The organism is Haloferax mediterranei ATCC 33500, from assembly GCF_000306765.2.
Classification (GTDB): Archaea; Halobacteriota; Halobacteria; order Halobacteriales; family Haloferacaceae; genus Haloferax; species Haloferax mediterranei.
In genome coordinates, this window is the sequence record NC_017941.2 from 223,427 (window position 1) to 334,561 (window position 111,135).

Below are 111,135 nucleotides of genomic sequence, written 5' to 3' on the forward strand. Positions count from 1 at the left end.
GACGTGTTCGACTTCCTGTCCCGCGGCGGGACCGTTGTTGAGGCCGATGTTCGTCGCGTCGGCGTCGACTGCTTCCTCGACTCGTGGGACGAGTTCGTCGACCGTGCGGAAGAGGTCTTCCGAAATTTCGTCCGGGAGGTCGTCGAGCCGGGCGTAGTGGTCCTTCGGCACGACGAGCGTGTGGCCCGGTGCGAGCGGGTTCACGTCGAGGAACGCCAGCGAGTGTTCGGTCTCGTGGACGATTCGACCGTGGATGTCGCGCGCGGCGATGGCGCAGAAGATGCAGTCGGACATTGGTTGGATGTTGCGTGGCGAGAAAATGAAAGTTCGGTCCGATTCTTATACGGTGTTTCCTCTGTCGGTGGTTGATTCGGCCGTGTCTATGGAGTCGGCGATTCAGTGAACACCTCGAAAGCCCCCGCGGCGAGGACTCGGGGGCCTCGCTGCGGTCCTCGGCCTTCGGCCTGCGGTCCTTGCTTCGGCCACCTTCGTCCTCGCCGCGGCCCCTTTCAGTCCCACCCCGTGGATTGGTGGGCAGTCGTCGCTGGTGATTGAGTGGGCAGTCGTCGCTGGTGATTGAGTGGGCAGTCGTCGTTCGGTGGTTGGAAGAGCAGTCGTCGCAACTCACTTCGTCTCATCTGATTTCGCGCTGGCGACTCCGCGTCGGAACTGTGCGCTGGCTTTCGAGACGCCGCGTTTAACCGCGCTCCCGGTTAGTTCCAGCAGTTTCAACAGCGGGCGGACGACCACGTCGAGAATCAGGTCCGCAATGATGTCGTCGAGCATCGATTCTGTTGTTTCATAGTCAGTTCTTACTGATGAGCGTTTGGCATCTCTCGTACGCTAGGGGAGCAACCCAGACAACTCCTCGAAATACTCGTCCAACTCGTACCCGAGACGCGACAGCCACACGTCGCGGTACGAGGGGTGGAGCAGCGGAACAATCGTGTAGTCGAATCGCTCGCTTTCGACGGGGTCGAGCACGGTATCGAGGAATCCACCGAGTGTCCGGTCGTCGAGTGAGAAGACGCTCTCCGTGGCGTGGCGTCCGGTCGGAACTACCACGTCGGGGTCGATTGTTTCGAGTTCGGTCACGAGGTGGTCCAGACAGTTCGCCTTCTCGTCGGCGCTGGGTGCCCGGTTCGACCCCTCACCATCTGAGGGGAAGCACTTGACCGCGTTCGTGTAGAACACGCTGTCTTCGTAGCCGACGGTGGCCATCGTCTCCCGAATCCTGCGCCCGGAGTGCTGAGCCGTGTAGGACATGCCGGTCCAGTTACCGCCTTGCCAGCGGTTCGCGTCGGGATTGCCCGCGCCGGGTGCTTCGCCGACGACGACGACGGTCGAATCTCGGGGACCGACGCCCCACGAAATCCGGTTTCGGCACTCGACTAGCGCCGGACACCGGGTGCAGTCGCTTTCTGTGACGAGTCGGTTCTCGGCGTCGGGAAACCGTGGGTCGGTCATCGGCGCTTATTCCGTCAGCGGAAGCACGATGCCGAAGATAATGGGCGAAAAGAGCACGAGGAGGATGCCGAGCCATTCGGCGTCGAAAAAGAGCGTGCGCTCCCAGCCGGGGATGTGGCCGCCAGTCATCGCCAGTGCTGCTTTCGCGCCGATAGCGCCGAACAGGAAGAGAACGAGTCCGAGGCTGACGCCAGTCTTGGTCAAACGTGGGTAATCGAGATTTCCGTAACGTCCCATATCACTCTGAGATAGGCGAAACGAGAAAATCGTTTCGCGAGAGTGTGTGAAATGGTATCAACCGGGTGCCCGGAGAACTCACCGAGAGAGTGCGTCGGCGACGATGGGCGCGACAGAGACGTCGCTCACGTCGCGTTCGATGGTGTCGGTGCCGATGACGCGTTCGATGCCGGCGCGGCAGAGTTTCGTGCGAGCGTTGCGAGCGAGAAGCGGATGAACGGTGGCACAGAAGACGCGCTTGGCACCCCCATCGGCGAGGACGGAGACGGCCTTACTCATGGTCGTGCCGGTGGCGATGATGTCGTCTGTGATGACCACGTCTCGCCCCTCGAAGTCGGCGTCGCTCGGCGTAATCTCCACCTCGGTTCCGGAGTGGCGAACCTTCTCGAAGTAGTCGGTTTCGCCCGCGCCGTAGGCGTCGCGGACGGTCTCTGCGATACTGATGGCTCCCGAGTCGGGCGAGAGGAAAAGCGGGTCGTCGAGGCTCGGAAGCGGTTCGGCCAGTTGTCCGGCGGCGTCGACGATGTCCACGGGCACGTCGAAGAAGTCGGCAACGGCGTCTTCGTGGGGATTGACGAGGACGACGCGGTCGGTCGTCGTGCTCACGGCGCGAGCGACGGCGCGGGCCGAGACGGGGTGACCGGGCTCGAACGCCTTGTCCTGCCGGGCGTAACCCATGTACGGGATGACCGTCGTGACCTCCGTCGCGCCGGCCTCGCGGACGGCGTCTTGGAGTTGTAGCAGTTCGATATAGGCGTCGTTGCTGACGGTGCTGGCGACGATAGTCGCTTCGTCGGCGTCGAAATCGGGGACCGCCGCGAGCGTCTCGCCGTCCGGGAACCGGTCGTACTCGACGGCCGAAATCGACTCGCCGAGTTCAGACGCGAGCGCGGCCGTGAGTGCCTGCGAAGATGCGCCGGGTACGAGCATACTGGTGCGTCTCTTCTGGGGGGTAAAACCGCTTTTCGTTGCGTTCAGCCACGATGCGTGTCAGCGAACCGCGACGCCGACGGCGTCGAGACCGAGTACCTGCGTTCGCCAATCGGACGCCGTCGTCCGAACACAGAACGTGCCCACGTCGGTTACGGCGTAAACAGCCCGCGCGTCGTGTGCGAGCGCGACGACCGTCTCGTCCATCGGAATCGGGTCGGAAACCCACACCTCGCCTTCGCGCGAGACGATACCATCCGGGCCGACGGCGTGGGCGCGACCGTCGGGCATCGACGCGACCGCTGTCATCCGCCCGTCGATTGCGTCCATCCAGCCGTTTCCGAGCGTGTACAGTCCGAACTCAGTTGCGGCGAGCGGCGTTCCCTCCGCAGCGCCGAGTCGACCGGCGGGGTCCGACACGTCGTGTGCGTCGTCGAGACCGACGTGTGTCAGCCCCTCATCGCTGATGCGGTAGACGCCGTCTTCGGCCGCGACGAGACTTCCGTCGAGCGCCCGAACCTCGCCAACTTCGCCGATGTCGGTCCAGCCAGATTCGTCGAAGCGGGCGATACGGCCCGTCTCGTCGGCGGCGACGACTCTGTTACGGTGGAAGCCGACGGTCGTCGTGGGACCGAAGCCGAGTTCGTGGTAGTCGTCGCCCTGCACCAAGAGCACGTCGTCGGCAGTAGCGACGGCGACTTCGCCCGGCGAGCCAGCCACGTCTCGCGGGTCACAGCGATGGTCGATACGGAATCCCCCGACGAGGTTGTCGGACACGTCGACACCCACAACACCCACGCTGGCGGCGACGTACACCGTCTTCTTCCCCGTCTTGTCAGCGTACACCCGTTTCTCGTCGATGGAGAGGTCGAAATCAGCCATCCGTTGGTCTGCAGTTCGGTGCGGGGTTCGGAAAGGATTGTGGTCGTTCTCGGGGGTCAGTGACGGCTGAGAAACGGCGTCGAAATTCGAAGTCGCTACAGAAATTCCCGCACGTCGGAGTACCACATATCGTGGTGGTCGAGTTCGCCGAGGGCTTCGGCGACATCGACCGCGAGCACGTGCCAGCAGCGTTCGCCCTCGTCGGGGTCGAGATTGTAGATGGTGTCTTTGCACGTACACCCGCGGCCTTCGACTACGTATTCGTCGTCGTAGCCGACGACCACGTCGAAGTCGCGGTAGCGCTTCACCCGTCGCTCGGAGACGGCCTCGATGGCCGTGACGCCGCGGTCGCCGTGGGCGTCAACGATGGCCTGCACGATTGGCGGCGAGAGTTCTCCGGTTTCGGAGAGGGCTGCTCGCCAGTCGTCGACCGTATCCACGTCCGTGCCTTCGTCGCTGCCGCTGAAAACGCATTCGATGCCACCAGCGGGCACAGTAGCTAGCATTTGCGAGCACCCCACGACGCATCGCAACCGGTTTCCGCCCGCGCGGGCGACTCCGGGTATGCACGTGAGCGAGGGAGGCGTCGAAATCGAGGTGCCTGATGCCCGTGACGGGGCATCCGAGGGGACCGGTGACGATGTCTTCTACAACCCCACACAGGAGTTGAACCGAGACGTGACGGTGGCCGTCCTCCGGGCCTTCAGTGAGCGCGAACCCCGCGCCGAGTCCTACCTCGACGCGATGGCTGCTTCCGGCATCCGCGGCGTCCGCGCCGCCGCCGAGGGCTACGACGTGACCTGCGCCGACCTCGACGCCGACGCCGTCGAACTCGCCCAGCACAACCTCGACCGCGCCGGCAACGGCGGCGAGGCAGTCCTCCGAAACGCCAACGCGCTCATGTACGACTCCGTCTTCGACGTGGTCGACCTCGACCCGTTCGGCACGCCGATTCCCTTTGCCGACCCCGCGTTCGCCAACACGCGCGACCTCGTCTGCGTCACCGCGACCGACACCGCGCCGCTCTGTGGCGCACACCAGAAAAGCGGCATCCGAAAGTACGGCTGTCTCCCACAGAACACCGACTACCACCCCGAGATGGGTCTCCGCGTGCTCCTCGGCGCGATGGTCCGCACCGCCGCTCGCTACGACAAGGCCGCGGTCCCGATTCTCTCGCATGCGACCCGTCACTACGCGCGGGCCTACCTCGAACTCGACGAGCGAGCGACGAAAGCCGACGAACTCCTCGAATCGACCGGTTTCGTCTACCACTGCGAGGACTGTCTCCATCGCGAGGCCGAATACTCGCTCGTCGCACACCCGCCCGAAGAGTGCGCGAACTGCGGGTCGACTCGCATCCTCGAAGCCGGACCCATCTGGCTCGGTCCCGTCTCGGAACCCGAATTCGTCGACTCCGTCCGCGACGAGGTAACTGACGACTTCGGCACCGCGAAACGCGCCCGCAAACTCCTCGACACCCTCGCTGTCGAACTCGACACCCCGACGCACTTCGACCAACACCGCCTCTGCAAACTCTGGGGCCGCTCGGCCTCGAAGATGGACGAATTCATCGACACGCTCCGCGACGCCGGGTTCGACGCCACGCCCGCTCACTACCACGGTACCGCGTTCAAGACCGACGCAACAGTCGCGGAGATTCGTGAGGCAACTGCCGCACTCGACCCGGAAGCCTGAGTTATCGGGTCAACTTCGCCCGTTTTCGGGCTAGCTTCTTTGCTCTCGGTGTCGTTTTCATGATACGTGAGTGCTCAGATTCGGACTGTCGTTCCTGTGGCCCGGGCCATCATCGACACGGCTCGGGAAAAGGAAATCTCCTTTCTCGCGGCGAGTATCTCGTACTATACGCTCGTCTCGCTCATTCCGCTTCTCGTCCTCGGCGTCGTCGTCACGACTGCGGTCGGCGGCGAGGCACTCCAAACCCAACTGCAATCGATTGTCGACCAGTATCTGCTTCCGGCAGGACAGGGCCTTGTCGAGGAAGCGCTGTCGGACCGAGCCGGACAGGGAAGCGTCGGAGCGGTCAGTCTCGGTCTGACTCTTTGGGGTGCACTGAAACTCTTTCGCGGCCTCGACATCGCCTTCTCACGAATCTATGGCTCGGAAGCGGGCGGCCTTGTCGACCAACTCCGTGATGGGAGTATTGCCCTCGGTAGCATCGGTCTCGGGACCCTCGGTGTCGCAGCCTTGACCGCGCTTCTCAGTTTTCTTCAGGTGCCGTTCGTCCAGTTTCTCTCGCCGCTTCTCTTGCTTCTCACGCTGTGTGCGGCGTTCTTCCCACTGTACTACGTCTTTCCCGATGTGGGTCTCTCGGCGCGACAGGTCGTTCCAGGAACGGTCTTTGCGGCGGTCGGCTGGACCGCACTCGGCATCGGCTTCGGTATCTACGCGCAGGTCGCCGGGTCGTCCGTCGCGGGCGCGCTGGGCTCAATCTTGCTCCTCGTGACGTGGTTCTACTTCTCTGGCCTCATCCTCCTTTTCGGTGCGGTCATCAACGCCGTCACCGCCGGGGTGGTCAACAGCACGTGACGCTCAGAACCAGGCGACCGCCCGGGGGGCCCGGCGGAATGGACCGGCAGGTACAACATACGGGAGTTCGACATGACGGTCGTACGGATATGAGCGACGACCGAGGTGACACAGATGGTCCACGGACGGGCGACGACGCCGACGACGAGCACCAGACCGGCGCGTCCGTCTCCCCGCGTGGCGCTCCCGACATCGAGGAGTTGGAATCGCAGGTCGAGGAACTCCGTGCGGACCTCGATGCATTCGAGTCCGACGTAACCGACCGGACGGTCGAAAAGCCCAAACTCGAAGCCGAGTTGAAGCGGTACGTCCGCCGTCGGATGCGCCGCGGGAAAGCCAGAGGCTGGGGTCCCTACATCGTCCTCGGCTACGGCGTCGTCCTCACGCTCGGCGCGTTCTACTACCTCAACTCGGACCTCATCGCGGTCGTAGCCATGCTCATCATCTTCCTTTCGACGCTCGGACTCTACGTCCTGTTCGTCATCTTTGGCATCGGCCTAAACGCGCTTGGCGTGCCCGGACGCGCTATCGACGCCGTTCGAGAACGTCGTAGCTGAGATGTTCCCGCTTCAGACTCGTGGTATCGGCGAAACCGTTCTTTCGACCGCGCCAGACGTAGTTGTCTTTCTGTTCGGTCTCGTCACGCAACTCGGCGACCAGTGGTTCTTCTTCCTCGCGTTCACCTCGCTGTACTGGCTTGCACGCCCTCGTATTTCGGAGCGCCCGCGACGAGTCGCTGCCTCGTTCGTCGCCCTCGCGTTTATCTCGCTCTCGCTGGTGACGTCGCTCAAAGTCGGCTTCGCGCTCCCCCGCCCGCCGACAGCCGAAATCGCCTCGGCCCCGAACTGGCCCGCCCCGCTCGCGGACTTGTTCGTCTCGTTTACGACCGACGATGGGTTTGGATTCCCCAGCGGACACGCGCTCGGAACCACGGTCGTCTACGGGGCTGCCGCGCTCCTTCTCGACGTATGGGACCGACGGCGACGCGCCCTCGCTGCCGCGGCTATCGTCGCAACAGTCGCACTCTCCCGCGTCGTCCTCGGCGTCCACTACGGCGTCGATGTCGTCGTCGGCACGCTCCTCGGGCTCGTGGTACTCATACTCGTCTTTACGGTCGCCGACGCGGACGACGTTCCCGGCCACCTCGACCCGACGCGACTGTTCGCACTCGCGGTCGGGCTCAGCGCCGTCGCCCTCGCAGTGGTTATCGCAAGCGGGACGCCGCACCACGCGGCAAACGCGTCTGCCGCCCTCGGCGGGTCACTTGGCGGTCTCGTCGGCTGGTCCCGGCTTTCTGACCACGAGTCGCTGCCGACACTGTCGCTCCCGGCTGCACTCGTGTCCCTGCTCGGTGCGGGCGCGCTCTGGGTCGTTGCCGACGCGCTCCACGTGCTTCCAATCGCGATTCTCGCGACCGGAACTGTCGTCGCGTTCATCCTCGCCGCGCCGTGGATACAGAGCCGACTGAGCGGCGATGCGGCGGCTGGGAAATCTGTCGAACAGTAGTCGCCCGGCTTACGACCTCAGTCGGGCGGAGAAAAACGTCCACGGGTGGTCCTCGTTGTCTTCGGCGTCTGCGTCCTCGGCCTCGGTTTCTGCGTCTGCGCCTTCGGTGTCTGCGTCTTCTCCGTCTTCCTCATCCGGGTTCATCGTCTCTGGCGCGCCCCACGTGTCGGTGACGCGGAATCCCGCGTTCTGTAGTTGCGCGCGCGTCTCTTCGGCACCGGCGATGTTCCACTCCATCCGAACACCGCTTTCGAGCCAGTCGGGGTTCTCGCCAACCCACTCGTTCGTCCCCTCACACAGGAGGACGCGGCCACCGGGCCGAAGAACCCGAGCGAACTCGTCGATGACCGTCTGGTGGTCGTCCATCGGCACGTGAATCAGCGACCAGTAAGCGACGACGGCATCGAAGGTGTCCGATTCGAACGGGAGTGTCGTCATATCCCCCTGCAGAAGCGGAGCGTCGGGGACGCTCTCGGCGGCCAACGACAACTGCCCGCGAGAGAAGTCGAGCCCCACTGGGGCCGCTTCGGACGCCAATCGAGCCAGAATCGGTGTTCCCTGTCCACACCCCGCGTCGAGCACGCGAGGCGACTCGGAGAGCGAATCGAGAAACTCCGCGAGAATGTCTGTTCCGTCTCCATCTCCAGTGCGCTGTTCGGCGTGCACTGGAGCCAAGTCGTCGTATGCCCGACGAACGTCGTCTTTGTTCACTCTCACTGAACGCTGGTGACTCGTGTTATTGTAAGTATTTTGTGCTATTCTGGGAACAAACCAACCGACTATATGCCCGGCCTTGCCGCTCTCGGTGACGGGGTCCGAAAGATAAGAGACTGCTGAGAGTTCGTCGCGCTTAGAACGTCTCGAGGTACCGGTCGATTTCCCACTCGGAGACGGCGACGAGGTAGTCCTTAAACTCGGAGCGCTTCGCTTCGACGAACTTCTCGGTGACGTGCTCGCCGAGCGCGTTCTGGATGACTTCGTCTTCTTCGAGGGCGTCGACAGCAGCGCCGAGGTCCTTCGGGAGCGTCTCGATGCCGTACTCTTCGCGTTTCTCCTCGTCGAACTCGTAGATGTTCTCGCGGACCGGGTCCGCGCAGTCGAGTTCGCGCTCGATGCCGTCGAGACCGGCGTGGATGAGCGCCGCGAGGGCGAGGTACGGGTTACAGGACGGGTCGGGGAAGCGAGCCTCGATACGGGAGGCTGCTGGCGTGCGGGCGGCCGGTTTGCGGATGAGCGCCGAGCGGTTGCGGTCGGACCACGCGATGTAGACCGGCGCTTCGTAGCCGGGGACGAGGCGCTTGTAGGAGTTCACCGTCGGGTTGGCGACGGCAGTCACGGCGGGTGCGTGTTCGAGGATACCGGCGGTGAACTGCTTTGCCGTCTCGCTCAGGTCGAACTCGTCGGCACCGTCGTGGAACGCGTTCTCGCCGTCCTTGAACAGCGAGATGTGTGTGTGCATCCCGGAGCCGTTGACCTTGGCAATCGGCTTGGGCATGAAGGTCGCGTGGAGGTCGTGTTCGGCCGCGATGGCGCGGACGACAGACCGGAAGGTCGCGACGTTGTCGGCCGTCGAGAGGGCGTCGTCGTACGTGAAGTTAATCTCGTGCTGGCCTTCTGCGACCTCGTGGTGCGAGGCTTCGATGTCGAAGCCCATGCTTTCGAGACCGTAGATGATGTCGCGGCGCACGTCCGACGCAAGGTCCTTCGGTGCAAGGTCGAAGTAGCCACCGGCGTCGTTCGTGATGGTCGTCGCGCTGCCGTCTTCATCTTCCTCGAAGAGGAAGAACTCCGGTTCGGGGGCTGCGTTGATGTCGTATCCCATGTCCTCTGCGCGTTCGATAGCGCGCTTGAGGACGCCACGCGGGTCGCCGCTGAACGGTTCGCCGGTGGACGTGTTGAACACGTCACAGATGAGTCGGGCCGCCGCGCTGTTTTCCTTCTTCCGCCACGGGAGGATGGCGAACGTGGACGGGTCGGGTTCGAGGCGCATGTCGGATTCCTGAATGCGCACGAAACCGTCGATAGACGATCCGTCGAAGTAGATTCCCTCTGTGAACGCCTTTTCGGCTTGCGATGCTGGAATGGAGACGTTCTTAACTGTGCCGAGAATATCGGTGAACTGGAGGCGGAGGAAGTCGACATTCTTCTCTTCGATCTCGTCGATGACTGCCTGTGCCTCGGCGCTCAGGCCACCGTCGGTGAGTACGTTGTCTTCCGTCATTTTCCTGAACATGCAATTCGTACACCCGCACTATAAAGACCTTTCCGCTTAATGCAATTCCCCGTTGGCGGCCACAGAATTGGATATTCGTAAAATTCTAATGCCCCCGGACGGTTTCTGAATGTAATGACGTACGAAAACCTCGATGCGAAGCTCATCAATGCACTCCTCGGCGATGGTCGTGCGAGTCTGCGTAGCCTTGCGGAAGAACTCGACGTGTCGGTCACGACCGTCTCGAATCACCTGCGCGACCTCGAAGACGAGGGTGTCATTGAGGGCTACACACCGCGCGTGAACTACGACGCGCTCGGCTACGATGTCACCGCCGTCATCCAACTCAAAGTCGAGGGGTCTGCGCTCCCCGAGATTACCGAGCGACTCCGCGCAGAAAAACAGATGATCTCGGTCTACGAGGTCACCGGCGACTACGACATCATCGCCATCGGCAAGTTCCGCGACACCGACGGCATGAACACGCAAATCAAGAAGCTCCTTACCGACACGGACATCCGCGAGTCGAACACCTCGGTCGTGCTCAACGCAGTCACCGAAAACGAGCAGTTCGCGCTCGACGTCGACGAATAACGCCGCGTCACAGTCAGACGATTCGCATTTTTACGTCGCGCATCTCCTCTTTGCAGTAGGGACACCGATACCTCGTGTCGAACCCGTCGGGTGTGGTCTGCGTCGTGGTCTCGATTTCGTGTACTCCCACGTCGCGACCACAGGCCCGACACTGAACCGCTGGCATCGATACACTCTCCTCGTGTATTCGGATTAAAGTTATTGGCCTATGTGATTTTTTATCACACGATGTTCCATAGCTGGAAGGGCAGTGTTTCAACTGGAGCGTAGACAGTATCTCGGTCGATTTGGGGTGTATCTGGCGGCACCTGTGGTGACGATAGTTCCGCGTTTCTGAAGGGTAGTATTTCGACTGGAGAACCCGGTGACGGAAACTGATTTGTCAATACACAAATTGGAGATGAAACGGTACAGCTTACTCAGAAACAAGCCAAAAACAAGTCCGCTATTCCTTCGAAGCCGTCCTCAAAGACGAACGTCCCAGTTCCACCTTTTTACGCCCGTCACTCCGTTCCGGTCGCAAAAACCTGGAGGGAAAAAGCAGGCTTAGAAGTCGTCTTCAAAGACGAACGTCCCAGTTCCACCTTTTTACGCCCGTCACTCCGTTCCGGTCGCAAAAACCTGGAGGGAAAAAGCAGGCTTAGAAGTCGTCTTCAAAGACGAACGTCCCGTTGCGCTGGACGACTTCCCCATCGACTTCGATGACGGAGTCCTCGGACATGTCGACGATCATGTCGACGTGCTCGGCGCTCTCGTTGCGTTCGTTCTCCTCGCCGACCGTCTCCGGGTAGGCCGAACCGACGGCCAAGTGGACGGTGTCGCCCATCTTCTCGTCGAAGAGCATGTTGTAGGTAAAGCGGTCGATACTCCGGTTCATGCCGATACCCAGTTCGCCGAGATATCGTGCACCCTCGTCGGTATCAAAGACGCCGTCTAAGACCTCCTCGTTGCGCTCGGCGCTGTAGTTGACGACCTCGCCGTCTTCGAAGCGAACCCGGACACCCGAGACTTCGCGACCCTGCCGGTAGAGCGGGAGGTCGAAGTAGACCTCGCCGTCGACGGAGTCCTTGACGGGTGCGGTGAACACTTCGCCGCCGGGGAGGTTGTGCTCGCCCTTGTCGTTGATGGTTGTGTTGCCCGCGACGCTCATCGTCACGTCCGTCTCGTCGCCCGAGACGATGCGCACTTCGTCAGCGTCGTTCAGAATCTCGACCATCTGTTTCTGGTGTTCGGCCTGCTTCTCCCAGTCGAGCGTGACAGCGTCGTAGACGAAGTTTTCGTACGCTTCGGTGCTCATGCCGGCGAGTTGCGCACTCCCCGTTGCGGGATGCTGGGTGAGACACCAGCGCTTCGAGAGCGCCTCGGCCTGAATCGGCTTGTAGGCGCGCTTCCACGCGGCGTTCGTCGCGGGGTCGACGTCACTTTGTTCTGTGGCGTTTTCCTCGGCGCGGACGTTGATGAGCACGTCCGTCTCCTCGATGAGCGCGAGTTGGTGCGACGGCGTTTCGAACTCCTCGCCGTCGGACGCACGGAGGAATGCGCGCATGAACCGGGAGTTGCTGTCGGTGTTGACGACGTACGCCCCGCGCTCGCCGACGAGTTCGCAGATAGCGGTCACGAGGTCTTCGGCGACGGCGGGTGCGGAGACGACGACGTTGTCGCCCTCCTCGATGCGGGTCGAGTGGTCGACGATAGTCTGAGCGTGTTCACGGATGCGCGGGTCCATACCGCGTCGTGAGTGTTCGTACAACAAACACGTTTCGAAGCGCAAGGCGTGCCGATAGCACGACCGTGCGCTGACCCGACCATCGCCTATTTCTCGGCTCGGTCAGTCTCTCAGTACAATGATAGACCTCCGAAGCGACACTGTCACGCTCCCCTCCGACGAGATGCGCGAGGCCGCGCGAGATGCCGATGTCGGCGACGACGTGTACGACGACGACCCGACCGTGAACGAACTCGAAGCACGCGCCGCCGAGTTGGTCGGCATGGAAGCCGCGGTGTTCGTCCCCTCCGGAACGATGGGGAACCAGATTGCCGCTCGCGTCCACGCCGACCCGGGTCAGGAGGCGTTGGTCGATGTCGAAGCCCACGTCTACAAGTGGGAAGTCGGCGGGTTCGCCCAACTCTCGGGCTTGCAGGTTCGCGCCTTCGACGCCGGCGAACGCGGCGCACCGACACCCGAGCAGGTCCGCGAGCACGCGCGAGAAGAATCCCTTCACGTCGCCGGAACGGGGCTGGTTTGTCTCGAAAACACGCACAATGCCCGCGGCGGCGTCGCCATCCCGAAAGCCGACATCGACGCCGCGGCCGAAACAGCACACGAACTCGGGATGCCGGTCCACCTCGACGGCGCGCGGTTGTTCAACGCCTGCATCGCGCTCGACGAGGACCCGGCGGCGATGGTTGAGCACGTCGATACCGTGATGTTCTGTCTCTCGAAGGGACTCGGTGCACCCGTCGGCTCGATTCTCGCCGGTTCGGAGGCATTCGTCGAACAGGCCGTCCGCGTCCGCAAGCAGTTCGGCGGCGGAATGCGACAGGCTGGTCTCATCGCCGCACCCGGTCTCGTCGCCCTCGATAACGTCGAACGCCTCGACGACGACCACGAGAACGCTCGCATCCTCGCCGACGGTCTCGACGACATTGAGGGGTTGTCGGTACCGACCCCGGACACGAACATCGTCGTCGTCGACTCCGAGGCCGCGGGGGTGACGGCACAGGAGTTCGTCGAATTGTGTGATGACGTGGGCGTCCTCGGCGGCCCGTTCGGCGAGTACCACACCCGGTTCACGACGAATCTGAACGTCTCGCGGGCCGAAGTCAAAGAAGCAGTCGAACTCGTTGCCAAGGCAGTCCAGTCGCAGTAGGCTCGGCCCCTGTTTAGGAACTCAGTCCGACGACGAACCACAGCACGCCAGCGACGACGAGCGCGAGACCCACCGCCTTCGCCAATCCGCGCTGGAGATGCTCTGCTTTCTTCGGCGACTCCTTCCACTCCCGTGGTGAGACCAGAGTCCGGACCGACATCGGGCGACTGTACATGTAGCCGCCCGCGGCGACAAAGATGAGCGGGGGGACGAGTTCAGGGAGGTCCATCTATAGCTCGGGTTCGATGTAGACGAAGTGGACGCGGTCGTCAGCAGCCTTGAGTTCGTTTTCGATTTCGGTGATGTAGTCGTCTATCTCCTCGGTACCGAGTTCGGAGTCGAAACTCACGTTGAGGGCCAAAAGGAGTTTCTCCGGGCCGACGTACGACGCACGGAAGCGGTCGACGTGGCTGACGTGGGGGTCATCGCGGACGATTCCTTTGAGTGCTTGTTCTTCGTCCAGCGGAATGCTCTCGCCGATGAGGAGACGTTTGTTCTCCCATGCGAGTGCGATTGCGAAGCCCATGAGGAGAATACCGATGAGGAGTGCCGCGGCGGCGTCGAACGCCTCATTGCCGGTCAGTTCGGTGAGTCCGATTCCGGCGAGGGCGAGCACCGCGCCCCCGAGGGCAACGGTGTCCTCGGTGAACGCCGTGAGCGTCGTCACGTCGCTCGTCTCGCGGAACGCTTGCACGAGACCGCTCCACTCGTACTCCTCGATTTGGCGGCGGAGTTCGGCGTTCGCCTTCAGGAATGCGTAGCTTTCGAAGGCGATAGCTCCGAGGAGGATAGCGACGTTGACGTAGACGGGTTCTATCTCCCTTCCGAAGAGTATGAGCGCATTTGCGCTCTCGCTGTGACTCGGGTGCATCAACGCGTTGTAGCCGTGTTTCGCCGACTCCCACCCGGCGATTCCGAACAGCATCACGGAGACGAGAAACGAGTAGAAGAACTGTGCCTTCCCGAAGCCGAACGGGTGTTCGCGGGTCTCTTCGCGCCGACTGTACCGAATTCCGATGAGGAGGAACACCTGATTCCCGGTGTCGGAAATCGAGTGGTACGTTTCGGAGAGCATCGATGGACTCCCAGTCGCGAGAAACCCGAGGAACTTGAGGACTGCGATAGCGCCATTCGCAAAGAGGGCCGCGATGACGACCGACGTACTGCCTGCCATGTGGTGGGTCACTCCCCCCTCCCGGATAGACTTACCGACGGACGGACAGGTCACTTTGGCTGAATCGTACTTCGTGCCGCAGTCAGCAGGTTTCAATCCCCTCGATGCATAGGCGGAGATATGCTCGTCGTCGTCTCCGATACTCACAGTACCGACGGTCACCGACTCGCGAACCGAACCCTCGAAGCGGTCCGCGAAGCCGATCTCGTCGTCCACGCGGGCGATTTTATGCGTGAATCCGTCCTCGACGCATTCATCGCCGAATCCGAGTCGTTCCTCGCCGTCTATGGCAACAACGACGGCCCGGAGATTCGTGACCGGATTCCCGAGGCGCGGAACTTCACGTACGGCGGTGTGGAATTCGCGATGACGCACACCCGTCGCGGTGGCGGAACCGCCCTCTCGCTTTTCGGACGAGAACGCGGCGCTGACGCGGTCATCTTCGGCCACAGTCACCGACCCACCTTCGACGGAACCGGCGCGATTCCGCTTCTCAATCCGGGGAGTCACGCCCAACCACGTGGGAACCGGCAGGCGCACGCAGAACTGGAGGAACTGCCGGACGGTGGTCTCCGCGGGCGACTGGTTACTGTCGACGGAGACGTATTCGAGACGTTCCGTGTTATCCCAGAGGAGCACTAACAGAACACGGGTCCGGTGGAGGACCGGAAGAATCAGCGGGGGTGGTTGGGATGGGATTGGGGGAAATCCCATGGCAGGCAGGCCGAGGCCACGCGGGGAGACGACGCCGGGAAAGGGGCAGGGGCGCACGGGGATGGCAGTGTCCCGACCGTCGTCCGTGGGACCGAACGCAGCCTCGCACTTCACCGTAGGACCCAGGTGGCCAAATACACACCGTAGGCTCAAACAACCCTTTTAGTCTCGGAGAACGCCGACCACGACCCACGCGAGAAGAACCGTCAGTCCGCCGAGGAAGAATAGTGCACCCGGCGAGAGCGACGCCACCGTCTCCCCGAGACCCGACGAACCGGTCGTCAGTTCCGTCGTGGTCTCCGTCAACTGCTGAGCTACTGTCGTCGTGTCCGCCGCCGGTGTCGGCGTTGCAGTCGGCTTTAGTGTCGGAGTCGGCGTCTGGGTCGCTGTTTCGGCCGCCGTCTCGGGTGCGGTCCACGCTGTTTCGGCTGCCGTTTCGGTCACGGTCTGTTCCCCGCCCGAAGTCGCTGCAGTCGTCTGCCCTCCTGCAGTTGTATTATTCGTCTGGTACGTAGCGTTGAGGTCCGTCACGGTGCTGGCGGAGTCGTTCACCGCGGCTCCGCTATCGGCAGTTTCTGCTTCACCGCCTGCGCTCCCGGTTGCAAACGGGAAGATAGTTCTCGACCGGGCGAGTCGGTTCACCACGGCTGACCCGATGCCGAGGACACCGATGCCGCCGATGAGACGCGAGAGTGCTCCTTTGAGTCCCTTCGTCTCGTCGTCGCGTCCGGCAACGACGACGAGAGCACGGTCGGCGGGTGCGTAGACGTTCATCTCGCGGCCTTTCTCGGAGTACCGCGTGTCTATTACCTCGATGAGTTCCGCTTCCGAGAGGTTACCGAGGTGGTACTGGACGTTTTGGAGCGACGTGTCGACATCGTTTGCGAGTTCTGACGGGGTTGCAGGCGACTCGTGGAGCGATGCGAGGACCGACCGGGCAGTAGCCGAAGCGATGGCAGCGAGTAAGTCGTCAGCCTCGTCGCTGTCGAGGCCGACAACCCGCGGGTCCCGGTCGTCCCGGTCGTCATCGCCGGGGGTCCCGGAGTTGGAGGGAATGAGGTCGGCCATTTCTTCGCGCTACTCGTGTTTTCGGTATCAGTGTTCGTATTCCGTCACGTCCTGACGCCGAAATGGCTATACCTCGTGCCCGCGGAAACCTCGCACATGACCGACCCTTTGGTCGTAGACGGCATCGTCGATTTTCTCGTGGGTGACCCTGTGTTCACGGGATTGCTCGTCGCAATATTGCTCTTCGTCTTTTTCGCGTATCTCCTCGTTCGGCGGACGCTACTCGGTCTGAGTGAGGGATACGACGAGGCGCGCCGCCGCTAGGATGACGGACACGCCATTCGAGGGCCGTCGAGGTGTGCTGTCGTGGTAGCAGTCGGGACACTTGCGACGTTCGTCGTCGCCGCACTTGCGAGTCTGTTCATGGCGTGGGCTATCGGCGCCGGTTCGTCGGGGTCGACGCCGTTCGCGCCAGCAGTCGGTGCCAACGCCATCTCGGTGATGCGCGCCGGGTTTATCGTCGGTCTCCTCGGGTTCGCCGGGGCATTCCTCCAAGGCGCAAACGTCACTAATGCCGTCGGGACCGAACTTATCGGCGGTGTCACGCTAACCGCGGCCGCTGCAGTTGTCGCTTTGCTCACCGCAGCGGTGCTCGTCGCGCTCGGCGTCTTTGCCGGCTATCCGATTGCCACTGCGTTCACTGTCACCGGTGCTGTCGTCGGCGTCGGTCTCGCTATGGGTGGTGTTCCCGCGTGGTCGAAATACCAGCAAATCCTCTCGCTTTGGGTACTCACGCCCTTTGTCGGCGGCGGTGCGTCGTACGCGACCGCCCGGACGCTCCGGGCCGAAGAGGTCTCCGAGCGCTGGACGGTCCCCGCTCTCGCGGGTATCGTTGGCCTTCTCGTCGCGAACATGGAGTTTGCGAGTCTCGGCGTGAATGGGTCGTCCGCGTCAGTCGCGCGCGTGGCCGCTCTCGAACTGACCGGCGTCGTCGGCATCGGCGAAACAGTGTGGTTCGTCGTTGCGTCGCTGTCCGTCGGTCTCGTCGCGGCCGCAATCGTCGGTCGCTGGATATCGACCAACCAGGCTCGGGGACAACGTCGGTTTCTCCTCGCTCTCGGCGGTCTCGTCGCGTTCTCCGCCGGCGGGAGTCAGGTCGGTCTCGCAATCGGTCCGCTGGTCCCGCTCCTCGATGCGGTGACTGTTCCGCTCCCCGCGCTTCTCGTCGGTGGCGGACTCGGGCTCCTTGCAGGGTCCTGGACCGGCGCGCCGCGCATGATAAAGGCGCTCGCGCAGGACTACTCCTCACTCGGACCGCGCCGCTCTATCGCGGCGATGATTCCCTCGTTCGCAATCGCGCAGACGGCCGTCGCACTCGGCGTTCCCGTCTCGTTCAACGAGATAATTGTCAGCGCCATCATCGGTTCCGGCTACGCCGCTGGCGGTTCTGGCGTCTCAGGGCGGAAAATGCTCTACACCGTCCTCGCGTGGATTGGGTCCTTGCTCCTCGCGTTCGGCCTCGGCTACGGCATCTTTACGCTCGTCTCGATTGTATTCCCCGTGTGAGGGGGACTTCCGTGTGGTGTTCGTCGCTCTTTCGGACTGGCCGTTTTCGTATTGGTGTCGCTGGCGCTGGTGCTTCTCTCGTTTCCGCTCCTCGGATAGCATAGCCGAAAAGAACCCGTTCGACCCGACTACGTGTCGGGTTCGACTTCCGCTTCTTCGTCGTCCACATCGCCGTCGTTTTCCGCGTCCTCGACGCCGACGTTAGTTTGGATGCGCGCTTTCATGATGCGCGTGTTGTCGACCTGTTCGATGCGGATGACGATGTTGTCGTAGGTGATCTCTTCGCCCTCTTCGACGAGGCGGCCGGCGCGGTTGAAGATGAAACCTGCGAGCGTCTCGAACTCTTCGCCTTCCGGAAGGTCGATATCGAGTATCTCGTTGACTTCGTCGATGTTGACCTCACCACGGACGAGGACCGTGTTCTCGTCGACCTCCTCGAACGGCTCTTCCTCGTCGCCTTCGAGGATGTCGCCGACGATTTCCTCGACCATGTCTTCGAGCGTGATAAGTCCCTCAGTGGTCCCGAACTCGTCGATGACGATGACCATCTGCATCCGGGTGTCCTGCATCTCCGCCATGAGTTCGTCGACGTTCTTCGATTCGGGGACGTGGAGGGTCGGCGAGACGATATCGGCGATGGTCACGCCACGTTCACCATAATACTGCTCGCGGACGAGGTTTCGGATGTTGGCGATACCGATGATGTTGTCGAGATTACCGTCGTAGACGGGCACTCGCTCGTGGTCGGCCTGTACACAGGTCTCGATGGCCTCGTCGATGGTCGCGTCCTTCGGGACGGCGGTCATATCGAGACGCGGCGTCATGACCTCCTTGGCAATCGTCGAGTTAAAGCGGAAGATGCGGTCGAGCATCTCGCGTTCTTCCTCTTCGATGACACCCTCGCGCTCGCCCGTCTCGATGAGATTCTGAATCTCGTCGCGGGTGACGTACGTCGTCTCGATGGCGGTCTGTCCGCCGGTAATCTTGTTGATGACTCGCGTCAGGTAGTCGAAGAAGACGACGAGCGGAAGTAACAGTAGCTCTGCGTACTTCAGCGGGCGCGCAATGCGGAGGGACCAGGACTCGGTGTTCTCGACCGCGTAGGATTTCGGAGCACTCTCGCCGAACAACAGGACGATGGCCGTAATACCGAATGTTGCGATGGCAACGGCCTCTCCCTGTTGGAACCCGACAAAGACGAGCAGCCCGGTCGAGATGGAGGACATCGCGATGTTGGCGATGTTGTTTCCGACCAGGATGGTCACGAGGAGGCGGTGAGGGTCGTCCTTGAGCGCTTTCACCCGATCTGCGCCGGGGACTCCGTCCTCGACCATCGAGTCGACGCGGTGTTTCGCCAGCGAGAACATCGCAATCTCGGAGGAGGAAAAGAATGCCGAGAGTCCGATGAGTACGATAATCGCGGCCACCCCGAGTGCGGTGATTGTATTGTCGCCAACGGGGAGGTCCGAGACCTGTGCGGCCGCGAGTAACGTAGCTGGAAGTGGTAGTAGCGGCGGCAAGCCCATGTAACTATACAGTCTTGCGCGGCACCGGAATTAAGAGTTGCCCTCGGATTATCGTCTATCGGTATCGACGGTTGTTCACTCGCTTGGTTCGCAGTAGTTCACTCACGGATATCGGCAGTTGTTCACCCGTTCATATCGAGTTAGCTCGCTCCTTCTCCGGGCTAATCGAGAGGCTACACCATCCGCCATTGCGCCGGCGATACCCACGAGCGAAGGGCTTAGGCGACGCTCTTTCTAACGGGCGTCCATGTCCGACGACCAACCGGCGATTACGCTGTATCGGTTGCAGGCGTGCCCGTTCTGCGAGCGCGTCGTTCGCGTTCTCGACGACAAAGGTCTCGACTACCAGTCGCGGTTCGTCGAAGCCATGCACTCCGACCGCGACGTGGTCAAGCGCATCTCGGGGAAGCGAACCGTCCCGGCCATCGTCGACGAGAACACCGGCGTTACGATGTCCGAGTCGGCGAATATCGTCGAATACCTCGAAAACACCTACGAGGAGGCCGCGTGATGTTCGACTTCGATATCGTCGACCTCCCCGACCACGACGCGCCCGCGGTCGGTGACACAGCACCTGATTTCACGCGTCCGCTCGTCAACGACGAGTACTGGGAGAACGCGTCCCTGTCGGACGTGACCGACGACGGCCCGGTTCTTCTCGTCTTCCACACGATGGACGGCGCGTTCCCCTCGACGTACATCTGGAATAACCTTCGCGACCGCGACGTTCCTGAAGCGGTCCAAGCGGTCGGCGTCTCCATTTCGTCGCCCTACGAGCACAAGACGTTCCTCAAAGAGCGCGAGGTTGACGCCCGATTCTTCTCCGACCCGGCCGCCGGAATTGCCACCGAGTACGGCATCGAAAACGACCTCGACGGGATGGCCGGTATCACCGAACACCGGCCTGCTCTCTTCCTCCTCGATGAGGAGCGAACAGTCCAGTACGCGTGGGTCGCAGACCAGTGGCCCGACTTCCCGGACTACGACGAGGTTGCCGACGCCGTTTCGGACCTGTAGCCGCAACTCGCCGCCGTTTCGGCCAGTAGTCGCAACTCGCCGCCGTTTCGGCCAGTAGTCGCAACCGCTCTGTTCCGAACCCACAATCGGCTGGCCGCCGCTTCGACTTTGTAGCCCGGTTTCGTCACGCTTTTTCGCCGCTCTCGCCTTTACTCATACATGAGTGACGACGACGTGAAACAGGCTGCCGACGCCATTCGCCGTGGCGAGGCGGTCGTCTACCCGACCGAGACGGTTTACGGGATGGGGGCGGATGCGACGAACCCGGACGCCATCGAACGCGTCTTCGACATCAAGGGACGCGACCGGGACAAACCGCTCTCAGCTGGCTTTCCGGACGTTGACGCCGCGCTCGAATACGTCGTCGTCGACGACCGCGAGGTGGCCTTCATGCGTCGGTTCCTCCCCGGTCCGGTGACTGTCGTCGTCGAGCGCCGCGACAGTCTCCCAGACGTGCTCGTCTCCGGCCGCGACCGCGTCGGCGTTCGCGTGCCCGACCACGACCTCGCACTCGACTTCTTCGAGCAGGCCGGAACACCCGTAACCGCCACCAGCGCGAACCGCTCCGGAACGGGCAGCATCACCAACCCGTCGCAACTTTCCGACGAAATCCGCGAGGCCGTCGCGTTCGTCCTCGACGGCGGAACCACACCCGGCACCGAGAGCACCGTCGTCGACCCCGGCCGTGGAATCATTCACCGTCGCGGGGCGATGGCGGATGAGATCGAGGCGTGGCTCGAAACGCACGCTGATTCGGAACCCGAAGCGTAACTACCAGCCCAGACGCGACCGTAACGACCGCGTTTTCACTCCACACTGCTCTCGATAGGCGCATTCGTCGCACTTCGATGAATCCCGCAATCGCGGCGGGACGAAATCGAGTTCGCGAGCGATTTGGAGCGCCCGTCGATACGCGGCCTTGTTCCCCGTCGTGAGTCGGACGGTTCTAACGACGCCGACGGTCGGATACTCGACCAACGCCCGCGACACCGACGTTTCGCGCTCCCACGAGAGCGCCTTCGCAAGCGCGACGGCTCTGACCCGCTGCGGTTCCCACACCCCGCGTTCCGGTGGCTCACCGGACGAAATGAGAGATGGTACGACCGGGTCGCCGCCGAGTTTGTGCGCGACGCCTCGGCAGTCTTTCCCCGTGAGGAGTACGTCTCGGTCGATGGGTGACGAAAGCGCATCCCAGTCGTCCCGTTCGCGGAGCCGACGTAGATTCTCGCGGTACTCGTCTGGCGGCACAGCGAGCGGATAGTGCGCGAGTTCGTCGTCGTTGGCGGCGAGGTGCTTCGGGTACTCGAATGCGAGAGCGCGGATTTCGTTGACTCGCGGCGGCGGTCCTCGGTCTTCGTCGCGGCGGGCGTAATAGAGTTGCCGCGGACAGTAGGCGGCACGGGCGAGGTCCGAGGCGGCGACGAGCGACGACATGGAGGTGCTGGCTCCGTCTTCGGATAAATAGTTCAGTCGCCTCGGTGTATCGGCGTGCAACCTCGTCGCACTCGCTCGCAACCGTTCAGCCGTGGGTGATGCGTTTGGCCGCGGGAGGCAATTAATACGTCCGTGAGTCCAAGGTTACTGTCATGAATTCGACGCCCGAATTCCCCTCGCTTCGGGTGACGCGGCCCGAACTCGCGGTGTTCGTCTCCGGCATCACCAGCATGGGACTGGAGATTCTCGCCGGACGGATGGTCGCTCCCGAGTTCGGGAGCAGCATCTACACGTGGGGGAGCATCATCGGCGTCTTCCTCGCCGCGTTGAGTCTGGGCTACTACCGCGGCGGGAAGCAGGCCACACAGGCGTCGAACGAAACACTCGTGCGCGTGTTCGTCGCGACGGCGGCCTACATCGCTGGCGTCATTTTCCTCGGCGACCTGTTCTTACAGTCGACGGCCAGTCTTCCGCTTCCCAGTCGATTCGCGTCGTTGCCGGCGGTCACGCTCCTCTTCGGCCCACCGACCTACCTTCTCGGGTACGTCAGTCCCTACGCCGCGGAACTCTCCGGTCAGTCGGAGGTCGGTGCCGCGTCGGGGCACGTCTACGCCGTCGGTACCGTCGGGAGCATTCTCGGTGCGTTCGCCACGACCTATCTGCTCATCCCGTCGCTGAGCGTCACCGACATCGGACTGGTGTTTGGCCTCCTGTCGGTTGGCACGGCGCTCGCGCTTGCTCGGCCTAACATCGGACAGGAAGCGGCCGTCTGGAGCGTCGGCATCGTCGTCATTCTGCTCGTCGCCGCGACGACCGGCGGTATCGGACTCGACTCCCGCGGCACCACCGTCTACCACACACAGACCGCCTATCAGGAGCTTCGCGTCTCGGACGCCGACGGCGTTCGAACGCTCTACCTCGACGGCCAACCTCACAGCGCGATGGACCTCTCGGACCCGACCAGACACGTCTTCGACTACACGTCGTATTTCCACGCCCCGTTTCTCTTCTCCGACGACATCGACCGAGTGTTGTTCGTCGGCGGCGGCGGCTTTACCGGTCCCCGCGTATTTCTGGAGACCTACCCGAACGTGACCGTCGACGTGGTGGAACTCGACCCCGAGGTGGTGGCTGTCTCGAAGGAGTACTTCGGCGTCGAGGAGTCCGACCGCCTGAACATCTACACGATGGACGGCCGGCAGTACCTCCGCGAGACGAACGAGACGTACGACCTCATCATCCTCGACGCCTACCGGAAGGACAAGGTCCCGTTCGAGTTGACGACGGTCGAGTTCATGCAACTCACGTCCGACCGCCTCGACGACAATGGCATCCTCTTTGCAAACGTCATTTCTGCGCCCAGCGGTCCCGCCTCGAAGTTCTACCGCGCGGAGTACAAGACGATGCGCGAGGTGTACCCGCAGGTCTACAGTTTCCCCACCGCGGGGAGCGTCGTCGTCCAGAACATCGAGGTCGTAGCGACGAAAAACGACACGCTCGTCACCCGAGCGGAGTTGCAGGCGCGGAATCAACGACGCGACATCGGTATCGACCTCGCGGCCGAACTCACGTCGTACCGAAATTCGACACCGACCGACGACGTACCGGTTCTCCGCGACGACCGCGCACCGGTCGACAGCCTCTTGGACCCGATGGTCGGCCAGCGCTACGTCATCCAGCGGACGAACGAGACGAATCGAACGGAAACCGACCGAAGCGCAACTGCGCGCAACGCGGCCGCACAGAACGCCGCCGCACCCCGATAGGTCCGGATTCCGTCAGAATTCCCGGTGCAGACTCACGTCTCCCCTGACGTGAGTATCGTCGGGATGATGACGCCAACCCCGATGAGAAGCGCCCAGCGAATCCACAACTCTGCGGTGTAGTACCCCGAAACCAACCAGAGCGCGGCACCGAGGAGGACGAACAACACGGTAATCACAAAATCGCGGTGGACCATGGTCTGAGACCTATCACCGACACACCATATGCCTGTTCCCGGAACTCGTCTTTCCGTTCCAGTACCGCCACGACGAATGTGTCAGAGCAAGAAGGCATTTACCGCGAGCGTGTGTCGGTCCGACCGAAATGCAACTCCAACCTCTCGATGTCCTCGGTGGGGTCATGTTTTTCGCCGGACTGCTGGTTATTACGGGTTTGTTTGTTCCCGCGGTCGTCGCAAGCGAACGTCTCGGAACCGGTGCCTCGCTCATGGTGCTCGGGACCGCCGCTGTGGCGGGACCACGCACGTTCAAGACCGCCCTCGACAACTAATTCGCTGACGTACCACAACGTCCGTGTTTTCTATTGAACGGTAGTCAGTAGTCACATTCGACAGCAAGCGACCCGTAGCTATAATTCGATATCTACGTTATCTAACAATATGAGTTCTCAATCGGACACTGCAACAGCGGATGCGGATACCGAGAACCAAAAGAACGAACTGCTTGACCGGGTGCTAAACTTCCTCACGACGTATCTCCCGTGAGTGCTTTCGGGAGTGCAGTCAACGAGGAGTGAGGTCTCAACCTTCGAAGTTCGCGGATTTGAGTGAGTACGCTTCACCGGCTGTTCTACCAGTACAGTTCATCCCGTTGACTTTTTATATACTGGGTGACACGAATTAGCCGATGTATAACTTGGTCCACCGCTACGCGCCGGAGAGTCCCGCTGGGCGGACTGCCGTCGCAGTCGTTTCCTCCCTGATTGGTGTTCCAGTACTCATACTTGCAAGAATAGGTTATGGTAGCAACCTTAGTACTCTCACCTTTCTCTTAGCCGGCCTCGCTCTCCTCGCTGTCGCTTGGTGCTTGACGCTCGGCGTCGTCCGGCAAGCGAATGCGGCACCCGATGCGACGCCATTCACCGAACCCCAAACTGATGAGGTGTCCGAATCATCGACCGAGACCCCGGTCGAAACGCTTCGACGACGATACGCGGAAGGTGAACTCAGCGACGACGCGTTCCAACGACGACTCGATAACCTCCTCGAAACCGAATCGTTGGGCCGGGACGAGACTGAGCCTGAACGCGTATTCGAGTGAGCGTACACCTCGACAGTCCGCTTCAACCCAACTAGGGTTCGTCTGTAACTGGGTGAAACGGGTTCCCAAAGAAGAAACTGGAGTCGTGGTTGCGAACCTGAAACACCCAACGCTCGGGATTCATGCGTTGACGAGACTCTTGGTCTCGTTCGCCCACCAGAACGCTCCGCGTTCTAGGGACGTCTTCAGGGCAGGAGGATATCAATTTGATTCCTTGGACTGTGCCTGCTATCGCTTGCATTGTTTGGGCTGGTGAGGCTGGCTTCGTCAGCGAAACCAGCAGTGTAATTTCGAGACGGCCTGTAGACTGTTCAGTAACCGAAGCGTCCGACTAGCACCGGTAGACGACTACTCTCGGTAATTAACCGTCACTAGTCCATCGACGTGGTCGAAATGGCTGTCTGCGGTGACGAGCGTTCCCCCCGCCTCACGAACGACACCCGCGATGAGCGTATCCAGTGCGCCGATGGGTGTCCCGTTAGCATGGAGTTCCGCGTCAATCTTCGCCGCTTCTGCAGCGCCATCGATGGTAAGTGGGAGTGACTCTAACCAGTCCAACCCGTCGCGTGTACTTTCGACACCGTCCGATCCGCGTAGTCTCGCACCCCCAACAAACACCTTGTGCAGCGCGACCGTCGGAGCGAAGTATGGTTGCTGGCTTTCTTCGAGGAACTCCGCGATAGCTTGCTCTCCCTCCAAGTAGTCAATGAGAGCGTTCGTGTCGAGGCAGTTCACAGTGATGCCTGTCGATTCTCGAAGTCTTCGTCAAACTCCTCTTGAGCGTCTTCCACTGCCTCACGAAGGCCCGACTCTTTCCACGAACCGAAGCCCTTCATTACGTCTTCCTCTCCTCCAGTGACTCGAAGAAGAACGTCAGTGAAGCTCTCGTCACCGCGCTTCATCGCACGAAGTCGCTCGTACGCTTCCTCGGTCACAGTGATTGTCTTCGTTGCCATCACGTAAACATACACGTACACATGGAAATGAGTTATGGAGGTCCAACACTATGTTTGGTACCTAACAAATGACAAAACTCAAAGTGATAGTTGGTAGGCGGAGTACTCTCGACGAGTGCGCACGCTAACGAATCAAGGCCGCACAGGAAGACGAAGAAATCGAGGATGCACATCTAATCCTCAACTTCGAATCGTACGCTGAACTCGGCAGACTGCTCAGCCCGAAGAATCTGAGATTGCTGGAAGCAATCGCCACGGACTCACCTCAGAGTATCCGCGAGGCTGCGGAGTTGATGAACCGTGATTACAAGCAGGTCCACCGGAACCTGACTGAACTCGAAGATATCGGCGTTATCGAATTCGAAGGTGGCGAATCGGGGCTACGAAAGAAGCCAGTGGTAGCCTACGATGGTCTTGAAATCGACTTTCCATTCGACAAGTCGAGCGGCTCCGACGTGACCCAATAACCCTCACTCTTCAAGAAAGACGGCGAAGTCACGAGCCGGTGAGCGAAACCTGGCTTCATCGATCCAGCGTTTGAGGTACTCATCAGCGGTCTCTGCCGAACGCTCACTGACCTTCGACCTCCTTCGGCGCGAAGACCTGCGTCCAGGTGACTTGTGCGTAGTCCGACCACGTTTCCGGGAGGCCCACGAGAAACCGAACTCGTCGACGAGAGTCGCCGGGGTGATTTTCGCAGCGATGATGTCACGCGCAGGGGTCGGCGCATAGACGGTGAAGAGGTAGACACCGCCCTCCTTGAGGAGGTGCTCGTGCTGGCTCCGCCGGGGAAGGAACCGTCCGCGGCGCTGCGCTTCGCCGTCGGCGCCCATCGCGCTCTTGATTTCGACGACAGCCCCGGGTTCGAGCAGACAGATGCCGACGAACGGGTGGTCACGACTCGGCGTGAGTAACTCGGTGGTGAGCGCGTCGTAATGTTCGTGCTCGTGGTCCGAGACGTGACGCAGTTCTGTGTGAACCTGAAGAAGGGTCGTTTCGACGGTGTCTCCCGCCTTCCGAGAGGGCGCGAGACTCATGCGCAGACCCCCGTCTCTTCGGGTGGAAAACAACCGGCAAAGTACGCTGGTTTACTTATATACCCAATGGGACCGCCCGGATTTGAACCTCACTCGCTCACTGCGTTCGCTCCTTGGTTCAAATCGGACGGTTGTCACTCTTTGGCTCATCACGTTGTTCTTCGCACAAAGAGTGGGACCGCCCGGATTTGAACCGGGGTCACGGGCACCCAAGGCCCGAAGTATACCAGGCTAACCCACGGTCCCGCATATACGTCTCTCCCCGTCTGGGAGTAAAGAGTTTCGTTCCTCGTTTCACGTCAGGGGGAAGAAATACGCCACCCCAATCGTCGTCACAACCCCGAGAACCAACTGGAGCGGGCCGCCAACGCGGATATAGTCCGAGAACTTGTATCCGCCCGGCCCGTAGACGAAGAGATTCGTCTGGTAGCCCACCGGCGTCATGAACGCCGTCGACGCGGCGAACATGACCGCGAGGACGAACGAGAAGGGTCGCGCGCCGAGCGTCGTCGCGGCCTCGATGGCGACCGGAATCATGAGCACGACGCTCGCGTTGTTCGAGATGATGTTCGTCAACAGCGCCGTCACGAAGTAGAACACCCCGAGCACTGCAAGCAGCGGGAGGAACTCACCACTCATCACGACCATCTCCGCGAGGAGTTCTGCGGCCCCGGAGTTCTCCATCGCGATGCCGAGCGGGATGACGCCAGCCAAGAGGAAGATAACGTCCCACTGGACTGCGTCGTACAGCTCGGTCGGTCGGAGACACCCGGTGGCAACCATCACCAGGGCTCCGAGCAACGCCGAAACGACGATGGGAAGGAAGTCAATCGCGGCGAGTGCGACGACGCCCGCGACGATGCCGACGGCGACCGGAATCTTCGACTCGCGGTAGTCGTGGCGTTCGATTTCTTGGGCGACGATGAAGTTGCGATTGTTGTCGAGGCGTTCGATACTGTCGACGGTTGCCTGTACGAGAAGCGTGTCACCGACGCGAAGCGGGAGGTTGTCCATCCGTCGCCGAATCAACTCGCCGCCACGACGGAGCGCGAGCACCGTCGCGTCGTACCGCTGTCTGAAACTCGTCGTCGCGAGCGACTCGCCGACCAGCGACGACCCCGGCGCGATGACGACCTCGACGAGGTTCTGACCCTCGTCGGCGAGTTCGAGTTCGTCCTCGGTGATGGTGTCCGGAACAAGGTCGAGGCCCTCCATGTCGAGCAGTTCGACCAGCGTGTTGCGGTCGGTTCTGAGGGTGAACACGTCGCCCGGCCGAATCTCCTTTGGCCCGAGCGGTTCGAGAAAGACGCTGTCGCCGCGAATCAGTTGGAGGAGGTCGACGTCGAACTCCGTGTCGACGAGTACCTGCTGCACCTGCTGCCCGACGAGTGGGGAGTCCTCGCGGACGGCGACTTCAGTCAGGTACTCGGCCATCTCGAACTCCTCGGTCAGGTCGCCTCGCGGTTCGATTCGTGCGGGCGTGAGTCGTCGCCCGACGGTGAGGAGATAGACCATGCCGACGGCCATGACGACCGCACCGAGCGCGGTAAACTCGAACATCGAGATGGGCGCTTCGCCCGTGATGCGCGAGTACACGTCGCTGGCGAGAATGTTGGTCGAAGTGCCGATAAGTGTCAACATCCCACCGAACATCGAGGCGTACGACAGCGGTAAGAGAAGCTTCGACGGCGACGTTTTCCCGCGTTCTGCGAGGTCGGTTACCATCGGCAGCAAAATCGCAACGGCGGCGGTGTTGTTGATGAATCCCGAGATAGGACCGACGACGCCGACGGTTGCGCCGAGTTGTCGAAACTCGCTGTCGCCGGTGAACGACGAAATTTTCGCACCCAGCATCTGTACGAGGCCAGTTCGCTGAATACCTTCGCTCAGGATGAACATCGCGAGTACGGTCAGTGTCGCCGTGTTGGCGAACCCGGAGAGCGCGTCGCCCGGATACGACTCGAAGAGCGTGATGGGTGCGCCGAGGAGTCCGACCGAGACAAGCGCCTCGGAGACGGGTTGAATCACCATCAGCGTCACCATCACGCCGATTGCCGTCACGTCGACGGGGACCGGTTCGGTTGCAAAGAACACCAACGCGACGAGGATGACGGCGAAAACGACGAGGATGCCCGGCGTTATCGCTACCACGCGCTCACTGACGTACTGGTATCCGAAAAGCGTGCGGGGTTCAGAACCTGATGGCGGTCCAGCACCCGCAAATGGTGTTGTGGCCGACCGTTATCGTCCTTCTTCGTCGAGTTCGAGGTCGGCGATGATTTCGTACGGCGAGTAGCCCTTTCTAATACCGTCGAGGATGCGGAACGCCTCGTTCGGCGAGAGGAACTGTTTCGTGACGGCGAGACCGAGCGGCGTCGGGTCGAGTCCGTCGATAAAGTCCCATTCGAGAAGTTTCCCGACCGTGTGCGTAGTCGGAATCTCGCCGAGCATCCGGGTGTTGAGCGCCTTCGCCTTCTTGCCGGCGACGACGATGTTCGCCAAGGTCTCTTCGACGGCCGCGGACTCGTCGTAGACCGTTCTGACCTCCTCCATCTCGCCTTTGAGGAGTTTGAACGCGACTTCGTCCTCGGTCATCTCCATCGTGTTGTGATAGCTGGTGTCGGGTTCGACCAGTAGGTAGACGACGCCCTTGTCGTGGTAGTCGGGTCGACCGGCACGACCGAGCATCTGGCTGAACTCCTGTACTGAGAGCCACTCGATACCCATCGCCAGCGTGTCGAAGATGACTTGCGACGCCGGGAAGTCGACACCGGCGGCCAGCGCCGCCGTGGTCACGACGGCAGCGAGGTCTTGATTGGCGAACTGGCGTTCGACGCGCTTTCGCTGTTTGTAGTCTAATCCGGCGTGATACGGCGCGGCGTTGTAGTCGATTTTTCGCGCAATCTCGTGACAGCGCCGCCGCGAGTTGGTGAAGATAATCGTCTGCCCGCGGTATCCCTTCGACGATTTCGTGTCGAACGCCTGCCTGACAAGGCGGTTTTCGATTCGGGGTTTTTCTTGCCCGTCGGCGAAGGTGACGTGTCGCTCGATGGGAACCGGCCGGTCTTCGTACTCGACGAGGTTAGCTCGGAGATTCTCCGCCAACCACTTCGGGTTCCCGACCGTCGCAGAGAGGTAAATCCACTGCGCGCCGTCGTACTCGTCTCGTCGCTCGGCCCGCTCCTCACAGAAATGCTTGAGCCGGGAAATCATCCCGTCGAGGCGGTGGCCTCGCTCTTCTTCCTTCAGCGTGTGTACCTCGTCGATAACGACGGTCCCGATGTCGCCGAGGTCTTTTCCCGTCCGGAGGGCATGGTCGATTCCCTCGTAGGTGCCGACGATGATGTCGGCGTTTGGGTCGAAGCGGTTGCCGTCGTCGTTGATTCGGCTGGCTCCGACGCGAATCGTCACCTTGCCGAGGTGGCCGTAGCGGTCCTGAAAGTCCTCGTGTTTCTGGTTCGCGAGCGCGACGAGGGGGACGAGAAAGAGCATCTTTCCGTTCCCTTTGAGCATCCGGTCGATACCGGCGAGTTCGCCGACGAGCGTCTTCCCGGTCGCGGTGGCGCTCACCACGAGTTGGTCGTCGCCGTCGAGCAGTCCGTTGTCGATAGCGAGACTCTGGACCGGAAGCAGCGTGTCGAACCGCTCTGTCAGCATCGACTTCAGATTCGGGTGGAGGTCGAGTGTGTCCGTCTCGACCAAGTCGATGTCTTCCGTCGTCGCACTGATGGTGTCGAACTTCGTCAGGTCGGGGTCCAACTCGCCCTGCAGCAGGTTCGTGATACGGGTCAGGTCGCCCGTCTCGTAGAGGAGTTCTTCGAGGCGTTCTTGGGCCGCCTGCGTGAGGCCACCTGCGAACGACAGTTCCTGTTCGAGTTCGCGGACTGCGCAGTCACGGCAGACGTGCTCGTGTTCGGCTTTGATGGCCGTATCGTCAGTAATTGGCGAATACCGGCCGTTAACTGCACACCGACGGCAGGTCCGCACCGCGACAGCCTCAAGCTGGTAGCCGTCGAGCATCTCTTTGAGTTCCTCGCGGGCGTTTTTCGGCGTCTGCTGTGAGATGCGGATTCGAGCAGCTGACCGGGCGAGTTCGACGAACTGACTCGGGTCGCGCGGTGATTCTTCTCCCTTCCGAATCACGAGAAATCGGAGCGGTCGGGGCCCCGCGTTCGTCTCTTTGAGTTCGAGTTTTCCGCGGAGCACCCGCTTTCCATCCCGGCGGGCGACGACGAGATAGTCGTCCCCCGTCTGATGGAGAAAGACCGTGTCGACGCGGGTGACCTGTTTAGACACGGTGCGTGCTACGGCGACGTGGTATTTCAGGGATTCGCCTGCGCGCTCTCACACCCTACCGTCGCATGCTCGCGTTCTCGCGTCGCCCGTTCAGGACTCGTCGGTGAGTTCGATGGTGTCGTCACCGTTCGGCACAGCACAGAGGAACGAGCCGTCCTCGTCGGACTCGTTTCGGTACCAGTGGACGACGCCAGCGGGAATGAGAAGCGAGTCACCCGCTTCGACCTCGTACTCCTCGTCGTCGATGCCGACGACATACTGTCCCGAGAGGACGTACTGTTCGTGTTCGACCTCGTTGGTGTGTTTCGGAACCGACGCGCCAGCGTCGAGGACGAACCGTCTGATGGCGAAGTTCGGCGCGCCGTCGTCGTCGGAGAGGAGGACGCCTTTCGCCATCCCGTCAGCCGCACCCACTGACTCGTACTCGATATCCGTGCTTCGTTTTACAACTGGGTTGGGTTGGGAATCGCTCATATCTCACCGTGGATTGCCGCCCCGCGTAAGCCTTCCCCCATTTTCTGGCCTGACTGCTTAAGGTTCTCCCATGGTTATTACGGGTATGCGAGGAATCCGCATCGGTAGCGCCTTCGGCATCCCGATCAGGTTGGACCTCACCTTCCTCATCGTTCTCCCGCTTTTCGCGTGGCTTATCGGGTCTGACGTCGCCAATCTCACGCTCGTCATCAACGAACTCTTCGGCACGAGTATCGATGGCGCTGCCATCTCTGATGGGTCGCTCCAGTGGATACTCGGCGGTGCGGCCGCAATTGGGCTGTTTGCCGGTGTCCTCCTCCACGAGTTCGGTCACTCGCTCGTCGCCATGCGGTACGGCTACGAAATCGAGTCTATCACCCTCTGGCTGTTCGGCGGCGTCGCCCGTTTCAAGGAGATTCCGGAGGATTGGAAACAGGAGTTCACCATCGCCGTTGCAGGACCAATTGTCTCGGTCGCTATCGGTCTCGTCTCCTACGCCGGATTCCTCCTCCTTCCTGAATCGCAAGCACCCGCACAGTTCGTCCTCGGCTACCTCGCGTTGGTGAATATCACACTCGCCGCGTTCAACATGCTTCCCGGCTTTCCGATGGACGGCGGGCGCGTCCTCCGTGCAATTCTCGCCCGCAGCCGCCCCCACGCGAAAGCGACGCAGATGGCCGCCGAAGTCGGGAAGGTGTTCGCCTTCCTCCTCGGGATTTTCGGCCTGTTCTTCAACCTCTTCCTCGTCGCGCTCGCCTTCTTTATTTACATAGGCGCGTCCGGCGAGGCCCAACAGACCGTCCTCAAGGCGACGTTCGAGGACGTAGTCGTGCGTGATATCATGACTCCCAGAGAGAGCCTCGATGTGGTCGATGAGACGACCTCTGTCGCGGAACTCCTCGAACGGATGTTCGTCGAGCGACACACGGGCTACCCCGTCCTCAGAAACGGCGACCTCGTCGGCATGGTCACCCTCGACGACGCCCGCAGCGTCAAAGAAGTCGAACGCGACGCCTTCCGCGTCGACGATATCATGAGCAACGAACTGACGACCATCGACCCCGACGCCGACGCGATGGATGCTATCGCCCTCATGCAGGAGCGCAGTGTCGGTCGTCTCCCGGTCGTCGACGAGACGGGGGACCTCGTCGGTCTCATCTCCCGGTCGGACCTCGTGACCGCGTTCAACATCATCCGCAGTCGCGGGTCACTCGACGCGATGCCCCGTTCGGATGCCAGTTTCGCCCAACTCCGCTAACGGGCCGAGGTGTCTGCCCCCCTATTCTCCGCCCGCTTTCGGTTCGTCTTCCCCCGTTCTGTCGCTCTCTTTCGGTTCGTCTTCCCCCGTTCTGTCGCTCTCTTTCGGTTCGTCTTCCCCCGTTCTGTCGCTCTCTTTCTTCCGCTCCCGTGCCGCTTCGGTCGCCGCCTCGCTCTCGTAGAGGTCGACCGTCGCGTGCTCCCAGACCCACGCCACGGCATCGTCGAGGACGACCGGGTCGGCACCGGAGAGTTTGATTCGCGTCGGTCCGCCCCGATTCGGATAGCTTCCGACTTGGACGCCGAATCGCTCGGCGACGATGCCGAGTTCGCGGGCGACTGCTCCCTCGGGTGCGTCGGCGTAGAACTCCCGTGACTCTCGGTCGCTGGCGAACCGTTCCGCGATGGACTCGAATATCGGCTTCATCTCCTCCGGGATGCCCGGCAGGACGTAGACGTTCCCCGCCCGGCACCCCGGTGCGAGTCCCTCTCCGTTCGAGAGTACCTCCGCGTCTTCGGGCATCGATGCATACCACGCCACGTCGAGGTCGAAGTCGATATCGGGCCGTCGTTCGAGAATGGCCTCGATGGTCGTTTCGACCTGCTCGGCGGCCGCGTCGTTGACGACGAACTCCCGGTCGAGACCGGCGGCAACGGCCTCCATGGTGATATCGTCCGGCGTCCCACCGAGACCACCGGTGACGACGACTGCGTCGAAGGCGTCGCGCCACTCCGAGACGACGTCGGCGATGACTTCGTGGTCGTCCGGAACCGTCTGAATGCGCGCTACCGTCGCTCCGACTTCGGTGAGTCGCCGGGCCAACCACGTCGCGTTCGTGTTCTCGATGTCGCCCGCGAGGAGTTCGTTGCCGACGGTGAGGATGGCGACCTGCATGGTGTATTGGTGTGGTCGGTGAGAGAAAGACGTACCTCCTTTGCATGTGCTCTCAGACTCGGTTGTACCCATCGCGCACAGGTACGCAACGATTATTCTCGTCTGTGGTCTAGGTTGGCACGCGGCAGTGGTGAATCAGAATGACAAAGCGAGTTGTTTGCCGAGACGCAGGCCACGACTGTGATTTCTCGGTCCAATCTGAGAACGAAGCCGAACTCATCGAGTTCGTCCAGCAACACGCGGAAATTATGCATGACCTCCAACTGTCCGAATCAGACGTACGAGGGCTTGCAGTCTCGGTCTGACTGCTCATTTTTGCCGATACCCTGGTGCGCACGCGCGACGCTGACGACTACGTGAGCACACGCTCAAACGGTGAGAATGTAAAGAAGGTCCAGGTGCGAGAATTGAATGCCGTGAGGCTGCGCCGTACGTACTCACGCACGTACTCACGCTCGTTTCACTCGCGTGAACCTCAGTCGCTCTGCTCACTTCGTTCGCATCGCTCCCTGGTTCAATTCTCTCGGTTAAACTTCACACATTCTCGAACGGGTCTCGCGGTGCTCACTGGCGTGAGCACACGCTCAAACGGTGAGAATGTGAAGAAGGTCCAGGTGCGAGAATTGAACTTTTGGTCACTCCGTTCGCTGACACTCACTTCGCTCCTGAGTTCAATCTTGCAGTCACACCTCACACCAAATTTCAGGAGGGCTCGCACACGCTACGCGGTGCTCGCCGGTTGAAATTTGAAGAAGAGGTCCAGGTGCGAGAATTGAACCCGCGTCTCAGCCTCCACAAGGCTGAAGGATAGTCCACTACCCCAACCCGGACACGCTGCATCCATCTGTAATTCGCTACGATTAAAATACGTTACGACTCGGGGGCAGTGCGACTCAGACCCGCACACCCGCCACCGAGAATCTTTTGCACGTCACCACCCAAGGGGTGTCCAAGCGTGGCTATCACGGACAAAATCTATCTCAAAAACCACCGCCAAATCGTCTCGCAACTGGATACGAACATCCCGAAACGCGTGTTTAGCGGTGCGACCCTCGAAATTCTCTACTCCGGCGAGGGACTCTCGAAAGTCGACGACGCCACCCGGGACCGACTGCTCGACTTCGCACAGGACTTCCTCGACTGTGAGAACTCCGACGACATCTACACCGGCTACCCCGAGCGGAAATTCATCGAATACCTGCTCGAACTCCGCGCGCAGGGACTCGGCCCCGACGCTATCGTCGACGTGATGAGCGACGACTACATGGTGTACGCCTACCCTGGCGACGTGCTCTCGTTCCTCGACAATTCGGTACGGACGCTCGAGTCAGTCGAAGCGCTCGCGGATGTGGAAGGCGACAAAGAGATGCAAGACGAAGCGCGACGGGCGAAGAAAGACCTCGTCGGCCCTCGTTGAGGACCAACACTAACCGAATCGCCGTCTGAGACGACCGACTCCTATCCGAGTCGGAACGACTGTTCGTCGCCCGCATCGAGGTCTTCCAGTTGGATGACCTCCTCGACGTCGTCGTGGTCGCTTTCTACCTGTTCGCGGAGGTAGTTCACGTAGCCCTTGTGTTCTTCGAGCTGTTCGCGGAGATGCTCGGCCTCCAGTTCGAGGCGCTCGTGCTCGCGGATGAAGCTCTTCGGAACCTCGACGGTCGGCGGGAAGGACTCCTCTTCGCCGTCTCGCAACTGCTCTAATTCGTGCTTGGGGACGACCTGCACCTGACCGTCGTGGGCAACTAACGTGTCCACGTAGTCGCGGAAGACGGCGGACAGGGAGATGTCCCGCTCTTCGGCAATCTCCCGAAGGGTCTCGAACGCGTCTTCGTTGACGCGAAACGAGATGGTTTTGTTCTTGTTGCCCATGATACTCGTCGGTCTGTATTCCGGACACTTAACGTTTCGTCAGACGAGCGGGGGCACTGACCGTACTCACGACAAACGACGATAAAATGGGGCGTGTGACGGTGGAAAACCGTCCGTCGGTTCGGGAGAACGCGGCCAATGCGGCCGGTGGGGTCCTACGCGTTCAGTTCGTCAGTCTGTTCGAGGCTTTCGAGCGCGGCGATGGCGGCGCGCTTGTACTCGTCGGGGTCGAGTTCGTAGTGCTCGCGGGCCATCCGCGCGTACTCGTTGCCTTCGTCGTCGAACGCCTCGATTCGGTCGAGCGTCTTCTCGGCCGTTTCGGTCACCCAGCGGTCGCGCGTCGCCGCATCGACTTCGGTGATGGACTCGGGGCGGACAGAGACGTTGATAGTCCCGTCGTCGGTCTCGTAGGTCCGTGGCTTGCCGACGACCGCGACGTAGGCGGGTGCTTCGAGGTCACGCAGTGTACTTGCGGCCTCGGGCTGGTACTGACCGGCGTAGACGAAGAACGTCCCTGTCGGGTCGACGATGCGGCCGCGCCAGTACTCGTTGTCTTCGCCGACGTCTTCCTTCTCGGTGAGGGTGCCGACGAGGAAGATACGGTTGGCGCTTTCGCCCGTCGGGAGCAGCACGTAGACGGGTGCGCGCTCGTCGTCGGATTCCTTGAACGTGTAACCGGCGTCGTTGAACTCCTGTGCGAAGACGCGCCGGGCGACCTCTCGGGTGGGGATATCGTTAGAACTCATTTACATCGACCTCGCTTTGATGAGCAGTTCTTCGGCGTCAGCAGGCTCACTCAGACGCTCGATTTCGTTGGCGAGCACGTACCGGCCCAGCGTCGGGCCAGTGACCCGGTAGTAGTACCCCACGAGGTCACCGCGCATCTCCTCTTCGACGATGGTGGTGTCGAGGGCGTCCATGGCCATTTGCTTCGCTTCGTCCAGCTCGATGCCGGTCTGTGCTTCGGTCATCTCGCGGTTGAAGATGACTTCGTGAACCTCGTCGCCGTCGTCGACGACGGCCTTGATGCGGAGGTCGAATTCACCTTCGACGTTGCCGTGCTCCGAACAGCGCCCGTTCTGCAGGACGCGCGTACAGCCCTCTTCGGGGCAGCGCTTGATGAGACCGCTCCCGGATTGCATGTCCACGAGTGCCCCCTCGACGGTGGTCGAGTCGTCGCCGACTTCGATTTCCTCGTCGAGTTCCGCGATGCTCGTCGTCCGGTTGAGCTTCACGGAGAAGTTGCCCTGGTACTCGTCGGTGACGACGTTCCCGAGCGCGTACGACTTCCCTTCTTCGAGTTCGGGAAGTTCGGACGTAGTGAAGGAGACGAACTTCATCCGGCCGGATTCGTCGCCGAGCAGGCCGACCTGTGCGATGGCCTCGTTCTGGGGTTCCCAGAGTTCGACGACCTTCGCGCGCACGTCGACCCACTGTTCGTCCTCGTCGATGTCGTTGAGCAGGGTCTGTTCGTTTCCGCCGGCACCGCCGCCGAGTTCGTCGCGTTCGATACCCGCTTCGTCGAGGTAACTGTTGACGACACTCCGGCGTGCTTCGTCGACGGGGACGCGGTATTCGCTGACGAGGCTTTCGAGTCGTTCTTCGACCTCGTCGGTGGACACGTCTAAATGGTCCGAGAACTGTTCGGCTATCTCCGCTGCGTGGCTTCGCAAATCAGTCATGGTCTACCTCGCCTCCACCTTGGTTTCCATTGGGAGGCATACGGACGTTGGCCGCGTACTCATATAAAAATGTCTGAGCCGGAGTGAAAGTAAAGCGCGAGTCCCTGAGAGCGAGGAATTGATAGCCACGGGGCACACATCCGTTACCATGGACGACCGCCTCGAAAGCATCATTCGAAGCGCCGCCCGCACCGCTGGCAAGCGCTACGAGGAGGTCAAGCGCGCCTATCAGGACGGTCAGCAGACATCCGAGGTTCTCGATTCGCTCCCGCAAGACGCGGAGGGCGGCGCGAAAATAGTCTGTCGCCGACACGTCGAACGCCGCGCCGTCGCCATCGACGCGAAAGGTCGCCCCGCCTGCTTCGACCCCGACCACCCCGACTGTCGGGGCTGCGTCGAGGATATCAGGGAAGGTATCGTCGAGACGTGGTAGGGTGACGGCGTGGGAGGAACAAAACCAGCACCGGCGACGTGGTAGGATTTTGTGGCTGTAGCGTGACCGCTCGGTATGGACCGCCCACTCGTCGCACTCGTCCTCGCCGGCGGCACCGGCACGCGTCTCTACCCCGCAAGCAGAAGCGACCGTCCCAAACAGTTCCTCCCGCTCGGCGGCGACCAGTCGCTCCTCGCAGAAACCGTCTCGCGCGCCGATTTCGCCGACCACGTCGTCGTCTCGACGCGCCCAACATTCGCCGATGAGATAGCAGACCATGCCCCCGACGCCGAAGTCGTCGTCGAACCCGCCGCGAAGGACACCGGTCCGGCGCTCGTCTACGCAACCCACCGAATCGCTGAGTTGTACGACGACCCGGTCGTGGTCGTCCTCCCGAGCGACCACCACGTCGGCGACGGCTTCTCCGAAGCGATGGCCCGTGGCGCGCGTGTCGCTGCCGAAACTAACTCTCTCGTCGCCTTCGGCGTCGACCCGACGCGCCCAGATACCGGCTACGGGTACATCGAACCCGGTACGGAACGCGGCGACTACTACGACCTCGCCGCGTTCCACGAGAAACCGGATGCCGACACGGCTACCCGATACGTCGAAGCGGGCTATCTGTGGAACGCCGGTATGTTCGCGTGGACGCCCGAAGCCCTCCTCGCGGCCGCCCGCGACTCGCCGCTCGAACCGCTCGTCGACGCACTCGACGCAGGCGACACAGAAGCCGGATTCGAGGCGGTCGACTCGGTCAGTATCGACTACGCCGTCATGGAACGCGCCAGAGAAGCGGCGGTCGTGCCCGTCGACTTCGAGTGGGACGACGTGGGCGCGTGGGACGCGCTCGCTCGCGTGCTCAACGCCGACGAGAATGGAAACGTCGCGCTCGGAGACGACCCGGTGTTCGTCGACGCCGCTGACAACGTCGTTGCCACCGACGGCGCGAACGTCTCGCTGGTCGGCGTCTCCGACCTTGCAGTCGTTTCGTGGGACGACCGAGTCCTCGTCGTGCCGAAAGCCGAGGCGCAGAAGGTTCGAGACGTGGTCGCAGAATTGAAAGCCGAAGACCGGTTCTGAAACCGACGACTCAGTCGCTCCGCAGTCGCCCGCCGTCTACGGGCACGCACGCGCCCGTCACGAAACTTGCCCGGTCGCTGGCGAGGAAGGCGACCACGTCGCCGAGTTCACGCGGATTACCGACGCGGCCCAGCGGAATTCCGTCGGACCACGCGGCGAGGCCTTCTTCGTAGGTGTCGTGCTCGCCGCGCTCGACAGCGGCTTCGACCAACTCCTCGATGCGACTCGTTTCGTGGGCACCGGGCAGGACCGCGTTCACCCGCACGCTCGGTGCGAGTTCGCGCGAGAGCGACTTCACGAGACCGATAACACCTCGGCGAACCGAATTCGAGAGGATAAGGTCGTCGATGACCTCCTTGACCGATGTGGAGGTGATGCAGGTGATAGTCCCGGCATCACTCGCTTCGAGGTGCGGGCGAGCCGCCTTGACCGTCCAGACGGCGCTCATGACGAGCATGTCGAACGCGCCGTACCACTCTTCCTCCGTCAAATCGGCGAATCCACCCGGCGGGACGCCACCGGCGGACGTGACGACATGGTCGATACTGCCGAACTCTTCGACTGCAGCCTTGACGAGCGCGTCTATCTCCTGCTTGCTCGTGATGTCCGTTTCGACGCCGAGCACGTCGCCGTCGAGTCCGCTCAGCTCGTCTTCCGTCGCCGCGAGCCGTTCGGGGTCGCGGCCGCAAATCACGACGTTCGCACCTTCGTCGGCCAGCGATTCGGCGCTTGCGCGTCCGAGTCCGGCCGAACTCGCCGTCACGACTACTGTGTCACCGTCGATTCCGAGGTCCATGTGTGAGCCGATAGAAGCGGCGAGCAAAAACGTCGGGCATCGCGGCAGTTGTCAGGCATCGCGGCAGTTGTCAGGCATCGCGGCAGTCGTCGACCCGTTCGCTCTACAACCGAGGATGGCCGACGCTACACCCTGTTGGCGTGGCGGCGGACGCGGACTCGCCCGTTGCTCGTGACGCCGACGAAGAGTTGTTCTTTGACTTCTCGCCCTTCGACGGCATCGCCGGCGGCATCGGAGACGATTTTCATCAGGTCCGGAGCGGTATGGTCGACTTTCACGCCGGCGTCGTCGCAGGCGTCGTACACCTGCTTCGGCACGTCGTATAGGTCGCTTCCAACCGGCACCTCGACGCGAACGGGTGCGGTGAGGGTATCGACGAACGTGACCGTCTCGCGCGCTTTCTCGACGTTGTCTCGGGCGCTCGATTCGATACTGGAGACGTTCGCGCGTGAGGTTCCGAGGTAGTCGGCGATGGTCGCTTGGCGAACGCCCTGCTCGCGCAGCGCGAGTACTTCGGCCTGTCGGCGGGTGAGGACGCTCGTTTCGGGGTCGAACCCCGCTCTGTCGAGCAGTTCGTCCGCGTCGGGGACCGTCTCGTCGTCGTCGCGTCCGGCGTCGCTCATACAACGGGGTAGTTCGCGGGAGTGAAAAAAGATACAGCAGGCTGACTGTCCACCGAAATTCGGTGTCGGGGTGTCGTTATTCGCCCCAGAAGTTATCTCGGCTTCCGAGTGCTTCCGGTCGCTTCGGCCCGCTGCGGTCGCGCTTTTGGTTCGCCTCGGGTTCCGAATCGGAGTCTGTGTCGGTCTCGGACCCTTCCGCTTCGGGTTCGAGCGGAAGGCGTTCGACAATCTTCTTCGCGCGAGCGTGACTTCCCTTCACCCGGTCGATGCGCACGACGGCCCGTGCGTCCGGGAGAAGCCCGTCGACGAAGACGATGAAGCCATCTTCGGTTCGACCGACGCCAGCGCCGCTCTCGTGGATGTCTTCGACGGTGACGACGACTTCCTCGCCCGGCTTGACCGGTTGTTGTTTCAGTTCGTGAATGGGCCGTTCGTAGTGGTCACACCACTCAGCGCCCCCGCGGTCACCGTAGTACTGACACCCCATCCCCTTGATTCGCTCTGAGAAGCTCGGGCACTCGTCCGCGAGTGGACAGTCCGACATGCGCGGAGGTACACTATGGGCACTCTAAACGCTTGCGGGTAGGTCGTCACCCTCCCAAACCTTCTTTATCGACTGTATTCCGCCCCCGAAACCCTTTCTGCTGCTCGCACCAACCCCGCGACATGACCGAGCGCGTCCCCGAATTTGCCCTTCTCGTCGGTGTGTTTCTCGGCCTTTCGGCGGCCGTCTCCGGTGCCGTCCTCACCGGCGAGTTGTTCCGCCCGATTCTCACTGGTGTGGTCGTCTGCTATCCCTTCGCCGCCTTCGGCGTCGTCCGCTCTGATGACCCGAGTGAGGCGCTTCCGCCTCGTTTCGTCACCGCGCTCGGCACTGTCCTCGGCGTCGTGACTCTCCTCACCGCGCTCCTCGAACGCCCCGGCGACGTCCTCTCGGGGCTCGTCGCCAGTCTCGTCGTCGCCCTCCCGCCGGCCGCCTACGCCACGCGCTTCGGTGCCGACGTCAACCCGCTGTCGCCTGTCCAGACGTTCGTGGTGACGACCGCCGTGGGCGCGCGTTTCTCGCCTTTGCGCCACTCATCGGCACTCTCAGTGCCGTCGTCGGTCTGTTGGTTGGGCTCTCGGGCGCGCTCTACGCCGACGCTCGTGGCTTGCGTCCCACCCACCGCCAGCGCCGTCTCGGTATCGTTGCCGGGGTACTCGCCGGCGTCGCAGTCGCGTGGTTCGCCCTCGTGATGCACTTCCCGCTTGCTCCCACGACGGCAGCGGTCGCGGCGCTCGTACTTGCGCCGAGTCTGTTCGTCGCGATTACGCGCGAGTTGTAGAAATCTGGACCAAAAATTCAGGCGAGCGGCGTTCGCTCTACGACCGTCCCATCGTAGGTCGGGTACTGCTCGACGATTTCGCCGTCTTCGACGTCACCGTCTTCTATCATCTCTTCGAGGAGCCACCACGCGACCTCGACGTGATTCGACTTGATGCTGTAGAACTCGTCGGGCACGCCGAGTTCGATAAAGCGCTCGGCCGGGGTGTAGGTCTTGCCGTAGACCAGCGTTCCGTCGTCCGTCACCTCGTCGAAGGGGCGGCTCAGGTTCCGAGCCATCCGCTTGAGTCGGTTACGGTGCTGGGCGGCGTCCTTGAAGACAGAGGTACAGAAGTAGACGCGCTCGTGGTCGCCCATCTTATCCAGGATGGCTTCTTTCGAGCCGTCGACCGCCGACATGTGACCGTCCTGAAGTTCGTAGCCCTTCTCCTGCATCCGGCGGTAGTTCCCGTCGGACATCTCGAACTCGTTGATGTTGCAGAACTCCGCAGCACCCTCGTCGAGGAAGTCGAGGAACTCCTGTTCGGCTCGGATACCCGGAATTTCGAACGCCGGAGTGAGTCCTTCTTCGCGGGCGATGTAGAGGATGTCCTCCCACTCGGTGCCGTGCATGTCGCCCCACAGTTCGAGCGGCGGGTGGAAACGAATCTCGTCGAGACCAGCCTCGGCGAGTCGGCGCATGTTCTCGCGGCCGCCGGGAATACCGGTGTAGAGGTGGATGTGGTGGTCCTCGCCGAATTCGTCCTTCAGAAGTGAGATGTAGTGACAGGTCTTGTCGAGCGCCTCTTGCGGTTCTCCGCCAGTAATCGAAGAGCCGAGCGCGTCCATGCGCTTTGCCTCCTCGATGACATCGTCGTCGGATTCGACGAGTCGCTCGTTTGCGTACACGTCGGTCACGTTCTTGCGATTCTCGCCGAGCGGGCAGTAGAAACAATCACGCTGGTCGCAGTACCCGTAGACGAACATCACCATCTTTCCGCCCATGGCGCACTGTTCGCAGCCCTTCGAGATCATTCGTTGAACACATGCTATACGTCCCACGTGCAAAAACCGTGCGAAACGCGGTTCGAGCAGGCCGTCCACTTTCACTCTGTAGGGGTTAGATTGAGGTTCACACCCGCACGTGTTAGTAGCATGTCAGAACATGGCATAGAGGTGGTGTTGGAACGGTTGGCGCGTCTCCCGACAGTCGCCCACCCCACTGTTTCCCCCGACGGCGACGAAATCGCCGTCTACTACGACGGAACTGGTCGTAACGAACTCCACGTCCTCGACGCTGAGACCGGCAATATCGAACAGTGGAGCGACGGCGAGGTGCCGCGAAACGCCCGCTGGCCCGTCGCTTGGGGCGCCGATGGCGAACGCGTGTTCTTCCACCTCGATGACGACGGTGACGAACAGAACGATATCTACGCTATCGACCGCACTGGTGCCGTCGAAGCTGTCGTCGAGATGGAGGGGCAAGTCAGTCTCAACGATGTGGAGTCTGACGGCGAGGCGTTGCTCGTCGGTTCGACGCGAGACGGCCAGATGAACCTCTATCGCCGCGACTTGTCGACGGGTGAGACGACGAAACTAACCGACTACGACCGCGCGGTGGGGGCAGCCAGTTTCTCCCCCGACTACGAACGAATCGCGTACGGGGCGAACGAGTCCGACGATGACGCTAATCTGGACGTGTACGTCGCCGACACCGACGGGTCGAACCCGCGGAAGCTCGAACTCGGCGAGGTTGGTGCAGAGACGACACCCGTCGATTGGGGTCCCGAGAGCGAACGGCTGTTGGTGTCTGACGACTCCACGGACCTGAACCGCTGCGGTGTCTACGACCTCACTGTTGACGAGGTGACGTGGTTCGGTGACGGCGACTACGAGGAAACCCCCGTCTCGTTCGTCGACGACGGTCGAAAGTTCGTGGCGACGCAAATGCGCCGCGCCACGACGATTCCCGTGGTCTACGACATCGACTCGGGGGCTGTCCACGAGTTTGACCTTCCCGAGGGTGTCGCCGGGTTCGGGTGGCAAAGCGAGCGGAACCTCACCGGGAACCGCGTCCTATTGACCCATACGACACCGACGCGCCGGACGGAGCTGTTGGCGTACGACTTCGAGACCCACCAACGTGAGACGCTTCTGGAAGCCGACCACGGCGATTTCTCCACCGACGACTTCGCGGACGCCGAGTACTTCCGATTCGAGTCGAGCGGCGTGCCGGAGACGCCCGCGAAGGCCGTCGAACACGACCCCTACGACGAACTGGAGATTGGCGCGCTCTTCTACGACTCCGGTCTGCGTCCCTCGCCGCTCGTCGTAAACCCGCACGGCGGTCCACGAGCGAGAGACAGCAAGTCGTTTGACCTCTACACGCAGGTTCTGGTCCAATGTGGCTTTTCCGTCTTGCAGGTCAACTACCGTGGCTCGACCGGTCGCGGCCGCGAGTTCGTCGAGGAACTGTACGATGACTGGGGCGGCGCAGAGCAGGGCGACGTCGCAACGGCGGTCGAACACGTCCTCGACACCTACGACTGGCTAGACGAGGACCGCGTTGTCGTCTTTGGCGGGTCGTACGGCGGCTACTCGACGTACTGGCAGGCGGTGCAGTATCCCGACCTGTACGCCGCGAGCATCGCGTGGATTGGCGTGACCGACCTCCACGACATGTACGAAAACACGATGCCGCACTTCCAGACCGAACTCATGGAACGCTACCTCGGCGACCCCGACGAAAACGCCGACCTGTACGAAGAGCGTTCACCGACCACCTACGCCGAGAACGTCGATGCGCCGTTGTTCATCCTCCACGGCGTCAACGACAGGCGCGTCCCCGTTTCGCAGGCCCGACGCTTCCGCAACGCGCTCGACGAACACGGCTACGAGGAAGGGACAGACTACGAGTACCGGGAACTCGGCGCCGAGGGACACGCTTCCTCGGACATCGACCAGAAGATTCGGACGTTCGAACTGCTCGCGGACTTCCTCGGCCGACGAGTCGGAACGACGATGGCGTCCGCCGACGACTGACAGAACCGGCCGACCGCGGTCGTTCCCCGAAAGCAGATATATCCCCGTGGCATAGAAGTCAACGATGCTCTTGGTCCTCTGTGTCGACCTCGACGACGACCTCGGCCGCAAGACGGGACTCGATACTCCTGTTGTCGGCCGACAGAACGTCGAGGACGCCGCAGTGGCACTCGCCACTGCCGACCCTGAGGACTCCGACGTGAACGTGTTGTTTCAGGGGATTCAGGTTCACGACGAACTGCTGGAAGACGAAGACGAGGAGGTCGAAGTCGCCGCAGTCACCGGATTGGAAGGAAGCGACGTGAAGGCTAACCGGGCTATCGGTGAAGAGATAGACACCGTCCTCGCCAGCATCTCGACCGGCGAGTCCATTCACGCCATCGTCATCTCGGACGGCGCACAGGACGAATCCGTGCTTCCGGTCATCCGCTCTCGTGTCCCCATCGACGGTGTCCGTCGGGTCGTCGTCAGGCAGGCACAGAACCTCGAATCGATGTACTACACGATGAAGCAGGTCCTTGCCGACCCCGAGACCCGCGGGACCATCCTCGTCCCGCTCGGTATCCTGCTTCTCATCTATCCGTTCGTCACCATTGCGAGTTTCTTCGACGTTCCCGGAGCCGTCGTTCTCGGCCTTATTTCAGCACTCCTTGGCCTGTACACGCTCTTCCGTGGACTCGGTCTCGAATCCGCAGTCGATGAGGCCGCGGACCGCACCCGGAACGTGCTCTACACCGGTCGCGTCACGATTATTACCTACGTCGCCGCTGCGGCCTTGCTCGTCGTCGGTGGCGTCCGCGGGTACGACCTCCTGCAGACTGTTTCGGATGGAGTCGGTGGCGAGCCAGCGCCGGGAATCGTCCTCGCCGCACTCGCCCACGGTGCAGTCGAATGGTTCGCCGCCGCCGGTATCACGAGCAGTCTCGGCCAAGTCACGGACGAATACCTTCACGACCGTTTCAAATGGCGTTATCTCAACGCACCATTCTACGTCTCCGCAATCGCAATCGTGCTCTACGCGCTCTCCGGCTTTTTCCTCCCCACAGGTGTTGCTGGCGTCCAGACGTTCGAACTCACCGGGCTTGCCGTCGCGCTTACGGTCGGCACGCTCCTCGGAGTCCTGAGTACACTCACCTTCGCAGTGATAGAGGCGCACTACCCGACAAGTGCCGAGGGTGACGGGGAACAACCAGCATAGCGAACTGTCCCGGTTTCAGCTATCTCAACTCAACTCAGCTTAGATTAGCTCAGCTTAGATTAGCTCAGCTTTCGCGGACGATAACGAACTCGGCGAGGTCGCGGAGGTACTCCAGCGGTTCGGAGTCGTCGACGCCGGACGATTCGAGCGCGTTGAGCGCTTCGTCGGCGTGCTGTCGTGCGCGGCGATTTGCTTCTTCGGGTGTCAGGTCTGTCACCTGCACGAGCGACGGTCGGCCCATCTCGGCGTCCTGTCCGGTCGGCTTCCCGAGTTCTTCTGCGTCGGCGGTCGCGTCGAGTACGTCGTCGCGAATCTGGAAGGCGACGCCGACCCGTGCCGCGTAGTCGCCGAAGGCTTCGACGACGTGGGCGTCTCCGCCGGCCGCGACGGCTCCTAACTCGGCGGCGGCGCGGAAGAGTGCCCCCGTCTTCCGGTGTGCGAGTTGCATGTACTCCGTCTCGTTGGACGGGACGGCGACGAGTTCGGTCGCCTCTCCCTCGCCGAGTTCGACCATGGACTCGGCGACGATACGGGTTGCTCGGTCGCTGGACGAGAGGAGGGCGAACGCCTCCCCGAGCAGGCCGTCGGAGGCGATGATTGACGACCCGTAGCCGTATTCAGCCCACGCGCTGGGCGTTCCGCGGCGGATGTCTGACCGGTCGATGATGTCGTCGATGACGAGCGAGGCGTTGTGGACGAGTTCGACGCCGACGGCGAAGTCGACGGCGTCTTCGGGGGTACCACCGACGGCCTCGCAGGCGAGGATGGTCACGGCGGGGCGGACGCGTTTGCCCCCCGCGAGAGCGACGTGGTCGAGTTGGTCGGCGAGTTCCGACGGCTCGACCGCCGAGACGACCTCTTCGAGGCGGTCGTTTACCATCGTGACCCGGCGCTCCAGGTATTCCATTGTCGGTTCGTAGTGTTGGGTAGGGAAGTACGTACCGGATTTGGAGAAACCGAGCGACTGGGACGACGGGGGTGGCGTTTTTGACCGCTGTGTCACGACGGGATATCGGCCTCGCACTGACACTCCGGCGCAGTCGCTCTCAGCGTCAAAAAACGAAAAACGGGATTCAGTACTTACTCGAACTGCTCGATAAGTTCCGGCACCACATCGAAGAGGTCGCCGACGATACCGTAGTCGGCGATGTCGAAGATAGGCGCGTCGGGGTCGGTGTTGATGGCGATGATATTCTCAGCGCCTTTCATCCCGGCGACGTGCTGGACCGCACCGGAGATACCGACTGCGAGGTACACCTTCGGCGTCACGACCTTCCCGGACTGACCGACCTGACGGTCCTTCGGGAGCCAGCCGTTGTCGACGATGGGGCGCGAGGACGACAGGGTCGCATCGAGCGCGTCTGCGAGGTCCTGCACCAGTTCGATGTTCTCTTCTTCTTCGATACCGCGGCCGACAGAGACGAGCACGTCTGCCTCCGAGATGTCGACATCGCCGCTGCCGACTTCTTCGAATCCAGTTACGCGCGAGCGCACGCGAGATTCATCGAGAGTGAAGTCGAACACTTCGACTGCGGGTTCGCCCGCCGCTTCCGTGGCGTCCCACTCGCCGGGTCGGATGGTGACCACGGCGCGGTCGGCGTTGACTTCAATCGTGGATTCGACCTTCGAGGCGTACATCTCGCGGGTGACTTCGAGGGTCCCGTCGTTCTGGAGTCCAACCGCGTCAGTCACGAGCGGGAGGTCGAGACCTTCTGCAACGGCTGGTGCGTAGTCGAGCCCGTTGACCGTGTTGCCGATGAGGACGTACGTCGGGTCGAGTTCCTCGTACAGTTCCGTGACGGCCTGTACGTACACGTCGTGGTTGAACTCGTCGCCTTCCGTGACGGTGTGGATGGTGTCGACGCCGTCGAGCGAGAGTTCCTCGGCAAACCCATCCGTGTCGCCGCCGATGACAGCGAGGTGGAGGTCGCCGCCGGTGTCACCGACGAGGTCGGCACCGGCGGTGACGAGTTCGAACGACACGTCACGGAGTTCGCCGCGGCGGTGTTCCGTGATGGCAAGTACGTCGCTCATTGGGCACCCACCCCCTTCTCGCGGAGCACAGTCGCAAGTTCGGCGGCTTGCTCCCCGGCACCACCTTCGAAGTACGTCGCCTCAGATTCGGTCTCCGGTTCGTACATGTCGGTCAACACGAGGTCGGATTCGAGGGCCGCCCCGTCGAGTCCGAGGTCCGAAAGCGCCATCGGCTTGATTTCCTTGGACTGTGCCTGACGAATCCCGCGCAGACTCGCGTAGCGGGGTTCGTTGATACCGGTCTGGATGGTGAGCACGGCGGGGAGGTCGACTTCAGTGAGTTCTTCGACGCCACCTTCGAGTTCGCGGCGGACGTTAGCAACGGCACCGTCGATATCCAGGTCGAGGTCGTTGACGACCGCGGCCCATTCGAAGTCGATTGCGGACGCCAGCGAGACGCCGGTCGCACCGAAGCTATCGTCGTTTGCCTGCACGCCCGTGAGGACGAGGTCGGGTTCTTCTTCTTCGACGACTGCCGAGAGGAGTCGCGTCTTTGCGCCTACGTCGAGAAGGTCTACGTCTTCGAGTGCGTCGTCCCACACGCGGATGGCGCGGTCGACGCCTTTGGCGAGCGCCATGCGGATGGTCTCTTCGGAGCGTTCGGGACCGATTGTCGCACTGACGACTTCGACGTCGTCGTTCTCCTCGGCGATTTGGACGGCCGCTTCGACCGCGTACTCGTCCCACTCGTTGAGGTCGTAATCGAGGTACTGTTCTGCCACGCGGAGGCCATCGAGTTGGAAGTCCTCTTCCACCTCGGCCACTTCTTTGACGGTTACGAGAACTTTCATCAACGTTCACTACCGACGGGGGCGAATAAACGTTTTCGCACCGTCGCCGCCAACGTGCAGTCAGCCGATTACTCCGTTTCTTCGTCCTCGTCCGGCAGCGAGATGAGGTTTTCGCGGCCGAGACGGAGCTTTTCGACCTGTCCTTCGTCGGCCATCGACGACAGCAGTTGCGAGACTTTCGCGTCGGACCAGCCGGTTTCCTTGACGATGTTCGCCTGTTTCATCCGTCCGCCGTTTTGCTCTAAGAGCAGTTCGACGCGCTCTTCGTCGGAGAGCAGGTCGAGGTCGATGTCCGGGTCCTCGCTTTCGGCTCCCTCCTCGGCTCCGGCTTCGGGTGCTTGCTCATCTGTTTGCGCGGGTGCTGGTTCGGTCGCTGCACCGTTGCGTGGCTCAGACTCGGGGGGTGACGCAGGGGTTCGTTCGCTGGTGGTGGACCGACGGCGAAGGTAGAGCAGTCCCACTATCAGGACGACTACAACCCCTCCGCCAATGAGTTCCCACGGGATTTCTTGGCCCACCCCTGGCGGGACGTAATAACTCACGGCCAACTGTTCCGGCGAGTCAAAGGTTCGTGGCCCTTCGACGACCACCGCGTTATCCTCCAGTTGGAGACCGCGAGGGGTACTACTGACAGCGTACTTCGGAGGGGTCTGAATACTGAGATTCTGGTTCGAGCGAAGTGACGTGAGCCACGTCTTGCTGTCGCGCGCAGAGAACGCGTCTCTGAGACGTAGCCCCTCGTCAGTCTCCTCTAAGAAGTTCGTCCACGTGAAGGTCAAGACGAGCACGCCCGTGTCGTTTTTGACGTACCCTCTCTTCGTCGTGTTCTTGATTGTCATCGACCGCTGGGTCTGTGCTTCGGCCGTCTCACTGACTTGTTCGAAGAGTTCAGCGTCGAGACCAACATCCGCAGACCCCTGTTCGTATTTCCGTGCGAACTCTCTGAACGCCTTCGTCTCGTTTTCCGTCTCGAGGTCGTAACGCATCACGATGCGCCAATTCGCCGACCGGTCGTTACGGAGTTCGATGACGATATCCGTCTTGGGCGCTCGTTCGAGGTTCGACTGTTGTGCGATAAGGGTTGTCTGACCAAGGGATGTCGCCGTGTTAGCGCCGTGCGTGTCGGTGGTGGCGGCGCCAGTTGCCGTGACTGGTGCCGCGACACCGGCGATGATGATGAAGAGGGCAACGATGAGGGCGGCGCTCCGCATACGTGAATCCGTTTCGTCCGGCGATGAAAACGCTTTCCATCGACTTAACGTCACATTCCGTCTCTATTGACAATCGTTGCCACCGTGTGCGCAACGAAACTTTATCTGTCGTTGGTCCACAAGAGGGCCATTTTAGTACTGGCATTGTGTACCCCTATGCCGATGAAGGCCCTTCCGCTCGTCATCGCCATCCTCTTGGTGGCGTCGCCTGCTCTCGGCGCGGTCGGTCCCGACGCTGTCTCGGACCAGCAATCGGTCTTTGATACGGCGTCTCCGGCCCAGGCCCAGGCCCAGCAGGTGCCGAACGAGACGATTCGCGTGCTCGACATCCCCGAGTCGAATCTAGTGCAAGCGACGGTCGAATCACAACATGTCGACCTCGGCCCCTCGCTCGACCTCGCTGCGCTTAGAGCCGGTGGACAGATACAGACCGGCACATCTATCGAGCGAATCGAATCGGCGAGCGACGACAGCATCCGCCAACAGCTGATTATCGATGAACTGAGCCGCATCGAGCAACGTGCAATCGCGCTTCAGAGCACACAGCGGACCGTTATCGAGCGGTTCAACCAGGACCAAATCACGGCCCGTGAACTCCTCGTCGAACTCGCCCGCATCGACGCCGAGGCGCGAAGTCTCAACGAGCGCCGCGTCGAACTTCGTACTCTCGCATCCAACACGCCGGACTTCTCTATCGACTCCGGACGCCTCGCGGGGTTAGAGCGCGAACTCGATACGTTCACCGGCCCCGTCCGAAAGCACGCAGTCGCTGTCATGACCGGCGGGGCCGAGCCGACGCGCTTCTCCGTGCGGACGAGTGAGACCGGCGTCGTCCTCAGTGTCGTCGCAGATGGTAAGTACATCCGCGAGGCCTACCGCTCTGACCTTCGCGACCGCGACCAGAGTACGGTCATGTACGAGGAGGCGCTCGGTATCGTCGCAGATAACTATCCGACGGTCTATTCGAGCAGGTCCGCCCAGAACGGGACAAACGTCATCAGCGCTGGTAACAGTCACCGCGTGCGTATCAATTACAACGGCGGACAACTGTCCGCGTATGTCGACGCCGGAAGCGGAGAAGTGTTCAAGGAGTCGCAAGCGCGGCCACTCAGAACGGTCACTTCGGGAACGCCAAAAACCGAGGTCAAAGACGGGCTTTCGCTCACCGCCTATCAGACCTATCCCGGTGGCCCGCTTCGAATTCAGTTGAACGAAACTGAGACGGATGACCCCGTCGACGCGAACGTAACCATTGGACTCGAAGCCAGCCAAGAAAGCACACTACTCGGGCACACTGGCACCGACGGAACCATCTGGACTGTCTCACCGTCGGGACCGTTCACGATTACCGTCATCAAGGGTAACTCGGCGGTCGTTCTCACCTCCTCGCCGACGCCCATCCCCGGACTCGAAACGAACACGACTGACCAGTCGAATTCGACGCCCGATGAGCAACTCACCGCGACCCCCGAAGGCCCACCCGGGGTGTAGTGAGTCTCTTAGCTTCGCCTTCACACGGCTCAGTTGGTCTTTTACACTGGCCGAAGCTTCTTATCGCATGACGAGGCCACGCCTTCTCGATGTTCCGTCAGTTCCAGCACGCGACTCGTGGGACCTCTATCCTCGTCGGAAGCGTCCTCCTCGTCGGACTCGTTGTCGTCGTTGCCGGCGTCGTCGGTGCTGCCGCCTTTGACGTCGCCGAGTCGTCGCCGACGCCGACACGACCGACAGCCCTGTCGTTGTCCGTCTCCGGAGAAACACTCTCGATAACACACGAAGGAGGCGCACCACTCGACGTCCAGACACTCAGTGTTCGTATCTCGGTCGACGGCGAGTCGCTGGCGTACCAACCGCCAGTTCCGTTCTTCTCAGCCCGGGGGTTTCGTCCGGGACCGACGGGACCGTTCAATGCGGCGGCTGATTCCCGCTGGACCGTCGGCGAGCGCGCGAGTCTCGAACTTGCGGGCACTAACGACCCCGACATCACAACTGGGTCGTCGGTTGTCGTTCGAGTGTACGACGACGAGACACCGGTCGCGGTGCTCCGGGCAACAGTTTCCTGAGCGGTGGTGAACGCGGCGGTACGCTTCAGGTTTGGTGAACGGTCGGAAAACGCGACGGCTCGCTTTAGATTACTCTTCGTCAGGTGCGCGCGCGATAGTCACGATAGCACGTGGGCTTCCAGGTTGTCGCTGGAGGATGTGGTGTTCGATATCGACGAAGCCGGCGGCTTCGAACATCCGGTCGGCTTCCTCCTCGTCGTAGAAGAGCATGATTGCGTCGGCCAGTTTCTGGAAGACGCCGCTCTTCGGGTAGTCGGGACCGACGACGAGCACTTTGTTTCCGGGTTTCACCACGCGACGGAACTCTTCTAGCGCGGTGACGGGGTTCGGCCAGTACTCGATTGACCCGGACGACCAGATGATGTCGAACGAGTTGTCGGCGAAGGGGAGGCGTTCGGCGTCACCGCGGTAGAAGCGGACCTGGTCGTTCTTGCCGAACTTCTTCCACGCCTTCTGCATCTGGTGGATACTCTGGTCGAGGCCATGCACGTTATCGGTGTAGCGGAGCAGTCCTTCGGTCCCGAAACCGGTTCCGCATCCGACGTCGAGGACACGGTCTCCTTGCTCGATACCGAGCATTTCGAGCGCCTCGTCGCGCATCTCCTCGTTCCAGATGAACGGGTTCACCTGGTCGTACACCTTCGAGAGATACTTGTAGAACAGGCGGGCCCGCGCTTTGTTTTCGAGGACTCCCATCGCGCCGGGATTAGGACTCACCGATGATAACGGTGCGGATTCGCCGCGCAGTTCGGCGTTCGAACGGCCGTTTATTTCGGTGTTTCGGAACATCTGTCACCGACTTTCCGCAAACACCTTATACAGCGCTTGTGCAACGTTCCTGTGATACGAGTATGCCGAGACAAGAGGTTCTCGAACGAATCAAAACGGCCGAGCAGGAGGCCGACGACATCGTTGAAGAGGCCGAGGCCAAACGTGAGGAGCTCGTCGCGGAGGCACGTCGCGAAGCCGATGAGATTCGCTCCGAGGCCGAAGAAGAGGCTGACGAACTCGAATCCGAGCGTCTGCAGGAGGGGCGCGCGGAGATAGAGACGGAGCGGGAACGTATCCTCGAAGAAGGTGAGGAAGCCCGTGACGAACTGGTCGCCGAGGCGGAAGACCACATCGACGACGCGGTCGAGTACGCCATCGGCAAATTCGAGGAGGCGGTGAATGCTCAGACCTGAGCAAATGAGCAAGGTCTCGGTGACCGGTTCTAAGGGCGTCATGCCCGAGGTCATCGAGGCTGTCCACGACCTCCGACTGCTGCACGTCACCGAATACGACGGCTCGTGGCAGGAGGAGTTCGGATTCGAGACGGGGACGCCCATCGAGGGCGCGGAGAGCGCCTCCGACAAGCTCGTCACCGTCCGCTCGCTCAAGAGTATCCTCGGCGTCGAAGACTCCGACGCCGGCCGTCAGCGCATCGTCCCGGACGACGCGCTCGGCGAGCCGCTCGAAGAGATTCGGACCGAAGTCAACGAACTGGACGACCGTCGCTCAGAGCTAGAGAACAAGCTCAGAGCGGTGGACGAAGAAATCGACGCGATGGAGCCGTTCGTCGACCTGGGCATCGACCTCGACCTGCTTTCGGGGTACGACACGCTGCAGGTCGTCGTCGGTCATGGCAATCGCGATGAGATTGAGCGTGCCGTCGTGGACGCCGGTGAGATCAATGCGTATGAGATCTTCTCCGGTGAGCGAACCCACGCCATCTTCGGCCGCCCGACTGAGGGTGCATCCGAGATGGCGCTTACGGACGCGCTTGTTGGTGCCGAGTTCGCCACGCTCGAAGTTCCGGATGCCTCGGGAAGCCCCGAAGACCACATCCGCGACCTCGAACAAGAAAAACGCGAACTCGAATCGAAGCTCGAAACCGTCGAGTCCGAGCTTCACGACATTGCGGTCGAAGAAGGCGAGTTCCTCCTTGCAGCCGAGGAACGTCTCGACATCGACGTACAGAAGACGGAAGCACCGTTGTCCTTTGCGACGACGGAGAACGCTTTCGTCGCCGAAGGGTGGATTCCAACGGAGCGATACAACACGTTCGCCAGTGAGCTGAAATCCATCGTCGGCGAGCACGTCGACGTCGAGGAACTCGAACGCGCGGAGTTCTCCCACGACGGACACGACCACGCACGCGAAGGGGTTCCAGAGGCCGGCGGAACTGCCGCCGCCACCGACGGTGGGGCGGTCACGATGTCCAACGACGAACCACCGGTCGTCCAGAACAACAGCGGCGCAGTCAAGCCGTTCGAACTGCTCGTACAGGCGGTCAACCGACCGAACTACTACGAGTTTGACCCTACTGTTATCCTGTTCCTGACGTTCCCGGCGTTCTTCGGGTTCATGATTGGGGACTTCGGATACGGTGTTATCTACACCGCCATCGGATACTACCTCTATGCGGGGTTCGAATCCGAGACGTTCAAGAGCATGGGTGGAATGACGATTGCCGCTGGTCTCTTCACCACGCTCTTCGGCATCCTCTACGGGGAAATATTCGGGTTCCACCTCATCACCCAGTACCTGTGGGAAGGTGCGCTCGGTCTCTCGCACCCCCCAATCGAGAAGGGTCTGTCGCCGGCCACCTCTGAGTGGGCACTCGGCTGGCTCACCGTGAGCGTCGTCGTCGGTATCTTCCACCTCAACGTGGGGTACATCTTCGACTTCGTCGAGAAGTTCCAACTCCACGGTGCGAAAGAAGCCGTCCTCGAAGCCGGTTCGTGGATTCTCATGCTGAATGGCCTGTGGATTTGGGTCTTCAGCGATGCGCTCGGTGGCGTTCCCCCCGAGTTCCTGTTCACGACGTTCGCCAGTGGCGGGCTTCTCCCGCTCGGCTTCTCGGGCTTCTCGTACACTGTCGGCTGGGCCGGGCTCGGCCTCTATCTGCTCGGGGCAGCCTTCCTCGCGATGGCAGAACCAGCAGAGCTCGCCGAGTTCGCGAGCGTTCTCTCGAACGTCCTGTCGTACACTCGTCTCGGCGCTGTCCTCATCGCAAAGGCGTCGATGGCGTTCGCCGTCAACCTGCTTGTCTTCGGTGTGTACACCACCGGACACGGCGGCGAAGTGGAGTGGCACTTCGGTCTCGGCCACATGCCACACATCGGCGAGATGGTCCACGGGCACGAAGTGACTAATATCCTCTTCGGCGGGCTGTTCCACTCCGGCGCTGCTGGTGTCGTTGGTGGGCTGCTCGTTCTCGTCGTCGGTCACCTCGTCGTCCTCGCACTCGGTGTCACGAGTGCCGGTCTGCAGGCCGTCCGTCTCGAATACGTCGAGTTCTTCGGCAAATTCTTCGAGGGCGGTGGACGCGAGTACGAACCGTTCGGCTACGACCGTCAGTTCACGACCGAAGACTGAGTGAACAGGCGGTACCTTCTTTATCGACCGCTTCGATAGCAACGGCTCTGCCGGAATCACCGCCGACAGCCGCCCGAATGCCGTATTTCACCCGATTATTTTGGGAACCTTTATGAGAAGGCTTGCAACACATACGAACGTTCGGAGACGACAATCCGGTACTCAGGAACACACAATGATTGAAGCAATTGAACCCCTCATGACTGCACTGCAGAGTGAAGCCACCTCCTCGCCCGCGATCACCGAAGGTGCTGCGGCGGCCCTTTCGGTCGGTATTGCCGCCTTCGCAGCCGGATACGCCGAGCGTGGTATCGGTTCCGCTGCGATGGGTGCGATCGCTGAAGACGAGGGTCTCTTCGTCAACGGGCTGATCCTTACGGTCCTCCCCGAAACCCTTGTCATCCTCGCACTGGTCGTTGTTTTCGCGGCCTAAGCACCCCTCCCTTTCCCATTATGAGTTTGGATAACGTCGTTGAGGATATCCGAGACGAAGCCCGCGCACGCGCAGAGGAAATCAGGCAGGACGGCCAAGAACAGGCGGACGATATCATCGCCGCAGCCGAATCCGACGCCGAGAACATCCTCGAATCGCGTAAGGCCGACATCGAGCAGCAGATCGAACGGGAGCGCGAACAGGCGCTTTCCAGTGCGAAGCTCGAAGCCAAGCAGGCACGACTCGGCGCTCGCCGTGACGTCCTGCAGCGTGTCCGCGAGCAGGTCGAAAACGAACTCGCTGAGCTCGAAGGCGACCGTCGCGAAGAGCTCACCCGTTCGCTTCTCGACGCTGCCGCGGTTGAGTTCGAAGACGAGGACGAAGTCAGCGTCTACGGCCGTGCCGAGGACGCTGACCTGCTCGAAACCATCCTTGCCGACTACGACGGGTACGAGGTCGCTGGTGAGCGCGACTGCCTCGGTGGCGTCGTGGTCGAAGGCGAGAACTCGCGTGTTCGGGTGAACAACACCTTCGACTCGGTCCTCAACACAGTCTGGGAGGACAACCTGAAGGAAGTGAGTACGCGACTGTTCGACGACCAATGAGCACTGCTGGCGGCTCGAATCCCGAATACGTTATCGCTCGTGTTCGAGCGCGACGCAGTGCCCTGTTCGGAGACGAGGAGTACCGCAAACTGGTCCGTATGGGGCCGGCCGAGATTGCCCGATTCATGGAGGAGTCGGAGTACGAAAACGAGGTCAACGCATTGGGAAGTCGCTTCTCCGGTGTCGACCTCATCGAGTTCGCGCTAAACCAGAATCTGGCGAAGCAGTTCAACGACATCCTCGATTGGGCAGGTGGCCGCCTCTACGACCTCATCGCGCGGTATCTTCGGAAGTTCGACGCGTGGAACATCAAGACCATCATCCGTGGCATCTACTCCGATACGCCACGCAACGAGGTCGAAGCTGACCTCATCCGCGCAGGCGAGTTTGACGATAAACTCATCTCGCGTCTGCTTGACGCAAGCGAACTTGAGGAAATCGTCGACCTGCTCTCCGGTACCATCTTCGGCGACGGTCTCGAGGCCGCCTACGAAGACTACGAAGAGGTTGGCGTGCTCGTACCACTGGAAAACGCGGTCGACCGCGCTTTCTACGAGCAACTGCTCGAAGGCCTGGTCGTTGGTGAAGAAGCCAAGCAGTACCGCGAGTTCCTCGAAGCAGAGATAGACTTCCGAAACGCCCGCAACGCACTCCGTATCGCTCGCAGTGGTGCCGACCTCGACCCAGTCGACTACTTCATCGAGGGCGGAACGCTGTTCCGGGCGTCAGAAATTGCGGCGCTGGCGACCAGTCCGGACGAACTGGTCTCAAAAATCCGTGACAGCCGGTACGGTGACCGTCTCTCGTCGGCTCTTTCGGACCTCGAAGAGGCAGACAGCCTCATCGGCTTCGAGCGTGCCCTCGATGCGGCACTCTTGGAGTACGGTGACTCGCTCGGACACGTGTACCCGCTGTCTGTCACCCCAATCGTCTCGTACATCCTCGCCAAGGAGCGCGAGGTCGACAACATTCGGGCGATTGCCCGCGGCCGCGAGGCAGGGCTCGACCCCGATGCAATCGAGGAGGAGCTGGTCATCCTATGAGCCAGGAAATCGCAGTTATCGGCAGTCCGGACTTCACCACGGGATTCCGACTTGCGGGCGTCCGCAAGTTCGAGAACATCCCGGACGAAGAAAAGGACGAAGCACTCGACGAGGCCGTTATACGCACGCTCGAGGACGAAGACGTCGGCATCATCGTGATGCACGAACACGACCTCGACCACCTTTCGCGTAACGCCCGCCAATCTGTCGAGCGCAGCATCGAGCCAACGCTCGTGACGCTCGGCGGTTCCGGTGGGGCGAGCGGTCTCCGCGACCAGATCAAGAGAGCAATCGGTATCGATCTGATGGACGAATAACCAAACATGAGTCAGGCAACACAAGATTCCGTTCGCGAGGACGGTGTCATCGCAAGCGTGAGTGGTCCGGTCGTGACCGCCCGTGGCCTCGACGCCCGTATGAACGACGTCGTCTATGTCGGCGACGAAGGGCTAATGGGCGAGGTCATCGAGATTGAGGGCGACCTCACGACCATTCAGGTGTATGAAGAGACCTCCGGTGTCGGTCCCGGCGAACCCGTCGAGAGTACGGGCGAACCGCTGACCGTCGACCTCGGTCCCGGGATGATGGACGCCATCTACGACGGTGTCCAGCGTCCGCTGGACGTCCTCGAGTCCAAGATGGACTCGGCGTTCCTCGACCGCGGTGTCGACGCGCCCGGTATCGACCTGGAGAAGGAGTGGGAGTTCGAACCTACCGTCTCCGAAGGCGACGAAGTCGCCCCCGGTGACGTTGTGGGTACGGTCCCCGAAACCGTGACCATCGAACACAAGGTCATGGTCCCGCCGGACTTCGAAGGTGGCGAGGTCGTCGCCGTCGAAGCTGGCGAGTTCGCCGTCACCGAGGCGGTCGTCGAACTCGACAACGGCGAAGAGATTACGATGCACCAGGAATGGCCGGTGCGTCAGGCGCGTCCGGCGGCTGAGAAGAAGACGCCGCGCGAACCGCTCGTCTCCGGTCAGCGTATCCTCGACGGTCTGTTCCCCATCGCGAAGGGTGGGACGGCCGCGATTCCGGGTCCGTTCGGGTCCGGAAAGACGGTTACGCAGCACCAGCTCGCCAAGTGGGCCGACGCTGACATCGTCGTCTACGTCGGCTGTGGTGAGCGCGGTAACGAGATGACCGAGGTTATCGAGGACTTCCCGGAACTCGACGACCCGAAGACGGGCAACCCGCTTATGGCCCGGACGTGCCTCATCGCGAACACGTCCAACATGCCTGTGGCAGCCCGTGAATCCTGCATCTACACCGGAATCACCATCGCGGAGTACTACCGCGACATGGGCTACGACGTCGCGCTGATGGCCGACTCCACCTCCCGGTGGGCAGAGGCAATGCGCGAGATTTCCTCGCGTCTCGAGGAGATGCCCGGTGAAGAGGGGTACCCCGCGTACCTCGCCGCGCGTCTCTCCGAGTTCTACGAGCGCGCCGGATACTTCACGACCGTCAACGGTCAGGAAGGTTCTGTCTCCGTTATCGGCGCAGTTTCGCCGCCGGGCGGCGACTTCTCCGAGCCGGTCACGCAGAACACCCTGCGTATCGTGAAGACGTTCTGGGCACTCGACGCAGACCTCGCCGAGCGTCGTCACTTCCCGGCGATTAACTGGAACGAGTCCTACTCGCTCTACCAAGAGCAGCTCGACCCGTGGTTCGTCGAAAACGTCGAAGACGACTGGCCGGACGAACGCCAGTGGGCTGTCGACGTGCTCGACGAGGAGAACGAGCTTCAGGAAATCGTTCAGCTCGTCGGTAAGGACGCCCTGCCGGAGGACCAGCAGCTGACCCTCGAGGTCGCTCGCTACCTCCGTGAGGCGTACCTCCAGCAGAACGCGTTCCACCCGACGGACACGTACTGTGAACCCGAAAAGACGTACGGTATCCTCACCGCCATCCACAAATTCAACGACGAGGCGTTCAAGGCGCTCGAAGCCGGCGTCCCCGTCGAAGAGATTCAGGCCATCGAGGCGGTTCCCCGCTTGAACCGCATCGGTGTGCAGGAAGATTGGGGTGCGTACATCGAGGACCTCAAAGCAGAGATCACAGAGCAACTCCGCGAGCTGTACTGAGACCATGAAGGAATACCAGACTATCACCGAAATCAGCGGCCCGCTGGTGTTCGCCGAGGTCGACGAGGCGATTGGTTACGACGAAATCGTCGAAATCGAGACACCGCAAGGCGAGACCAAGCGTGGACAGGTCCTCGAATCCAGCGAGGGCATCGTCGCGATTCAGGTGTTCGAAGGCACGACCGGTATCGACAGGAACGCGTCCGTCAAGTTCCTCGGCGAGACCCTCAAGATGCCCGTGACCGAGGACCTCCTCGGTCGCGTGCTCGACGGGTCCGGCCAGCCAATCGACGGCGGCCCCGAAATCGTCCCCGACGAACGTCGCGACATCGTTGGCGCAGCAATTAACCCGTTCTCGCGCGAGTACCCCGAAGAGTTCATTCAGACGGGTGTCTCGTCCATCGACGGCATGAACACGCTCGTTCGCGGTCAGAAGCTCCCGATTTTCTCCGGGTCCGGTCTGCCGCACAACGACCTTGCGCTGCAGATTGCACGTCAGGCGACGGTGCCGGAAGAAAGCGGTGAGGGCGAAAGCTCCGAGTTCGCAGTGATTTTCGGCGCGATGGGTATCACGCAGGAAGAGGCGAACGAGTTCATGGAAGACTTCGAGCGCACGGGCGCACTCGAGCGCTCCGTCGTCTTCACGAACCTCGCGGACGACCCCGCAGTCGAGCGGACGGTCACGCCGCGTCTCGCCCTCACGACGGCCGAGTACCTCGCGTTCGAGAAGGACTACCACGTCCTCGTTATCCTCACGGACATGACGAACTACTGTGAGGCACTCCGCGAGATCGGTGCGGCCCGTGAAGAGGTTCCGGGTCGCCGTGGTTACCCCGGTTACATGTACACCGACCTTGCACAGCTCTACGAGCGTGCAGGTCGTATCAAGGGTCGTGAAGGGTCTGTTACGCAGATTCCGATTCTCACCATGCCCGGTGACGACGACACGCACCCGATTCCTGACCTGACCGGTTACATTACCGAGGGTCAGATTGTGATGGACCGTGACCTCAACAGTCAGGGTCTCCGTCCCCCGGTGGACGTGCTCCCGTCGCTGTCGCGTCTTATGGACGACGGTATCGGTGAGGGCCTCACCCGCGAGGACCACGCCGACGTGTCCGACCAGATGTACGCGGCGTACGCAGAGGGTGAAGACCTTCGCGACCTCGTGAACATTGTCGGTCGCGAAGCGCTCTCTGAGCGTGATAACAAGTACCTCGACTTCGCCGAGCGCTTCGAAGCCGAGTTCGTCAACCAGGGCTTCGACTCGGACCAGTCTATCGAGGAGACGCTCGACATCGGTTGGGAACTCCTGTCGATGCTGCCGAAGTCCGAACTCAACCGTATCGACGAGGACCTCATCGAGGACTACTATCAGGAAGACGCCGAGACGGTCGAAGCGGAAGCCTAACGAAGGCTACCCTCACGTTCGCACTCGGTTCCGATTTTCCTCTTTATTCTCCGCCCACAGCGTGCCGCATCGACCGCACTTTACGAATCGTATTGCATCGTGTACTGGCCGTTTCGGCGCACTCCTCGCGAACTTCCTTATGGAGTCGGCAAGTGTGTAGTCCATGAACGAATCGACGCCACTCCCTCGCGTCCTTGCGGTCGTCGTTGATGCTGACCGAGGCCGACTCGAAGACGTACTCTCGCCGCTCCCCGTCGAGACCGTCTCCTCGGTCGAGGCGGCACGACGGCGACTCCGAGGCAACTCGATAGACTGCGTTGTGGTTGCGAGCGACCGGGCCGACGATATCGAGAATTTGCACGCTGAGACTGCGGCCCCACTCGTCGCAGTCGTTCCCGAGGATGGTTACCTCTCGTCTGCGGACGCACACGACGCCGGTGCCGCAGATGTTGTCCCGCTCGTCGACTCGAATCTCTTCGAACGACTTCCGGAGCGAATTCGGAGCGCCGTCGCGTGGCGTCGCTACGGGACGGAAGCGTCCGGGCAGATTACTGAGGACCTGAAAGAACAAGCAATGGACGAGGCTCCGGTCGGCATCACCATTGCCGACTGTTCGCTGCCGGACCTGCCACTCGTCTACGTCAACGAGGCATTCGAGTCGTTGACTGGCTACAGCGCCGAGGCAGCGCTGGGCCGGAACTGTCGATATCTGCAGGGACCGAGGACGAATCTCGAACAAGTGGCCGAACTCCGTCGGGCCATCGAAGCCGAAGAATCGGCGTCCGTCGAACTTCTGAACTACCGCGAGAGCGGCGAAACGTTCTGGAACCGCGTCGATGTCGCACCACTGAGTGGCCCGGATGGAGCGGTGACACACTACGTCGGGTTCCAGACCGACATCACAGAGCGGGTCCGTGCGGAAGCGGCCGCAGAACAGTACGCTGCACGGGTCGAAGAGGAACGAACACGGCTTCAGACGCTCGTCGACCACATCGAAGGGCTTCTCGAAGACGTGACGAGTGCGCTCGTCAGAGCGGAGACGCGCCAAGACCTCGAAGCCACTGTGTGCGACCGAGTCGCTGAAACCGAGCAGTTCGATTGCGCGTGGATTGGGGACTGCGACCTCTCACCAGCGACTATCGTCCCGAGTGAGTGGGCGGGGAGTACCGGGTCGTCTATCGAAGCACTCGAAATCGACCGCGATGACGCAACTGACCCGACAGCACGGGCCGTCCAGACGCGGACTGTCCAGTCAGGGACAGTTCCGGATGGGCCAGTGCACGAGGATTCGCACGTCCCGTTTCAATCAGTCATTGCGGTTCCACTGATTCACCGGGAGACGCTCTACGGTGTTTTGACAGTCTATGCGGACACGAATCCGGATACTGACACGGACAGTAACTCTGATACTCTCAACGAGGAGATAACGGCTGTCTTTGGAACACTCGGAAGAGCCGTCGGTGCGGCTATCGACGCGTTCGAGAGTCGCCGGTCGCTCCTCTCGGACGACGTTCTCGAACTCGACGTGAACGTGAGTGACTCGACTCAACCGCTGGTTCGCCTTGCGGCCGCCGCCGGGTGTCAACTCCAGTACGAAGGGGCCGTCCCACACGACGACGGAACACTCAGCCTGTTCGTTTCGACGCCGCCATCGACCAACCTCGACGAGGTGGACTTCGAACCAGATGGCGTGTCCGAGGTCACACGTCTTCCCCGCGGAGACAATATCGGCCTGTACGATGTGACACTCACATCGGGGTCGCTCGCGCATCTCGTGGCAGACGCAGGCGGGCGGATAACCGACCTCGAAGCGGACAAACACGGCTGTCGGTTCACCACCGTGGTCCCCGACCGGACGGTGGGTCGGTCGTTACTCGACGACCTGAAGAGTGCGGCGGACGGCGTCGAACTTCGCGCCGTCAGAGACCGCGCGGCTCCGCCACAGACACCCCGAGAGTTCGTCGCTAGCCTCAGCGCGGAACTCACCGATAGACAACACACTGCGCTTCAACTCGCGTATCTGGGTGGGTTCTTCGAGTGGCCACACGGCGTCACGGGTGACGAACTCGCCGACGCGATGGATATCTCCCGTGCGACGTTCCATCAACACCTCCGGGCGGCCGAGCGAAAACTCGTCTCGGGATTCTTCGAGAGACATCCTGCGTAGTCTCGGGTCACTATTCACGTCGTTTCGTGTCGCTGATATGTTTCCTCTCACTGATACGTCCCTTCTCACCCGCAGACCGACGAATTTCTCCCGGCCTGACGGGCTAGACAGTAAAAGATTAACACCCCAGGCGAACAACCCCCGCCAAAGATGGCCGAAGACGTCAAGCCGACCCGCAAGAACTTGATGGCGATTGAGGATCGCATCGAACTCTCCGAGCGGGGCCACGACACGCTCGAACAGAAGCGTGACGGCCTCATTATGGAGTTCATGGACATTCTCGACCAGGCACAGGACGTGCGGGCGAACCTCAACCAGGACTACGAGCGCGCCCAGAACACCATCAACATGGCCCGCGCCATGGAGGGTGACGTGGCGGTTCGCGGTGCGGCGGCCGCACTGAAAGAGTACCCCGAGATTACGACGCAGTCGAAGAACATCATGGGCGTCGTCGTCCCGCAAATCGAGTCTTCGCGCGTGAAAAAGAGCCTCGACCAGCGTGGCTACGGACTGCTCGGCTCCTCGGCCCGCATCGACGAGGCCGCGGACGCCTACGAGGAACTCCTCGAATCCATCATCCTCGCCGCGGAGGTCGAGACGGCGATGAAGAAGATGCTCGAAGAGATCGAGACGACGAAGCGCCGTGTCAACGCACTCGAATTCAAGCTACTGCCCGAACTGTACGAGAACCAGGAGTACATCGAGCAGAAGCTCGAAGAACAGGAGCGCGAGGAAATCTTCCGCCTGAAGAAGATTAAGGCGAAAAAGGAAGAAGAAGAAAAAGAAGAGCGGGCGGCCGCCGAAGAGGCCGAGGCGGAAGCCGCTGCGGCGAACTAAGTTTCGTCTTCTCACATCTGACGACACTCTCTCGGTCGGGGCACCGACCACTTTTCATCACCGTGCCGCGTAGTGTTCGCTATGTCCTGTCCCGACTGTGGCGGGGAGGAGGCCGTCTTCTCAGTCCCCGAACCGCTCGAAGAGTATACGCCGGAAGCGGCACTGACACTTGCGTTGTGTAGTAATTGCCTCCGAGTTCGGCCGAGCGAAAACCCTCCGACCGAAGGCATATCTGGACCGCTTGCAGGTGCTATTCCCGATGGTGAGGGCGGTGCCGCGGTTGTGGTGTTAGTCAGCCTTCTCGATTCGCTGGCGCTCAACCGCTCCGCAATCGTAGACTGTCTCGAGTACGCCGAACGCAAGGGTGTCGATGTGCAACTCACGCTCAATCGACTCCAACAGGAGGCGACTGACCCACACTTCGACGTAGCCCGTCGACAGGAGCAGTTAGATTCGTTTCTCTGAGGCTGACGGTGCGCGCGGGACGGCCGTTACAGCCTGAGTCGAGTTGTAACTCGGCGGTCGTGTCGGCGGTCGATATCAGGTCGGCGTTCGATACTTATCTTCTCGCGCTCGCGTGCGCGAAGACGCCGAGGAGGAGTCGATTAGACGCCGGTGGAGTACCGGAGAATGCCGGCGATGCCACCGAAAGCGTCGTAGAGCTGTTCGCCTTTCTCGAAGTCCGTACTGATGAACTTCGTCTCGGTGCCACGCTGGTCTGCGAGGTCCATCAGGAACTCGATAACGTCCTCGCGTTCCTTCAGTTCGGCTTCGGAGCCGTCTTCGCAGTCGTGGCTGGGCGTGTCGTGCCGGTGGTCGATGAGTTCGTACTCTTCTTGCCCGCCACAATCGTAGATGGCGACGTCCTTCCGCAGGTCCTCGGAGATGAGGAGGCGGTCGACAGACCCCATAACGAGGTTCTTACGTGTCGCCTCGAACCCGTAGGTGGACTCGTTTCCGCGGTGGAGTTTCTCGAAGAACTCCTCCATCTGCTTTTTGTCCTTGATGACCTCTTGGTCGGCCAGCGCGTCCTGGCCGGCGTCGACGAGGTCGTACAGGCCGGATTCGTCGGTGTACGCCACGTCGAACTTCCCGACGACGAGGTCCTGAAGTTCGTGGTGGAGGTAATCTCCGTCGAGGAACTCGTCTTTCGTCGGTGAGGGACCACCGACGAGGATGCCGTCCATATCGTGTCGTTTTGGGACGAACAGGTCATTCGCCATGCCGGCGACCTCCTGATAGAAGTTGTCGATGGCTTCGAGGCGGAGGCGGGCGAAACGCTGGGCGGACTGACCACCTTTGCGCTGCTTTCCGGGGACGAGCGACGAAGCGCTCTTGACCGGTTCGACGCGCTTGCCTTTCAGCCACCCGACGTTGGCCTCGCGGCGGTCGAGGACGACGAGACCGAACAGGCCCTTGTCCATGAGCATGTCTTCGAGCGGTCCGGTGAGGAAGTTCGAGTCGCAGTGGTACCGGAACGACTGAATCGGCTCTGGCGGGCTTTCGAGTACCTTCGTGACCATATCGGTCTGGCCGCCGCCGGAGTTGACCGCACCGGAGAACATGACGATACCGCGTTCGGGTGGGAAGGTGTCGTAGTAGCGGAGGCGGTCTTTGATACTCGTGAGTGCGTCTTGGACGTTCGTCCGCGTCTGCTTCGATTTGATGTTAGACGCTTCGCTGTGCTCTGTGATGACGTGCTCTACAACGTCAGATATCTGCTTGTCTTCGGGGATATAGATCGTGACGAGCTGAGTTCCTGAGCCTTCGTACTCTCTGAGGTCCTCGATGACCTTCTTGAATTCGTACTTTCGGCGGTCGTCGCTCGGCCCCTCGGCGTCGCTACTCATCACCCAATATAGTCCGGCCAGCGGCTAAGTAACCTTTGACTGGGCACGCGGAACGGTACCGCGAATCAACACCGAGAACGGTCGGCGAACATTTATGTGGCTGTCATGGGTGGACTTCGACGTTGGAATCATGGCACGGGTGTACGCAATTGCCAGCGCAAAAGGCGGGGTTGGAAAGACGACGACGACGGCCAATCTCGGGACCACCCTCGCAATGGCTGGTCACGATGTCGTTGTCGTCGACGGTGACCTCGGGATGCCGAATCTCGCTGGTGCCCTCGGCGTCGACCCAGATGGGGCGACGCTTCACGACGTGCTCACTGGTGAGACGACGGTCGAATCGGCCATCTACGAAGGTCCAGCGGGACTTTCAGTCCTGCCGGGTTCGAACGCGCTGGAAGCGTTCGCCCGCGCGAACGCGAAGGAACTCGACCCGATAATCTCGACGCTCAAGGAGAGCTACGACATCGTCATCGTCGACACTGGCGCGGGCCTCAGTGACGACACGTTCGTCCCGCTGAAGCTCTCCGACGAGGTCGTCTTGGTCTCTACGACGGAGCGCGAGGCCCTCGGCGACACCGAAAAGACCCGACAGCTCGGCGAACGAATCGGGGCCGAGATGGTCGGTGTCGTCCTTACAAGAGTCGACCAGTCGAATCCGAACGCCGAGGTTGTCGCTTCGACCCTCGACGCTGGTGTCATCGCGGTCGTACCGGAGGACCCGTCCATCCGCGAGGCACTCAGCACCCAGGTTCCGGTCGTCGCCCGCTCGCCCGACAGCATCGCCGCCGCGGGCTACCGGGCACTTGCGGAAGCACTCACGGGCAAGCCGGTCCCGATTCCGGATTCGTCTGTGGATACAACTGATTCCGAAGCAGAACCATCGGATGCACCCGTTTCTGCGTCCAAAACTGACGCCACCGCCGATACGGCGGAAAATGTGTCCGTCGTCCAGACGGATGCGGAATCCGGTTCAGAACCGGAATCGGAGTTCGAGCGGGAGTCGAAACCGGAACCCGAGCCAGAGCCGGAACACGAATCAGAGACAGAACTGAAGTCGGAACCCGAACCCGAATCCGACCCCGAGCCAGTGACCGAATCGATAGCCTCCGAGCCAGAACCGGAGCCAACGTCAGTATCCGAGTCGAAACCACCGGCTGAACCAACGGTTTCGGAGCCGGAACCTGAACCGGAACCAACGACCGAGGCCATAGACTCCAATCCGGTATTTGACGCAGACACTAACGTAGACTCCGAATCAGAAACTTCTGAACCACCCCTCGAATCGACGACGGATTCGGAGGCGACCACGACACAACCACCCCAGTCGTCCACTTCGACTACTGATGCGGAAGCCGGTCTCAAAGACGAGTCCGATACCGATGACGACGACTTCGCCGCCTCAATTCCGTTCTCTGGAGGTGCTCCGGACGACCCGGCCGAGTCGCCGTCTCACGAACAGGACACGGTCTCGGACGACGACGAACCACCGGTGGCTAGCTCCACTGGCCCGGTAGCTAATACCACCAATCCAGAAGCTAACACTACCGACTCGGTAGCTGACAATACCGCCGACCCGTTAGCCGACGACGCTACCGATGCTGCCGACCCGTTAGCCTCCGACGCTGCCGACGACTCACCCGCTGGCGGTGTTGACGACGACCCCTTGGCAGCGGATGTCGATGACAGTGCTACGGAACTCGGCACCGACCATGCCATCGGCGGCAGCGACGACCCACTCGCTGCGGACCTCGACGAGAGCGTCGAGGACTCCCCAACCGCCGACGAATCCACGTTCTCTGATACTGAACCCGAAACGCAGGGGACTGACCCACTGGCAGGTGACGCAGTCGTCGACCCCTCCGAATCCGCTCCCGCGGACTCCACCGGCCCCGTCGATTCGGATTCACCCGCTACTGTTGGCTCACCCGACTCTACCGATTCCGTCCCCTTCGACTCCGATACCGACGATTCGTCCTCCGTCGTCACCGAAGCACCGGAATCCGAGGACGACCCGCTCGTCGCCGAAGCCGAACCGACCACTGAGGCAGACGCGTCCGCCGAAGACGCAGCAGCCGAAGACACCCCCGATGAGAACAGCAAGGAAGAGGGCGTTTACACCACGTCACTCGTCGAGGAAGTCGAGTCGTTCGATGACGACGAACACGACGACAAGAAGAAGGGATTCTTCAGTCGCTTCCTCGGCTAAACGGGAAGGCCTTTTACTCGCGTCTGCGGAAAGCCCCCTATGGCAGAATCTGAGTCCGTCCCCTTCTGGTGGATAGTGCTGTTCCTAGTCCTTGCGCTCGGCGGCGGTGCCGCAGCAGTTTTCTCTCTCGGCGGGTCGATTATCTCCGGTACGGCCGTGCTCCCACTCCTGTTCTAACGCAGCAAAAACAACTGCCGAGAAAAACGATTCAGCCCGTGGTCACATCGACTCGGGCGCTTCTACCCCGATGATAGCGAGCGCATTCGCCACTGCGTTCCGTGAGGCTTCGACGAGTGCGAGTCGCGCGGCACCGACTTCTTCGTCGGCGTCGAGCACGGGACACTCGCGGTAGAAGGTGTTGAACACTTCCGCGAGTTCGCGGGCGAACGTCGCAATCGTGTGCGGTTCGAGGTCGTCAGCCGCTGCCTCGATAACCGCGGGGAACCGCGCAATCGTACGGAGCAGGTCGCGCTCGGCCTCGGTCGTGAGGACCGAGGGGTCGACCTCACTGGCGTCGATACCGGCGGCGGTTGCCTCGTCGACGATACCGCAGCAGCGGGCGTGGACGTACTGGATGTACGGAGCGGACTGGGCCTCGAAGTTGAGCGCCTGGTCCCACTCGAAGGTGATGGCCTTCGTCGGCTGTTTCGAGACGATATCGTAGCGAACCGCCCCGATACCGACCTGCCGGGCGATGCGGTCGATGTCTTCCTCGTCGAGGTCGTCGTCGCGGGTGCGGCCTTCGAGGCGTTTTTCGACTTCGTCGCGGGCACGCGAGATGGCCTCGTCGAGCAGGTCGTCGAGCATAACGCCGGTCCCCCTGCGGGTGGACATCCCGAGGCCGCCGGGAAGGTTGACCCACGAGAAGATGACGTTTTCGAGCTTGTCCACGTCGTTGCCGAGGATGTCGAGCGCGGCCCGAAGTTGGCCAGCCTGCAGTTTGTGGTCTTCGCCGAGGACGGTCACGGCGCGGTCGTAGTTCTCGAACTTCCACTCGTGGTGGGCAAGGTCGCGCGTCGTGTACAGCGACGTGCCGTCCGAGCGAAGGAACACGAGGTTCTTCTCGATGTCGTATTCGTCGAGTTCGAGTTGCCACGCGTCTTCCTCGTAGACCGCGTGCTCGGTCTCTTTGAGGCGGTCTGCGAGGTCGCGAGTGCTCCCGTCGAACATAAAGCGCGTCTCCTTGACGAACTCGTCGAACTCCGCGGGGAGACGTTCGAGACACTCGCGCATCCCGCCGAGCACTTGGTCGACGACGGTCTCGACGCGGGCGTAGGTCTCTTCGTCGCCCTCCTCGATGCCCTGTAGAATCTCGGTGATTTCGGCTTCGGCGGCCTCGACCTCCTCGGGGTCTGCCTCTTCGAGGAAAGCATTCCCCTTGCGGTAGTAGCGAACGAGGTCGTACTCGATGCGGTCGCGCTCGGGTTCGCTGTCGAGGTCTTCCTCGTCGAACGTCTCGTAGGCCCACGTGAAGACGGCCATCTGGCGACCGGCGTCGTTCACGTAGTAGTGCCGCTCCACGTCGTTGCCGGCGAAGTCGAGCAGGTTGGCGACGGCGTCGCCGACGATGGGGTTGCGGGCGCGCCCGACGTGGACCGGGCCGGTTGGGTTCGCACTCGTGTGCTCGACGACGACGCTGTCGCCGGTCGACGGGAGACGGCCGTACTCGGTGTCGTCCGCCGCGGCGTCGAGCGTATCGTCGTAGTACGCGTCGGTCACGTGGAAGTTGACGTACGGGCCTTGCGTGTCGACTTTGCCGAGGTAATCGTAGCCCTCGACGGAGACTTCTTCGGCGATGTCGATTGCAATCTTCGGCGGCGCGGCGCCGACGACACCAGCCAGTCGGAAGGCGACGCTGGAGGCGAGCGTTGCTGGGACGTCCTCCGGCGGTTCCTCGACCCCGAGGTCGTCGGTGGGGAGGTCGAGCGACGAGAGCGCCGCAGAAAGCGCCGTCTCGACCTCCTTGCGGAACTGTCTGAACATGTACGCGGTTTCTCGGCAGGCGGCTAAAGGCCTTTCCGAACCGTCCGGGCAAACGTGGCCGTATTTGCGTTCGGGTCGGATTTACGCTCACTGCTACCTGCCGCCAAACCTCTCCTCTTGACCTCCTCCGAACCGAAAACCTCTGTTTCGGCCTAGTCCTTACTAGTTAGGTAGTATCCATATATTGTAATCGAACTACATTCAAATCGAGGCAGGACGACCTGCCCTCACCCCACACCCATGAGTCACTGCAACCACTGCGATGCGTTCGTGTCGAGTGATTTCGTCCGCGTCTTCGGCGACCACGAAGGGCGCGTCTACGCGTGTCCCAGTTGTTCGGCGAATGCGGGCATCTCACAAGTGAGCGCAGAACGGAGAGCATCGTCGCTCTGAACTGTCCCCCCCATCGCGTCAAACCCGAACCAACCCCTCGTACCCACCAACTACCCCCTAGCCGACTCCCCCACACCCACCAACCAACTCTCCCATACCCACCATCCACCAACCCACACCCACCATCCATCAACCAACTCTCCCACATCCACCAACTCACACCCACCATCTACCAGCCCACATCCACCATTCACCAGCCCACACCCACCCTCCACCACCCACCGTTCCTTCGTCCCACTGGTCTCTCCAGAACAGCCAGCGGGTATCCAGCCCACCTCCACTTCCGCGTTTCTTGAACCGATAGACTGACCGACGGACTTACCCGTAATCGATTGAAAGGAATGGGTACGCAGTTCAGCCGGTTACTCCACACTCCATCACATTTTTGAGATACATCTCAGTTACGATACGCTTATGGGATGAGCGTTCGAATCGTGTGATATGTCAGAATCGGCAGTCGCCGCGACGGTCGGGTTCGATGAGTTGGCCACGCTCAAACTCGTTGCGCTCGACGGCGGCCGCTCCGGTCCGGTCAAAGTTTCCTGTTCAGGGCTTGCAAACCGGCTGGATGTCTCCAACCAGACGGCGTCACGCCGTCTCCAGCGCCTCGAAGAGGCCGATTTCATCGACCGCGAAGTTGTCGCGGACGGCCAGTGGATAACCATCACTGACTCCGGTGAGTCGGCGCTCCGTCACGAATACGCGGACTACCGTCGTATCTTCGAGACGCCGTCAGTGGTCGTCCTCGAAGGCGAGGTGACCGGCGGGATGGGTGAGGGTCGCCATTACATCTCGCTTCCGGGCTACATGGAGCAGTTCACCGAGCGACTGGGCTACGAACCGTTCCCGGGTACGTTGAACGTCCGCCTCGACGATGACGCCATCCGCACTCGCGCGGGGATGTCCGCACTCGACGCAGTCCCAATCGACGGGTGGGAGGACGACGAGCGGACATTCGGCCCGGCCACCTGCTACGCGGCCGTTATCGAAGTCGGTGACGAGTCGTACGACCCCGTCCACATCATCGTTCCCGAACGGACCCACCACGACGAGTCGCAACTCGAAATCATCGCGCCGGACAAACTCCGCGACGAACTCGACCTGTCCGACGGCGACACGATTACGGTCCGCGTCGAGGAGGCTGATTTCGAATGAGTCGCCCCGCCGAGACCGACCTCGATGCCGTTTCGCGCGTCCTCGACGCGTTCCGCGCGGGCGACCCGGTGCTCATCCACGACTTCGACGACCGCGAAGGAGAAACGGACATCGTCTATCCGGCAGGTGCGGTTCGCCCCGCCGATGTGGCCCGGATGCGAAACGATGCCGGCGGACTCGTCTGTGTCGCCCTCCCGAACGACGTGGCCCAGACGCTCTCGCTGCCGTTCATGGACGACGTACTCGACCACCCGGCGGCCGCCGCACACGACCTCGCGTACGACTCGCGTTCGTCGTTTTCGTTCACGGTGAACCACCGCGACTCGTTTACGGGTATCACCGACCGCGACCGGGCGATGACCATCTCCCGACTCGCACCCGTCGCCGAGGCGACCCGCGCAGGCGACTACGGGGCCAACGATTTCGGCGGCGAGTTCCGCGCACCCGGACACGTCCACCTGCTCCGCGGCGCGCCGAACCTGCTCGAAGACCGGCAGGGACACACTGAACTCGGCCTTGCGCTGGCCGACGAAGCGGCCCTTCCGCCCGCTGTCGTCGTCTGCGAGATGCTCGATGATGAGTCCGGCGCGGCACTTTCGAAGACGGCGGCCTCCGACTACGCCGCCAGACACGACCTCGCGTTCGTCGACGGCGACCGCCTCCTCGACGAACTCGTCTGAGTCGACTGGCCCGCTTCGCGTTTTATTCTCCACGCTGCCCGTCGCGCCACGACCACTCGGGTACCCATCCGAGGAGTTGCTTCGCTTTCTCCGTCGAAACGAGTGATTGGTGTCCAGACAGTTGGTCCCGAACGTCGGCGTCGGGATAGACGTCACGTGCGAGCGTCGCCGACTCGACCGTCGTTGAGGTGTCCGCTGCCGCCGCCCAGAACTCCTCGTGACCCTCGTAGTTCGCTTCGAGCGCGCGCCGAACGAGCCTCGCCGCGTCCTCGCGTCCGAGATACGAAAACAGCGTATTCCGCGCGGTGTGGAAGAAGCCCGCCTCTTTGAGTCCCGAAAGCGACCGGTCTCGCTCGGCAAAGGTCTGTCTCGCTTCTTCCTTGCTCGGCATCCACGGAAACCGAAGACTGGCGATGGTTTTTGGCGCATCGTCTCGCCGCGAGAACCCCGTCGCGGTCTGTTCGGCGATGTACTTTCCGAGTCCGTAAGGGTTCGACGGCGTTTCTCTGTGGCCCTCGTCAATCGGGAGATAGTCGATTCGAGCGGGGTCGGGTTCGAAACTCCCGCCGATGGCGCTCATACTCGATGCGATGGCAACGTTGTCGATGTCGAGAGCGGCCGCCGCTTCGAGGACGACGTACGTCGATTGAACGTTGCTCTCGAACACGCGGTGACCCGGGTCGTGGTCGGGCGTCGAAATGGTCCCGAGGTGGACGATGGCATCGGCGTCGACTGCACTGAGCGTCGCCGTGAGGTCGCCCGAATCCAAGGCGCTCACCCGGTAGTCGTGGTCCGCGAGGGCTGATTTGCTGTGGCGACTGAGGTTCGTCACCGTGTAGCCGTTTGTCCGAAGGTGAGCGACAACCGTCGGACCGAGTTGTCCAGTTCCGCCCGTGACGGCGATAGATTCGAGGGCCATACCCCGGAAGTGGTGTTGCACAGACAAAATCATCGGGGCCGCTGTGGCCGGTTCGTCATGATTTTAGAGGGGGGCCTCCGAAGGCAGGTATATGGGATTCGATGATATGGACGTGTCCACGATTTGGATGAACGGCGAATACGTGGACTGGGAGGACGCACAGATTCACGTCCTCACGCACGGACTCCACTACGGTACGGGTATCTTTGAGGGCGTTCGCGCCTACGAAACCGACCGCGGTCCGGCTATCTTCCGCTGGGAAGAACACCTCGAACGGCTCTACAACTCCGCGAAGCCGTACGACATGGATATCCAGTACTCGCCCGAGGAACTCACCGAGGCGACACTGGAAGTCGTCCGCCGGAACGACCTCGGCGGCTGTTACATCCGCCCCATCGCCTACTACGGCTACGACTCGCTCGGCGTCAGCCCCAAGGACAACCCGACCGACGTTGCCATCGCCGCGTGGCCGTGGGGAACGTACCTCGGCGAGGACGCGCTCGAAAACGGCGTCGACGTGATGGTCTCGTCGTGGCGTAAGCACGCATCGAGCCAGATTCCGACGAACGCGAAGACGACCGGTCTGTACGTGAACTCTCTTCTCGCCGGTGAGGAGGCACGTCGAAACGGCTACGTCGAAGCAATCGTCCTGAACAAGGAGGGGAACGTCGCAGAAGGACCCGGCGAGAACATCTTCATGGTTCGCGACGGGAAAATCTATACCCCCGGACTCTCGCAGAGTATTCTCGACGGTATTACCCGCGACACCGTCATCACGCTCGCCCGCGAGCACGGCTACGAAGTCGACGACAGCGCCGTCATCAGCCGCGGCGAACTCCACACCGCCGACGAACTGTTCTTCACCGGCAGCGCCGCCGAAGTGACGCCCATCCGCAAGGTCGACAACGTCGTCATCGGCGAGGGCACGCGCGGCCCGGTCACCGAAGAACTCCAGACCGCCTTCTTCGACCTCGTCGAGCGCAAGACCGACGACCACGAAGAGTGGTTCACCTACGTCGAAGAGCAGTAACGCGGTAGCACAGCGATTTTTTGCGGCGGTTCAACGACGACAGCGACGAGAAACGACGCTGGCGAGTGCCCGCGCCTTATTCGTTCGTAACTTGGCCGTCCGTCGACTCCTCCGTGACTTCGATGTTGAACTCGTCGATGTGGTCCTGTTCGGCGAACCCAGCCGAAAGGACGCGCGTGAGGGCTTCTTCGACTTTCTCGCCCGTCTCTTCGATATCGTCGGGGTCGACCTCCATCACGAAGCCGGTGGTGATGTTCGGCGCGGTCGGCATGAAGACGATTTCCCTGCCGTCAGCGGTCTTCTTGCCGGTTTTGAACGCAGTCATCCGAATCCCCGGCCACGTTTCGAGACGGACGGGTTTCTGGAGGTCTTCGGTGCCTGTAAGTGCCGTTTCGACTGCGAGTTTAGAAGCGTTGTAGACGATGCGAACGAGCGGGACCTTGTTCATCGCCGCGTCGATACCCGATTCGAGCACCCGCCCGACAGTCGTCCGCATGAGGTAGCCCACCGAGAGGACGAGCAACACGAAGATAATGATGGCAACGAAGAAGCCGAACACCTCCGATTCAGTGGTTGGGTCCGACCCTCCTGTGAGGAGTGTAGATACGAAGGGAATTTTGATAATGCTATTGTAAAATATTGTAAATATATAGATAATAACGATGAGCGGTACGAGGACCACGAGACCGCTGGCGAAGTCGCGTCTCCACGAGGACATTGATATTCGGTACGTGAACCCGCGGGCATAAGGGGATTTCTAGTACGGGTCGTGACGACACAGTCCAAAACCGATGCCGTCGAACAGTTGTCCTAGATACCGACGACCGCACGAAGCGCGAATAGCGCGTTCTCCTTGCGCTCGCGGACGCGGCGGTAGAAGTACGAGAACCACTTGCCGCCGTACGGCGCGTACTGCCACACTTCGATGCCCTCAGCAGCAAGCTCGCGCTGGGCGTCCTCACGCACGCCCATGAGCATCTGAATCTCGTAGTCGCGGTCGTACTCCGCGCTGAGTTCGCGCGCGTAGTCAATCATCTCTGGGTCGTGACTCCCGACGGCGATACCGCCCTCGTACTCTCGAAAGAGGTACGCCAGCAGTTCCTTGTACACTTCGTCGATCTTCGACTTCTTCTTGTGCGCGATGGATGCCGGTTCGTCGTACGCGCCCTTGACGAGGCGAATCTTCCCCGGCACGTCGGCGAGTCGCTCTAAGTCATCGGGCGTGCGCTTCAGGTTCGCCTGCACACACAGTCCCATGCCGCCGCCGAACTCGCGGGCGAGTTCCTCGAAAGCGTCGAGCGTCACGTCGGTCGTCTCGTGGTCCTCCATGTCGCACCACAGGAAGACGCCGTGGTCGTCGGCCGCCGCAGCGATGCGTCGGTAGTTTTCGACGAATACGTCGTCACCCACGTCGAGTCCGATTTGCGAGGGCTTCACCGAGACGCAGGCGTCGAGGTCCGACGACGCGATATCTTCGACCAGTTGGATGTACGCGTCGGCGTCTTCATCGGCCGGACCGCGCTCGTGGTAGTGCTCGCCGAGGAGGTTCAGAATAACTGCCACGCCGTCTTCGTTCATCTGTCGGGCGTGGTCGAGTGCCCCTGCCGCGGATTCTCCCGCGACGAACTTGCTCGCGATGGGCGGAATCATGATAAAAGATTACGACCGTCCGGTATTCAGAGTTATCATCCCTGACGAACCGTAATCGGGTGACGTCGTCGCCTCTCCCCGCGACGAATCGTCGGAACTTACATTCCCCCCCACGGACGAACTCGCATGGTCGTCTCTCTCGTCGTTACTGCCTTCTGGGCGATGTTGCCCGCGTATGTGCCGAACAACGCCGCCGTCCTCGCCGGTGGGGGTCGTCCCATCGATGGTGGTCGAACGTGGGGCGGCAGTCGCGTCCTCGGAGACGGAAAGACGTGGCGCGGAACCGCGGCCGGGACGCTCGCCGGAACCGCCCTCGCGCTCGCCCTCAACGCTGCTGAACCGGCCGTCTCGGGCGCGGTCGGCACCGACCTCCCGACGTTCCCCGTCGTCGCCGGGTTCGGTCTCGCCCTCGGTGCGATGCTCGGCGATATCGGCGCGTCGTTCCTGAAGCGCCGGACGGGTCGTGAACGCGGTGCTGCGTTCCCCGGTCTCGACCAACTCGACTTCGTCGTCGGCGCGCTCGTCCTCGCGTACATCACCGCGCCCGGGTGGTTCACGGCGACGTTCACACTCCCCGTGCTCGCCGTCGTTCTCGTCATGACGCCCGTCTTGCACGTCGTCACCAACGTCGCCGCGTATCTGCTTGGATTCAAGAACGAGCCCTGGTAATCCACTTTTCTGCGTCGGAGTCGTCTTCGACCTCACTCGCGGTACAGCGTTGGACGAACTCTACCGCCTCCGCTTCACCCTGCTTCGCCCCGCTTCACCCTGCTTCGCCCCGCCTCGCCCTACTTCGCTCCGCCTTGCCCTACTTCGCTCCGCCTTGCCCTACTTCGCTCCGCCTTGCCCTACTTCGCCCCGAACCAACCCGCTTAAGCGCCCTGCTCGTTCCTGTTGAAACAAGATGGCGAACACAGAACTCATCGAGGCGCTTCGTGACGCCGACGCGGTTCAGTTCGGCGAGTTCGAACTCTCCCACGGCGGCACGAGCAACTACTACGTCGACAAGTACCTCTTCGAAACCGACCCGCGGTGTCTGAAACTCATCGCCGAGGCGTTCGCGGAACTCGTCGAAGGCGACGAGAAACTCGCCGGCGTCGCACTCGGAGCCGTTCCGCTTGTGGCCGCGACGGCCGTCGAAACGGAGAAACCCTACGTCATCGCTCGGAAGAAGGCCAAAGAGTACGGCACGGCGAAGCGAATCGAAGGCGCGCTCGAAGACGGCGAAGAAGTCGTCGTCCTCGAAGATATCGCAACGACGGGCCAGAGCGCAGTCGACGCCGTCGAGGCGCTCCGCGATGCGGGCGCGGTCGTCGACCGCGTCATCGTCGTTGTCGACCGTCAAGAGGGCGCAGACGAACTATTGGCCGAACACGACATCGAACTGCAGTCGCTTCTTACTGCCGAAGACTTGCTCGCCGACGCCGACAACTAATACACGCTTGTGACTAATTCGCGTGCAATCTGCAATCGAAGTATTCATTTTTGTGCAAGCTCGAAGGCGAAGGCATGAACAGAGCAGAGAAGGCCGCACTCCAGTTGCAGGCCGTTTCCGTACTCCGGATGCTCAAAGAGACCCGGACGTACGACGAACTGGCCGAACTCACGGGGCTGCCGGCCGGCGACCTCAACCGCTACGTCAACGGGCACGTCCTGCCCGGTGTCGAACGCGCTCGCGAGGTCGTCGAAGGTGTCGGACGAAACGCACTCGCTGACGAACTTGAAGCCCGTGTCCGCTTCGATGACGAGGGTTACGTCGACAATTCCGGCGTCGTCTTCGACCAGTCGTTCCTCGACCTCGTTGCGCCCGTCGCAGCGAATACGCTGAACTTCGAACGGCCGGACGTGATTTTGACCGCGGCGACCGACGGTATCACCCTCGGTGCCGCGATGGCGAGCTACTTCGGCGCGCGCCTCGCGTACGCGAAGAAGTCGAAAGAGACCGCCGTCGAGGACTTCATCGAGTCGCGTCAGCGACTCGCCTCCGGTATCGAATTGACCTACTATCTCCCTGCGAGCGCCATCGACGCCGGCGAGCGAGTGCTCGTCGTCGACGACCTCATCCGCTCCGGCGAGACACAGGAACTCCTCTTGGATATCGCTCTGCAGGCTGACGCGAACATCGCCGGCGTCTTTGCGCTCATCGCCGTCGGCGACGAGGGAACGAACCGCGCCCGCGAACTCACCGAGGCACCGGTCGGCGCACTCAGCATCTTCGAATAACGGCGCTTTCTCGGACGTGAGGAACGGGATTTCAGAATCCTTTTGCTTCCGCTTTGCATCGACCCGACGGGTTACGATTTGGCTTGGAGATTGCAGTGGGCACGCGCGTCAGTGATGCCAGTTCCGACGGCTCCCGTCTCGGCTACTGACGCCCGGTTGCGCTCATCGGCGACTCCACCAACTTCTCGATGTGTTCTCGTAATTGCTAGGTGACACTACAGCCGCTGTTTCTGCTAATTGTGGTCCAAAAATAGTCACCTATGTGTGGGTAGATTCTATCGAAGCCTCTTATCAATGCATGTTTGTGTATATTTCCACCGGCTGGATGGTAATGCTTATGTGTGCAATACTGGGTATGCTTAGTCGTGCATCATGGGGCTATCTGAAACCCTCGCAAACTACTTCGACGTGCATAAACACGGGTCTACGGTCAAGGCCGAAATTCTCGCGGGTATCACGACATTCTTGACCATGTCTTACATTGTCGTGGTCAACCCGGACATCATGACGGGTATCCCGGGCGCGAAGCCGGGTATCATCATCGACGGCTACACTCCGGGACAAGTCGAGTCGATGCTCGTCGTCGTGACCATCCTCGCGGCCGCGATTGCGACACTCACGATGGCGTTCTACGCGAACCGTCCGTTCGCGCAAGCACCCGGTCTCGGTCTGAACGCCTTTTTCGCGTTCACGGTCGTCGGAGCGCTCGGTATCTCGTGGCAGACGGCCCTCGCCGCCGTGTTCGTGGAAGGGCTGCTCTTTATCGTGCTCACCGCCGTCGGGGCGCGTGAGGCCATCATCAAGATATTCCCGCACCCGGTCAAGATGGCCGTCGGGACTGGTATCGGGCTCTTCTTAGCCATCATCGGCTTGCAGGCGATGGGTATCGTCGTGGACGATACCGCAACGCTCGTCACGCTCGGTAGTCTCGCGTCGAATCCAGTCGCTATCGTCTCTGTGGTCGGTCTCTTCATGACGTTCGTCCTCTACGCCGCGGACGTTCCGGGTTCAATCCTGCTCGGTATCGCTCTGACGACGGTACTCGGATGGGCAGTGACGCAGCTCGGTCTCGTCGGTCTCGACGCCGGTCTCGTCGTCGCGGCGGGAACTACGGCCGTTACACTCCCGGTCATTGGAACGTTCGACCTCGTCGTCCCCGGTTCTGGGTCAGTCGTAACCTACAACATCACACCGCTTGCTGGCTCGTTCATCTCGGGCTTCGGAAACGTTGAGGCGTTCAGTTTCGCCCTCATCGTCTTCACGTTCTTCTTCGTGGACTTCTTCGACACCGCCGGCACGCTCGTCGGCGTCGGACAGGTTGCGGGCTTCCTCGACGATAACGGCGACCTCCCCGACATCGACAAGCCGCTTATGGCCGACGCAGTCGGTACCACCGCGGGTGCGGCGCTTGGCACGTCGACGGTCACGACGTACATCGAGTCCGCATCGGGTGTCGAAGAAGGCGGTCGCACGGGTTTGACTGCGCTCGTGACCGCCGGTCTCTTCCTCGCCTCGCTCGCGCTCGTCCCCCTCGCAACGGCGATTCCGCTGTACGCCTCGCACATCGCGCTCGTCGTCATCGGCGTCGTGATGCTCCGCAACGTCGTCGACATCGCGTGGGACGACATCACTCACACCATCCCGGCCGGTATGACCATCCTTATCATGCCGTTTACCTACTCTATCGCCTACGGCATCGCGTCGGGCATTATCTCGTACCCTCTCGTGAAGCTCGCTGCCGGTGAATACGACGACATCAGTGCAGGCCAGTGGGCCCTCGCCGTCGCCTTCTTCATCTACTTCGTCGTCCGTACCTCCGGGATGCTTCAGGCACAGGTCTGACCACGCGCCGACGACCCCTCCTCGGATTTCTGCTTTTTGCTCTTTCCGGGGGATTTCTGCATTTCGCTCTTTCCGGGGGATTTCTGCATTTCGCTCTCTCCGGAGAGATACACAAAATATTGAACGGGTACGCTTCAGTATTCGAGTGCATGAATATTCCCAACGAGCGACTCGCCGTACGTGGGGTCGTTCTTCTCCTCATTATCGGCCTCCTTACGCCTTCTGCGGTCTCTGCGCTAACGTACGACCCGTCAGAGCAGACGAGTCTCGAACCGGGGACTATCACCAGTCCCGCCAATGGGTCTACCGTGGTGAGTGTGCAGGGATACACCTTCCGCGGAAACACGAACCCGAAGAAACCCGCCCGTGTTGTCTCTATCGACGGACGCGGTGACCTCCAGTGGCAATACCGCGACTCGGTCGGCGGTAATGCGTGGTTCTTCGATGCCGACCCACTTCCGAACGGAAACCTCCTCATTTCGTCGCCTCGGAGCGGTGAAACCCTCATCTTCGAACTGGACCCCGACACCCGCGAGCGCGTCTGGGAGAAACGATTCGACATGGAGGACACCCACGACGTGGACGCCTTCGGCGACGACAAACTCCTCATCGCCAACATGCGCGAGTGGAACGCTTCTGCCGGCAGTAGCGAGGACCGAATCGTGGTCTACAACCGCTCGACCGGCGAGATAACGTGGGAGTGGTACTTCAAGAACCACTACCCCGAAAACACCGACGGCGGACACAACGCCGACTGGAGTCACGTCAACGACGTCGACTACATCGGCGACGGTCGACTCTTGCTTTCGCCACGAAACTTCGACCAGGCGGTCATCATCGACATGGAGTCGAAAGAAATCGTCGACCGGCTCGGCCGTGACAACGCCCACGACATCCTGAACGAACAGCACAACCCCGATTGGCTGACGAGCGAGAACGGGACGCCCACGATGCTCGTCGCCGACAGTGGAAACAACCGCGTCGTCGAGTACGCAAAGGAAGACGGCGAGTGGGTCCGGACGTGGTCAGTCGGGTCGAACACCCTCAACTGGCCACGCGATGCCGACCGACTCCCCAACGGGAATACCCTCGTCGTCGACACGCTCAACCATCGCGTAATGGAGATTACGCCGACCGGCGAGGTCGTCTGGGAGTATTACGCCACGTGGGGTCCGTACGACGCCGAACGCGTCGCCTACGAAGACGAGTCGACGGGTCCGACGATTCGTGACATGAACGCGAGCGGTAGCTATCCCATCACCGGCAGTGCCAACATCACTGCGGGCGGAAACGAGAGTATTGGCTTCGTCAAACAGGTGCAGTCGACCTTCGCGGAAACGCCACTCGAAGGGCCGATGAACGGACTTTCGACTCGACTGGCACACTTCTTGCCGTGGCTCCGTCCGGTCTGGATGTCGCCGTGGGACCTCTTTTGGGCCATCTGCGCCGTCGGCGTCGGTCTCGTGGCTACTGGCGGTGAACTCTTCATGGCGCGGCACCGAATTCTCGACACGCTCCAGCGCGTCCTCCCTGAGTGACGATGGGCATTCCCCGGTTCGACTGGCCTTTCGGAGCAGTGTACTGACAACGCACAAGACCACGGCACTCATTATCCGTGCATCCATACCACGGACCGATGTCTGATCTCATCCTCTACGAACTAGAGGGCTGTCCGTTCTGTGTTAAAGTGAAGAACAAGCTCGCCGAACTGGATTTGGAGTACGAATCGCGGATGGTTCCCCGTGCACACCCCGAACGAACCGAAGTCGAAGAGATTAGCGGCCAGACTGGCGTTCCCGTCCTCGTCGACGAGGCACACGGCGTCGAAGGGATGCCCGAGAGCAGCGACATCGTCGAATACCTCGAAGAAACCTACGGCTCGGCGGCGTAACTCTTCTCGGGCGCGGTCTAGCTATTTGCCGCGTCTCTCCTTTTGCTGATATATTGCGATGCCAATAGCGGCATCTCCGACCACCCGTTAGATTTCGGCGGGGTCGCGCGTCCGCTCGCGAATCAGGTCGCGAATCTTGTCCGGGTCGTCGATGGCGGCGAGTTCCTCGCAACTGACGATGCCGGTCCCGTCGACCGACTCGCGTTTCTGTCTCTCCTCGACGAAGTACACGGAGCGAGTCTGCGTAATCTTGCCGAGCGAGGACATGATTTGGGCGCGCTTTTCGGCGCTCCGGGTGAACGACGAGTGGCCCGTAAGGACGTTCGCCTTCTTTCGACGTCCGGCGTCTTCGCTTACGGCCTTGAACGGCGCGCGAGACGTCGGGTGGACGGTGAAGCCCGCTTCCGTGAGCACCGACAGAACGTGTTCGTCGTCGGGGTCGACGTCCGGGTCCTCGGGGGTCGGCTCGGCGTCCCGAACGTCCTCTGCACCTTCGAGTACGTCGACCGGGTTCGAGAAGGGCCGGTCGAACAGCTCTTCGAGGTGAATTGCGACCTCGATACTCGCGTTCATGCCGTTTTCGTACTTCGAGACGGTGCGCCGCGAGACGCCGAGTTCGGTTGCAAGTTGGCCGAGACTCCAGCCGCGTTCCTTCCGTTCTTCGGCGAGGATGTCGCCGTCGAGGCTCACGTACAGGCCGCCGGGGGCGGCGTAGATGAGTGGTGGAACACCTTCGACGAACATGTCCATCGCGGTATCCGGGTTGAACACAGGCACACCGTGACGGAAGTAGACGACGCCGGGTTTGAGGTCTTCATCTCGGGTTCGAAGTCCGATAACGAGCGGCGTTGCGTCGAGATACGACCCTAACCGTCGCATCTCCGAACCGGTGAGTCCGTCGAATGCGTCGATGTTCCCCAGTATCTTGAGGAGCAACAGGTCCTCACCTCTGCGTGCGGCGAGGTCGAAGCTCTTCGGCCGGATGGCGATGCGGTCGCTCACGACGAAGCCCGCGTCTTGGAGCATCGCGGCGACATTACCAACCAGCGCTGACCGGGACATAGGGGGCAATAAGTGATTCGGACCATAAAGCGTTTTCCCCGGATACCGACGCCCTCGCCGACATTTCTCCCTTCTTTAATCCGTATTTATATAGTCTCTGACGACCCGAAAGGCGTTACTTTACTCTTCGGTAATCTCCGCTGATGACCGTCATCGGCCTCGACGACACCGACTCCCGGACGCTCGGGATGTGTACAACCTATCTCGCGACACTCGTCGCCGAGGCGATTGCGGACCACGGCGGCACCGTCGAGCGCCAACTGCTCATTCGGTTGAATCCGGCAGTCGAGCACAAGACACGCGGGAACGCGGCGTTAGCGATTCACACCGACCTGCCTGCCGGGACCGCGTTCGACCTCGCGTGCGCCGAACTCGACCGTTGGGCCGTCGTCGACGACGAGCGAACCAGTCCGGGACTCGTCGTCGCGCCGGGTGCACCTGACACCATCTCGTCTGCTGTCGCCGATTTCGCCCGAGATGCTATCCGCGACTTCCACGACCTCGACGACGCCGTCGAACTCGCCGCCGACTCGGGATTCTTGTCCGAGGGATGGCACGGCGGCCGGGGACAAATCGGCGCGCTCGCCGCCGTGGGTGCGTGGGCCGCCTTCGACGAGTGGACCTACGAACACATCTCCTATCGCGAGTTCCACCGGTGCGGGACGCCGCGCGACGTGGACTACGATTCCGTCTTCGAGGCCGCGGATGCCGGCTACCCCGACGCGTGGGACACCGTCGACCACGAGGAAGGCGAGGCCGTCTGCGTTCCCAATGCGCCCGGGCCGATTCTCTACGGCATTCGCGGCGACGACCCTGACGTCGTCCGTGAAGTTGCCGGGGCTATCGACTCCGAACCGGTCGACCGCTCCGCGACGTTCCTCACGAATCAGGGGACCGACGCGCACCTCCGAGACGGGACACTCTCCGACCTTCAGGACGGCCGCGCGTACTGCGTTTCCGGCACTGTCGCCTCGGAACCCGAGACGCGAACCGGTGGACACGTCTTTTTCGACCTCTCGGACGGTGATGCAACGGTCACGATGGCCGCCTTCGAACCGACGAAGCGATTCCGAAACCGGGTTCGGGCGCTCCGCGTCGGCGACGACCTTACCGTGTGCGGCGAGGTGGCTGACGAAACGCTCAAACTGGAGAAGTTCGCGGTTCGAGACCTCGTACAGACGGAACCGACGACACCTACCTGTCCCGACTGCGAGCGGACGATGAAGAGCGCCGGTCGAAATCAGGGTTACCGGTGTCGTGACTGCGGGACTGACGCCCCCGGAAAAGTCGAGCGCCCGGTTGAGCGGGACCTCGAAATCGGCTGGTACGAGGTGCCGCCGTGTGCGCGCCGTCACATCGCAAAACCGCTCGTTCGCGGCGGCTTCGACTCGGCGACGCACCCCGAGCGATAAGGTCGACCGCGACTCACGCGGCCCTCACTTGCCCCGAACGACCAGAATATTCGTATTTTCGCGACGGTCGACGAACGAACTCCCCGCGGGTGGCTTCACGTCCACGACGAGCGTCCCGTCCTCGCGGTTCGCGCCGAGGTCAACATCGACGTTTATACTCACCGCCCCGTCGCCGCCCGTCTTCTCCGCTTCGACCGTTTCGACGTCTGCTGTCCCCGATTTCACGATAACCGTCGCGCCCTCGACGGGGTTCCCTTTGTGGTCAACGACGGTGAAGTCGAGGTCCTGCGCACCGGGGCCGACTACGTCCGGTGATGGTTTCACGTCGAGTTCTGAGGTGGCGAGTCCCTGCACGCCGGAGAGCATGTTGAGCATGACGCTCATACTGGCGACGCCGACGACGAGGGCGACGACGAGTCTGACTGGGAGACCTTCGATGGCGCGCGTGTCTGACCGAAACGTATCGAACATACCCCGTCTGGCCGCGGATTGGTATATAAACCCTCGTCCGGAGGTTCAAGTCGCATCGCGGGACGAATCCGTGTCATGCACACCATCGGCCGCACGCCCGACGAGTCCGGTCCAGTCTGTCACCTCGGAAACTACCGCGCCCGCGACGGAAGTTCGGGTGCACCCGTCAGTCTCGACGTGAACCGTCCCCACGCGGCCGTCGTCGTCGGAAAACGCGGGAGCGGGAAATCCCACACGCTCGGCGTCGTCGCCGAGGGCTTAGCCCAAGCCGAGGGCGTTGCACCGGTCGTCGTGGACCCGATGGGTGTCTTCGGCGGACTCGAAGCATCGTCGGTCGACGGAACAGTCCACGACTCGCCGACGGTCCGCGCCGACGCCTTCCCGCCGAGCGCGTGGCCCGAACTGCTTGGTCTCGACCCAACTGACCCGGTCGGGTCGCTCGTGTGGCGACTCGCGGCCGACGAAGACTCGCTCGCGGACATGCGCGCGGCCGTTGAAGACGCCGACGCCGCCTCGGAAACCCGCCGAGCGGCGACGAACCACCTCGCACTCGCCGACTCGTGGGGCGTGTTCGCCGAAGACGGACTCGTCCCCGAATCGCTCTGTGGCCCTACTCCGGACGTACTCGACCTGTCCAGCATGGACGAAACGCCAGCGAGTGCTGTCGTCCGCGTCGTCGCTCGCGGATTGTACGACGTTCGAGTCACGGACGCGGCTGACCGGCTTCCGTGGTTGCTCGTCGACGAGGCCCACGCGTTCGTCGGTGGCAGCGACAGCCGAGAGTCGTCCTCGTCGGCCCGACAGACTTCGTCCGTCAGCGTCGCCGAACCGGCGCTTCGAACGATTCTCACGCGCGGGCGCGCACCCGGTGTCGGAATCGTGTTGGCGACGCAGCGACCATCGGCACTCCCCGAGGTGGCTGTTTCGCAGGCCGACCTCCGAATCGTTCATCGACTCACCGCCGGTCCCGACGTGTCGGCGATGGCCGCCGCCGACCCGACGTACTTCGACGAATCGCTCACTGCTCGGCTTCCTCGCGACAGGGGATGTGCACTCGTTGTCGACGACACCACGGAGTCGATTCACGACGTTCGAGTCCGCCCCCGAAAGACGCCCGACGGAGGAGCGACACCGGTGGCGGTACCGCCACGCGATACTTCCGAAACCATGGAGTAGTCCCTCCGACTGAGAGTGGGTATGGACCGTTCGGAACTGACGTTGGTCGCCTTCGGGGGCTTCGTCGGCGCGATACTGCGCTACCTCGTCTCCGTCGCTGTTCCCGGCGCAGGGGGAACGCTCACGGCGAACGTCCTCGGGAGCTTCATTTTGGGGACGTTCATCACCAGCGTCTCCTCGCGACGCGTGCAGTTGCTCTTCGGAACGGGGATGCTCTCGTCGTTTACGACCTACAGTACGTTCGCCGTTCAGACGGCGTCACTATCGATGACTGGTGGTTTGGTCAATATCGGTGCGAACTACGCACTCGGCTTTGTTGCTGCGGCGGCCGGTATCGCGGTCGGGAGGCGGCGGTGAGTCTCTCGCTTCTCTCTGCGATTCTCGTCGGCGTCGGCGGGATGGCTGGCGCGCTCTCGCGGCACGTCGTCGACCAGCAAATCATCGGGAAATGGAGTACCGTCACGGTAAACGTCCTCGGGAGCATCGCACTCGGATTCATCGTCGCGGCCCCCGTCGGCGATGCGGCGGCGACGCTCGCCGGAACGGGGTTCTGTGGGGCCTTTACGACCTTCTCATCGTTTGCGGTCGGTGTCGCAGAACTCCTCGATGTCGGCGATTATCGGACTGCCGCTCGGTACGCGTTCGGGACGCTGTTGGCGGCGTTGGTCGGAGTCGCGATTGGGGCTGCTGTCGGCGGGATTCTCGGGTAGGGCGTCGGTGAAAGGCCCGTTCGGTTCGTCTTTCGGACGTGACTCTTCGAACAGTGCGGTGGATGCCGATTGGTCCGTTCCGATACCGTTAACGGAATTCCATCATATATTTGACATGAGCATCGGTTCAGGTCTCAACCTTCCCTTGCTTATCCCCAGGGTGTTCGTTAGCTTGCTCGGTGCTGCGATGCTGGTGAAACCGCGACGGTCTGCACGTGTCCTCGAACAACTGAACGCTATCGGGAGCAAACGCAACTTACGGACCGTCGAACCCGCAGACTGGAACGTCACGCTCACCCGAATCGTCGGTGGGGGCATCTTCCTGATGGGACTCGTCTTCCTGCTGCTGGTACTTGCGAGAGCCGGTGGAGGATAAGGACTGTTGGTGGGTGATACTCTCCACCGAAACGTACGCCCGGACTGGGACTGAGCACCCCGAAGGCTTGCGAAGGTCGGCGAGGCTCTGCCTCGCCGGGATTTGAACCTCGGTCGCTCTGCTCGCTGACGCTCGCGTCGCTCCTTGGTTCAAATCCCGCCTGCCAACGTTCACAAATTTCACTCGGTGCCGCTCGGCGACGAGACGTCTCGCTGGACGAGTTGAAATTAGAGAAGCGCCCGAGGCGGGATTTGAACCCGCGTCACGACCGTGACAGGGTCGTATGATGGGCCACTACACCACCCGGGCTTACTGAAGTGAGTTTGAGATACGGAGAGCGCCCGAGGCGGGATTTGAACCCGCGTCACGACCGTGACAGGGTCGTATGATGGGCCACTACACCACCCGGGCCCTCCGTCTGCAATCATTCGTAGCCGAGGTTTATAGATAAGACTTACCATCTGAAATGGCCTTGGCCCGCGGTACCGCGATTCCTGCCCCGAAGACATTTATATTACAATATCACATGCCAATACGTGACGAATCGCGCATCTCCGGTGCGTGACCTCCGGTAGCGTCGCCTTTCTTCGAGGCAGTTGGCAAGTGTTAAATGGGTGGCTCCCAAAATCTGCCGTAGTATCCCGTGACAGCTTCTTCCAGCACCCAGCAGCACCATACATGGTAGACGTAAGCCAACACAAACTGGTTCCGGAACACACGCTTCTCGACGACGAGGCCGTCGAGGACGTGTTACAGGAGTACAACGTCGAGAAGACGAATCTCCCGAAGATCAAGAGGAAAGACCCGGCGCTCCCCGAGGACGCAGAGCCCGGCGATGTCATCAAGATCGTTCGGAATTCGCGAACGACAGACAAAGCAGTCGTATATCGACTGGTGATTGAATGAATCGACAAGCGCGACGCGAGGTCTCTCGCAAGTACTTCTCTGAAGAACGGCTCGCTGAACACCACTTCCGCTCTTTCAACGCATTCCTCGAACGCGGCATGATGGATGTCGTCGAGGAAAAAGCCACCATCGAGACCGACATCGGTGACAAGGAAGGCGAAGAGCCGGTCTACGTCGAACTCGGTGGCGTCCGCGTCGAGACGCCCCGCGTCCGCGAGGCCGACGGCTCCGAGGAATTGCTCTTCCCGCAGGAAGCGCGCCTGCGTAACATCACGTACTCCGCCCCCGTGTTCATGGAGATGTCCATCGTCCGTGGCGGCGAAGAAGAAGAGGAAGTCGTCGTCGACACCGCCGAAACGAAGGTCGGTCGGATGCCCATCATGGTCGGCTCCTCGAAGTGTAACATCGCGGAACTCTCCGACGCCGACCTCGTCGAAATCGGCGAAGACCCCGTCGACCCCGGCGGCTACTTCATCGTCAACGGCTCCGAGCGCGTGCTCATGACCTCGGAAGACCTGGCTCCGAACAAGATTCTCGCCGAGTACGACACGAAGTACGGCGACGAGATTCAGGTCGCCAAGACCTTCAGTCAGCGCCGCGGCTACCGCGCACTCGTTCTCTGTGAGCGCAACCGCGAAGGACTGCTCGAAGTCTCGTTCCCATCTGTCTCCGGGAGCGTCGACTTCGTTACGCTCGTGCGCGCACTCGGGCTCGAATCCGACGAGGAGATCGTCCACCGCGTCTCCGACGACCCCGAGATTGTGAAGTTCATGCTCGAGAACCTCGAAGAGGCCGAGGTTCAGACCCAAGAACAGGCTATCGAGGCACTCGGCAAGCGCGTCGCTGGTGGGCAGGGCAAGAACTACCAGCTCAAGCGCGCCAACTACGTTATCGACCGCTATCTTCTGCCGCACCTCCACGAGGAGGGTGCCGAAGAAGAGGAAGTGCGCATGAACAAGGCGTACTACCTCTGCCGCATGGCCGAGGCGTGTTTCGAACTCGCGCTGCAGCGCCGTGACTCCGACGACAAGGACCACTACGCCAACAAGCGTCTCAAGGTGTCCGGTGACCTGATGAAGGACCTCTTCCGGACGGCGCTCAACAAGCTGGCACGCGACGTGAAGTACCAGCTCGAGCGCGCTAACATGCGTAACCGTAACCTCACGGTGAGCACGGTCGTCCGGTCCGACGTGCTTACCGAACGGCTCGAACACCCCATCGCGACGGGGAACTGGGTTGGTGGCCGTTCCGGCGTCTCCCAGCTCGTCGACCGGACGGACTACATGGGTGTGCTGTCGCACCTGCGTCGTCTCCGGAGCCCGCTGTCGCGGTCGCAGCCCCACTTCGAGGCACGCGACCTGCACGCGACCCAGTGGGGTCGCATCTGTCCTTCGGAGACGCCCGAAGGACCGAACTGTGGTCTGGTGAAGAACTTCGCGCAGGCGATGGAGCTCTCCCAGGACGTCGAAGACGAACAGGCATTGAAGCGAGAACTTGCGTCGATGGGTGTCGAGGGTATCCCCGGCATCGACAGCGTCGACGCCACACCCGCAGACGACTAACATGGCTCAGGCACAGCGAGAAGCGAAAGTATACGTAAACGGTAGTCTCGTCGGGACCCACCCCGACCCCAATCAACTCGCGGCACAGATTCGTGAGGCGCGTCGCCGCGGCGACGTCAGCCAGATGGTGAACGTCTCCATCAAGGAGCGCACCCGCGAAGTCATCATCAACGCGGACGCTGGTCGCGCCCGCCGTCCCCTCATCGTCGTCGAAGGCGGTGAACCGCTCCTCGGCGACGAACACGTCGAGGCGCTCGAAAACAACGACCTCGACTTCGACGACCTCGTCGAGCGCGGGCTTGTCGAATTCATCGACGCTGAAGAGGAAGAAGACATCTACGTCGCGGTCGACGAAGACGAGATCAACGAGGACCACACGCACCTCGAAATCGACCCGCAACTCATCTTCGGTATCGGTGCCGGGATGATTCCGTACCCGGAACACAACGCATCGCCGCGTATTACGATGGGTGCAGGGATGATGAAGCAGTCGCTGGGGCTTCCGGCGGCGAACTACCGTATCCGCCCCGACACCCGGCAGCACCTCATGCACTACCCGCAGCTTTCGATGGTCAAAACGCAGACCACGGAGCAAATCGGGTTCGACGAGCGGCCGGCCGCACAGAACTTCGTGGTCGCCGTGATGTCCTACGAGGGGTTCAACATCGAGGACGCACTCGTCATGAACAAGGGTTCGGTCGAGCGTGCACTGGCTCGTTCGCACTTCTTCCGAACCTACGAAGGCGAAGAGCGTCGCTACCCCGGCGGTCAGGAAGACCGTTTCGAAATTCCGTCACAGGACGTGCGCGGCGCACGCGGTGAAGACGCGTACTCGCACCTCGACGAAGACGGTCTCGTCAACCCCGAGACGGTCGTCGACGAGAACTCCGTCCTGCTCGGCAAGACCTCGCCGCCGCGGTTCCTCGAAGAACCCGACGACATGGCCGGTCTCTCGCCGCAGAAGCGCCGCGAAACCTCGGTCACGATGCGCTCCGGAGAGTCCGGTGTTGTCGACACCGTCACGCTCATGGAGGGTGAAGACGGCTCGAAACTCGCCAAGGTCTCCGTCCGCGACCAGCGGGTTCCGGAACTCGGCGACAAGTTCGCATCTCGACACGGACAGAAGGGTGTCGTGGGTCACTTGGCCCCGCAGGAAGACATGCCCTTCACCGCCGACGGCGTCGTTCCCGACCTCGTGCTCAACCCGCACGCCCTGCCGTCGCGCATGACGGTCGGCCACGTGCTGGAGATGCTCGGCGGTAAGGTCGGCGCGCTCGAAGGTCGACGCGTCGACGGGACCGCCTTCCAGGGCGAAGACGAACACGAACTTCGGTCCGCGCTGGAAGAACGCGGCTTCATGTCCTCCGGCAAGGAGGTCATGTACTCCGGCGTCACCGGCGAAAAGATCGAGGCCGAAATCTTCGTCGGCATCATCTTCTACCACAAACTGTACCACATGGTGAGCAACAAGCTGCACGCCCGCTCGCGCGGTCCCGTGCAGGTGCTTACCCGTCAGCCGACTGAAGGTCGTGCCCGGGAGGGTGGGCTTCGTCTCGGAGAGATGGAGCGTGACACCGTCATCGGACACGGTGCCGCGATGGTGCTCCAAGAGCGCCTGCTCGACTCTTCCGACAAGGAGAGCGTCTACATCTCCGCCGACACCGGCATGGTCGCCGTCGAGGACCGCGACCAGCGCCGCATCTACGACCCGGTCACTGGCGACGAGGACAACATCCACGAAATCGAGATCAGCTACGCGTTCAAGTTGCTTCTCGACGAGATGGTTGCGCTCGGCGTACGCCCGCGCATCGAACTGAAGGACGCGGTCTAACCACACATGTCAATGCAGACACCCAAAGAAATCGGCAGCATCCAGTTCGGGTTGATGGACCCGGAGACGTACCGAGACATGTCCGCGACGAAGGTCATCACCGCGGACACCTACGACGACGACGGTTACCCAATCGACATGGGTCTCATGGACCCTCGTCTGGGCGTCATCGACCCCGGTCTGCAGTGCCGCACCTGCGGTCAGCACTCCGGGTCGTGTAACGGGCACTTCGGCCACATCGAACTGGCCGCGCCCGTCATCCACGTCGGATTCACGAAGCTCATCCGTCGCCTGCTCCGCTCGACGTGCCGCGAGTGCGGTCGCCTCGCGCTCACGCAGGAAGAAGCAGAGGAGTACCACGGTAAACTCGGTCGCACGAAGGAACTCGGCGACGACTGGAGCGACGTGATGAAGTCGGCAGTCCGGCAGGCCCGCAAGGCCCACCGCTGTCCGCACTGTGGCTCGCCCCAGCACGACATCAAACACGAAAAGCCGACGACCTACTACGAGGTCCAGAACGTGCTCGCCGGGGACTACTCCGAGCGCATCGCCGAAGCGATGCAGCCCGACCCCGACGACGAGGACGACGAGGGCGTCGACCCGATGGTTCTCGCCGAGCAGACCGGACTCGACGCCGACCGCATCAATCAGGTGCTCGCTGGCGAGTTCCGCCCGGTCGGCGACGACCGAAAGGCGCTCGAAAAGGCGCTCGACCTCGACCTGACCGAAGAGGACATGAACAAGCTGATGCCCTCGGACATTCGCGACTGGTTCGAGGACATCCCGGACGACGACCTCGTCACGCTCGGTATCGACCCCGAACGGTCGCGTCCCGAGTGGATGATTCTGACCGTCCTTCCGGTTCCGCCAGTCACGGCCCGTCCATCTATCACGCTGGACAACGGCCAGCGCTCCGAGGACGACCTGACCCACAAGCTTGTGGACATCATCCGCATCAACCAGCGGTTCATGGAGAACCGCGAGGCTGGTGCCCCGCAACTCATTATCGAGGACCTGTGGGAACTCCTTCAGTACCACGTCACCACGTTCATCGACAACGAAATTTCGGGCACGCCACCGGCACGCCACCGCTCCGGCCGACCCCTCAAGACGCTCAGCCAGCGCCTGAAGGGCAAGGAAGGGCGCTTCCGTGGCTCCCTTTCGGGTAAGCGTGTCAACTTCTCCGCGCGTACCGTCATCTCGCCGGACCCGACCCTCTCGCTCAACGAAGTCGGTGTTCCGGACCGCGTTGCGACGGAGATGACCCAGACGATGAACGTCACCGAGCGCAACATCGACGAGGCTCGACAGTACGTCCGTAATGGACCCGAGAGCCACCCCGGTGCGAACTACGTCCGCCGTCCCGACGGTCGTCGCCTCAAGGTAACAGAGAAGAACTGCGAAGAACTCGCAGAGAAGGTCGAACTCGGCTGGGAGGTCAACCGACACCTCGTCGACGGTGACATCGTCATCTTCAACCGACAGCCATCGCTGCACCGGATGTCCATTATGGCACACGAAGTCGTCGTGATGCCGTACAAGACGTTCCGCCTGAACACGGTTGTCTGTCCGCCGTACAACGCAGACTTCGACGGTGACGAGATGAACATGCACGCCCTCCAGAACGAGGAGGCTCGTGCTGAGGCACGCGTCCTCATGCGCGTCCAAGAGCAGATTCTCTCGCCGCGCTTCGGTGAGAACATCATCGGCGCTATTCAGGACCACATTTCGGGAACGTACCTGCTCACGCACGACAACCCGGAGTTCGTCGAGACGCAGGCGCTCGACCTGCTCCGCGCGACGCGCGTGGACACACTCCCAGAACCGGCGGGCGAGGACGAAGACGGTATCCCGTACTGGACGGGCCGTCAGATCTTCTCCGAACTCCTGCCCGACGACCTGAACATGGAGTTCACCTCGAAGGTCGGCGACACGGTCAGCATCGTTGACGGCCAACTCGTCGAAGGTACTATCGACGAGGACGCAGTCGGCGCGTTCGGCGGGGAAATCGTCGACGTGCTGGCGAAGGACTACTCGAAGACGCGTTCGCGCATCTTCATCAACGAGATTGCCTCGCTCGCGATGCGCGCCATCATGCACTTCGGTCTCTCCATCGGTATCGACGACGAGTCGATTCCGGACGAGGCCACGGCGCAGGTCGACGAGGCTATCGACGCCGCCTACGACAAGATTCAGGAACTCATCGAAATCTACGAGGCGGGCGAACTCGAATCGCTGCCGGGCCGCTCGGTCGACGAGACGCTCGAAATGAAGATTATGCAGCGCCTCGGCAAGGCACGTGACTCTGCCGGTGAAATCGCAGAGGACCACTTCGCAGAGGATAACCCGGCAGTCGTGATGTCCAAATCCGGTGCGCGTGCATCCATGCTCAACCTGACCCAGATGGCCGGCTGTGTCGGTCAGCAGGCAGTTCGGGGCGAGCGCATCAACCGCGGGTACGAAGACCGTACCCTGAGCCACTACCAGAAAGGCGACCTCTCGGCCGACGCCCACGGGTTCGTCGAGAACTCCTACCGTGCCGGTCTCACGCCGCGTGAGTTCTTCTTCCACGCGATGGGTGGCCGCGAAGGGCTGGTCGACACGGCAGTTCGTACCTCGAAGTCCGGGTACCTGCAGCGTCGTCTCATCAACGCCCTGTCCGAACTCGAAGCGCAGTACGACGGCTCCGTCCGCGACACGTCGGGCACCATCGTTCAGTTCGAGTTCGGTGAAGACGGCACGAGCCCGGTGAAGGTCTCGTCGGACGACGAGATGCCGATTGACGTCGAGAACATCGCCGACCGCGTCATCGACGCGGAGTTCAGATCCACCGAAGAGAAGGAACGCTTCCTCGGCGAGCGCGCACCGCCGACCAACCTCTCCGAACACGCAGAGCCGCGCATCAGCGGCCGTGCGGGGGTCGAATCCGATGACTGACAACGCCGCAATCTCCGAATACGAACACGTCGACGAGGATATCGTCGATGTCGTCGAGTCCAAGGAACTGTCTCGACGCCTGAGGGACCGTATCTACCAAACCATCGAAGACCGCGAGGGCGTCTCCCTCGAACAGGCCGGCGAAATCGCACAGGCCGTCGAGGCGCGCTACCTCGACACGCGTGTCGACCCGCTCGACCCCGTCGGGACGGTCTCGGCACAGTCTATCGGTGAGCCGGGAACGCAGATGACGATGAACACGTTCCACTACGCAGGCGTCGCCGAAATCGACGTGACGCAGGGACTTCCCCGTCTCATCGAACTGGTGGACGCGCGGAAGACGCCCGACACGCCGATGATGACGGTCTACCTCGACGACGAGTACGCCGAGAACCGCGACCTCGCCCACCAGGTCGTCTGGAACATTGAGTCCACGAAGATTCTGGCCCTTGGTGACATCTCGACGAACGTCGCCGACATGGTCGTCCAGGTCAACCTCAACGACGAGACGCTCCTCGAACGGTGGCCGACCTACGACGACGAGGGTGTCGTCGCGAGCGAAATCGCCGACACCATCGAAGATGCACTCGGCGTCAAGACCCGCCGCGAGGGAACACTCATCGAATTCGGTCCCGAGAGCCCGAGTTATCGCCGTCTCCTCCAACTCGTCGAGGAACTGCGCGACATCGTGTTCAAAGGCATCGAAGAGGTCTCGCGCGTCGTCATCCGCAAGGAGCAGAACGAAGAGACCGACGAAGAGGAGTTCGTCCTCTACACCGAAGGGTCGGCCTTCGGCGACGTGCTCTCTATCGAGGGCGTCGACGCCTCGCGCACCACCTCGAACAACATCCACGAGGTACACAAGCAACTCGGTATCGAGGCCGCTCGTGAGGCAATCATCGACGAGACGATGAACACGCTCAAAGAGCAGGGTCTCGACGACGTGAACATTCGTCACCTGATGCTGGTTGCGGACATCATGACCAACGATGGGACCATCGAGTCCATCGGCCGTCACGGCATCTCCGGGTCGAAGGACTCCGTCCTCGCCCGTGCCGCATTCGAGGTTACGGTCAACCACCTGCTCGACGCTGCCATTCACGGCGAGGAAGACGACCTCGACGGCGTCATCGAGAACGTCATTGTCGGCAAGCCGATTGCAATCGGTACCGGCGACGTCGACCTCAGGATGGGGTCGCTCGATGTCGAAGACGCCGAAGCCAGCGCGGCACCCGAACCGTCTGACGACTGAAAATGAAAGTTACGTTGTCGGACACGGCCCGTCGGTACATCGCCCTCTTCGAGGACGAAACCGGCGCGACCGCACACGACTGTCTCGTCTTCGACGACCGCGTCGTCTTCCTCGTCGCCGCAGGCGACATGGCGACGGCTATCGGTCCCGGCGGGCGGACGGTTCAGTCCGTCGAACGCCGAATCGGTCGGTCCGTCGAACTCGTCGAAGACGCCGACACACCCGAGGCGTTCGTCGCGAGCGCGCTCGCACCGGCCGCCGTCCGGCACGTGACTCTCTCAGAGCAGAACGACACTGTCGCGTACGTCGAAGTCGCGGAAGCGGACCGCGGTGTCGCAATCGGTTCGAATGGGAAGACCATCGACACCGCTCGTGAATTGGCGCGTCGGCATTACGGTATCGACGATATCCAGTTGACGTAGACGGTCGCGGCATTCTCTCGCGGCGTCGGTCTCGTTTTGCGGACCTACGGTAGGACGGTAGTGAGCGCCACACCCGGCCACGATACCGTCTACACGTTTTTCATCCAGCACCGGGCAGAGAGGTCAGCGGTCTCCTCGGCGTGGTTTCGTCGGTGAGTAACATCCCGACGCTGATTTTGGGCGTCTCAGACGACTCTTCTTCAACCGAAACGACACACTCTCCGGCCAGTTCAGTCCCTCTCCGTCCACGAGGGACCGTCGTTGTAATCGACGAGACGGCCTCAGATTCGTCCTTAGGGGTCGCTAATCGCTCCTGAATCCGTCTCGCCGGATTCGAAAAGGGAGGCTTAAGTAGCTCCATCTGGAAATCACGTTCACTATGGCGAACGGCAAATACGCCGCGCGCAAGCTCAAGAAGGACCGGCAGAAGCGCCGATGGTCCGACTCTGAGTACGCGCGCCGTGAGCGCGGTCTCGGCAAGAAGTCCGACCCGCTCGAGGGTGCCCCGCAGGGTCGTGGCATCGTCCTCGAGAAGGTTGGTATCGAAGCAAAGCAGCCGAACTCGGCAATCCGGAAATGTGTCCGTGTTCAGCTCATCAAGAACGGAAAGCAGGTCACCGCGTTCTGTCCCGGTGACGGTGCAATCTCGTTCATCGACGAGCACGACGAAGTGACCATCGCCGGTATCGGTGGTGCGAAGGGTCGCGCAATGGGTGACCTTTCGGGTGTCAACTACAAGGTCGAGAAGGTCAACGGTGTCTCGATGATCGAACTCGTCCGTGGAAACGCTGAGAAGCCGGTGCGCTAACCATGTCGGAAAGCGACGCCCCCGAACCTGAATCCCCCGCCAGCAGCGAGGAAGCAGAGCAGAACGCGCTTCTGTTCGGCGTCTGGGACGTGTCCGAAATCGAATACACGGACCCCAGTATGAGCCGCTACATCAAGGCGACGCCTATTGCCCACACGATGGGCCGTCACGCCTCGAAGCAGTTCAAGAAGAGCGAAATCAGCATCGTCGAGCGCCTCATCAACCGTCTGATGCAGACGGAGGACAACACGGGCCACAAGCAGAAGACGATGAAGATTGTCAAGGACGCCTTCGAAATCGTCAACGAGCGCTCCGAGGAGAATCCCGTTCAGGTGCTCGTCAGCGCTGTCGAGAACGCCGGTCCCCGTGAGGAGACCGTCCGTCTCAAGTACGGTGGCATCTCGGTCCCGCAGGCCGTCGACGTTGCGCCCCAGCGCCGTGTCGACGAGGCACTGAAGTTCATCGCACAGGGTACCCTCAGCGGTTCCTATAAGTCCAAGACGACCGCCGCCGAAGCGCTCGCACAGCAGCTCATCGGCGCGGCCGACTACGACGTTCAGACGTACGCTATCTCGCAGAAAGAAGAGAAAGAGCGCGTCGCAGAAGCGGCCCGGTAATCTCTCATCTCTCTTCCGTTTTCGCACACTGCTGAGTGCTGACGCTGTTCGCAGTTCCTCGGCGAAACCGTGGCGGACGCCGTCTTCGCCTCTCCCCCGACATTTCTCGACTGCGCGCTCGCTTCGACACCCGGTGGCCGTCTCAGTCGGCGGCGACGTTCGACCCGACGACGTAGTTTTTCACCACGTCGACGAGGGTTCGCCGGTACTCGCTCTTCGAGGGGTCGGCGGCGAGCGTGCGGAAGTGTTCTTTGAACGTCTCCAACGATACCGACGGCGCGTCGTCTGCCGCGGCGTGTGCGAGGTCGTAGAGTCGGTGGTCCGTGTCGACGAGGTCGTGGCGCTCGACCAACGCGAGTGCGAACGCCGCGTTTACCGCCGTAATCTCCGGGTCCGAACCACTGGTGACGAGTTGCGACCCCGGTCTGCCAGTGGAACGGGGGCGGTCAGCGAGCGCGGCCGCGAGTTGTGATTCGAGGAACTGAACGAGTTTGTCCGCGGGCGCGACGGCGAGCGTCAGGTCATCAGCGTAGATGTCCTTGCAGTGATTCGCAATCTGATAGCAATGGACGAGTTTTCGCCGTTCGACTGTCCGTCCCGCGAGGGCGAGAAAGACGGCTTCCTGTGTCGATTGGTAGTGCGAGACGTGACCCTCCTCGTTGAGGGCCATGTGCGACAACTCGTGGAGCGCAAGCTCGCGAGCCATCGCGCTGGTCGCGGCCTGTCGTGAAATGTTGAGGACGTGGTGGTCCTGATAGTGACCGGCCCACGTGCGGGAATCTGGGTCTTCGCGCACGTGTACGATAACTGGATACAAAAGCTCGAACTCGGTTTCGAACAGGTCGGCGGCGCTCAAGAACGGGTCTGCCGGTGCGCCCCCGAATACTCGGAGGTCCATTCGTAATTGAGTAATGCTACCGATAGACATGACTCTTGCGCCGTCCCCCGAACGGACGCACGAACACCAGACAGTCTGACTATCGTGACAAAAATGCTCATACCCCGGCAGTAGGGCGGCTGAAAATGTCGAATCCGCTCGGGAAAAACACTACTCTTTTGACCCTCCTGCCGGTAGACCTCTGTATAATGGGCCGACGAAAGAAGATCGTCCAGGAATGTGAGAAACTGATGGACAAGCCGGAACAGATCCGGAACATTGCCATCGCTGCTCACGTCGACCACGGCAAGACGACCCTCTCCGACAACCTCCTCGCAGGTGCGGGCATGATCTCTGACGAGACTGCCGGCCAGCAGCTTGCGATGGACACGAAGGAAGACGAACAGGAACGCGGCATCACCATCGACGCCGCAAACGTCTCGATGACGCACGAGTACGAAGATGAGAACCACCTCATCAACCTCATCGACACGCCGGGCCACGTCGACTTCGGTGGCGACGTGACGCGTGCGATGCGCGCCGTCGACGGTGCGCTCGTCGTTGTCGACGCTGTCGAGGGTGCCATGCCGCAGACCGAGACGGTTCTGCGCCAGGCACTCCGCGAGGGTGTCAAGCCGGCCCTGTTCATCAACAAGGTCGACCGCCTCATCAACGAACTGCAGGAAGGTCCCGAGGAGATGCAGCAGCGTCTCGTCGACGTCATCTCCGACGTTAACGACCTCATCCGCGGCATGACCGAAGAGAAGGACTACGACTGGACTGTCTCCGTCGAAGAGGGGACCGTCGCGTTCGGGTCTGCCCTCTACAAGTGGGGTGTCTCCATGCCGTCGATGGAAGAGACCGGTATCTCCTTCGGCGACATCATGGAGCTCGAACGTGCGAGTAACCGTCAGGAACTCCACGAGCGCACGCCGCTTTCGGACGTCGTTCTCGACATGGTTGCGGAGCACTTCCCCGACCCGCTCGACGCCCAGCCCCGTCGTATCCCGACGGTCTGGCGTGGTGACGCCGAGTCCGACCTCGCGCATCAGATGCGCGACGTCGACGACGACGGCGAAGTCGTCTTCATGGTGACCGACATCGCGATGGACCCCCACGCGGGCGAAATTGCGACGGGTCGCCTCTTCTCCGGTACCATCCGCAAGGGTCAGGAACTCTACGTCTCCGGGACTGCGGGCAAGAACCGCGTCCAGTCTGTCGGTGTCTTCATGGGGAGTGAGCGTGAGGAACTCGACCGCGGTATCCCCGCAGGGAACATCGCGGCCGTTACGGGTCTCCGTGACGCCATCGCGGGTTCCACCGTCTCGTCCGTCGAGATGACGCCGTTCGAGTCCATCGAACACATCTCCGAGCCTGTCATCACGAAGTCCGTCGAGGCAGAGCGCATGGACGACCTGCCGAAGCTCATCGAGACGCTCCAGCAGGTCGCAAAGGAAGACCCGACCATCCGCATCGAGATTAACGAGGACACTGGCGAGCACCTGATCTCCGGTCAGGGTGAACTCCACCTCGAAGTCATCACGCAGCGTATCCGCGACAACCAGGGCATCCCGGTCCGCACCGGTGAGCCGATTGTTGTCTACCGCGAGCAGGTTCAGGGCTCCTCCCACGAAGTCGAGGGTGTCTCCCCCAACCGCCACAACAAGTTCTACATCACGGCGGAACCCCTCTCGCAGGACATCGTCGACGACATCAAGCTCGGCGAAATCTCGATGGACATGCCCGAACTGGAGCGCCGTGAGGCACTGCAGGAAGCCGGCATGGACAAGGATACGTCCCAGAACGTCGAACACATCCACGGGACGAACATTCTCATCGACGACACGAAGGGTATCCAGCACCTCAACGAGACGATGGAGCTCGTCATCGAGGGTCTCGAAGAGGCACTCGACGACGGTCCGCTCGCTGCGGAACCCGTCCAGGGTACGCTTCTCCGTCTCCACGACGCGAAGCTCCACGAGGACACCATCCACCGTGGTCCCGCACAGGTCATCCCTGCGACGCGTGACGCGGTCCACCGCTCGCTCATCGCGGGTGAGGTGAAGCTCCTCGAACCCATCCAGAACGTCCGCATCGACGTTCCGTCCGACTACATGGGCTCGGCCTCCGGCGAGATTCAGGGTCGCCGCGGCCGCGTCGACGACATGTACCAGGAAGGTGACCTCATGGTCATCGAGGGTATCGCACCCGTCGAAGAGATGATTGGCTTCTCCTCGGACGTTCGCTCCGCCACGGAAGGCCGCGCCTCCTGGAACACGGAGAACGCCGGCTTCCGCGTGCTCTCGGACAATCTCCAGCGCGAGAAGATTATGGAGATTCGCGAGCGTAAGGGTATGAAGCTCGAACTCTCGCAGGCTATCGACTACATCTAACGAGCGCACTCGCGCTTTTTTCGTTTATTACGCACCCAGCGACTGCACTGCTCGGTTGGCCCGCGGGCACTGCGTCGCTTTCGCCGCCCGTGTCCGGCACCGTGTGTCACATGCCAGCACGATATCGACATCGGCAAACCGTGTCGGCTACGAAGGCTTATACCGCGTGGCCGAATCACGAACACATATGCCTAGGGGCACGTATCCCGACTCCTGGTGCGTCGACGCGAAACTACGGCTGAGCCACGCGTCGCCGACAACAATGTCGGGGCGGCCCACGGAGGTGGGACGATGAGCACACAGGACCTCGACGGCGAGAGCGATGCCGAAACCGACGGTGGCGGCGAGATGCCGAAACCGCACACGGTTCGGCTCGAACTCGTCGACGAACCCGGCCAACTCCTCGCTGCGCTCCAGCCCATCGCCGAAAACGGAGGTAACCTCCTCTCGATTTTCCACGAACGCGGGAATCTGACCCCGCGAGGACACATTCCGGTCGAGGTGGACCTCGAGTGTCCGCCGGACCGATTCGAAGGTATCGTTGACGCCCTTCGCGACGCTGGTGTCAACGTCATCCGCGCCGGCGCGGAGCACTTCGGTGAGGAGATAACGCTCCTCTTGGTCGGTGACCTCGTCGACTCCGACCTCTCGGACACGCTTTACCGAATCGAGGAGTCCGCGGACGCGACGGTGACGGACCTGTCACTATCTGCACCCTCTGGGACGAAAGAAACGTCAAGTGCGCGACTGAGACTCGCTGCGCGGTCGGGCAAGACTTCGGCGACGCTCTCTGTCGTCCGCGATATCGCTGCGGAAAAAGACCTACATGTCGTCGAGCCGCTCCCGGAGGAGTCAGCATGACGCTTCGACTCGCCGTCCTCGGTGCAGGTGCTGTCGGCGGTTCCGTTCTGGACCTCGCCAGTACGTACGGACACGAGGTTGTCGCATTCGCCGACTCTTCGTCGTCGGTGACCGACTCGACCGGGCTGGACCCCGAGACAGTGCGCGCGCGCAAGGAGCGCGATGGCATCGTTGGCGACGCCGACCCCGATGCGGTGTTCGACACGAACTACGATGTACTCATCGAGGCGACGCCGACCACGCTCGGTGACGCCGAACCGGGTTTCTCGCACGTCGAGCGCGCGCTGCTCGACGACCGCCACGTCGTCTTGGCGAACAAAGGTCCCGTGGCGGAGCGCTACGCCGACCTGCGCGCCCTCGAAGCAGAAAGCGAGGGTCGCGTCCAGTTCGAGGCGACGGTTGGCGGGGCGATTCCGGTCCTCTCGACGATTTCTGACCTCGGCGCAGGTCACGTGACTGCCGCACGCGGTGTCCTCAATGGGACGGCCAACTTCATCCTCTCGCGCATGGCCGCGGAAGGACTCGACTACGAGCACGTCCTCGCGGAGGCACAGGACCTCGGTGTCGCCGAGGCGGACCCGTCGTTCGACGTAGACGGCATCGACGCCGCTCTGAAGTTCGTCATCCTCGCAAACGTCTTGAGCGACGGCGAGACCGAGTACCGTCTCGATGACGCCGAGGTGGAGGGTATCCGGAACGTTCCCGGAACCGCTCTCGACCTCGCCGCGGAGGACGGGCGCACGGTCCGACTCATCGGTGAGGCGACCGCCGATGGCGTCCGCGTGGCTCCGCGGTTGGTGCCACAGGGGTCGACGCTAGCCGTCACGGGCACGCAGAACATCGTTCAGTTGGAGACGAAACACGCTGGTCAACTGAACATTAGCGGCCGCGGAGCGGGTGGTCCGGAGACGGCAACGGCTGTTTTGTCGGACGTTTCCCGATTCGAGTAACGGCTTTTCTGGCCTGTAGGGGCCACCTCGCGGTGTTTCGTCACCTGCTGTCGTTCACCATTTCGAGAGTATGGTATGGTTCCGCAAATCGCAGTACGGCGCTTAGACGGCTCGTAGAGCGTATCGAAATCGTTTTAGGGGTTTCAGCAAAAACACTCCCCACAGAGCGCCTTAGCGCGTGAATACACCAATGAGCGACAAACCCCACCAGAACCTGGCCATTATCGGCCACGTCGACCACGGTAAGAGTACGCTCGTCGGCCGACTCCTGTTCGAGACCGGCTCCGTCCCGGAGCACGTCATCGAGCAGCACCGAGAGGAGGCCGAGGAGAAAGGCAAGGGCGGATTCGAATTCGCCTACGTCATGGACAACCTCGCAGAAGAGCGCGAGCGCGGTGTCACCATCGACATCGCCCACCAGGAATTCGACACGGATGAGTTCTACTTCACCATCGTCGACTGTCCTGGCCACCGCGACTTCGTCAAGAACATGATCACCGGTGCTTCGCAGGCTGACAACGCGGTCCTCGTCGTCGCTGCTGACGACGGTGTCGCGCCGCAGACCCGCGAGCACGTCTTCCTCGCCCGCACCCTGGGCATCGGCGAACTCATCATCGCAGTCAACAAGATGGACGTCGTCGACTACAGCGAAGACAAGTACAACGACGTCAAGGAGCAGGTCACCCAGCTCCTCAAGCAGGTCCGTTTCAACTCGGACGACGCGACGTTCGTGCCGATTTCCGCCTTCGAGGGCGACAACATCGCCGAGCGCTCCGACAACACCTCCTGGTACGATGACGACATCCTCCTCGAGGCACTCAACGACCTGCCGGCACCGCAGCCGCCGACGGACGCGCCGCTGCGCCTGCCCATTCAGGACGTTTACACCATCTCCGGCATCGGTACGGTTCCTGTCGGACGTATCGAGACGGGTACCCTCAACCCCGGCGACAACGTGAGCTTCCAGCCCTCTGACGTCGGCGGCGAGGTCAAGACCGTCGAGATGCACCACGAAGAAGTCGACCAGGCTGGTCCTGGCGACAACGTTGGTTTCAACGTTCGTGGCGTCGGCAAGGACGACATCCGCCGCGGCGACGTCTGTGGCCCGGCCGACGAGCCGCCGAAGGTCGCCGAGACCTTCCAGGCGCAGGTCGTCGTCATGCAGCACCCCTCGGTCATCACCGCTGGCTACACGCCGGTCTTCCACGCCCACACGGCGCAGGTCGCGTGTACCATCGAGTCGATCGACCAGAAGCTCGACCCCGCGTCGGGTGAGGTCGCTGAGGAGAACCCGGACTTCATCAAGTCCGGCGACGCTGCTATCGTGACCGTCCGTCCGCAGAAGCCGCTCAGCATCGAGCCGTCCTCCGAGATTCCGGAACTCGGCAGCTTCGCTGTCCGTGACATGGGTCAGACCATCGCGGCCGGCAAAGTGCTCGAAGTCAACGAGCGATAACGATGCAACAGGCACGCGTTCGGCTCGCCGGCACGAGTCCGGAAGACCTCGACGATATCTGCGACGACGTCCGCGAGATTGCAAACAAGACGGGCGTCAACCTCAGCGGGCCGATCCCGCTGCCCACGAAGACGCTCGAAGTCCCCGCCCGAAAATCGCCTGACGGCGAGGGGACGGCTACGTGGGAGCACTGGGAGATGCGCGTCCACAAGCGTCTCATCGACCTCGACGCTGACGAACGCGCTCTGCGCCAGCTGATGCGCGTTCAGGTTCCGAACGACGTCAGCATCGAGATCGTCCTCGAAGACTAAGCACACGGTTCTGTCCGGTCTCTCGGACATACCGTTCGTGACGGTTCGTCCGTCACACTCGCGGCTGTCGAGGCGCGCGTCCGGAGGACTCTGCCTCCGAGCTGATTGTCAGCGCTAAGGCGCGTGTCATCTCACCTTCCATTCGACACGCCGGAAGCCACACGACTGCACGACCACCCGATGGAACGGGATGCTATTGCATGCCCGGCTACCGACGAAACATAGGGTATAAGTGTATCCCACGACTCCGTGGGAATGAGGGCTCGTAGATCAGTGGCAGATCGCTTCCTTCGCAAGGAAGAGGCCCGGGGTTCAAATCCCCGCGAGTCCATTTCCTTCCGTTCACTACGTTCACTCCAGTCAATGGACTCGCTTGCCCCCACGAACTCGCAGGCTCGTTCGTGGGGACCCCGCGAGTCCACTGCGTTCTGACGACGCTATCTATCGAGATGTGAGTTCCGACCGCGAGAATCAACTCAAGAGCGGAACGACGAAATATAGGACGATAGCAACACGCTCGACCCGGACTTAGGGGCCTTGACTGGTGAAGGGGAGGTTTGATGGACCGCTATCACGTTACCGCCGTTGGAGATTCCGGCTCTGGGAAGACACCTTCCTCCGAGAGGTACACGACACGTTCTCCGGACTCTCCATTTGGACCGGACGCCGGAGATATCTCCGGGCGTGACCCCAATGATATGAGAGAAATTTTTGTGGCTTAAGGGGCGAGACTCCCATCCATCTTCACTTCCACCGAAACCACCACTTTCACTCCGCTCTTGGCGGACCCTCTTTACACGCCCGCCCGACGGCAAGGATATGCAGACCGGACACGGAACGCCCCCGTCGGACCCGACTGCGCTCTTCCACGATATCGTCTCAACACTCCGCGAGACGCGCTCTGGAGTCCACCAACACCGGATGGCACAGACGCTCCTCCAGAAGGACGCGAGCGGGTCGCGCTTGGTTGCGCTTATCGACGATGCCGAACGTGCAGTGTTCTTCAATCCCGCCTCGCGGACGTTGGAGGCGGTTCCCTTCGACCGCGACGGAACACACGAATCAGACGCCAAATCGCTCTCACAGCGATTGAGCGACCCGACAGCGTGGGTGGAGACGCACGCGGCGTCGCTTGAGTGGGTGCACCCGCACTATCGGTGGGCGTGCGGGATGAGTCGCGAGGACGAGTAGGTCCGTATTTTCGAGACAACTCGAGTCCTCTCGATGAGGACGATGTCACGTACGAAGTATCCCTGCCGTATTCAAGGATAGACTAGTGTCACCATGTGAGCAGAATTACTATATTCAATAACTCTGAACTACATATTCATGGCTGGCACGATTAAAGCACTGCACGTAGATGACGATCCGGCTTCTACGGACCTGACTGCGGAATTTCTCGAACGCGAGAACGAGAATCTCAGTGTGGTGTCAGCAACCAGTGCGGAAGAGGGGCTGTGTCGGCTTGCCGAGACCGACATCGACTGTGTCATTAGCGACTACGACATGCCCGGTCAGACAGGAATCGATTTTCTCAAAGCTGTCCGCGAAGAGTATCCCGACCTCCCGTTTATCCTGTTTACTGGGAAAGGTTCGGAAGAAGTTGCAGCCGATGCAATCTCCGCCGGAGCGACTGATTACATCCAGAAAGAGACCGGTACCGGTCAGTACACGGTGTTAGCCAATCGAATCACGAATACCGTCGCACAATACCGTGCACGCCGCCAATCTGAACGTGCCAACCGCCGGCGCCGCCAGACGCTCACGCGAATCACTGACGGATTCGTTGAGATGGATGCCGACTTCACAGTCACAGACGTGAACGAACAGACTGTGGAACTGACGGGACTCGCGCGCGAGGAACTCATCGGTAGCAACTACCAGGACGATATTGTCGAGGGTGACTCGGATGCATCGTTCGAAGAGTACAAACACGTTCTCGCCACCGGAGAGGCGCGTACCATCGAGGCTCGATCAGATATCAACCCGAATCGGTGGGTCGAAGAGCGGATTTTTCCCACCGAGGCCGGAGACGGTATCTACGTCTACTTTCGGGACATCACCGAACGCAAACGGCGAGAACAGAAACTCCAGGCACAAACCAGACGGCTCCAGGGCGTTCTCGATAGCGTGCAGGCCGCACTCTGGATGCGAGACACGGACAGCCAGTTCATTCTGACAAATCAGAATTTCCGAGAACTATTCGATATCGATGACGAGCGAGACGTCACTGGAAAACGGTTAGATGAGTTGTTCGATGCGGAACTCGTCGAGTTGTTCAGGACTACTGACGAGCGTGTCTCGTCGTCCGGCGAACCACTCGAGAGAGAAGAGGCGATTGAGACGGGAGACGGCACGAAGGTGTGTCTCCTGAGACTCACACCGCTTTTCGACGACAACGGCGAGGTACTTTCGACGGTCGGTGCTGCCGTGGATATAACCGAACGAAAGGAGCGAGAACAGACGTTAACTGCCCTCCATAGAGCCGCACAGAAAATCGAGCAATCGGCTGACGAGAGCACGGTATACGAGACGCTCGTCGAAACTGCCGAAAACGTGCTACATTTCGACCTCGTCACGGTTGACATCGAACGAGACGGGTACCTGATTCAGGAGGTATGGAAACCTAACAGCCGCAAAGTGGAGTACTACGAGCGGACACCTATCGAAGCGAACGAAACGGTCGCCGCGCAGGCCTACAATCGTCAGGAGACAATCGTCATCGACGATCTCAGAACGACTGACATCACGCCCGCCGACCCCGACTATCGGTCGGCAATCACAGTTCCTATCGGAACGTTCGGGACGTTTCAGGCGGTGCTGAGTGACGTCGGTGCATTCGATGAATCTGATCAGGAGTTCGCCGAACTGCTCGTCGATCACGCTCGGGTGAAACTCGCCCAGCTCGATGGCACGTTGGAACGCCGAGAGTAACTGCGGCGAAGCGGCGGTCGTTCCCGCTGTAAGGTTGACGTTACTCCTCTCTCGATGTTACTCCCCCCGCGTTCTCAGAGAATCGTTCGGGTTCGTCTACAGAAAAGGCAAGTCAGTGTGTCCGACCGTGAAGAATTATACACGCTCCGCGCACACCCACACCCATGAACGACGAGGAACTCGACGAACTTCGGTCGTCACTGACGCCCTACGAGTCAAGCGGCGGGGTCACCACCTACCAGAACACCGTCGCAATCGCCTGCCCGGCGTGCGAGAACCCCTTCGACGATCTGGTTGTCTGCGAAGACGACTACAACAGTCTCGAACTGAGCATGATGCTCGACCTGTGTGTGACCCAGCACGACGGCGACGTGCTGTTGTTCACCCACAAGCAATGACGTTCTCCCCCGGCGTTCACGCCGGAGTAACCCTGCTCATTCGTGGCTCCGTACGCCACCATCGATAGTCGTCTCTTCGGCAATCGTCTCCGCTTGGACGAATCCCGAGATGACCCACGAAACGAGAGCCGAAACCGCGGCCGAGAGGAGTCCTGTTTTAGCACCTGCTTTCCAGCCCTCGGTGAGTGTACCGGCGACGAATCCGAAGCAGAAGCCGACGACTGCACTGAAGACGGCACTGGCGAGTCGATTCATACGTCCCCAACGGGTGCCGAGGTGAAAAATATCGGTTGAGTATCGAGCTTCGGCAACCCGGTATCGCGCTTATTCGCTCGGCGGAAGCCCGTTTTCGTCGATAACGTCTCCGTCTTCGTCGACGGTGACGATACCGCGGTTGTTGACGGCGTAGGGGTCGAGCCCGACTTCTTCGAGGAACTGCTTGTAGAGTCGTTCGGCCGTCTCGGCGTCCTTCTGGCGGTCCGAGGCGCGGTCACAAAGTTCGACAAGGTCCTCTGGCACGTCGTTTTCGTGGACAATCCAGTGGTTGATGAGGTCCGACAGGCGGCGGATGGGCGAGGTGAAGTGCCCGTAGATGTCGAAGTTGAGCGCGTAGTGGCCGCCGAAGGGGTCGTTCATATACTTCGCGCGGGGCATGACCTTCAGCACGGCGCGCTGAATCTTGTTGAGCGCGCGGGAGTTCGCGCTTTCGAGCGCGTCGTTGACGGCTTTCCGGGGTTCGTCCCACGACGTGGACTGGATGCTCACGCCGTCGAGTTCGGTAATCTCACGGAGAGCCTTGTCCCACTGGTCGGGAGTCGGCTGTGGGTGGACGCGGTACATCGCTTCGACGCCGCGGTTCCACATGAGTTCGTGCGTGACGGCCTTGTTGGCCTTCAGCATGCACTCTTCGATGATGGTGTGGGCGCGGTCGCGACTCGGATTGAGGACCAGCGAGCCGTCTTCCTTCCGCTGTTCGTGAAGCTGGTCAGCGAGGTCGAACACCAGCGCGTTCTCCTCGTGGAGCGGCAGTTCGGGGTCGTCGAGGCGGTTCTCACACTGCGTGTAGGTGAGGCGTTCGTTGGAGTGAATGACGGACTTGTAGATGTCGATAGACTCGAACGAGAGCGTGTCCTTCTTGATTTCCATCTCGACGGTGTGCGCCAGTCGGTCCTCGTTGGGGACGAGCGAACAGACTGTCTCGGCCAGCGCCGGGGGAAGCATGTGGATAGTGTAGGCGGGCAGGTAGACGGTGTTGCCGCGCTTGACGGCCTCGGCCCACATCTCTGACCCGGGGTGGACGTAGTGGGTCACGTCGGCGATGTGGACCCACAGCGTGTACGTTTCTTCGTTCTCGCGGATGCTCAGGGCGTCGTCGAAGTCCTGTGCGTCTATGGGGTCAGTTGTCCACGTCGTCAGGTCCCGAAGGTCCTGACGGTGTTCGAGTTCGTCTTCGATCTCCTCGTGGACGCCTTCGGTGCGGGCGCGCGCCTCCGAGAGGACTTCCGGCGGGAACTTGTCGCGAATCTCGAACTCCTTGAACAACTCTTCGCGCTTGTTCTGCAGGTGCCGCGCGAGTTCGGCGTCAATCTCCACCGGTCCTTGCCCTTCGGCGGTCCCGGCATACGCCTGCGAGTCGTCTGACATGGCCCCGACTAGACGGGGCAGGGAGAAATGCGTGTCGGGCGAGGCGAGCACGACGGAAAACGAGGCCACTGCCGACACAGTTTCGGAACCGGCCGATAGCGGTGGAAGCAGCGACGACGTGTGGGAACTGTGGTGTATTAACTACGTTCGTCCCACCGTTCGCGGCCGCCGGGCGGTTCGTACCGCTCTTTGACGGCGTCGAAGTACCGAACCAAGAACTCTTCGTCGGAGATGCCGTGTTCTTCGATGTCGACGAGGAGTCCTTCGAGTTCCTCGCGTGGCTGATGACAGAGTTCCCGATAACAGGCCTTACAGAGGTGTTCGAATCGTTTGCCGTGTCGTTCCCAGCGGTTCCCCTCTTTGTCGTATTCGCGCGCCGCCGACCGGATAACTGAGTCACCGCATGCGATGCACACGACCCGCTTCCGGTCCCGGTTGCTCCGGGAGCGCCACATATCACTGAAGTGGACCCAGTCGTACTTAGCAGTTTTTCCCACCCTGTCGGCCACATGTCAGACAACGTGGGGAATACCCCGATGACTGGGTATTCGTTCGACGCGGAGCGGTCGATTTATCGGCGGTGAGCGTCCACGACCCGGTATGAAGGTCAAGTCTCGCCACCATCTCCGCAGCGACGAAATCGACGCGTTGTGCGAATCCATCGAATCGTCACTCGGCGTCCGTCTCGACGGTGACGCCTTCGAAGCAGTCGAGTTCGCGGATGCGGACTACGATATCGTCCTCGTCGACGGTGAACCGGCCGTTATGTACATCGATGACCAGCCGTTCTTGACGGTCAAAGGTGCGAATCAGTTCCCGCCGACGACGAACGTCGTCACCGTCGACGCGGGCGCGGTTTCGTTCGTCTCCAGCGGGGCCGACGTGATGCGCCCCGGCATCACCGAGGCGGACGAATCTATCGAAGCCGGCGACCTCGTCGCCATCGCCGAAGAGAACCACAGCAAGGTCCTCGCAGTCGGCCGTGCGCTCGAAGACGGCGACGACCTCGTCGGCGACTCCGGAAAGGTTGTCGAGTCCATCCACCACGTTGGCGACGACCTGTTCGACTTCTCAGTCTGATTTTTGCTTCGTTGCGGCCGCGCCGTCTCTCACTCGGCGTATTTCTCGATGGCCGCTTCGTAGCCTTCTCGCGCCAGCGCGAACGTCTCGCGCAGGTCTCGTAGCGGCGTCTTCGACGCGTCCACCCGGAGGTCGTTGTAGTATGGCTCCATCTCGCGGTCTTCGGTCGAGGTCACGACGACCGCCGCACTCTGTATTTCGAGGTCGTCGCGCTTGTCGCCACCGGCGGTGTGACCCGCGCCGAGCGCGTCGATGAGGCGTCTCACCAGTAGTCTGTCACGGCTACTTCGCTCGTAGGATTCGGCCGTCGCGTCGACAACCGACTCGTCCGTGAGCAGGTTCCCCGCGACAGTGTAGTTGTCTCTCTCGCGGCGTCCGGTTTCTCCGTGGTGACCGGCTTCCTCGTGGTGGCGGGTTCCCTCGCGGTGACCGGCCCACCCGAGACAGTTGTCCCCCGTGAAGGCGAAGGTCCCGTCGGCATCGACGCCGTGGAGTTGGCGCTCCGCACGACTCTCGTCGGCGTTCAGAAGCGACCGGAGCGCGTCGTCCACCGCGACGCCGTCTTCGAGGTACGACAGCCCCTTGCGGCCGAGTTCTGGGTTCGTCACCGCCTGTGTCGCAACTGCGCCGTGTTCACTTGCAAAGGGACAGAGGGCACCGACGCCCGGAAGTCGGGTCGTCACGGCCACGCCGAAGCGATGCTGGTCAACCCCGTCGGCATCGACGTACTCCTCGTGGACACAGATGCTGAGTGTCATAGTGTGACACTGGGTGGAGTGCGGTAAACATCCGGCGGAATCGCCCGCGAGCGTCGGTTGTGATACCTGTGCGGTATCGTTTGCACTCTGATACATATCTATTATCCGACAAACGTCTGACGTAAGAACTAACCCCGTCGTGACCGCTCTACGTGCTATGGGTATCATGAGTAAGATTCTCGGTGGTGGTGGCTCCCGAACGACCGAGGACTACGTCGAACTCGACCTCGACGACTTTGACACCGCTCGCGGAGACGCTGGCATCTCGGTCCACATCGCGGAAATCGGCGGACAGCAGGATGTCATCGCCATCAAGGACGCCGTCTACGACGGCAACATGGTCATCGCTGACATCATCCGGCATACGACCTCCGACAACACGATGGAACACATTA

At 61.6% G+C, this 111,135-nt stretch carries 117 protein-coding genes, 5 tRNA genes and 2 pseudogenes (2 of these 124 only partly in view); 72 read left to right on the forward strand and 52 right to left on the reverse strand.

Going from position 1 to position 111,135, the window contains the following annotated elements; all coding sequences use genetic code 11:
- The 7 genes from HFX_RS01155 to HFX_RS01180 all read right to left on the reverse strand — a co-directional run.
- Nucleotides 1-294: the 5' portion of an HIT family protein gene (locus tag HFX_RS01155; RefSeq protein ID WP_004058361.1), read on the reverse strand. The gene continues 126 nt to the left of window position 1, outside the view; only the first 294 of its 420 coding nucleotides appear in the window; its start codon is at nt 292-294; its stop codon lies beyond the left edge, outside the window.
- 330 nt (nt 295-624) lie between these two features.
- Nucleotides 625-786 (reverse strand): hypothetical protein, encoded by a 162-nt coding sequence (locus tag HFX_RS19570; protein ID WP_155844689.1) that lies wholly within the window; start codon nt 784-786, stop codon nt 625-627.
- A 57-nt stretch (nt 787-843) separates the two neighbouring features.
- The gene (locus tag HFX_RS01160; protein ID WP_004058358.1) at nt 844-1,467 is read right to left on the reverse strand and encodes a uracil-DNA glycosylase; all 624 of its coding nucleotides are present in this window, start codon (nt 1,465-1,467) and stop codon (nt 844-846) included.
- Nucleotides 1,468-1,473: 6 nt separating this feature from the next.
- Nucleotides 1,474-1,704 (reverse strand): DUF7860 family protein, encoded by a 231-nt coding sequence (locus tag HFX_RS01165; RefSeq protein WP_049917449.1) that lies wholly within the window; start codon nt 1,702-1,704, stop codon nt 1,474-1,476.
- 78 nt (nt 1,705-1,782) lie between these two features.
- The gene (locus tag HFX_RS01170) at nt 1,783-2,634 is read right to left on the reverse strand and encodes a ribose-phosphate diphosphokinase (RefSeq protein ID WP_004058354.1); all 852 of its coding nucleotides are present in this window, start codon (nt 2,632-2,634) and stop codon (nt 1,783-1,785) included.
- A 60-nt stretch (nt 2,635-2,694) separates the two neighbouring features.
- Complete coding sequence (locus HFX_RS01175) at nt 2,695-3,516, reverse strand: HVO_0234 family beta-propeller protein (RefSeq protein ID WP_004058353.1); 822 nt, start codon at nt 3,514-3,516, stop codon at nt 2,695-2,697.
- Nucleotides 3,517-3,611: 95 nt separating this feature from the next.
- Nucleotides 3,612-3,956 (reverse strand): hypothetical protein, encoded by a 345-nt coding sequence (locus HFX_RS01180; RefSeq protein WP_014732067.1) that lies wholly within the window; start codon nt 3,954-3,956, stop codon nt 3,612-3,614.
- 124 nt (nt 3,957-4,080) lie between these two features.
- Between HFX_RS01180 and HFX_RS01185 the strand changes: the two genes are divergently transcribed.
- The 3 genes and pseudogenes from HFX_RS01185 (at nt 4,081) to HFX_RS01195 (ending at nt 7,569) form a co-directional block, all read left to right on the forward strand.
- Nucleotides 4,081-5,211: a tRNA (guanine(26)-N(2))-dimethyltransferase gene (locus HFX_RS01185; protein ID WP_004058350.1), complete on the forward strand. Its 1,131-nt coding sequence runs from the start codon at nt 4,081-4,083 to the stop codon at nt 5,209-5,211.
- A gap of 66 nt (nt 5,212-5,277) precedes the next feature.
- Nucleotides 5,278-6,620: pseudogene (locus HFX_RS20540) on the forward strand (YihY/virulence factor BrkB family protein).
- Between the two features lies 1 nt (nt 6,621).
- Nucleotides 6,622-7,569: a phosphatase PAP2 family protein gene (locus HFX_RS01195; protein WP_004058349.1), complete on the forward strand. Its 948-nt coding sequence runs from the start codon at nt 6,622-6,624 to the stop codon at nt 7,567-7,569.
- Nucleotides 7,570-7,578: 9 nt separating this feature from the next.
- On the opposite strand, the gene HFX_RS01200 is transcribed toward HFX_RS01195, so the two are convergent.
- Together HFX_RS01200 and glnA are read right to left on the reverse strand one after the other, a co-directional pair.
- Complete coding sequence (locus tag HFX_RS01200) at nt 7,579-8,280, reverse strand: class I SAM-dependent methyltransferase (RefSeq protein WP_004058347.1); 702 nt, start codon at nt 8,278-8,280, stop codon at nt 7,579-7,581.
- 139 nt (nt 8,281-8,419) lie between these two features.
- The gene (gene glnA / locus HFX_RS01205; protein WP_004058344.1) at nt 8,420-9,790 is read right to left on the reverse strand and encodes a type I glutamate--ammonia ligase; all 1,371 of its coding nucleotides are present in this window, start codon (nt 9,788-9,790) and stop codon (nt 8,420-8,422) included.
- Between the two features lie 126 nt (nt 9,791-9,916).
- Here glnA and lrp point away from each other — a divergent pair, with 126 nt between their 5' ends.
- Nucleotides 9,917-10,375, forward strand: a complete 459-nt coding sequence (gene lrp, locus HFX_RS01210; protein ID WP_004058341.1) for an HTH-type transcriptional regulator Lrp — start codon at nt 9,917-9,919, stop codon at nt 10,373-10,375.
- Nucleotides 10,376-10,388: 13 nt separating this feature from the next.
- On the opposite strand, the gene HFX_RS19905 is transcribed toward lrp, so the two are convergent.
- Both HFX_RS19905 and HFX_RS01215 read right to left on the reverse strand, forming a co-directional pair.
- Nucleotides 10,389-10,541, reverse strand: a complete 153-nt coding sequence (locus HFX_RS19905) for a hypothetical protein (RefSeq protein WP_004058339.1) — start codon at nt 10,539-10,541, stop codon at nt 10,389-10,391.
- A 474-nt stretch (nt 10,542-11,015) separates the two neighbouring features.
- Nucleotides 11,016-12,101: an aminopeptidase gene (locus HFX_RS01215; RefSeq protein ID WP_004058337.1), complete on the reverse strand. Its 1,086-nt coding sequence runs from the start codon at nt 12,099-12,101 to the stop codon at nt 11,016-11,018.
- 118 nt (nt 12,102-12,219) lie between these two features.
- Between HFX_RS01215 and HFX_RS01220 the strand changes: the two genes are divergently transcribed.
- On the forward strand, nt 12,220-13,245 hold the full coding sequence (locus tag HFX_RS01220) for a threonine aldolase family protein (RefSeq protein ID WP_004058335.1): 1,026 nt from the start codon (nt 12,220-12,222) through the stop codon (nt 13,243-13,245).
- A 13-nt stretch (nt 13,246-13,258) separates the two neighbouring features.
- On the opposite strand, the gene HFX_RS01225 is transcribed toward HFX_RS01220, so the two are convergent.
- On the reverse strand, nt 13,259-13,474 hold the full coding sequence (locus HFX_RS01225; protein ID WP_004058333.1) for a hypothetical protein: 216 nt from the start codon (nt 13,472-13,474) through the stop codon (nt 13,259-13,261).
- On the reverse strand, nt 13,475-14,419 hold the full coding sequence (locus HFX_RS01230; RefSeq protein WP_004058331.1) for a cation diffusion facilitator family transporter: 945 nt from the start codon (nt 14,417-14,419) through the stop codon (nt 13,475-13,477).
- 120 nt (nt 14,420-14,539) lie between these two features.
- Between HFX_RS01230 and HFX_RS01235 the strand changes: the two genes are divergently transcribed.
- On the forward strand, nt 14,540-15,061 hold the full coding sequence (locus HFX_RS01235; protein WP_004058329.1) for a metallophosphoesterase: 522 nt from the start codon (nt 14,540-14,542) through the stop codon (nt 15,059-15,061).
- A gap of 234 nt (nt 15,062-15,295) precedes the next feature.
- On the opposite strand, the gene HFX_RS01240 is transcribed toward HFX_RS01235, so the two are convergent.
- Entirely contained in the window at nt 15,296-16,201 is a 906-nt protein-coding gene (locus HFX_RS01240) for an ArsR/SmtB family transcription factor (protein WP_004058327.1), read from the reverse strand.
- Between the two features lie 96 nt (nt 16,202-16,297).
- Here HFX_RS01240 and HFX_RS19910 point away from each other — a divergent pair, with 96 nt between their 5' ends.
- Entirely contained in the window at nt 16,298-16,465 is a 168-nt protein-coding gene (locus HFX_RS19910; RefSeq protein WP_014732073.1) for a DUF7859 family protein, read from the forward strand.
- A 42-nt stretch (nt 16,466-16,507) separates the two neighbouring features.
- Nucleotides 16,508-17,707 carry an inorganic phosphate transporter gene (locus HFX_RS01245; protein ID WP_004058323.1) on the forward strand — a complete coding sequence of 400 codons (1,200 nt, stop codon included), beginning with the start codon at nt 16,508-16,510 and terminating at the stop codon, nt 17,705-17,707.
- 128 nt (nt 17,708-17,835) lie between these two features.
- Here the strand turns inward: HFX_RS01245 and HFX_RS01250 are convergent, their stop codons facing one another.
- Entirely contained in the window at nt 17,836-19,233 is a 1,398-nt protein-coding gene (locus tag HFX_RS01250) for a hemolysin family protein (protein ID WP_004058321.1), read from the reverse strand.
- Between the two features lie 247 nt (nt 19,234-19,480).
- Here HFX_RS01250 and HFX_RS01255 point away from each other — a divergent pair, with 247 nt between their 5' ends.
- The 3 genes from HFX_RS01255 (at nt 19,481) to HFX_RS01265 (ending at nt 21,021) form a co-directional block, all read left to right on the forward strand.
- Nucleotides 19,481-19,744, forward strand: coding sequence for a glutaredoxin family protein (locus HFX_RS01255; RefSeq protein WP_004058320.1), 264 nt, complete (start codon nt 19,481-19,483; stop codon nt 19,742-19,744).
- A complete protein-coding gene (locus HFX_RS01260; RefSeq protein WP_004058319.1) occupies nt 19,744-20,250 on the forward strand; it encodes a redoxin domain-containing protein in 507 nt (168 codons plus the stop codon). Before HFX_RS01255 ends, HFX_RS01260 begins: the two co-directional genes overlap by 1 nt.
- Before the next feature lie 159 nt (nt 20,251-20,409).
- The gene (locus HFX_RS01265; RefSeq protein WP_004058318.1) at nt 20,410-21,021 is read left to right on the forward strand and encodes an L-threonylcarbamoyladenylate synthase; all 612 of its coding nucleotides are present in this window, start codon (nt 20,410-20,412) and stop codon (nt 21,019-21,021) included.
- On the opposite strand, the gene HFX_RS01270 is transcribed toward HFX_RS01265, so the two are convergent.
- Nucleotides 21,022-21,684 carry a CRISPR-associated protein Cas4 gene (locus tag HFX_RS01270; protein ID WP_004058317.1) on the reverse strand — a complete coding sequence of 221 codons (663 nt, stop codon included), beginning with the start codon at nt 21,682-21,684 and terminating at the stop codon, nt 21,022-21,024.
- A 152-nt stretch (nt 21,685-21,836) separates the two neighbouring features.
- Between HFX_RS01270 and HFX_RS01275 the strand changes: the two genes are divergently transcribed.
- Nucleotides 21,837-23,450, forward strand: coding sequence for a spermidine synthase (locus HFX_RS01275; protein ID WP_004058316.1), 1,614 nt, complete (start codon nt 21,837-21,839; stop codon nt 23,448-23,450).
- Nucleotides 23,451-23,482: 32 nt separating this feature from the next.
- On the opposite strand, the gene HFX_RS19915 is transcribed toward HFX_RS01275, so the two are convergent.
- Complete coding sequence (locus HFX_RS19915) at nt 23,483-23,644, reverse strand: hypothetical protein (protein ID WP_004058314.1); 162 nt, start codon at nt 23,642-23,644, stop codon at nt 23,483-23,485.
- 128 nt (nt 23,645-23,772) lie between these two features.
- Between HFX_RS19915 and HFX_RS01280 the strand changes: the two genes are divergently transcribed.
- Complete coding sequence (locus HFX_RS01280; protein WP_004058312.1) at nt 23,773-23,958, forward strand: hypothetical protein; 186 nt, start codon at nt 23,773-23,775, stop codon at nt 23,956-23,958.
- A 536-nt stretch (nt 23,959-24,494) separates the two neighbouring features.
- Nucleotides 24,495-24,728, forward strand: a complete 234-nt coding sequence (locus HFX_RS20240; protein WP_004058310.1) for an SHOCT domain-containing protein — start codon at nt 24,495-24,497, stop codon at nt 24,726-24,728.
- Between the two features lie 348 nt (nt 24,729-25,076).
- Here HFX_RS20240 and HFX_RS01290 read toward each other — a convergent pair whose 3' ends face one another.
- Nucleotides 25,077-25,463, reverse strand: coding sequence for a type II toxin-antitoxin system VapC family toxin (locus HFX_RS01290; RefSeq protein WP_004058309.1), 387 nt, complete (start codon nt 25,461-25,463; stop codon nt 25,077-25,079).
- Nucleotides 25,460-25,684 (reverse strand): antitoxin VapB family protein, encoded by a 225-nt coding sequence (locus HFX_RS01295; protein WP_004058302.1) that lies wholly within the window; start codon nt 25,682-25,684, stop codon nt 25,460-25,462. Before HFX_RS01295 ends, HFX_RS01290 begins: the two co-directional genes overlap by 4 nt.
- Before the next feature lie 68 nt (nt 25,685-25,752).
- On the opposite strand from HFX_RS01295, the pseudogene HFX_RS20590 reads away from it, so the two are divergent.
- A pseudogene (locus HFX_RS20590) lies at nt 25,753-26,151 on the forward strand (HVO_A0114 family putative DNA-binding protein).
- Nucleotides 26,152-26,154: 3 nt separating this feature from the next.
- On the opposite strand, the gene HFX_RS01305 reads toward HFX_RS20590, so the two are convergent.
- From HFX_RS01305 to HFX_RS01325, 5 genes are all read right to left on the reverse strand, one after another.
- Nucleotides 26,155-26,721 carry a hypothetical protein gene (locus tag HFX_RS01305; RefSeq protein WP_004058298.1) on the reverse strand — a complete coding sequence of 189 codons (567 nt, stop codon included), beginning with the start codon at nt 26,719-26,721 and terminating at the stop codon, nt 26,155-26,157.
- Nucleotides 26,722-26,894: 173 nt separating this feature from the next.
- Nucleotides 26,895-26,967: transfer RNA gene (locus tag HFX_RS01310), tRNA-Pro, on the reverse strand.
- Nucleotides 26,968-27,015: 48 nt separating this feature from the next.
- Nucleotides 27,016-28,872: an SLC13 family permease gene (locus HFX_RS01315; RefSeq protein ID WP_004058296.1), complete on the reverse strand. Its 1,857-nt coding sequence runs from the start codon at nt 28,870-28,872 to the stop codon at nt 27,016-27,018.
- A gap of 90 nt (nt 28,873-28,962) precedes the next feature.
- Nucleotides 28,963-31,017 carry a DEAD/DEAH box helicase gene (locus tag HFX_RS01320; RefSeq protein WP_004058294.1) on the reverse strand — a complete coding sequence of 685 codons (2,055 nt, stop codon included), beginning with the start codon at nt 31,015-31,017 and terminating at the stop codon, nt 28,963-28,965.
- A 90-nt stretch (nt 31,018-31,107) separates the two neighbouring features.
- Nucleotides 31,108-31,491 carry a cupin domain-containing protein gene (locus HFX_RS01325; protein ID WP_004058293.1) on the reverse strand — a complete coding sequence of 128 codons (384 nt, stop codon included), beginning with the start codon at nt 31,489-31,491 and terminating at the stop codon, nt 31,108-31,110.
- Between the two features lie 85 nt (nt 31,492-31,576).
- Here HFX_RS01325 and HFX_RS01330 point away from each other — a divergent pair, with 85 nt between their 5' ends.
- A complete protein-coding gene (locus tag HFX_RS01330) occupies nt 31,577-32,749 on the forward strand; it encodes a M50 family metallopeptidase (RefSeq protein WP_014732077.1) in 1,173 nt (390 codons plus the stop codon).
- A 21-nt stretch (nt 32,750-32,770) separates the two neighbouring features.
- On the opposite strand, the gene HFX_RS01335 is transcribed toward HFX_RS01330, so the two are convergent.
- Nucleotides 32,771-33,643, reverse strand: coding sequence for a competence/damage-inducible protein A (locus HFX_RS01335; RefSeq protein WP_004058289.1), 873 nt, complete (start codon nt 33,641-33,643; stop codon nt 32,771-32,773).
- Between the two features lie 140 nt (nt 33,644-33,783).
- On the opposite strand from HFX_RS01335, the gene HFX_RS19040 reads away from it, so the two are divergent.
- Nucleotides 33,784-33,948, forward strand: coding sequence for a DUF1059 domain-containing protein (locus tag HFX_RS19040; RefSeq protein WP_004058287.1), 165 nt, complete (start codon nt 33,784-33,786; stop codon nt 33,946-33,948).
- A gap of 452 nt (nt 33,949-34,400) precedes the next feature.
- Here the strand turns inward: HFX_RS19040 and HFX_RS01340 are convergent.
- Nucleotides 34,401-34,473: transfer RNA gene (locus HFX_RS01340), tRNA-His, on the reverse strand.
- A 125-nt stretch (nt 34,474-34,598) separates the two neighbouring features.
- On the opposite strand from HFX_RS01340, the gene HFX_RS01345 reads away from it, so the two are divergent.
- A complete protein-coding gene (locus HFX_RS01345; protein WP_004058285.1) occupies nt 34,599-35,060 on the forward strand; it encodes a DUF5814 domain-containing protein in 462 nt (153 codons plus the stop codon).
- 41 nt (nt 35,061-35,101) lie between these two features.
- Here the strand turns inward: HFX_RS01345 and HFX_RS01350 are convergent, their stop codons facing one another.
- From HFX_RS01350 to HFX_RS01360, 3 genes are all read right to left on the reverse strand, one after another.
- Nucleotides 35,102-35,515, reverse strand: a complete 414-nt coding sequence (locus tag HFX_RS01350; protein ID WP_004058283.1) for a ribbon-helix-helix protein, CopG family — start codon at nt 35,513-35,515, stop codon at nt 35,102-35,104.
- Nucleotides 35,516-35,670: 155 nt separating this feature from the next.
- Nucleotides 35,671-36,261 (reverse strand): RPA family protein, encoded by a 591-nt coding sequence (locus tag HFX_RS01355; RefSeq protein WP_004058281.1) that lies wholly within the window; start codon nt 36,259-36,261, stop codon nt 35,671-35,673.
- On the reverse strand, nt 36,262-37,197 hold the full coding sequence (locus HFX_RS01360) for a hypothetical protein (protein WP_004058279.1): 936 nt from the start codon (nt 37,195-37,197) through the stop codon (nt 36,262-36,264).
- Nucleotides 37,198-37,345: 148 nt separating this feature from the next.
- Between HFX_RS01360 and HFX_RS01365 the strand changes: the two genes are divergently transcribed.
- Nucleotides 37,346-37,630 carry a DUF7091 family protein gene (locus HFX_RS01365; RefSeq protein WP_004058277.1) on the forward strand — a complete coding sequence of 95 codons (285 nt, stop codon included), beginning with the start codon at nt 37,346-37,348 and terminating at the stop codon, nt 37,628-37,630.
- Nucleotides 37,631-37,705: 75 nt separating this feature from the next.
- A complete protein-coding gene (locus tag HFX_RS01370; protein ID WP_004058276.1) occupies nt 37,706-38,710 on the forward strand; it encodes a mannose-1-phosphate guanylyltransferase in 1,005 nt (334 codons plus the stop codon).
- Between the two features lie 10 nt (nt 38,711-38,720).
- Here the strand turns inward: HFX_RS01370 and HFX_RS01375 are convergent, their stop codons facing one another.
- The 3 genes from HFX_RS01375 to HFX_RS01385 all read right to left on the reverse strand — a co-directional run bounded on the left by HFX_RS01375 (nt 38,721) and on the right by HFX_RS01385 (nt 40,673).
- Nucleotides 38,721-39,506 carry an SDR family oxidoreductase gene (locus tag HFX_RS01375; protein ID WP_004058273.1) on the reverse strand — a complete coding sequence of 262 codons (786 nt, stop codon included), beginning with the start codon at nt 39,504-39,506 and terminating at the stop codon, nt 38,721-38,723.
- 125 nt (nt 39,507-39,631) lie between these two features.
- Entirely contained in the window at nt 39,632-40,129 is a 498-nt protein-coding gene (locus tag HFX_RS01380; protein ID WP_004058272.1) for a Tfx family DNA-binding protein, read from the reverse strand.
- A 76-nt stretch (nt 40,130-40,205) separates the two neighbouring features.
- Nucleotides 40,206-40,673, reverse strand: coding sequence for a TRAM domain-containing protein (locus HFX_RS01385; protein ID WP_004058269.1), 468 nt, complete (start codon nt 40,671-40,673; stop codon nt 40,206-40,208).
- 122 nt (nt 40,674-40,795) lie between these two features.
- Between HFX_RS01385 and HFX_RS01390 the strand changes: the two genes are divergently transcribed.
- Nucleotides 40,796-41,365: a hypothetical protein gene (locus HFX_RS01390; protein WP_004058267.1), complete on the forward strand. Its 570-nt coding sequence runs from the start codon at nt 40,796-40,798 to the stop codon at nt 41,363-41,365.
- Between the two features lie 106 nt (nt 41,366-41,471).
- Here HFX_RS01390 and HFX_RS01395 read toward each other — a convergent pair whose 3' ends face one another.
- Complete coding sequence (locus HFX_RS01395) at nt 41,472-42,467, reverse strand: radical SAM protein (protein ID WP_049917446.1); 996 nt, start codon at nt 42,465-42,467, stop codon at nt 41,472-41,474.
- 120 nt (nt 42,468-42,587) lie between these two features.
- On the opposite strand from HFX_RS01395, the gene HFX_RS01400 reads away from it, so the two are divergent.
- Both HFX_RS01400 and HFX_RS01405 read left to right on the forward strand, forming a co-directional pair.
- Nucleotides 42,588-44,474, forward strand: a complete 1,887-nt coding sequence (locus tag HFX_RS01400; RefSeq protein ID WP_004058264.1) for a prolyl oligopeptidase family serine peptidase — start codon at nt 42,588-42,590, stop codon at nt 44,472-44,474.
- Nucleotides 44,475-44,538: 64 nt separating this feature from the next.
- On the forward strand, nt 44,539-45,672 hold the full coding sequence (locus HFX_RS01405) for a DUF373 family protein (protein ID WP_004058261.1): 1,134 nt from the start codon (nt 44,539-44,541) through the stop codon (nt 45,670-45,672).
- 64 nt (nt 45,673-45,736) lie between these two features.
- On the opposite strand, the gene HFX_RS01410 is transcribed toward HFX_RS01405, so the two are convergent.
- From HFX_RS01410 to HFX_RS01425, 4 genes are all read right to left on the reverse strand, one after another.
- Entirely contained in the window at nt 45,737-46,579 is an 843-nt protein-coding gene (locus HFX_RS01410) for a polyprenyl synthetase family protein (RefSeq protein WP_004058258.1), read from the reverse strand.
- Between the two features lie 173 nt (nt 46,580-46,752).
- Complete coding sequence (locus HFX_RS01415; protein ID WP_004058257.1) at nt 46,753-47,706, reverse strand: electron transfer flavoprotein subunit alpha/FixB family protein; 954 nt, start codon at nt 47,704-47,706, stop codon at nt 46,753-46,755.
- On the reverse strand, nt 47,703-48,497 hold the full coding sequence (locus tag HFX_RS01420) for an electron transfer flavoprotein subunit beta/FixA family protein (protein WP_004058255.1): 795 nt from the start codon (nt 48,495-48,497) through the stop codon (nt 47,703-47,705). The genes HFX_RS01415 and HFX_RS01420 overlap by 4 nt, the downstream gene beginning before the upstream one ends.
- 68 nt (nt 48,498-48,565) lie before the next feature.
- Complete coding sequence (locus HFX_RS01425; protein ID WP_004058253.1) at nt 48,566-49,708, reverse strand: helix-turn-helix transcriptional regulator; 1,143 nt, start codon at nt 49,706-49,708, stop codon at nt 48,566-48,568.
- Nucleotides 49,709-49,870: 162 nt separating this feature from the next.
- On the opposite strand from HFX_RS01425, the gene HFX_RS01430 reads away from it, so the two are divergent.
- Both HFX_RS01430 and HFX_RS01435 read left to right on the forward strand, forming a co-directional pair.
- The gene (locus HFX_RS01430) at nt 49,871-51,199 is read left to right on the forward strand and encodes a DUF7094 domain-containing protein (RefSeq protein ID WP_004058251.1); all 1,329 of its coding nucleotides are present in this window, start codon (nt 49,871-49,873) and stop codon (nt 51,197-51,199) included.
- Between the two features lie 89 nt (nt 51,200-51,288).
- Nucleotides 51,289-51,771 carry a type IV pilin gene (locus tag HFX_RS01435; RefSeq protein WP_004058247.1) on the forward strand — a complete coding sequence of 161 codons (483 nt, stop codon included), beginning with the start codon at nt 51,289-51,291 and terminating at the stop codon, nt 51,769-51,771.
- Between the two features lie 69 nt (nt 51,772-51,840).
- Here the strand turns inward: HFX_RS01435 and HFX_RS01440 are convergent, their stop codons facing one another.
- Nucleotides 51,841-52,467, reverse strand: a complete 627-nt coding sequence (locus tag HFX_RS01440; protein WP_004058245.1) for a methyltransferase domain-containing protein — start codon at nt 52,465-52,467, stop codon at nt 51,841-51,843.
- A 155-nt stretch (nt 52,468-52,622) separates the two neighbouring features.
- On the opposite strand from HFX_RS01440, the gene ahaH reads away from it, so the two are divergent.
- The 11 genes from ahaH to HFX_RS01495 all read left to right on the forward strand — a co-directional run bounded on the left by ahaH (nt 52,623) and on the right by HFX_RS01495 (nt 64,176).
- A complete protein-coding gene (gene ahaH, locus HFX_RS01445) occupies nt 52,623-52,955 on the forward strand; it encodes an ATP synthase archaeal subunit H (protein ID WP_004058244.1) in 333 nt (110 codons plus the stop codon).
- Nucleotides 52,942-55,131: a V-type ATP synthase subunit I gene (locus HFX_RS01450; protein ID WP_004058242.1), complete on the forward strand. Its 2,190-nt coding sequence runs from the start codon at nt 52,942-52,944 to the stop codon at nt 55,129-55,131. Before ahaH ends, HFX_RS01450 begins: the two co-directional genes overlap by 14 nt.
- A 175-nt stretch (nt 55,132-55,306) precedes the next feature.
- On the forward strand, nt 55,307-55,564 hold the full coding sequence (locus tag HFX_RS01455; RefSeq protein ID WP_004058240.1) for a F0F1 ATP synthase subunit C: 258 nt from the start codon (nt 55,307-55,309) through the stop codon (nt 55,562-55,564).
- A 20-nt stretch (nt 55,565-55,584) separates the two neighbouring features.
- Nucleotides 55,585-56,169, forward strand: coding sequence for a V-type ATP synthase subunit E (locus tag HFX_RS01460; RefSeq protein ID WP_004058239.1), 585 nt, complete (start codon nt 55,585-55,587; stop codon nt 56,167-56,169).
- The gene (locus tag HFX_RS01465; protein ID WP_004058236.1) at nt 56,166-57,212 is read left to right on the forward strand and encodes a V-type ATP synthase subunit C; all 1,047 of its coding nucleotides are present in this window, start codon (nt 56,166-56,168) and stop codon (nt 57,210-57,212) included. The genes HFX_RS01460 and HFX_RS01465 overlap by 4 nt, the downstream gene beginning before the upstream one ends.
- Complete coding sequence (locus HFX_RS01470) at nt 57,209-57,529, forward strand: V-type ATP synthase subunit F (RefSeq protein WP_004058234.1); 321 nt, start codon at nt 57,209-57,211, stop codon at nt 57,527-57,529. The genes HFX_RS01465 and HFX_RS01470 overlap by 4 nt, the downstream gene beginning before the upstream one ends.
- 6 nt (nt 57,530-57,535) lie before the next feature.
- Nucleotides 57,536-59,296 (forward strand): ATP synthase subunit A, encoded by a 1,761-nt coding sequence (locus HFX_RS01475; RefSeq protein ID WP_004058232.1) that lies wholly within the window; start codon nt 57,536-57,538, stop codon nt 59,294-59,296.
- 4 nt (nt 59,297-59,300) lie between these two features.
- Nucleotides 59,301-60,707, forward strand: coding sequence for an ATP synthase subunit B (locus HFX_RS01480; protein WP_004058230.1), 1,407 nt, complete (start codon nt 59,301-59,303; stop codon nt 60,705-60,707).
- 163 nt (nt 60,708-60,870) lie between these two features.
- A complete protein-coding gene (locus HFX_RS01485; RefSeq protein ID WP_004058228.1) occupies nt 60,871-62,874 on the forward strand; it encodes a bacterio-opsin activator domain-containing protein in 2,004 nt (667 codons plus the stop codon).
- A gap of 150 nt (nt 62,875-63,024) precedes the next feature.
- Nucleotides 63,025-63,711, forward strand: a complete 687-nt coding sequence (locus HFX_RS01490; RefSeq protein WP_004058227.1) for a V-type ATP synthase subunit D — start codon at nt 63,025-63,027, stop codon at nt 63,709-63,711.
- A gap of 81 nt (nt 63,712-63,792) precedes the next feature.
- Nucleotides 63,793-64,176 (forward strand): DUF6276 family protein, encoded by a 384-nt coding sequence (locus HFX_RS01495; protein WP_004058225.1) that lies wholly within the window; start codon nt 63,793-63,795, stop codon nt 64,174-64,176.
- Nucleotides 64,177-64,316: 140 nt separating this feature from the next.
- On the opposite strand, the gene prf1 is transcribed toward HFX_RS01495, so the two are convergent.
- Nucleotides 64,317-65,561 (reverse strand): peptide chain release factor aRF-1, encoded by a 1,245-nt coding sequence (gene prf1, locus HFX_RS01500; RefSeq protein ID WP_004058224.1) that lies wholly within the window; start codon nt 65,559-65,561, stop codon nt 64,317-64,319.
- A gap of 130 nt (nt 65,562-65,691) precedes the next feature.
- On the opposite strand from prf1, the gene minD reads away from it, so the two are divergent.
- Both minD and HFX_RS19920 read left to right on the forward strand, forming a co-directional pair.
- Nucleotides 65,692-67,770 (forward strand): cell division ATPase MinD, encoded by a 2,079-nt coding sequence (gene minD / locus HFX_RS01505; protein ID WP_004058222.1) that lies wholly within the window; start codon nt 65,692-65,694, stop codon nt 67,768-67,770.
- Between the two features lie 39 nt (nt 67,771-67,809).
- The gene (locus HFX_RS19920) at nt 67,810-67,947 is read left to right on the forward strand and encodes a hypothetical protein (protein ID WP_004058221.1); all 138 of its coding nucleotides are present in this window, start codon (nt 67,810-67,812) and stop codon (nt 67,945-67,947) included.
- A gap of 42 nt (nt 67,948-67,989) precedes the next feature.
- Here the strand turns inward: HFX_RS19920 and argS are convergent, their stop codons facing one another.
- A complete protein-coding gene (gene argS / locus HFX_RS01510; RefSeq protein WP_004058220.1) occupies nt 67,990-69,753 on the reverse strand; it encodes an arginine--tRNA ligase in 1,764 nt (587 codons plus the stop codon).
- A gap of 240 nt (nt 69,754-69,993) precedes the next feature.
- Between argS and HFX_RS19925 the strand changes: the two genes are divergently transcribed.
- The 3 genes from HFX_RS19925 (at nt 69,994) to ribB (ending at nt 71,981) form a co-directional block, all read left to right on the forward strand.
- Nucleotides 69,994-70,146: a DUF7563 family protein gene (locus tag HFX_RS19925; protein WP_169330954.1), complete on the forward strand. Its 153-nt coding sequence runs from the start codon at nt 69,994-69,996 to the stop codon at nt 70,144-70,146.
- 441 nt (nt 70,147-70,587) lie between these two features.
- Nucleotides 70,588-71,301, forward strand: a complete 714-nt coding sequence (locus HFX_RS01515; protein WP_004058219.1) for a DUF120 domain-containing protein — start codon at nt 70,588-70,590, stop codon at nt 71,299-71,301.
- The gene (gene ribB / locus HFX_RS01520; RefSeq protein ID WP_004058218.1) at nt 71,298-71,981 is read left to right on the forward strand and encodes a 3,4-dihydroxy-2-butanone-4-phosphate synthase; all 684 of its coding nucleotides are present in this window, start codon (nt 71,298-71,300) and stop codon (nt 71,979-71,981) included. Before HFX_RS01515 ends, ribB begins: the two co-directional genes overlap by 4 nt.
- Before the next feature lie 22 nt (nt 71,982-72,003).
- On the opposite strand, the gene HFX_RS01525 is transcribed toward ribB, so the two are convergent.
- On the reverse strand, nt 72,004-72,900 hold the full coding sequence (locus HFX_RS01525) for an NAD-dependent epimerase/dehydratase family protein (protein ID WP_004058215.1): 897 nt from the start codon (nt 72,898-72,900) through the stop codon (nt 72,004-72,006).
- Between the two features lie 91 nt (nt 72,901-72,991).
- Here HFX_RS01525 and HFX_RS01530 point away from each other — a divergent pair, with 91 nt between their 5' ends.
- Entirely contained in the window at nt 72,992-73,930 is a 939-nt protein-coding gene (locus tag HFX_RS01530; RefSeq protein WP_004058213.1) for a branched-chain amino acid transaminase, read from the forward strand.
- Between the two features lie 76 nt (nt 73,931-74,006).
- Here HFX_RS01530 and HFX_RS01535 read toward each other — a convergent pair whose 3' ends face one another.
- A complete protein-coding gene (locus tag HFX_RS01535; protein ID WP_004058211.1) occupies nt 74,007-74,648 on the reverse strand; it encodes a DUF502 domain-containing protein in 642 nt (213 codons plus the stop codon).
- 92 nt (nt 74,649-74,740) lie between these two features.
- Entirely contained in the window at nt 74,741-75,580 is an 840-nt protein-coding gene (locus HFX_RS01540) for a proline dehydrogenase family protein (RefSeq protein ID WP_004058209.1), read from the reverse strand.
- Between the two features lie 126 nt (nt 75,581-75,706).
- Between HFX_RS01540 and HFX_RS01545 the strand changes: the two genes are divergently transcribed.
- From HFX_RS01545 to HFX_RS01570, 6 genes are all read left to right on the forward strand, one after another.
- Nucleotides 75,707-76,249 (forward strand): CDP-2,3-bis-(O-geranylgeranyl)-sn-glycerol synthase, encoded by a 543-nt coding sequence (locus tag HFX_RS01545; protein ID WP_004058207.1) that lies wholly within the window; start codon nt 75,707-75,709, stop codon nt 76,247-76,249.
- Between the two features lie 235 nt (nt 76,250-76,484).
- Complete coding sequence (gene pyrE / locus HFX_RS01550; protein WP_004058205.1) at nt 76,485-77,015, forward strand: orotate phosphoribosyltransferase; 531 nt, start codon at nt 76,485-76,487, stop codon at nt 77,013-77,015.
- Nucleotides 77,016-77,089: 74 nt separating this feature from the next.
- Nucleotides 77,090-77,803, forward strand: coding sequence for a phosphoribosyltransferase family protein (locus tag HFX_RS01555; RefSeq protein ID WP_004058204.1), 714 nt, complete (start codon nt 77,090-77,092; stop codon nt 77,801-77,803).
- Nucleotides 77,804-78,175: 372 nt separating this feature from the next.
- Nucleotides 78,176-79,645, forward strand: coding sequence for an NCS2 family permease (locus HFX_RS01560; RefSeq protein WP_004058202.1), 1,470 nt, complete (start codon nt 78,176-78,178; stop codon nt 79,643-79,645).
- A gap of 149 nt (nt 79,646-79,794) precedes the next feature.
- Nucleotides 79,795-81,183 carry an aryl-sulfate sulfotransferase gene (locus HFX_RS01565; protein WP_004058193.1) on the forward strand — a complete coding sequence of 463 codons (1,389 nt, stop codon included), beginning with the start codon at nt 79,795-79,797 and terminating at the stop codon, nt 81,181-81,183.
- A 98-nt stretch (nt 81,184-81,281) separates the two neighbouring features.
- Nucleotides 81,282-81,536, forward strand: a complete 255-nt coding sequence (locus HFX_RS01570) for a glutathione S-transferase N-terminal domain-containing protein (protein ID WP_004058191.1) — start codon at nt 81,282-81,284, stop codon at nt 81,534-81,536.
- An 87-nt stretch (nt 81,537-81,623) separates the two neighbouring features.
- On the opposite strand, the gene HFX_RS01575 is transcribed toward HFX_RS01570, so the two are convergent.
- Complete coding sequence (locus HFX_RS01575) at nt 81,624-82,598, reverse strand: transcriptional regulator (protein ID WP_004058189.1); 975 nt, start codon at nt 82,596-82,598, stop codon at nt 81,624-81,626.
- 143 nt (nt 82,599-82,741) lie between these two features.
- On the opposite strand from HFX_RS01575, the gene HFX_RS01580 reads away from it, so the two are divergent.
- On the forward strand, nt 82,742-84,010 hold the full coding sequence (locus HFX_RS01580; protein WP_004058186.1) for a tRNA(Ile)(2)-agmatinylcytidine synthase: 1,269 nt from the start codon (nt 82,742-82,744) through the stop codon (nt 84,008-84,010).
- A gap of 24 nt (nt 84,011-84,034) precedes the next feature.
- Here HFX_RS01580 and HFX_RS01585 read toward each other — a convergent pair whose 3' ends face one another.
- The gene (locus HFX_RS01585) at nt 84,035-84,481 is read right to left on the reverse strand and encodes a DUF7382 domain-containing protein (protein ID WP_004058184.1); all 447 of its coding nucleotides are present in this window, start codon (nt 84,479-84,481) and stop codon (nt 84,035-84,037) included.
- Nucleotides 84,482-84,556: 75 nt separating this feature from the next.
- Here HFX_RS01585 and HFX_RS01590 point away from each other — a divergent pair, with 75 nt between their 5' ends.
- The 4 genes from HFX_RS01590 to HFX_RS01605 all read left to right on the forward strand — a co-directional run bounded on the left by HFX_RS01590 (nt 84,557) and on the right by HFX_RS01605 (nt 86,743).
- The gene (locus tag HFX_RS01590; protein ID WP_004058181.1) at nt 84,557-85,657 is read left to right on the forward strand and encodes an ATP-binding protein; all 1,101 of its coding nucleotides are present in this window, start codon (nt 84,557-84,559) and stop codon (nt 85,655-85,657) included.
- 21 nt (nt 85,658-85,678) lie between these two features.
- Nucleotides 85,679-86,014 carry a CrcB family protein gene (locus HFX_RS01595; protein WP_004058179.1) on the forward strand — a complete coding sequence of 112 codons (336 nt, stop codon included), beginning with the start codon at nt 85,679-85,681 and terminating at the stop codon, nt 86,012-86,014.
- Nucleotides 86,011-86,367, forward strand: coding sequence for a fluoride efflux transporter FluC (locus HFX_RS01600; protein ID WP_004058177.1), 357 nt, complete (start codon nt 86,011-86,013; stop codon nt 86,365-86,367). The genes HFX_RS01595 and HFX_RS01600 overlap by 4 nt, the downstream gene beginning before the upstream one ends.
- A gap of 115 nt (nt 86,368-86,482) precedes the next feature.
- Nucleotides 86,483-86,743 carry a hypothetical protein gene (locus tag HFX_RS01605; protein ID WP_049917445.1) on the forward strand — a complete coding sequence of 87 codons (261 nt, stop codon included), beginning with the start codon at nt 86,483-86,485 and terminating at the stop codon, nt 86,741-86,743.
- 236 nt (nt 86,744-86,979) lie between these two features.
- Here the strand turns inward: HFX_RS01605 and HFX_RS01610 are convergent.
- Both HFX_RS01610 and HFX_RS01615 read right to left on the reverse strand, forming a co-directional pair.
- A tRNA-Asp gene (locus tag HFX_RS01610) sits at nt 86,980-87,052 on the reverse strand.
- Nucleotides 87,053-87,081: 29 nt separating this feature from the next.
- Nucleotides 87,082-87,154 (reverse strand) — tRNA-Asp (locus HFX_RS01615).
- A gap of 267 nt (nt 87,155-87,421) precedes the next feature.
- Here HFX_RS01615 and HFX_RS01620 point away from each other — a divergent pair.
- The 8 genes from HFX_RS01620 to HFX_RS01655 all read left to right on the forward strand — a co-directional run bounded on the left by HFX_RS01620 (nt 87,422) and on the right by HFX_RS01655 (nt 97,078).
- A complete protein-coding gene (locus HFX_RS01620) occupies nt 87,422-87,649 on the forward strand; it encodes a DNA-directed RNA polymerase subunit H (RefSeq protein ID WP_004058173.1) in 228 nt (75 codons plus the stop codon).
- Nucleotides 87,646-89,211 carry a DNA-directed RNA polymerase subunit B'' gene (locus tag HFX_RS01625; RefSeq protein ID WP_004058171.1) on the forward strand — a complete coding sequence of 522 codons (1,566 nt, stop codon included), beginning with the start codon at nt 87,646-87,648 and terminating at the stop codon, nt 89,209-89,211. Before HFX_RS01620 ends, HFX_RS01625 begins: the two co-directional genes overlap by 4 nt.
- Nucleotide 89,212: 1 nt before the next feature.
- On the forward strand, nt 89,213-91,042 hold the full coding sequence (gene rpoB / locus HFX_RS01630) for a DNA-directed RNA polymerase subunit B (RefSeq protein WP_004058169.1): 1,830 nt from the start codon (nt 89,213-89,215) through the stop codon (nt 91,040-91,042).
- Nucleotides 91,043-91,054: 12 nt separating this feature from the next.
- Complete coding sequence (locus HFX_RS01635; protein WP_004058167.1) at nt 91,055-93,979, forward strand: DNA-directed RNA polymerase subunit A'; 2,925 nt, start codon at nt 91,055-91,057, stop codon at nt 93,977-93,979.
- Nucleotides 93,972-95,231, forward strand: a complete 1,260-nt coding sequence (gene rpoA2 / locus HFX_RS01640; protein ID WP_004058165.1) for a DNA-directed RNA polymerase subunit A'' — start codon at nt 93,972-93,974, stop codon at nt 95,229-95,231. The genes HFX_RS01635 and rpoA2 overlap by 8 nt, the downstream gene beginning before the upstream one ends.
- 2 nt (nt 95,232-95,233) lie before the next feature.
- The gene (locus tag HFX_RS01645) at nt 95,234-95,653 is read left to right on the forward strand and encodes a NusA-like transcription termination signal-binding factor (protein WP_004058163.1); all 420 of its coding nucleotides are present in this window, start codon (nt 95,234-95,236) and stop codon (nt 95,651-95,653) included.
- 379 nt (nt 95,654-96,032) lie between these two features.
- Entirely contained in the window at nt 96,033-96,461 is a 429-nt protein-coding gene (locus HFX_RS01650) for a 30S ribosomal protein S12 (RefSeq protein ID WP_004058161.1), read from the forward strand.
- A gap of 2 nt (nt 96,462-96,463) precedes the next feature.
- Nucleotides 96,464-97,078: a 30S ribosomal protein S7 gene (locus tag HFX_RS01655; RefSeq protein ID WP_004058159.1), complete on the forward strand. Its 615-nt coding sequence runs from the start codon at nt 96,464-96,466 to the stop codon at nt 97,076-97,078.
- A 142-nt stretch (nt 97,079-97,220) separates the two neighbouring features.
- Here the strand turns inward: HFX_RS01655 and HFX_RS01660 are convergent, their stop codons facing one another.
- A complete protein-coding gene (locus HFX_RS01660) occupies nt 97,221-97,976 on the reverse strand; it encodes a DUF5781 family protein (protein ID WP_004058157.1) in 756 nt (251 codons plus the stop codon).
- A 188-nt stretch (nt 97,977-98,164) separates the two neighbouring features.
- Here HFX_RS01660 and HFX_RS01665 point away from each other — a divergent pair, with 188 nt between their 5' ends.
- The 9 genes from HFX_RS01665 to HFX_RS01705 all read left to right on the forward strand — a co-directional run bounded on the left by HFX_RS01665 (nt 98,165) and on the right by HFX_RS01705 (nt 107,258).
- Entirely contained in the window at nt 98,165-100,348 is a 2,184-nt protein-coding gene (locus tag HFX_RS01665; protein WP_004058155.1) for an elongation factor EF-2, read from the forward strand.
- 291 nt (nt 100,349-100,639) lie between these two features.
- Nucleotides 100,640-101,209 carry an amino acid-binding protein gene (locus HFX_RS01670; RefSeq protein WP_014732091.1) on the forward strand — a complete coding sequence of 190 codons (570 nt, stop codon included), beginning with the start codon at nt 100,640-100,642 and terminating at the stop codon, nt 101,207-101,209.
- Nucleotides 101,206-102,159, forward strand: a complete 954-nt coding sequence (locus HFX_RS01675) for a homoserine dehydrogenase (RefSeq protein ID WP_004058150.1) — start codon at nt 101,206-101,208, stop codon at nt 102,157-102,159. Before HFX_RS01670 ends, HFX_RS01675 begins: the two co-directional genes overlap by 4 nt.
- A gap of 190 nt (nt 102,160-102,349) precedes the next feature.
- Nucleotides 102,350-103,615 carry a translation elongation factor EF-1 subunit alpha gene (tuf, locus tag HFX_RS01680; protein WP_004058148.1) on the forward strand — a complete coding sequence of 422 codons (1,266 nt, stop codon included), beginning with the start codon at nt 102,350-102,352 and terminating at the stop codon, nt 103,613-103,615.
- Between the two features lie 2 nt (nt 103,616-103,617).
- The gene (gene rpsJ, locus HFX_RS01685) at nt 103,618-103,926 is read left to right on the forward strand and encodes a 30S ribosomal protein S10 (protein ID WP_004044563.1); all 309 of its coding nucleotides are present in this window, start codon (nt 103,618-103,620) and stop codon (nt 103,924-103,926) included.
- A gap of 259 nt (nt 103,927-104,185) precedes the next feature.
- A tRNA-Ala gene (locus HFX_RS01690) sits at nt 104,186-104,257 on the forward strand.
- A 488-nt stretch (nt 104,258-104,745) separates the two neighbouring features.
- Complete coding sequence (locus HFX_RS01695) at nt 104,746-105,117, forward strand: hypothetical protein (RefSeq protein WP_004058145.1); 372 nt, start codon at nt 104,746-104,748, stop codon at nt 105,115-105,117.
- A 138-nt stretch (nt 105,118-105,255) separates the two neighbouring features.
- A complete protein-coding gene (locus tag HFX_RS01700) occupies nt 105,256-106,860 on the forward strand; it encodes a PAS domain-containing protein (RefSeq protein ID WP_004058142.1) in 1,605 nt (534 codons plus the stop codon).
- Between the two features lie 164 nt (nt 106,861-107,024).
- Nucleotides 107,025-107,258 (forward strand): DUF7385 family protein, encoded by a 234-nt coding sequence (locus tag HFX_RS01705; protein ID WP_004058140.1) that lies wholly within the window; start codon nt 107,025-107,027, stop codon nt 107,256-107,258.
- Nucleotides 107,259-107,294: 36 nt separating this feature from the next.
- Here HFX_RS01705 and HFX_RS01710 read toward each other — a convergent pair whose 3' ends face one another.
- From HFX_RS01710 to HFX_RS01720, 3 genes are all read right to left on the reverse strand, one after another.
- Nucleotides 107,295-107,513: a hypothetical protein gene (locus tag HFX_RS01710; RefSeq protein WP_004058138.1), complete on the reverse strand. Its 219-nt coding sequence runs from the start codon at nt 107,511-107,513 to the stop codon at nt 107,295-107,297.
- A gap of 69 nt (nt 107,514-107,582) precedes the next feature.
- Nucleotides 107,583-108,902 (reverse strand): RNB domain-containing ribonuclease, encoded by a 1,320-nt coding sequence (locus tag HFX_RS01715; RefSeq protein ID WP_004058136.1) that lies wholly within the window; start codon nt 108,900-108,902, stop codon nt 107,583-107,585.
- 137 nt (nt 108,903-109,039) lie between these two features.
- The gene (locus HFX_RS01720) at nt 109,040-109,357 is read right to left on the reverse strand and encodes a DUF7562 family protein (RefSeq protein WP_004058135.1); all 318 of its coding nucleotides are present in this window, start codon (nt 109,355-109,357) and stop codon (nt 109,040-109,042) included.
- A gap of 145 nt (nt 109,358-109,502) precedes the next feature.
- Between HFX_RS01720 and HFX_RS01725 the strand changes: the two genes are divergently transcribed.
- Nucleotides 109,503-109,982, forward strand: coding sequence for an RNA-binding protein (locus tag HFX_RS01725; protein WP_004058133.1), 480 nt, complete (start codon nt 109,503-109,505; stop codon nt 109,980-109,982).
- 29 nt (nt 109,983-110,011) lie between these two features.
- On the opposite strand, the gene HFX_RS01730 is transcribed toward HFX_RS01725, so the two are convergent.
- A complete protein-coding gene (locus tag HFX_RS01730; RefSeq protein ID WP_004058131.1) occupies nt 110,012-110,740 on the reverse strand; it encodes a DUF1028 domain-containing protein in 729 nt (242 codons plus the stop codon).
- 157 nt (nt 110,741-110,897) lie between these two features.
- On the opposite strand from HFX_RS01730, the gene HFX_RS01735 reads away from it, so the two are divergent.
- Nucleotides 110,898-111,135, forward strand: the 5' portion of a protein-coding gene (locus HFX_RS01735; RefSeq protein ID WP_004058128.1) for a cell division protein SepF. It continues 119 nt past the right edge of the window; the window shows 238 of its 357 coding nt (coding positions 1-238); its start codon is at nt 110,898-110,900; the stop codon falls past the right edge of the window.

Coding starts and splice junctions, on each gene's coding strand:
- HFX_RS01480 (WP_004058230.1), top strand. CDS start 59,301: ATGAAGGAATACCAGACTATCACCGAAATCAGCGGCCCGCTGGTGTTC.
- HFX_RS01390 (WP_004058267.1), top strand. CDS start 40,796: ATGACCGAGCGCGTCCCCGAATTTGCCCTTCTCGTCGGTGTGTTTCTC.
- HFX_RS01580 (WP_004058186.1), top strand. CDS start 82,742: ATGACCGTCATCGGCCTCGACGACACCGACTCCCGGACGCTCGGGATG.
- HFX_RS01170 (WP_004058354.1), bottom strand. CDS start 2,634: ATGCTCGTACCCGGCGCATCTTCGCAGGCACTCACGGCCGCGCTCGCG.
- HFX_RS01710 (WP_004058138.1), bottom strand. CDS start 107,513: ATGAATCGACTCGCCAGTGCCGTCTTCAGTGCAGTCGTCGGCTTCTGC.
- HFX_RS19910 (WP_014732073.1), top strand. CDS start 16,298: ATGACCGACCCTTTGGTCGTAGACGGCATCGTCGATTTTCTCGTGGGT.
- HFX_RS01595 (WP_004058179.1), top strand. CDS start 85,679: ATGGACCGTTCGGAACTGACGTTGGTCGCCTTCGGGGGCTTCGTCGGC.
- tuf (WP_004058148.1), top strand. CDS start 102,350: ATGAGCGACAAACCCCACCAGAACCTGGCCATTATCGGCCACGTCGAC.
- HFX_RS01460 (WP_004058239.1), top strand. CDS start 55,585: ATGAGTTTGGATAACGTCGTTGAGGATATCCGAGACGAAGCCCGCGCA.
- HFX_RS01635 (WP_004058167.1), top strand. CDS start 91,055: ATGCAGACACCCAAAGAAATCGGCAGCATCCAGTTCGGGTTGATGGAC.
- HFX_RS01495 (WP_004058225.1), top strand. CDS start 63,793: ATGTCCTGTCCCGACTGTGGCGGGGAGGAGGCCGTCTTCTCAGTCCCC.
- HFX_RS01590 (WP_004058181.1), top strand. CDS start 84,557: ATGCACACCATCGGCCGCACGCCCGACGAGTCCGGTCCAGTCTGTCAC.
- HFX_RS01325 (WP_004058293.1), bottom strand. CDS start 31,491: ATGAGCGATTCCCAACCCAACCCAGTTGTAAAACGAAGCACGGATATC.
- HFX_RS19570 (WP_155844689.1), bottom strand. CDS start 786: ATGCTCGACGACATCATTGCGGACCTGATTCTCGACGTGGTCGTCCGC.
- HFX_RS01430 (WP_004058251.1), top strand. CDS start 49,871: ATGAAGGCCCTTCCGCTCGTCATCGCCATCCTCTTGGTGGCGTCGCCT.
- HFX_RS01570 (WP_004058191.1), top strand. CDS start 81,282: ATGTCTGATCTCATCCTCTACGAACTAGAGGGCTGTCCGTTCTGTGTT.
- HFX_RS01305 (WP_004058298.1), bottom strand. CDS start 26,721: ATGAGTCTCGCGCCCTCTCGGAAGGCGGGAGACACCGTCGAAACGACC.
- HFX_RS01385 (WP_004058269.1), bottom strand. CDS start 40,673: ATGTCGGACTGTCCACTCGCGGACGAGTGCCCGAGCTTCTCAGAGCGA.
- HFX_RS19905 (WP_004058339.1), bottom strand. CDS start 10,541: ATGCCAGCGGTTCAGTGTCGGGCCTGTGGTCGCGACGTGGGAGTACAC.
- HFX_RS01350 (WP_004058283.1), bottom strand. CDS start 35,515: ATGGGCAACAAGAACAAAACCATCTCGTTTCGCGTCAACGAAGACGCG.
- HFX_RS01420 (WP_004058255.1), bottom strand. CDS start 48,497: ATGAAAGTTCTCGTAACCGTCAAAGAAGTGGCCGAGGTGGAAGAGGAC.
- HFX_RS01470 (WP_004058234.1), top strand. CDS start 57,209: ATGAGCCAGGAAATCGCAGTTATCGGCAGTCCGGACTTCACCACGGGA.
- HFX_RS01575 (WP_004058189.1), bottom strand. CDS start 82,598: ATGTCCCGGTCAGCGCTGGTTGGTAATGTCGCCGCGATGCTCCAAGAC.
- HFX_RS01645 (WP_004058163.1), top strand. CDS start 95,234: ATGAAAGTTACGTTGTCGGACACGGCCCGTCGGTACATCGCCCTCTTC.
- HFX_RS01525 (WP_004058215.1), bottom strand. CDS start 72,900: ATGGCCCTCGAATCTATCGCCGTCACGGGCGGAACTGGACAACTCGGT.
- HFX_RS01560 (WP_004058202.1), top strand. CDS start 78,176: ATGGGGCTATCTGAAACCCTCGCAAACTACTTCGACGTGCATAAACAC.
- HFX_RS01650 (WP_004058161.1), top strand. CDS start 96,033: ATGGCGAACGGCAAATACGCCGCGCGCAAGCTCAAGAAGGACCGGCAG.
- HFX_RS01175 (WP_004058353.1), bottom strand. CDS start 3,516: ATGGCTGATTTCGACCTCTCCATCGACGAGAAACGGGTGTACGCTGAC.
- HFX_RS01250 (WP_004058321.1), bottom strand. CDS start 19,233: ATGGGCTTGCCGCCGCTACTACCACTTCCAGCTACGTTACTCGCGGCC.
- HFX_RS01270 (WP_004058317.1), bottom strand. CDS start 21,684: ATGTCGTCGCTCGTCGCCGCCTCGGACCTCGCCCGTGCCGCCTACTGT.
- HFX_RS01655 (WP_004058159.1), top strand. CDS start 96,464: ATGTCGGAAAGCGACGCCCCCGAACCTGAATCCCCCGCCAGCAGCGAG.
- HFX_RS01705 (WP_004058140.1), top strand. CDS start 107,025: ATGAACGACGAGGAACTCGACGAACTTCGGTCGTCACTGACGCCCTAC.
- HFX_RS01565 (WP_004058193.1), top strand. CDS start 79,795: ATGAATATTCCCAACGAGCGACTCGCCGTACGTGGGGTCGTTCTTCTC.
- HFX_RS19915 (WP_004058314.1), bottom strand. CDS start 23,644: ATGGTCCACCGCGATTTTGTGATTACCGTGTTGTTCGTCCTCCTCGGT.
- ribB (WP_004058218.1), top strand. CDS start 71,298: ATGAGTCGCCCCGCCGAGACCGACCTCGATGCCGTTTCGCGCGTCCTC.
- HFX_RS01275 (WP_004058316.1), top strand. CDS start 21,837: ATGAATTCGACGCCCGAATTCCCCTCGCTTCGGGTGACGCGGCCCGAA.
- prf1 (WP_004058224.1), bottom strand. CDS start 65,561: ATGAGTAGCGACGCCGAGGGGCCGAGCGACGACCGCCGAAAGTACGAA.
- HFX_RS19925 (WP_169330954.1), top strand. CDS start 69,994: ATGAGTCACTGCAACCACTGCGATGCGTTCGTGTCGAGTGATTTCGTC.
- HFX_RS01160 (WP_004058358.1), bottom strand. CDS start 1,467: ATGACCGACCCACGGTTTCCCGACGCCGAGAACCGACTCGTCACAGAA.
- HFX_RS01440 (WP_004058245.1), bottom strand. CDS start 52,467: ATGGGAGTCCTCGAAAACAAAGCGCGGGCCCGCCTGTTCTACAAGTAT.
- HFX_RS01715 (WP_004058136.1), bottom strand. CDS start 108,902: ATGTCAGACGACTCGCAGGCGTATGCCGGGACCGCCGAAGGGCAAGGA.
- HFX_RS01410 (WP_004058258.1), bottom strand. CDS start 46,579: ATGGAATACCTGGAGCGCCGGGTCACGATGGTAAACGACCGCCTCGAA.
- HFX_RS01280 (WP_004058312.1), top strand. CDS start 23,773: ATGCAACTCCAACCTCTCGATGTCCTCGGTGGGGTCATGTTTTTCGCC.
- glnA (WP_004058344.1), bottom strand. CDS start 9,790: ATGACGGAAGACAACGTACTCACCGACGGTGGCCTGAGCGCCGAGGCA.
- HFX_RS01625 (WP_004058171.1), top strand. CDS start 87,646: ATGAATCGACAAGCGCGACGCGAGGTCTCTCGCAAGTACTTCTCTGAA.
- HFX_RS01360 (WP_004058279.1), bottom strand. CDS start 37,197: ATGACTGATTTGCGAAGCCACGCAGCGGAGATAGCCGAACAGTTCTCG.
- minD (WP_004058222.1), top strand. CDS start 65,692: ATGGCACGGGTGTACGCAATTGCCAGCGCAAAAGGCGGGGTTGGAAAG.
- HFX_RS01355 (WP_004058281.1), bottom strand. CDS start 36,261: ATGAGTTCTAACGATATCCCCACCCGAGAGGTCGCCCGGCGCGTCTTC.
- HFX_RS01730 (WP_004058131.1), bottom strand. CDS start 110,740: ATGACACTCAGCATCTGTGTCCACGAGGAGTACGTCGATGCCGACGGG.
- HFX_RS01165 (WP_049917449.1), bottom strand. CDS start 1,704: ATGGGACGTTACGGAAATCTCGATTACCCACGTTTGACCAAGACTGGC.
- HFX_RS01665 (WP_004058155.1), top strand. CDS start 98,165: ATGGGCCGACGAAAGAAGATCGTCCAGGAATGTGAGAAACTGATGGAC.
- HFX_RS01370 (WP_004058276.1), top strand. CDS start 37,706: ATGGACCGCCCACTCGTCGCACTCGTCCTCGCCGGCGGCACCGGCACG.
- HFX_RS01380 (WP_004058272.1), bottom strand. CDS start 40,129: ATGAGCGACGCCGGACGCGACGACGACGAGACGGTCCCCGACGCGGAC.
- ahaH (WP_004058244.1), top strand. CDS start 52,623: ATGCCGAGACAAGAGGTTCTCGAACGAATCAAAACGGCCGAGCAGGAG.
- HFX_RS01670 (WP_014732091.1), top strand. CDS start 100,640: ATGAGCACACAGGACCTCGACGGCGAGAGCGATGCCGAAACCGACGGT.
- HFX_RS01375 (WP_004058273.1), bottom strand. CDS start 39,506: ATGGACCTCGGAATCGACGGTGACACAGTAGTCGTGACGGCGAGTTCG.
- HFX_RS01185 (WP_004058350.1), top strand. CDS start 4,081: ATGCACGTGAGCGAGGGAGGCGTCGAAATCGAGGTGCCTGATGCCCGT.
- HFX_RS01515 (WP_004058219.1), top strand. CDS start 70,588: ATGTCAGAATCGGCAGTCGCCGCGACGGTCGGGTTCGATGAGTTGGCC.
- HFX_RS01215 (WP_004058337.1), bottom strand. CDS start 12,101: ATGGACCCGCGCATCCGTGAACACGCTCAGACTATCGTCGACCACTCG.
- HFX_RS01475 (WP_004058232.1), top strand. CDS start 57,536: ATGAGTCAGGCAACACAAGATTCCGTTCGCGAGGACGGTGTCATCGCA.
- HFX_RS01225 (WP_004058333.1), bottom strand. CDS start 13,474: ATGGACCTCCCTGAACTCGTCCCCCCGCTCATCTTTGTCGCCGCGGGC.
- rpoA2 (WP_004058165.1), top strand. CDS start 93,972: ATGACTGACAACGCCGCAATCTCCGAATACGAACACGTCGACGAGGAT.
- HFX_RS01695 (WP_004058145.1), top strand. CDS start 104,746: ATGCAGACCGGACACGGAACGCCCCCGTCGGACCCGACTGCGCTCTTC.
- HFX_RS01295 (WP_004058302.1), bottom strand. CDS start 25,684: ATGGCAACGAAGACAATCACTGTGACCGAGGAAGCGTACGAGCGACTT.
- HFX_RS01535 (WP_004058211.1), bottom strand. CDS start 74,648: ATGTCCTCGTGGAGACGCGACTTCGCCAGCGGTCTCGTGGTCCTCGTA.
- HFX_RS01700 (WP_004058142.1), top strand. CDS start 105,256: ATGGCTGGCACGATTAAAGCACTGCACGTAGATGACGATCCGGCTTCT.
- HFX_RS01530 (WP_004058213.1), top strand. CDS start 72,992: ATGGGATTCGATGATATGGACGTGTCCACGATTTGGATGAACGGCGAA.
- HFX_RS01620 (WP_004058173.1), top strand. CDS start 87,422: ATGGTAGACGTAAGCCAACACAAACTGGTTCCGGAACACACGCTTCTC.
- HFX_RS01255 (WP_004058320.1), top strand. CDS start 19,481: ATGTCCGACGACCAACCGGCGATTACGCTGTATCGGTTGCAGGCGTGC.
- HFX_RS01465 (WP_004058236.1), top strand. CDS start 56,166: ATGAGCACTGCTGGCGGCTCGAATCCCGAATACGTTATCGCTCGTGTT.
- HFX_RS01230 (WP_004058331.1), bottom strand. CDS start 14,419: ATGGCAGGCAGTACGTCGGTCGTCATCGCGGCCCTCTTTGCGAATGGC.
- HFX_RS01540 (WP_004058209.1), bottom strand. CDS start 75,580: ATGATTCCGCCCATCGCGAGCAAGTTCGTCGCGGGAGAATCCGCGGCA.
- rpsJ (WP_004044563.1), top strand. CDS start 103,618: ATGCAACAGGCACGCGTTCGGCTCGCCGGCACGAGTCCGGAAGACCTC.
- HFX_RS01235 (WP_004058329.1), top strand. CDS start 14,540: ATGCTCGTCGTCGTCTCCGATACTCACAGTACCGACGGTCACCGACTC.
- HFX_RS01195 (WP_004058349.1), top strand. CDS start 6,622: ATGTTCCCGCTTCAGACTCGTGGTATCGGCGAAACCGTTCTTTCGACC.
- HFX_RS01330 (WP_014732077.1), top strand. CDS start 31,577: ATGCGAGGAATCCGCATCGGTAGCGCCTTCGGCATCCCGATCAGGTTG.
- HFX_RS01415 (WP_004058257.1), bottom strand. CDS start 47,706: ATGAGCGACGTACTTGCCATCACGGAACACCGCCGCGGCGAACTCCGT.
- argS (WP_004058220.1), bottom strand. CDS start 69,753: ATGTTCAGACAGTTCCGCAAGGAGGTCGAGACGGCGCTTTCTGCGGCG.
- HFX_RS19920 (WP_004058221.1), top strand. CDS start 67,810: ATGGCAGAATCTGAGTCCGTCCCCTTCTGGTGGATAGTGCTGTTCCTA.
- HFX_RS01450 (WP_004058242.1), top strand. CDS start 52,942: ATGCTCAGACCTGAGCAAATGAGCAAGGTCTCGGTGACCGGTTCTAAG.
- HFX_RS01485 (WP_004058228.1), top strand. CDS start 60,871: ATGAACGAATCGACGCCACTCCCTCGCGTCCTTGCGGTCGTCGTTGAT.
- HFX_RS01365 (WP_004058277.1), top strand. CDS start 37,346: ATGGACGACCGCCTCGAAAGCATCATTCGAAGCGCCGCCCGCACCGCT.
- HFX_RS01220 (WP_004058335.1), top strand. CDS start 12,220: ATGATAGACCTCCGAAGCGACACTGTCACGCTCCCCTCCGACGAGATG.
- HFX_RS01725 (WP_004058133.1), top strand. CDS start 109,503: ATGAAGGTCAAGTCTCGCCACCATCTCCGCAGCGACGAAATCGACGCG.
- HFX_RS01490 (WP_004058227.1), top strand. CDS start 63,025: ATGGCCGAAGACGTCAAGCCGACCCGCAAGAACTTGATGGCGATTGAG.
- pyrE (WP_004058205.1), top strand. CDS start 76,485: ATGGCGAACACAGAACTCATCGAGGCGCTTCGTGACGCCGACGCGGTT.
- HFX_RS01675 (WP_004058150.1), top strand. CDS start 101,206: ATGACGCTTCGACTCGCCGTCCTCGGTGCAGGTGCTGTCGGCGGTTCC.
- HFX_RS01425 (WP_004058253.1), bottom strand. CDS start 49,708: ATGCGGAGCGCCGCCCTCATCGTTGCCCTCTTCATCATCATCGCCGGT.
- HFX_RS01660 (WP_004058157.1), bottom strand. CDS start 97,976: ATGGACCTCCGAGTATTCGGGGGCGCACCGGCAGACCCGTTCTTGAGC.
- HFX_RS01585 (WP_004058184.1), bottom strand. CDS start 84,481: ATGTTCGATACGTTTCGGTCAGACACGCGCGCCATCGAAGGTCTCCCA.
- HFX_RS01395 (WP_049917446.1), bottom strand. CDS start 42,467: ATGATCTCGAAGGGCTGCGAACAGTGCGCCATGGGCGGAAAGATGGTG.
- HFX_RS01260 (WP_004058319.1), top strand. CDS start 19,744: ATGTTCGACTTCGATATCGTCGACCTCCCCGACCACGACGCGCCCGCG.
- HFX_RS01240 (WP_004058327.1), bottom strand. CDS start 16,201: ATGGCCGACCTCATTCCCTCCAACTCCGGGACCCCCGGCGATGACGAC.
- HFX_RS01400 (WP_004058264.1), top strand. CDS start 42,588: ATGTCAGAACATGGCATAGAGGTGGTGTTGGAACGGTTGGCGCGTCTC.
- HFX_RS19040 (WP_004058287.1), top strand. CDS start 33,784: ATGACAAAGCGAGTTGTTTGCCGAGACGCAGGCCACGACTGTGATTTC.
- HFX_RS01720 (WP_004058135.1), bottom strand. CDS start 109,357: ATGTGGCGCTCCCGGAGCAACCGGGACCGGAAGCGGGTCGTGTGCATC.
- lrp (WP_004058341.1), top strand. CDS start 9,917: ATGACGTACGAAAACCTCGATGCGAAGCTCATCAATGCACTCCTCGGC.
- HFX_RS01405 (WP_004058261.1), top strand. CDS start 44,539: ATGCTCTTGGTCCTCTGTGTCGACCTCGACGACGACCTCGGCCGCAAG.
- rpoB (WP_004058169.1), top strand. CDS start 89,213: ATGGCTCAGGCACAGCGAGAAGCGAAAGTATACGTAAACGGTAGTCTC.
- HFX_RS01455 (WP_004058240.1), top strand. CDS start 55,307: ATGATTGAAGCAATTGAACCCCTCATGACTGCACTGCAGAGTGAAGCC.
- HFX_RS01265 (WP_004058318.1), top strand. CDS start 20,410: ATGAGTGACGACGACGTGAAACAGGCTGCCGACGCCATTCGCCGTGGC.
- HFX_RS01545 (WP_004058207.1), top strand. CDS start 75,707: ATGGTCGTCTCTCTCGTCGTTACTGCCTTCTGGGCGATGTTGCCCGCG.
- HFX_RS01435 (WP_004058247.1), top strand. CDS start 51,289: ATGTTCCGTCAGTTCCAGCACGCGACTCGTGGGACCTCTATCCTCGTC.
- HFX_RS01335 (WP_004058289.1), bottom strand. CDS start 33,643: ATGCAGGTCGCCATCCTCACCGTCGGCAACGAACTCCTCGCGGGCGAC.
- HFX_RS01555 (WP_004058204.1), top strand. CDS start 77,090: ATGAACAGAGCAGAGAAGGCCGCACTCCAGTTGCAGGCCGTTTCCGTA.
- HFX_RS01605 (WP_049917445.1), top strand. CDS start 86,483: ATGAGCATCGGTTCAGGTCTCAACCTTCCCTTGCTTATCCCCAGGGTG.